The organism is Bradyrhizobium lablabi, assembly GCF_018129385.1.
In the GTDB taxonomy this organism is placed as follows: domain Bacteria; phylum Pseudomonadota; class Alphaproteobacteria; order Rhizobiales; family Xanthobacteraceae; genus Bradyrhizobium; species Bradyrhizobium lablabi_C.
This window is the reverse complement of record NZ_JAFCLN010000001.1, coordinates 57348-171256: the sequence shown is the minus strand read 5'-3', so window position 1 is coordinate 171256 and position 113909 is coordinate 57348. Positions and strand designations below refer to the sequence as shown.

General features: G+C 63.4%; 111 protein-coding genes (2 of these 111 cut by a window edge). 57 read left to right on the top strand and 54 right to left on the bottom strand.

All coding sequences use genetic code 11. The features are described from left to right. Window positions 1-125 carry the 5' end (the start) of an archaetidylserine decarboxylase gene (asd, locus tag JQ628_RS00810; protein WP_212217722.1) on the bottom strand. It extends 745 nt beyond the left edge of the window, so the window shows 125 of its 870 coding nt (coding positions 1-125); the start codon lies at window positions 123-125; its stop codon lies beyond the left edge, outside the window. Window positions 126-160: 35 nt separating this feature from the next. On the opposite strand from asd, the gene JQ628_RS00805 reads away from it, so the two are divergent. Next, the gene (locus JQ628_RS00805; RefSeq protein ID WP_212217719.1) at window positions 161-1822 is read left to right on the top strand and encodes an aminotransferase class III-fold pyridoxal phosphate-dependent enzyme; all 1662 of its coding nucleotides are present in this window, start codon (window positions 161-163) and stop codon (window positions 1820-1822) included. Between the two features lie 107 nt (window positions 1823-1929). On the opposite strand, the gene JQ628_RS00800 is transcribed toward JQ628_RS00805, so the two are convergent. From JQ628_RS00800 to JQ628_RS00790, 3 genes are all read right to left on the bottom strand, one after another. After that, window positions 1930-2547, bottom strand: coding sequence for a hypothetical protein (locus JQ628_RS00800; protein ID WP_212217716.1), 618 nt, complete (start codon window positions 2545-2547; stop codon window positions 1930-1932). Window positions 2548-2669: 122 nt separating this feature from the next. Next, entirely contained in the window at window positions 2670-3359 is a 690-nt protein-coding gene (locus tag JQ628_RS00795; protein WP_212217713.1) for a class I SAM-dependent methyltransferase, read from the bottom strand. A 33-nt stretch (window positions 3360-3392) separates the two neighbouring features. Then, window positions 3393-4448 carry a glycosyltransferase family 4 protein gene (locus JQ628_RS00790; RefSeq protein ID WP_212217710.1) on the bottom strand — a complete coding sequence of 352 codons (1056 nt, stop codon included), beginning with the start codon at window positions 4446-4448 and terminating at the stop codon, window positions 3393-3395. A 132-nt stretch (window positions 4449-4580) separates the two neighbouring features. Between JQ628_RS00790 and JQ628_RS00785 the strand changes: the two genes are divergently transcribed. Genes JQ628_RS00785 through JQ628_RS00775 form a run of 3 tightly spaced genes read left to right on the top strand, consistent with a single transcriptional unit; the run spans window position 4581 to window position 8741 of the window. Then, window positions 4581-5975: a TAXI family TRAP transporter solute-binding subunit gene (locus JQ628_RS00785; RefSeq protein WP_212217708.1), complete on the top strand. Its 1395-nt coding sequence runs from the start codon at window positions 4581-4583 to the stop codon at window positions 5973-5975. 22 nt (window positions 5976-5997) lie between these two features. Beyond that, a complete protein-coding gene (locus JQ628_RS00780) occupies window positions 5998-7530 on the top strand; it encodes a CYTH and CHAD domain-containing protein (RefSeq protein ID WP_212217706.1) in 1533 nt (510 codons plus the stop codon). A gap of 59 nt (window positions 7531-7589) precedes the next feature. Next, the gene (locus tag JQ628_RS00775) at window positions 7590-8741 is read left to right on the top strand and encodes a zinc-dependent alcohol dehydrogenase (protein ID WP_212217703.1); all 1152 of its coding nucleotides are present in this window, start codon (window positions 7590-7592) and stop codon (window positions 8739-8741) included. An 18-nt stretch (window positions 8742-8759) separates the two neighbouring features. Here JQ628_RS00775 and JQ628_RS00770 read toward each other — a convergent pair whose 3' ends face one another. The 8 genes from JQ628_RS00770 to JQ628_RS00735 all read right to left on the bottom strand — a co-directional run bounded on the left by JQ628_RS00770 (window position 8760) and on the right by JQ628_RS00735 (window position 17265). Beyond that, window positions 8760-9497: an ABC transporter ATP-binding protein gene (locus tag JQ628_RS00770; RefSeq protein ID WP_212217700.1), complete on the bottom strand. Its 738-nt coding sequence runs from the start codon at window positions 9495-9497 to the stop codon at window positions 8760-8762. Further along, a complete protein-coding gene (locus JQ628_RS00765; RefSeq protein ID WP_212217697.1) occupies window positions 9487-10227 on the bottom strand; it encodes an ABC transporter ATP-binding protein in 741 nt (246 codons plus the stop codon). Before JQ628_RS00765 ends, JQ628_RS00770 begins: the two co-directional genes overlap by 11 nt. Then, window positions 10224-11183, bottom strand: a complete 960-nt coding sequence (locus tag JQ628_RS00760) for a branched-chain amino acid ABC transporter permease (protein ID WP_212217695.1) — start codon at window positions 11181-11183, stop codon at window positions 10224-10226. The genes JQ628_RS00765 and JQ628_RS00760 overlap by 4 nt, the downstream gene beginning before the upstream one ends. Next, complete coding sequence (locus JQ628_RS00755; RefSeq protein ID WP_249127438.1) at window positions 11180-12052, bottom strand: branched-chain amino acid ABC transporter permease; 873 nt, start codon at window positions 12050-12052, stop codon at window positions 11180-11182. Before JQ628_RS00755 ends, JQ628_RS00760 begins: the two co-directional genes overlap by 4 nt. A gap of 116 nt (window positions 12053-12168) precedes the next feature. Further along, window positions 12169-13413: an amino acid ABC transporter substrate-binding protein gene (locus JQ628_RS00750; protein ID WP_283815749.1), complete on the bottom strand. Its 1245-nt coding sequence runs from the start codon at window positions 13411-13413 to the stop codon at window positions 12169-12171. A gap of 98 nt (window positions 13414-13511) precedes the next feature. Beyond that, window positions 13512-15905 carry a xanthine dehydrogenase family protein molybdopterin-binding subunit gene (locus JQ628_RS00745; RefSeq protein WP_212217691.1) on the bottom strand — a complete coding sequence of 798 codons (2394 nt, stop codon included), beginning with the start codon at window positions 15903-15905 and terminating at the stop codon, window positions 13512-13514. Beyond that, the gene (locus tag JQ628_RS00740; protein WP_349628001.1) at window positions 15902-16387 is read right to left on the bottom strand and encodes a (2Fe-2S)-binding protein; all 486 of its coding nucleotides are present in this window, start codon (window positions 16385-16387) and stop codon (window positions 15902-15904) included. The genes JQ628_RS00745 and JQ628_RS00740 overlap by 4 nt, the downstream gene beginning before the upstream one ends. Then, window positions 16384-17265, bottom strand: a complete 882-nt coding sequence (locus JQ628_RS00735) for an FAD binding domain-containing protein (RefSeq protein ID WP_212217689.1) — start codon at window positions 17263-17265, stop codon at window positions 16384-16386. The genes JQ628_RS00740 and JQ628_RS00735 overlap by 4 nt, the downstream gene beginning before the upstream one ends. A gap of 186 nt (window positions 17266-17451) precedes the next feature. Between JQ628_RS00735 and JQ628_RS00730 the strand changes: the two genes are divergently transcribed. Continuing rightward, entirely contained in the window at window positions 17452-18558 is a 1107-nt protein-coding gene (locus tag JQ628_RS00730) for an LLM class flavin-dependent oxidoreductase (protein WP_212217686.1), read from the top strand. A gap of 106 nt (window positions 18559-18664) precedes the next feature. Continuing rightward, a complete protein-coding gene (locus JQ628_RS00725; RefSeq protein ID WP_249127382.1) occupies window positions 18665-18820 on the top strand; it encodes a hypothetical protein in 156 nt (51 codons plus the stop codon). Between the two features lie 89 nt (window positions 18821-18909). Here JQ628_RS00725 and nadS read toward each other — a convergent pair whose 3' ends face one another. The 5 genes from nadS to JQ628_RS00700 form a co-directional block, all read right to left on the bottom strand. Then, on the bottom strand, window positions 18910-19224 hold the full coding sequence (nadS, locus tag JQ628_RS00720) for a NadS family protein (RefSeq protein ID WP_212217684.1): 315 nt from the start codon (window positions 19222-19224) through the stop codon (window positions 18910-18912). Beyond that, on the bottom strand, window positions 19221-19589 hold the full coding sequence (locus JQ628_RS00715; protein ID WP_212217681.1) for a type II toxin-antitoxin system RelE/ParE family toxin: 369 nt from the start codon (window positions 19587-19589) through the stop codon (window positions 19221-19223). Before JQ628_RS00715 ends, nadS begins: the two co-directional genes overlap by 4 nt. Before the next feature lie 146 nt (window positions 19590-19735). Next, on the bottom strand, window positions 19736-20281 hold the full coding sequence (locus tag JQ628_RS00710) for a flavin reductase family protein (RefSeq protein WP_212217679.1): 546 nt from the start codon (window positions 20279-20281) through the stop codon (window positions 19736-19738). 8 nt (window positions 20282-20289) lie between these two features. After that, window positions 20290-21519 (bottom strand): acyl-CoA dehydrogenase family protein, encoded by a 1230-nt coding sequence (locus JQ628_RS00705; protein ID WP_433996091.1) that lies wholly within the window; start codon window positions 21517-21519, stop codon window positions 20290-20292. A gap of 110 nt (window positions 21520-21629) precedes the next feature. Next, complete coding sequence (locus JQ628_RS00700) at window positions 21630-22940, bottom strand: glycoside hydrolase family 3 protein (RefSeq protein WP_212217677.1); 1311 nt, start codon at window positions 22938-22940, stop codon at window positions 21630-21632. Window positions 22941-23242: 302 nt separating this feature from the next. Here JQ628_RS00700 and JQ628_RS00695 point away from each other — a divergent pair, with 302 nt between their 5' ends. Genes JQ628_RS00695 through JQ628_RS00685 form a run of 3 tightly spaced genes read left to right on the top strand, consistent with a single transcriptional unit; the run spans window position 23243 to window position 27058 of the window. Beyond that, window positions 23243-24745, top strand: a complete 1503-nt coding sequence (locus tag JQ628_RS00695) for a DUF4153 domain-containing protein (RefSeq protein ID WP_212217675.1) — start codon at window positions 23243-23245, stop codon at window positions 24743-24745. A 25-nt stretch (window positions 24746-24770) separates the two neighbouring features. Next, window positions 24771-25472 carry a response regulator transcription factor gene (locus JQ628_RS00690; protein ID WP_212217673.1) on the top strand — a complete coding sequence of 234 codons (702 nt, stop codon included), beginning with the start codon at window positions 24771-24773 and terminating at the stop codon, window positions 25470-25472. Further along, window positions 25469-27058 (top strand): ATP-binding protein, encoded by a 1590-nt coding sequence (locus JQ628_RS00685; RefSeq protein WP_212217671.1) that lies wholly within the window; start codon window positions 25469-25471, stop codon window positions 27056-27058. Before JQ628_RS00690 ends, JQ628_RS00685 begins: the two co-directional genes overlap by 4 nt. A gap of 12 nt (window positions 27059-27070) precedes the next feature. Here JQ628_RS00685 and JQ628_RS00680 read toward each other — a convergent pair whose 3' ends face one another. Both JQ628_RS00680 and JQ628_RS00675 read right to left on the bottom strand, forming a co-directional pair. Then, window positions 27071-28303 carry an acetyl-CoA C-acetyltransferase gene (locus tag JQ628_RS00680; protein ID WP_212217669.1) on the bottom strand — a complete coding sequence of 411 codons (1233 nt, stop codon included), beginning with the start codon at window positions 28301-28303 and terminating at the stop codon, window positions 27071-27073. Between the two features lie 112 nt (window positions 28304-28415). Next, the gene (locus JQ628_RS00675; RefSeq protein ID WP_212217666.1) at window positions 28416-29555 is read right to left on the bottom strand and encodes an epoxide hydrolase family protein; all 1140 of its coding nucleotides are present in this window, start codon (window positions 29553-29555) and stop codon (window positions 28416-28418) included. A gap of 164 nt (window positions 29556-29719) precedes the next feature. Between JQ628_RS00675 and JQ628_RS00670 the strand changes: the two genes are divergently transcribed. From JQ628_RS00670 to JQ628_RS00650, 5 genes are all read left to right on the top strand, one after another. Beyond that, window positions 29720-30697, top strand: a complete 978-nt coding sequence (locus tag JQ628_RS00670) for an NUDIX hydrolase (RefSeq protein WP_433996090.1) — start codon at window positions 29720-29722, stop codon at window positions 30695-30697. A 53-nt stretch (window positions 30698-30750) separates the two neighbouring features. Then, the gene (nadA, locus tag JQ628_RS00665) at window positions 30751-31731 is read left to right on the top strand and encodes a quinolinate synthase NadA (RefSeq protein WP_212217661.1); all 981 of its coding nucleotides are present in this window, start codon (window positions 30751-30753) and stop codon (window positions 31729-31731) included. Next, window positions 31728-33257, top strand: a complete 1530-nt coding sequence (locus JQ628_RS00660) for an L-aspartate oxidase (protein WP_212217658.1) — start codon at window positions 31728-31730, stop codon at window positions 33255-33257. The genes nadA and JQ628_RS00660 overlap by 4 nt, the downstream gene beginning before the upstream one ends. A gap of 12 nt (window positions 33258-33269) precedes the next feature. Further along, window positions 33270-34118: a carboxylating nicotinate-nucleotide diphosphorylase gene (gene nadC / locus JQ628_RS00655; RefSeq protein ID WP_212217655.1), complete on the top strand. Its 849-nt coding sequence runs from the start codon at window positions 33270-33272 to the stop codon at window positions 34116-34118. Between the two features lie 119 nt (window positions 34119-34237). After that, a complete protein-coding gene (locus tag JQ628_RS00650) occupies window positions 34238-34510 on the top strand; it encodes a hypothetical protein (protein WP_212217653.1) in 273 nt (90 codons plus the stop codon). Window positions 34511-34524: 14 nt separating this feature from the next. Here JQ628_RS00650 and JQ628_RS00645 read toward each other — a convergent pair whose 3' ends face one another. After that, window positions 34525-35586 carry a ketopantoate reductase family protein gene (locus JQ628_RS00645; RefSeq protein ID WP_212217650.1) on the bottom strand — a complete coding sequence of 354 codons (1062 nt, stop codon included), beginning with the start codon at window positions 35584-35586 and terminating at the stop codon, window positions 34525-34527. Between the two features lie 934 nt (window positions 35587-36520). On the opposite strand from JQ628_RS00645, the gene JQ628_RS00640 reads away from it, so the two are divergent. The 5 genes from JQ628_RS00640 to JQ628_RS00620 are packed head-to-tail and all read left to right on the top strand — an operon-like array spanning window position 36521 to window position 39916. Beyond that, window positions 36521-37885, top strand: coding sequence for an aromatic ring-hydroxylating oxygenase subunit alpha (locus tag JQ628_RS00640; protein ID WP_212217647.1), 1365 nt, complete (start codon window positions 36521-36523; stop codon window positions 37883-37885). Further along, window positions 37882-38703 (top strand): SDR family NAD(P)-dependent oxidoreductase, encoded by an 822-nt coding sequence (locus tag JQ628_RS00635; protein ID WP_212217644.1) that lies wholly within the window; start codon window positions 37882-37884, stop codon window positions 38701-38703. Before JQ628_RS00640 ends, JQ628_RS00635 begins: the two co-directional genes overlap by 4 nt. Next, window positions 38700-39290, top strand: coding sequence for a 3-phenylpropionate/cinnamic acid dioxygenase subunit beta (locus tag JQ628_RS00630; protein ID WP_212217621.1), 591 nt, complete (start codon window positions 38700-38702; stop codon window positions 39288-39290). The genes JQ628_RS00635 and JQ628_RS00630 overlap by 4 nt, the downstream gene beginning before the upstream one ends. Before the next feature lie 9 nt (window positions 39291-39299). After that, window positions 39300-39500 (top strand): hypothetical protein, encoded by a 201-nt coding sequence (locus JQ628_RS00625; protein ID WP_249127381.1) that lies wholly within the window; start codon window positions 39300-39302, stop codon window positions 39498-39500. 11 nt (window positions 39501-39511) lie between these two features. Further along, complete coding sequence (locus JQ628_RS00620; protein ID WP_212217617.1) at window positions 39512-39916, top strand: hypothetical protein; 405 nt, start codon at window positions 39512-39514, stop codon at window positions 39914-39916. A gap of 14 nt (window positions 39917-39930) precedes the next feature. Here JQ628_RS00620 and JQ628_RS00615 read toward each other — a convergent pair whose 3' ends face one another. Further along, window positions 39931-40761 (bottom strand): IclR family transcriptional regulator, encoded by an 831-nt coding sequence (locus JQ628_RS00615; RefSeq protein WP_212217614.1) that lies wholly within the window; start codon window positions 40759-40761, stop codon window positions 39931-39933. A gap of 170 nt (window positions 40762-40931) precedes the next feature. Between JQ628_RS00615 and JQ628_RS00610 the strand changes: the two genes are divergently transcribed. The 4 genes from JQ628_RS00610 to JQ628_RS00595 are packed head-to-tail and all read left to right on the top strand — an operon-like array spanning window position 40932 to window position 45612. Then, window positions 40932-42611, top strand: coding sequence for a thiamine pyrophosphate-dependent enzyme (locus JQ628_RS00610; RefSeq protein WP_212217611.1), 1680 nt, complete (start codon window positions 40932-40934; stop codon window positions 42609-42611). 9 nt (window positions 42612-42620) lie between these two features. After that, window positions 42621-43610: a Bug family tripartite tricarboxylate transporter substrate binding protein gene (locus JQ628_RS00605; protein WP_212217609.1), complete on the top strand. Its 990-nt coding sequence runs from the start codon at window positions 42621-42623 to the stop codon at window positions 43608-43610. Window positions 43611-43630: 20 nt separating this feature from the next. After that, on the top strand, window positions 43631-44581 hold the full coding sequence (locus tag JQ628_RS00600) for a Bug family tripartite tricarboxylate transporter substrate binding protein (RefSeq protein WP_212217607.1): 951 nt from the start codon (window positions 43631-43633) through the stop codon (window positions 44579-44581). 50 nt (window positions 44582-44631) lie between these two features. Beyond that, the gene (locus JQ628_RS00595; protein ID WP_212217605.1) at window positions 44632-45612 is read left to right on the top strand and encodes a Bug family tripartite tricarboxylate transporter substrate binding protein; all 981 of its coding nucleotides are present in this window, start codon (window positions 44632-44634) and stop codon (window positions 45610-45612) included. A 19-nt stretch (window positions 45613-45631) separates the two neighbouring features. Here the strand turns inward: JQ628_RS00595 and JQ628_RS00590 are convergent, their stop codons facing one another. The 4 genes from JQ628_RS00590 to JQ628_RS00575 form a co-directional block, all read right to left on the bottom strand. Further along, window positions 45632-46951, bottom strand: a complete 1320-nt coding sequence (locus JQ628_RS00590; protein ID WP_212217603.1) for a UDP-glucose dehydrogenase family protein — start codon at window positions 46949-46951, stop codon at window positions 45632-45634. 43 nt (window positions 46952-46994) lie between these two features. Then, window positions 46995-47786, bottom strand: a complete 792-nt coding sequence (locus tag JQ628_RS00585) for an FkbM family methyltransferase (protein WP_212217601.1) — start codon at window positions 47784-47786, stop codon at window positions 46995-46997. Window positions 47787-47855: 69 nt separating this feature from the next. Next, on the bottom strand, window positions 47856-49307 hold the full coding sequence (locus JQ628_RS00580; protein ID WP_249127380.1) for a mannose-1-phosphate guanylyltransferase/mannose-6-phosphate isomerase: 1452 nt from the start codon (window positions 49305-49307) through the stop codon (window positions 47856-47858). A 16-nt stretch (window positions 49308-49323) separates the two neighbouring features. Continuing rightward, window positions 49324-50082: a sugar transferase gene (locus JQ628_RS00575; protein WP_212217599.1), complete on the bottom strand. Its 759-nt coding sequence runs from the start codon at window positions 50080-50082 to the stop codon at window positions 49324-49326. A 591-nt stretch (window positions 50083-50673) separates the two neighbouring features. On the opposite strand from JQ628_RS00575, the gene JQ628_RS00570 reads away from it, so the two are divergent. The 10 genes from JQ628_RS00570 to JQ628_RS00525 all read left to right on the top strand — a co-directional run bounded on the left by JQ628_RS00570 (window position 50674) and on the right by JQ628_RS00525 (window position 62455). Beyond that, window positions 50674-50811 (top strand): hypothetical protein, encoded by a 138-nt coding sequence (locus JQ628_RS00570; protein WP_212217596.1) that lies wholly within the window; start codon window positions 50674-50676, stop codon window positions 50809-50811. Window positions 50812-50878: 67 nt separating this feature from the next. Further along, entirely contained in the window at window positions 50879-51610 is a 732-nt protein-coding gene (locus tag JQ628_RS00565) for a metallophosphoesterase family protein (RefSeq protein WP_212217593.1), read from the top strand. A 45-nt stretch (window positions 51611-51655) separates the two neighbouring features. Next, complete coding sequence (locus JQ628_RS00560) at window positions 51656-52339, top strand: polysaccharide biosynthesis/export family protein (RefSeq protein WP_249127379.1); 684 nt, start codon at window positions 51656-51658, stop codon at window positions 52337-52339. Between the two features lie 285 nt (window positions 52340-52624). Then, window positions 52625-54052: an outer membrane beta-barrel protein gene (locus tag JQ628_RS00555; protein ID WP_249127378.1), complete on the top strand. Its 1428-nt coding sequence runs from the start codon at window positions 52625-52627 to the stop codon at window positions 54050-54052. Continuing rightward, the gene (locus JQ628_RS00550; protein WP_212217590.1) at window positions 54033-56345 is read left to right on the top strand and encodes a Wzz/FepE/Etk N-terminal domain-containing protein; all 2313 of its coding nucleotides are present in this window, start codon (window positions 54033-54035) and stop codon (window positions 56343-56345) included. Before JQ628_RS00555 ends, JQ628_RS00550 begins: the two co-directional genes overlap by 20 nt. Beyond that, window positions 56342-57730, top strand: coding sequence for a VpsF family polysaccharide biosynthesis protein (locus JQ628_RS00545; RefSeq protein ID WP_349628000.1), 1389 nt, complete (start codon window positions 56342-56344; stop codon window positions 57728-57730). Before JQ628_RS00550 ends, JQ628_RS00545 begins: the two co-directional genes overlap by 4 nt. Window positions 57731-57747: 17 nt before the next feature. Next, the gene (locus JQ628_RS00540; protein ID WP_212217587.1) at window positions 57748-58818 is read left to right on the top strand and encodes a glycosyltransferase; all 1071 of its coding nucleotides are present in this window, start codon (window positions 57748-57750) and stop codon (window positions 58816-58818) included. Between the two features lie 41 nt (window positions 58819-58859). Continuing rightward, window positions 58860-59975, top strand: coding sequence for an acyltransferase family protein (locus JQ628_RS00535; protein WP_212217584.1), 1116 nt, complete (start codon window positions 58860-58862; stop codon window positions 59973-59975). Continuing rightward, window positions 59972-61021: an acyltransferase family protein gene (locus JQ628_RS00530; RefSeq protein WP_249127377.1), complete on the top strand. Its 1050-nt coding sequence runs from the start codon at window positions 59972-59974 to the stop codon at window positions 61019-61021. The genes JQ628_RS00535 and JQ628_RS00530 overlap by 4 nt, the downstream gene beginning before the upstream one ends. A gap of 3 nt (window positions 61022-61024) precedes the next feature. Then, entirely contained in the window at window positions 61025-62455 is a 1431-nt protein-coding gene (locus JQ628_RS00525) for a lipopolysaccharide biosynthesis protein (protein WP_212217580.1), read from the top strand. A 15-nt stretch (window positions 62456-62470) separates the two neighbouring features. On the opposite strand, the gene JQ628_RS00520 is transcribed toward JQ628_RS00525, so the two are convergent. Next, a complete protein-coding gene (locus JQ628_RS00520) occupies window positions 62471-63565 on the bottom strand; it encodes an endo-1,4-beta-xylanase (protein WP_212217578.1) in 1095 nt (364 codons plus the stop codon). 201 nt (window positions 63566-63766) lie between these two features. Between JQ628_RS00520 and JQ628_RS00515 the strand changes: the two genes are divergently transcribed. Genes JQ628_RS00515 through JQ628_RS00500 form a run of 4 tightly spaced genes read left to right on the top strand, consistent with a single transcriptional unit; the run spans window position 63767 to window position 67431 of the window. Then, window positions 63767-64561 (top strand): WecB/TagA/CpsF family glycosyltransferase, encoded by a 795-nt coding sequence (locus tag JQ628_RS00515; RefSeq protein ID WP_212217576.1) that lies wholly within the window; start codon window positions 63767-63769, stop codon window positions 64559-64561. Continuing rightward, window positions 64558-65838, top strand: a complete 1281-nt coding sequence (locus JQ628_RS00510) for a glycosyltransferase (RefSeq protein ID WP_212217574.1) — start codon at window positions 64558-64560, stop codon at window positions 65836-65838. Before JQ628_RS00515 ends, JQ628_RS00510 begins: the two co-directional genes overlap by 4 nt. A gap of 10 nt (window positions 65839-65848) precedes the next feature. Then, the gene (locus tag JQ628_RS00505) at window positions 65849-67021 is read left to right on the top strand and encodes a glycosyltransferase family 4 protein (RefSeq protein ID WP_212217572.1); all 1173 of its coding nucleotides are present in this window, start codon (window positions 65849-65851) and stop codon (window positions 67019-67021) included. Continuing rightward, window positions 67018-67431, top strand: a complete 414-nt coding sequence (locus JQ628_RS00500) for a hypothetical protein (RefSeq protein WP_249127376.1) — start codon at window positions 67018-67020, stop codon at window positions 67429-67431. Before JQ628_RS00505 ends, JQ628_RS00500 begins: the two co-directional genes overlap by 4 nt. 22 nt (window positions 67432-67453) lie before the next feature. On the opposite strand, the gene JQ628_RS00495 is transcribed toward JQ628_RS00500, so the two are convergent. From JQ628_RS00495 to JQ628_RS00455, 9 genes are read right to left on the bottom strand one after another with little or no spacing between them, the layout of a single operon-like run. Continuing rightward, window positions 67454-69076, bottom strand: coding sequence for an amidohydrolase (locus JQ628_RS00495; protein ID WP_212217570.1), 1623 nt, complete (start codon window positions 69074-69076; stop codon window positions 67454-67456). Between the two features lie 36 nt (window positions 69077-69112). Further along, window positions 69113-69454 carry a 5-carboxymethyl-2-hydroxymuconate Delta-isomerase gene (locus JQ628_RS00490; protein ID WP_212217568.1) on the bottom strand — a complete coding sequence of 114 codons (342 nt, stop codon included), beginning with the start codon at window positions 69452-69454 and terminating at the stop codon, window positions 69113-69115. 9 nt (window positions 69455-69463) lie between these two features. Further along, complete coding sequence (locus JQ628_RS00485) at window positions 69464-70339, bottom strand: polysaccharide deacetylase family protein (RefSeq protein ID WP_212217565.1); 876 nt, start codon at window positions 70337-70339, stop codon at window positions 69464-69466. 50 nt (window positions 70340-70389) lie between these two features. Further along, complete coding sequence (locus JQ628_RS00480) at window positions 70390-71325, bottom strand: ABC transporter substrate-binding protein (RefSeq protein WP_212217563.1); 936 nt, start codon at window positions 71323-71325, stop codon at window positions 70390-70392. A gap of 26 nt (window positions 71326-71351) precedes the next feature. Next, a complete protein-coding gene (locus JQ628_RS00475; RefSeq protein WP_212217561.1) occupies window positions 71352-72170 on the bottom strand; it encodes an ABC transporter permease in 819 nt (272 codons plus the stop codon). 18 nt (window positions 72171-72188) lie between these two features. Next, window positions 72189-73145 carry an ABC transporter substrate-binding protein gene (locus tag JQ628_RS00470; RefSeq protein WP_212217559.1) on the bottom strand — a complete coding sequence of 319 codons (957 nt, stop codon included), beginning with the start codon at window positions 73143-73145 and terminating at the stop codon, window positions 72189-72191. Between the two features lie 9 nt (window positions 73146-73154). Beyond that, a complete protein-coding gene (locus JQ628_RS00465; protein WP_212217557.1) occupies window positions 73155-73925 on the bottom strand; it encodes an ABC transporter permease in 771 nt (256 codons plus the stop codon). Continuing rightward, window positions 73909-74709 (bottom strand): ABC transporter ATP-binding protein, encoded by an 801-nt coding sequence (locus JQ628_RS00460; RefSeq protein ID WP_349627999.1) that lies wholly within the window; start codon window positions 74707-74709, stop codon window positions 73909-73911. The genes JQ628_RS00465 and JQ628_RS00460 overlap by 17 nt, the downstream gene beginning before the upstream one ends. Before the next feature lie 40 nt (window positions 74710-74749). Continuing rightward, the gene (locus tag JQ628_RS00455) at window positions 74750-76441 is read right to left on the bottom strand and encodes an amidohydrolase (protein ID WP_212217555.1); all 1692 of its coding nucleotides are present in this window, start codon (window positions 76439-76441) and stop codon (window positions 74750-74752) included. Between the two features lie 337 nt (window positions 76442-76778). Between JQ628_RS00455 and JQ628_RS00450 the strand changes: the two genes are divergently transcribed. Further along, a complete protein-coding gene (locus tag JQ628_RS00450; protein ID WP_212217552.1) occupies window positions 76779-77189 on the top strand; it encodes a RidA family protein in 411 nt (136 codons plus the stop codon). Then, the gene (locus JQ628_RS00445) at window positions 77189-78127 is read left to right on the top strand and encodes an amidohydrolase family protein (protein ID WP_212217550.1); all 939 of its coding nucleotides are present in this window, start codon (window positions 77189-77191) and stop codon (window positions 78125-78127) included. Before JQ628_RS00450 ends, JQ628_RS00445 begins: the two co-directional genes overlap by 1 nt. A gap of 118 nt (window positions 78128-78245) precedes the next feature. Here the strand turns inward: JQ628_RS00445 and JQ628_RS00440 are convergent, their stop codons facing one another. Beyond that, complete coding sequence (locus JQ628_RS00440; RefSeq protein WP_249127374.1) at window positions 78246-78755, bottom strand: 3-hydroxyanthranilate 3,4-dioxygenase; 510 nt, start codon at window positions 78753-78755, stop codon at window positions 78246-78248. A 122-nt stretch (window positions 78756-78877) separates the two neighbouring features. Continuing rightward, window positions 78878-79507: a TetR/AcrR family transcriptional regulator gene (locus JQ628_RS00435; protein WP_212217548.1), complete on the bottom strand. Its 630-nt coding sequence runs from the start codon at window positions 79505-79507 to the stop codon at window positions 78878-78880. Between the two features lie 219 nt (window positions 79508-79726). Between JQ628_RS00435 and JQ628_RS00430 the strand changes: the two genes are divergently transcribed. Genes JQ628_RS00430 through JQ628_RS00395 form a run of 8 tightly spaced genes read left to right on the top strand, consistent with a single transcriptional unit; the run spans window position 79727 to window position 88486 of the window. Next, window positions 79727-81040, top strand: coding sequence for a phytoene desaturase family protein (locus tag JQ628_RS00430; RefSeq protein WP_349627998.1), 1314 nt, complete (start codon window positions 79727-79729; stop codon window positions 81038-81040). 6 nt (window positions 81041-81046) lie between these two features. Beyond that, window positions 81047-81901: an ABC transporter ATP-binding protein gene (locus tag JQ628_RS00425; RefSeq protein WP_249127373.1), complete on the top strand. Its 855-nt coding sequence runs from the start codon at window positions 81047-81049 to the stop codon at window positions 81899-81901. Further along, window positions 81898-82689, top strand: coding sequence for an ABC transporter ATP-binding protein (locus JQ628_RS00420; protein WP_212217544.1), 792 nt, complete (start codon window positions 81898-81900; stop codon window positions 82687-82689). The genes JQ628_RS00425 and JQ628_RS00420 overlap by 4 nt, the downstream gene beginning before the upstream one ends. After that, window positions 82689-84620, top strand: a complete 1932-nt coding sequence (locus tag JQ628_RS00415; RefSeq protein ID WP_212217542.1) for an AMP-dependent synthetase/ligase — start codon at window positions 82689-82691, stop codon at window positions 84618-84620. Before JQ628_RS00420 ends, JQ628_RS00415 begins: the two co-directional genes overlap by 1 nt. Next, entirely contained in the window at window positions 84620-85492 is an 873-nt protein-coding gene (locus tag JQ628_RS00410; RefSeq protein WP_212217540.1) for a branched-chain amino acid ABC transporter permease, read from the top strand. The genes JQ628_RS00415 and JQ628_RS00410 overlap by 1 nt, the downstream gene beginning before the upstream one ends. Before the next feature lie 5 nt (window positions 85493-85497). After that, window positions 85498-86544, top strand: coding sequence for a branched-chain amino acid ABC transporter permease (locus JQ628_RS00405; RefSeq protein WP_212217538.1), 1047 nt, complete (start codon window positions 85498-85500; stop codon window positions 86542-86544). Window positions 86545-86574: 30 nt separating this feature from the next. Next, window positions 86575-87732 carry an ABC transporter substrate-binding protein gene (locus JQ628_RS00400; RefSeq protein ID WP_212217535.1) on the top strand — a complete coding sequence of 386 codons (1158 nt, stop codon included), beginning with the start codon at window positions 86575-86577 and terminating at the stop codon, window positions 87730-87732. A 7-nt stretch (window positions 87733-87739) separates the two neighbouring features. Beyond that, window positions 87740-88486, top strand: a complete 747-nt coding sequence (locus JQ628_RS00395; RefSeq protein ID WP_212217532.1) for an NAD(P)H-dependent oxidoreductase — start codon at window positions 87740-87742, stop codon at window positions 88484-88486. A 6-nt stretch (window positions 88487-88492) separates the two neighbouring features. Here the strand turns inward: JQ628_RS00395 and JQ628_RS00390 are convergent, their stop codons facing one another. Genes JQ628_RS00390 through JQ628_RS00365 form a run of 6 tightly spaced genes read right to left on the bottom strand, consistent with a single transcriptional unit; the run spans window position 88493 to window position 93927 of the window. Next, window positions 88493-89674 (bottom strand): acyl-CoA dehydrogenase family protein, encoded by a 1182-nt coding sequence (locus tag JQ628_RS00390; protein ID WP_249127372.1) that lies wholly within the window; start codon window positions 89672-89674, stop codon window positions 88493-88495. Window positions 89675-89679: 5 nt separating this feature from the next. Continuing rightward, on the bottom strand, window positions 89680-90612 hold the full coding sequence (locus JQ628_RS00385; protein ID WP_212217526.1) for an alpha/beta hydrolase: 933 nt from the start codon (window positions 90610-90612) through the stop codon (window positions 89680-89682). After that, window positions 90609-91367 (bottom strand): SDR family NAD(P)-dependent oxidoreductase, encoded by a 759-nt coding sequence (locus JQ628_RS00380; protein WP_212217523.1) that lies wholly within the window; start codon window positions 91365-91367, stop codon window positions 90609-90611. Before JQ628_RS00380 ends, JQ628_RS00385 begins: the two co-directional genes overlap by 4 nt. A gap of 3 nt (window positions 91368-91370) precedes the next feature. Then, window positions 91371-92165, bottom strand: a complete 795-nt coding sequence (locus tag JQ628_RS00375) for an enoyl-CoA hydratase/isomerase family protein (protein WP_212217520.1) — start codon at window positions 92163-92165, stop codon at window positions 91371-91373. A gap of 8 nt (window positions 92166-92173) precedes the next feature. After that, window positions 92174-92668 (bottom strand): aromatic-ring-hydroxylating dioxygenase subunit beta, encoded by a 495-nt coding sequence (locus JQ628_RS00370; protein ID WP_212217516.1) that lies wholly within the window; start codon window positions 92666-92668, stop codon window positions 92174-92176. Then, a complete protein-coding gene (locus tag JQ628_RS00365) occupies window positions 92668-93927 on the bottom strand; it encodes an aromatic ring-hydroxylating oxygenase subunit alpha (protein WP_212217513.1) in 1260 nt (419 codons plus the stop codon). The genes JQ628_RS00370 and JQ628_RS00365 overlap by 1 nt, the downstream gene beginning before the upstream one ends. Window positions 93928-94195: 268 nt before the next feature. Between JQ628_RS00365 and JQ628_RS00360 the strand changes: the two genes are divergently transcribed. After that, on the top strand, window positions 94196-95221 hold the full coding sequence (locus JQ628_RS00360; RefSeq protein ID WP_212217510.1) for an LLM class flavin-dependent oxidoreductase: 1026 nt from the start codon (window positions 94196-94198) through the stop codon (window positions 95219-95221). Between the two features lie 53 nt (window positions 95222-95274). Here JQ628_RS00360 and JQ628_RS00355 read toward each other — a convergent pair whose 3' ends face one another. Together JQ628_RS00355 and JQ628_RS00350 are read right to left on the bottom strand one after the other, a co-directional pair. After that, complete coding sequence (locus tag JQ628_RS00355) at window positions 95275-95583, bottom strand: hypothetical protein (protein ID WP_212217506.1); 309 nt, start codon at window positions 95581-95583, stop codon at window positions 95275-95277. Beyond that, on the bottom strand, window positions 95580-96410 hold the full coding sequence (locus tag JQ628_RS00350) for a helix-turn-helix domain-containing protein (protein WP_212217503.1): 831 nt from the start codon (window positions 96408-96410) through the stop codon (window positions 95580-95582). Before JQ628_RS00350 ends, JQ628_RS00355 begins: the two co-directional genes overlap by 4 nt. Before the next feature lie 332 nt (window positions 96411-96742). Here JQ628_RS00350 and JQ628_RS00345 point away from each other — a divergent pair, with 332 nt between their 5' ends. The 7 genes from JQ628_RS00345 (at window position 96743) to JQ628_RS00315 (ending at window position 104790) form a co-directional block, all read left to right on the top strand. Further along, on the top strand, window positions 96743-98617 hold the full coding sequence (locus JQ628_RS00345; RefSeq protein WP_212217500.1) for a PAS domain-containing sensor histidine kinase: 1875 nt from the start codon (window positions 96743-96745) through the stop codon (window positions 98615-98617). After that, window positions 98617-99294: a response regulator transcription factor gene (locus JQ628_RS00340; protein ID WP_212217495.1), complete on the top strand. Its 678-nt coding sequence runs from the start codon at window positions 98617-98619 to the stop codon at window positions 99292-99294. Before JQ628_RS00345 ends, JQ628_RS00340 begins: the two co-directional genes overlap by 1 nt. Before the next feature lie 103 nt (window positions 99295-99397). Continuing rightward, on the top strand, window positions 99398-99775 hold the full coding sequence (locus JQ628_RS00335; protein ID WP_212217492.1) for a response regulator transcription factor: 378 nt from the start codon (window positions 99398-99400) through the stop codon (window positions 99773-99775). A 166-nt stretch (window positions 99776-99941) separates the two neighbouring features. Then, the gene (locus JQ628_RS00330) at window positions 99942-101852 is read left to right on the top strand and encodes an FUSC family protein (protein ID WP_212217488.1); all 1911 of its coding nucleotides are present in this window, start codon (window positions 99942-99944) and stop codon (window positions 101850-101852) included. Then, window positions 101849-102052 carry a DUF1656 domain-containing protein gene (locus tag JQ628_RS00325; RefSeq protein ID WP_212217485.1) on the top strand — a complete coding sequence of 68 codons (204 nt, stop codon included), beginning with the start codon at window positions 101849-101851 and terminating at the stop codon, window positions 102050-102052. Before JQ628_RS00330 ends, JQ628_RS00325 begins: the two co-directional genes overlap by 4 nt. Window positions 102053-102062: 10 nt before the next feature. Continuing rightward, on the top strand, window positions 102063-103349 hold the full coding sequence (locus JQ628_RS00320; RefSeq protein WP_212217482.1) for a biotin/lipoyl-binding protein: 1287 nt from the start codon (window positions 102063-102065) through the stop codon (window positions 103347-103349). 391 nt (window positions 103350-103740) lie between these two features. Continuing rightward, on the top strand, window positions 103741-104790 hold the full coding sequence (locus JQ628_RS00315; RefSeq protein ID WP_212217480.1) for a helix-turn-helix domain-containing protein: 1050 nt from the start codon (window positions 103741-103743) through the stop codon (window positions 104788-104790). A 162-nt stretch (window positions 104791-104952) separates the two neighbouring features. Here the strand turns inward: JQ628_RS00315 and JQ628_RS00310 are convergent, their stop codons facing one another. From JQ628_RS00310 to mdcA, 8 genes are read right to left on the bottom strand one after another with little or no spacing between them, the layout of a single operon-like run. Further along, the gene (locus tag JQ628_RS00310; RefSeq protein ID WP_212217478.1) at window positions 104953-105888 is read right to left on the bottom strand and encodes an acyltransferase domain-containing protein; all 936 of its coding nucleotides are present in this window, start codon (window positions 105886-105888) and stop codon (window positions 104953-104955) included. A 9-nt stretch (window positions 105889-105897) separates the two neighbouring features. Continuing rightward, entirely contained in the window at window positions 105898-106845 is a 948-nt protein-coding gene (locus JQ628_RS00305; protein ID WP_212217476.1) for an AEC family transporter, read from the bottom strand. Further along, a complete protein-coding gene (gene mdcB, locus JQ628_RS00300) occupies window positions 106842-107723 on the bottom strand; it encodes a triphosphoribosyl-dephospho-CoA synthase MdcB (RefSeq protein WP_212217474.1) in 882 nt (293 codons plus the stop codon). Before mdcB ends, JQ628_RS00305 begins: the two co-directional genes overlap by 4 nt. After that, window positions 107720-108400, bottom strand: coding sequence for a malonate decarboxylase holo-[acyl-carrier-protein] synthase (mdcG, locus tag JQ628_RS00295; protein ID WP_212217472.1), 681 nt, complete (start codon window positions 108398-108400; stop codon window positions 107720-107722). Before mdcG ends, mdcB begins: the two co-directional genes overlap by 4 nt. Further along, window positions 108375-109097 carry a biotin-independent malonate decarboxylase subunit gamma gene (mdcE, locus tag JQ628_RS00290; protein WP_212217470.1) on the bottom strand — a complete coding sequence of 241 codons (723 nt, stop codon included), beginning with the start codon at window positions 109095-109097 and terminating at the stop codon, window positions 108375-108377. Before mdcE ends, mdcG begins: the two co-directional genes overlap by 26 nt. Then, the gene (locus JQ628_RS00285; RefSeq protein ID WP_212217468.1) at window positions 109084-110028 is read right to left on the bottom strand and encodes a biotin-independent malonate decarboxylase subunit beta; all 945 of its coding nucleotides are present in this window, start codon (window positions 110026-110028) and stop codon (window positions 109084-109086) included. The genes mdcE and JQ628_RS00285 overlap by 14 nt, the downstream gene beginning before the upstream one ends. Continuing rightward, the gene (mdcC, locus tag JQ628_RS00280) at window positions 110025-110342 is read right to left on the bottom strand and encodes a malonate decarboxylase acyl carrier protein (protein ID WP_212217465.1); all 318 of its coding nucleotides are present in this window, start codon (window positions 110340-110342) and stop codon (window positions 110025-110027) included. The genes JQ628_RS00285 and mdcC overlap by 4 nt, the downstream gene beginning before the upstream one ends. An 11-nt stretch (window positions 110343-110353) precedes the next feature. After that, entirely contained in the window at window positions 110354-112036 is a 1683-nt protein-coding gene (mdcA, locus tag JQ628_RS00275) for a malonate decarboxylase subunit alpha (RefSeq protein ID WP_433996089.1), read from the bottom strand. Window positions 112037-112289: 253 nt separating this feature from the next. On the opposite strand from mdcA, the gene JQ628_RS00270 reads away from it, so the two are divergent. Next, the gene (locus JQ628_RS00270) at window positions 112290-112622 is read left to right on the top strand and encodes a hypothetical protein (RefSeq protein WP_349627997.1); all 333 of its coding nucleotides are present in this window, start codon (window positions 112290-112292) and stop codon (window positions 112620-112622) included. Between the two features lie 106 nt (window positions 112623-112728). Here JQ628_RS00270 and JQ628_RS00265 read toward each other — a convergent pair whose 3' ends face one another. Next, on the bottom strand, window positions 112729-113214 hold the full coding sequence (locus JQ628_RS00265; protein WP_212217459.1) for a hypothetical protein: 486 nt from the start codon (window positions 113212-113214) through the stop codon (window positions 112729-112731). 105 nt (window positions 113215-113319) lie between these two features. On the opposite strand from JQ628_RS00265, the gene JQ628_RS00260 reads away from it, so the two are divergent. Beyond that, on the top strand, window positions 113320-113909 hold the 5' portion of the coding sequence (locus JQ628_RS00260; protein ID WP_212217457.1) for an efflux RND transporter periplasmic adaptor subunit. It continues 586 nt past the right edge of the window; the window shows 590 of its 1176 coding nt (coding positions 1-590); it begins with the start codon at window positions 113320-113322; its stop codon lies beyond the right edge, outside the window.

The window sequence follows — 113909 nt, the reverse complement described above, 5'->3', positions numbered from 1 at the left end:
GGGTTCTCGATCTTGCTGAACCAGCCCATGAATCGGGTGACGGCGGCCCGCGGAATGCGGTTCGTCAGCAGGAAATTGAGGTCTTCCTGCTGGGTGAACGAGGATATGATGCCTTTGACTGTCATGAATCTGTCAGCAGTCCTGATTAGCGCTGGTTGCCATGGATTCACCCACTCTGATTCTCTCCCTCTCCACCGCCGCGGCGGCTTCCGCCGCGGTCTTCCCGAAATTGACTGCCCGGCTGGCGCTGTCACGTGCCAAGCACCGCTCCCTCGCCGGGCATTCCAAGATGTCGCGCGCCGTAGCGAAGCTGATCCCGCACTACGAGTTCGACATCGACGATTTCTTCCGCTCCGACGGCGCCCCGGCTGTTATCGCCACCCAGCGTCAGGACGGGTTCTTCCGGCTCGCTGGCCTCTACAAGGAACGCTACGCCAAGGGCCGGGCGATGACGTCGGAAGCCGCCACGCGGATATCCGACCTGCAATTCACCCGCGCCTACCGCGTGCCGTTCCAGTACAGCCGCCTGGTGCAGGAATATCTCGGCACCGGCGCCTTCATGGAATCCTCGTCCGGCGTCACCGTCACCGATATCGACGGCAATTTGTTCTACGATCTCACCGGCTCCTACGGCGTCAACATCTTCGGCAATGACTTCTACAAGGATTGCATCGCCAAGGGCGAGGCGCGCGCCCATGCGCTCGGTCCGGTGCTCGGCTCCTACCATCCCGCGGTCGCCGACAATGTGAAGCGGCTGTGCGAGATTTCGGGCCTCGATGAAGTCTCCTTCCACATGTCCGGCACCGAAGCGGTCATGCAGGCGGTGCGGCTTGCGCGCTATCACACCAAGCGCTCGCATCTGGTCCGCTTTGCCGGCGCCTACCACGGCTGGTGGGGCGACGTGCAGCCGGGTGTCGGCAATCCGATTTCGGCGCACGAGACCTACACGCTGGCCGAAATGTCGGAACGAACGCTGCACGTCCTGAAGACGCGGCGCGATATCGCCTGCGTGCTGGTCAATCCGCTGCAAGCGCTGCATCCCAACTCCAACGCACCCGGCGATTCCTCGCTGGTCGACAGCTCCCGCACCGCGAGCTACGACCGCGCCGCCTATACGGCCTGGCTGAAAGCGCTGCGCGAGGTCTGCACCGAACGCGGCATTGTGCTGATTTTCGACGAAGTGTTCGTCGGCTTCCGCCTCGCCGCCGGCGGCGCCCAGGAATATTTCGGCGTTCGCGCCGACATGGTGACCTACGGCAAGAGCCTGGCCGGCGGCCTGCCGATCGGCGTCGTGTGCGGCCGCAAGGACCTGATGCGGCGTTTCCGAGACGATGCCCCCGCCGACGTCTGCTTTGCGCGCGGCACCTTCAACTCGCATCCCTACGTCATGACGGCGATGGACGAGTTCCTCACCTGCCTCGCCGCCCCCCAATTCCGCTCGGTCTATGACGGGCTCGACGAAACCTGGAACGCGCGGGCGCAGTATCTGAACGAGCGGCTGGCGGCGGCAAACCTGCCGGTCCGCGTCAGCAACCTCTCTACGATCTGGACCGTCCATTATGCCGAGCCGTCCCGTTATAACTGGATGCTTCAATACTACTTGCGGGCCGAAGGGCTCGCGCTGAGCTGGGTCGGCACCGGCCGGCTCATCTTCAGCCTGAACTACTCGGAAGCCGATTTCGACGCGGTGGCTGAACGCTTTGTTACCGCCGCCGGCAAGATGAAGGCCGATGGCTGGTGGTGGCACGATGCCAAGCTGACCAACAAGAGCATCCGCCGTCAGATCCTGAAAGAGATGCTGACCAGAAAGCGGCAGCGCTAGAGCGCAACACTTTCCTCGAATCGTCGCCTCGCTCCCATTTCGGATCATGCCCCTAAAAGAAAACGGCTGCGGTGAACCGCAGCCGCTTGTCAGTCGCACAATCTATCTTACGCGTGCTTGACGTGCTTCTCGAGGCCGGGGTCGATCAGTTCGCCCTTCAGCAGCGCCAGCGGCGCCTTGTAGTACAGCTTGAAGTCGTTGAACGGGTCGGTGATGATTTTCGTCATCCAGACGAGGCCGGTCTCGACGTCGCGGATGAAGAACAGGTGCACGGTGCGGAACAGCAGGCCGCCGATGCCGACCGCGAGCCAGATCTTCGCAACCTGACGGGCGAAGTCGGCGAACGAGGCCCACGGCGTGAACAGGCCGAACAGGGTCGGATCGAGCACCAGAACCAGCGGCGACAGGGCCCAGATCGTCATCAGGACGACCTTGCGCTGTAGATTGTAGCCGACCTTGATCTCTTCCTTGTGCTCATGGGTCGCGTGGTTGACGTGATCGTAGCCCTTCGGCTCGAAGAAGAAGTGACCCGCCTGCCGCGAGGTCATCGAGACCAGCCAGCCGACCAGCGCCGACACCGCCGGATCGATGAACAGCCAGACATAGGCGAACATGAAGCTGATGGCGCTGACGAAATGCAGGCTCTGATTGATGCGGCTGTGGTGGTAGTAGCGATGGTCGTCCCAACGCTGGGTTCGCAATTCTTGCAGAAAGTTCTTGATCATTCTTTCCCCCAAGTTCCTTCGGGATACGGGTATACAGGGATTCGATGTCCGCTGTGTGACATCATCATAATGTCACATAATGAGTTGCAGCGGCGCTGTGACGCAACAGGCAACTGCACGCCTCAAGCGGCGGCGGCGATATCGACCTTGCGGAGCCGAACCAGCGAGAAGTGGCCGAGCGGCGGGATCAGGCGGCGCTCCACCAGCTCCATGCCTTTCGCACCGGCCAGCCATTTGGCATAGCGCGACCAGGCGAATTCGGCAGTGCGGAAGCCGAGCGGGCGCACCACCGGCTGGAGGCGCTGCTCGATGAAGCGGCGCATGCCGGCATCGGCGCTCACCCGGGTCAGGATGATCAGTTCGCCGCCCGGCTGTAGCACGCGGGCGAATTCGTCGAGCGCGGCTTCCGGATTCGGCACCGCCGTCACGACATATTGCGCCATCACGACGTTGAACGAATTGTCAGGGAATTCGAGTTTTTCGGCGTCCATGACAGCGAGGCCTTCGATGTTCTTCAGGCCGGCCTCGGCGACGCGCTTCTTCGCCTTGTCGAGCATGGCTTCCGAAATATCGGTGCCGAAGATGCGCACATGCGGCGCGTAAAGCGGCAAGGAGATTCCGGTGCCGACACCGACTTCGAGCACGCGCCCGCCGATCTTGTTGGTGGCAACAATGGCCGCGCGACGGCCCTTGCTGAACACGCCACCGAAGACGAGATCGTAGATCGGGGCCCAGCGGTCATAGGCGTGCTCGACCGTTGCACGGTCGAAGTCGAGTTGCCTTGAGCCGTCGAGCTTGATGATTTCTGCCATTTTGGTTTCTGCCTCGTTAGTCCTAAGGTTAAATTAGTTCTGCACGGCGCTCTGGCCGGCCACACGGGGCGTGGGCCGCAGCGCACGGCTCGGCTGCAACGCCGTCAGATTGCCGATGAACTGACGCGCGCTGTTTTCCCACGAACGCTCCAGCGCAAAGTTCCGGCAGGTTTCACGCGACATTTCGAGCGCGCGCAGACAGGCCACGCGCAAATCTTTATCCAGCGCGCCGATCGGACGATCGGCAATGACGTCGAGCGGCCCTGTCACCGGGAACGCGGCCACCGGCGTGCCGCAGGCCAACGCCTCGAGCTGCACGACACCGAAGGTGTCTGTAAGACTTGGGAACACGAACACATCGGCGGCCGCAAGGTGAGAAGAAAGGTCCTTGCCCTTCTTCTCGCCGAGGAAGACCACGTCGGGATATTTCTGCTCAAGCATCGTCTTCTGCGGACCGTCACCGACTACTACCTTGGAGCCCGGCAGATCCAACGAAAGAAACGCTTCAATGTTCTTCTCGATCGCAACGCGACCCATGGTCATGAAGATCGGGCGCGGCAGGTCGAGGATGGCCGGCTCGTCCGGCCGGAACAGATTGGTGTCGACACCGCGCGTCCAGAAGCCGAGCTTCTTGAAGCCGCGGCCGTTGAGCTCCTGCCGAAGCGAATCGGTCGCGACCATGATCATCGATGAGGCGGCATGGAAATGCCTCATGACGGCATAACCGACACTGTCCGGAATGCCGGTACGGACCGAAACATATTCCGGAAAGCGCGTTGTATAGGATGTGGTGAACGCAAGGTCGCGGCGGCGGCAATAGGCGCGCGCAGCCCAGCCGATCGGGCCTTCAGTGGCGATATGGAGCGCATCAGGCTGCGCCGCCTCGATGCGGCTGATAATTTCGCGCCGGTTCGGCAGCGCGATCCGCAAGCCGGGATAGGTCGGCACGCCCACGGAAGGGAATCCGTCTGGCGTCAAGAATTCGATGTCAGCGCCGAGGCCCTTGGCGCTGGCGGCAAGGGAGGTCAGCGTCCGCACAACACCGTTAACCTGCGGATGCCAGGCGTCGGTTGCTATCAATATCCGCATGGGGGGACCCGAATTGGTTGATTCCGTGATCCCGAAATTCGGTCATGGATATTTCAAGCGTGTGACGTCATGGAGTTGTAAGGTTGATTTTCGAGGCCCATCACAATGTTTTTCATGTAGTATGACAGTAAGATGTCAGACGAGACCGAAAATCCCGGTATAGCCCGCAGGCGGCGGAGGCGTAGAAACTACGCTTTTCTGATCCTGGCCGCCGGCATCTTCCTGTTCGGCGCCGCCGCCGGCACTCTCTATTTCTTGTTGAAGCCGACCACCCTGCGAATTGCCGTAGGCCCGCCGGGCAGCGACGACCAGAAGCTCGTCCAGACGCTTGCCCAGATTTTTGCCCGGGAAGGAAGTGCGATCCGGCTCGCGCCGATCACCACGGATGGAGCCGCGGAAAGCATCGCGCTGTTTTCCGAGTCGAAAGCCGATCTGGCCGTCGCGCGCGGCGACCTGAAGCTGCCGCCAGATGCAGAATCCGTCGCCATCCTGCGCAAGAATGTCGTGGTGCTCTGGGCGCCGAGCGGCCTTCAGCCGAAAGGCTCCAGAAAAAAGCCGGCCGCGAAGATCAGTTCGATCGACGAACTCGCAGGCCGCCGCGTCGGCGTCATCGGACGCACGCAGGCAAACGTCACGCTGCTGAAAGTGATCCTCGCGGCGTCCGGCGTCAATCCTGACAAGGTCGCGGTGACACAGTTTGCCATCAATCAGCTTTCGGAGCTGGCGAAAGACACGAGCCTCGATGCGTACATGGCGGTCGGTCCGCTCGACAGCAAGATCACCAAGGACGCCATCGCTGCGACGGTTGTGACCCGAGGTGAACCCAAATTCCTCCCCATCGACGTATCGGAAACCATCGCGCAGAAGCATCCGCTGTACGAAGCGGAGGAAATTCCCGGCAGCATTTTCGGCTCTTCGCCGGCACGGCCGGAAGAAAAGATCGACACGATCAGCGTCAACCATCTGATCATCGCGCCCAAGTCGCTGTCCGAAACCACGGTGGCCGCATTCGCCCGTCAGCTATTTACCAACCGCTATCAGCTTGCCCGGGAGCTGACCAACGCTCCGAAGATCGAGAAGCCGGACACCGACAAGGACGCCGCCCTGCCCGCCCACCAGGGCGCCGCCGCCTATATCGATGGCAACGAGCGCACCTTCCTGGAGAAGTATACCGATTACATCTGGGGCGCGATCCTCATACTCTCCGGCCTGGGATCGGCCGGCGCATGGCTGCGGCATTACTGGAATCGCGACGAGCGCGATCGATACGAGAACCACCGCGACAGCCTGCTCGATCTGATCAGCAAGGCGCGCGAGGCCGAGACCCAGGAAGCCCTGACGGCAATGCAGTCCGAGGCCGATGACGTCCTGCGCGAAGCATTGGAGTGTTACGAGGATGGCGCGATCGAGGAAAGCGACCTTTCGGCCATGGGACTTGCCCTTCAGCAGTTTCATCAGGCGGTCATGGACCGGCGCATGATGATCGGCGGCGTTGCGCCTGATCTTCCGCGCAAGCGCGCGATTTGAGCAAGCGACGGGTTGGGCGGCGATGGGCATCGAGACCGAGATCAAATTTGAGGTCGCTCCGGCCGACCTGGAGAAGCTCGCGGCCTCCCGCAGCCTGCGGCCCAGCAATGGCGAGCTCGCCACGCACCGCCATCTGGTGTCGACCTATTTCGACACGCCCAAGCATGTGCTCCGGCGCAACGGCATATCGCTGCGGGTTCGGCAGGCCGGCAAGAAGCATATTCAGACCATCAAGACCGCCACCAACGGCGTCGCAATCGGCCGCGGCGAGTGGGAGAAGCGGATCGACGGCAGCCAGCCGGACCTCAAGGCGGCGCGCGGCACCCCGCTCGACGAATTGCTTTCCAGGCGGCTGCGGCGCGAGCTCGACGCTGTTTTCTCGACTCACATTCACCGCACGGTGGTGCCGCTGCACCCGGGCAACAGCGTGGTGGAGCTGGCGCTCGACGAAGGCCATATCCGCGCCGGTCTTTATTCGACACCGCTGGCCGAGGTCGAACTGGAGCTCAAGAGCGGATCGGTGAGCGATCTGTTCAGGACGGCGCGGACGGTGGCCGAACTCGTTCCTGCACGGCTGGCCCTGAAGAGCAAATCCGAGCAAGGCTACGGCCTGATCGCGGACCAGCCGACCGCGGCCGTGTCCGCGTCCAAGATCACGTTGCCCAGCAAGGCGACGCTGGCCACCGCCTTTCAGATGACCGCCCGCTCCGTGCTGCATCATATCGCCGCCAATGAGCCGGCGGTGCTCGCCGGCTTGCCGGAGGGCATTCATCAGATGCGCGTCGGGGTGCGCCGCCTGCGCGCCGCGATCTCCGTGTTCAAGGAGCTGATCGCCTGCCCGCAAACCGAGGTGATCAAGCGGGACATGAAATGGCTGGCCGGCAAACTGGGGCCGGTGCGCGACCTCGACGTGTTCCTCAACACCAAGGTGAACCGGCTTTCCGAAGCCGAGCCGCCGATCGCCGGTCTCTCCGATCTCGTGAGCGAGCTGGACTACCGCCGCGCCGTCGCCGCCGAAGCCGCGAAGGCCGCCATCGCCAGCTCGCGCTATCGCCTGCTGATCCTGAGCACGCTGGAATGGATCGAGGACGGCGCCTGGCTGAAGCGCCGCTCCGTGCGCAACAGCCAGCGCGCCAAGGCATTTGCCGCCGATCTGTTCACGCGCCGCGTCGCCAAGGCAAAAAAGCGCGCGAAGGATATCCGTCATCTCAACGTCCACGCCCGCCACAAGCTGCGCATCGCGATGAAGAAGCTGCGCTACAGCATCTTTTTCTTCGAGAGCCTGTTCGACGGGAAAGCCTCGGCAAGGAAACTGTCCCGCTACAAGAGCGCGCTGGCGAGCCTGCAGGATAACCTTGGCGCGTTGAACGACATTGCCGTGCACCAGAAGATGGCGACGAAAATCCGGGCCGACGCCAACGAGAAGAAGATGCAGCCGGTGGCGTTCGCCGCCGGGACCGTGGTCGGGACCGAGCGCGGCGAGATCGAGCGATTGCTCGATGCCGCTGAAAAGGCCGCTCACAAGCTGCGCGGGGCAAAGGAGTTTTGGGACTGAGTTGGTGGTGCAGAGGTGGTCTTTTGGGGTAGGCTTCCAAAAAATGAGGAACCGCCCCGATGTACAAGCCAGCAGGCGTCAAGACGTCGTCCAATCTTCCGGTGCCGGAGCACATGAAGGCCTGGGTCCTGGGTGGGCCCGAAGAGCTGTTCCTGCGCGACAAACCGGTGCCGGTGCCGGGGCGCGCCGAGGTGCTGGTCCGGATCGACGCGGTGGCGATCTGCGCGACCGACCTTGAAATCATCCACTCCGGCTCGCCCGCCAGCATTTTGGGCGGCCTGCCCTTCAACAAGAACTTTACGCCGGGCCATGAATACATGGGCACGGTGGCAGCCCTCGGGCCTGACGTCGACGAGTTCGACATCGGCGAGCGCGTCAGCGTGGAAATCCACGCCGGCTGCGGCCAGTGCAAGCGCTGCCGGCAGGGCATGTACACTTCCTGCCTGAACTACGGAAAGCCCGAGAAGGGCCATCGCGCCAACGGCTTTACGACCGATGGCGGCTTTGCCGAATACGCCGTCAATCACATCAACACACTGGCCCGGGTGCCGGACAGCATGAGCGATGCGGAGGCGACGCTGGTCGTGACTGCCGGCACCTCGATGTACGGCCTCACCGAACTCGGCGGTCTCGTCGCCGGCGAAAGCGTGGTCGTGATCGGCCCCGGCCCGATCGGCCTCCTGGCGGTCGCGGTCGCCAAGGCGATCGGCGCCAGCCCCGTCATCCTGACGGGGACACGCAACCGGCGGCTTGCGATCGGCAAGGAGCTCGGCGCCGACCGCGTCGTCAATATCAACGAGGAAGACGCGGTCGCGGTGGTCAAGCAACTCACCGGCGGAATCGGCGCGGACTATGTCGTCGAGTGTGCGGGCACCGAGGCGACGCTCAATCAGGCGATCCACATGACCAACCGCGGCGGCAAGATCTGCCTCGCCGCCTTCCCGCACGAGGATGCGAAGCTGGATATCGCGCATCTCGTGAAGAACAACATCTATGCCTACGGCATCCGCGGCGAAGGCAAGAGCGCCACCCGCCGCGCGATGGCGCTGATGGCGGAAAAGCGCTTTGACGCGACAAAGATCCACACCCACACCTTCCCGCTCGCCGATCTCCCGACCGCGCTCAAATATGCGCGCGAACGGATCGAGGATGCGATCAAGGTGGTGGTGACCAATCGCGACGTGGATGCCGTTGCGAGCGCCGCCGAATAGCCTGGCATCGCGGGACGATCAGACGATGCCGCCGAGATAGAGCCGCTTAACGATGTCGTTGCCCTTCAGCTCATCGACCGAATTGGCGGCAACGACGATTTCGCCATGGACGATGATGTAGCCGCGGCTCGCGATACGGACCGCCTGATTGAAGTTTTGCTCGGCCATCAGCACGGTCAGGCCGAGGTTCTGGTTGAGCTCGCCGATTTTGGTGATGGTCTGCGAAACCAATAGCGGCGACAAGCCGACCGACGGTTCATCCACCAGCAGCAGGCGCGGCGACGACATCAGCGCGCGTGCAATCGCCAGCATCTGCTGCTGCCCGCCCGACATGGTTCCGGCGAGCTGGCTCTTTCGTTCCTTGAGAACCGGAAACGTCTCGAACGCGACGGCTAGATTGCGCTCGATCTCGCGCCGGGCCGCCGCGCGGAAGGCGCCCAGCATCAGGTTTTCCAGCACGGTCAGCTTGGGGAACAGCCGTCGCCCTTCGGGCACCATCGCCACGCCGAGATCGACGATCGCCTCGGTTGATAATTTCGTCAAATCGTGCGCCACGCCGTCGATGGTCAGCGACATGCTGCCGCGCTGCGGCCGAACGAGGCCGGCCACGCATTTCATCAGCGTGCTCTTGCCGTTGCCGTTGGTGCCGAGCAGCGCGACGGTCTCGCCGGCCTCGACATGCAGGCTGACGCCGCGCAGCGCCTTCACGGCGCCATAACCGGCATCGAGGCCGCTGATGGCGAGACTAAGTGCCAAGATAGGCCTCCTGCACGCGCTGGTTGGCCATCACCTCGGACGGCGTGCCGATCGCGATGATCTTGCCGGCATCGAGGCACATCACCCGGTCGGAAAACCGCATCACCGCCTGCATGATGTGCTCGATCATGATGATGGTGATGTCCTGGCTTGCGAGGCTCATCAGGAGATCGAGCACCTCATCCACTTCCGAGCTGGAAAGGCCGGCCATGGCCTCGTCGGAGATCAGCAGTTTTGGGTGCGTCGCCATGGCGCGCGCCAGCTCCATCTTGCGCAGTTCCACCTGGCTGAGCTTGGTGGCCGATGCGTTGGCCTTCGATGCGAGGCCCATCTGCGTCAGGATCGACATCATGGTGTCGCGCCGTTGCGCGACGGAAACGTGCTCGTGCGCGGCAAAGTCGAGCGCGACCATGAGATTTTCGGCGACCGTCATGCTCCGGAACGGCCGTGGAATCTGGAAGCTGCGCGCGATGCCGCGCCGCGTGCGCACATGCGGCTGTAGCGGCGTGATGTCCTCGTCACGGAACAGCACCGTTCCCGGCTCGGTGCGGAACGCGCCGGAAATGCAATTGATCAGCGTGGTCTTTCCCGAGCCGTTCGGCCCGATGAGACCGAAACGCTCGCCCGGCGGGATGTCGACGCTGACATTGTCGAGCGCGGTGAAGCCGCCGAAACGCTTGGTCAGCGAGACGATCCGCAGCAACGGCACCCGGGCTTCGGCGTTCGTCATTCCTTGCCCTCGTTGCGGCTATGGAAAATTTTCCGGACCAGGCCGATGATGCCCTCCGGCGCGCCCACCACGAACAGCACCAGCATCACGCCGAGCAGCAGCACGTTGACCTCGGACGAAATGGTCACGGTCAGCAATTGCTGGGTCGCGCTGAGCAGGATCGCGCCGATGATCGGCCCGGACCAATGCGCGGTGCCGCCGATCAGCGACATCGCAAGCGCCGAGACCGAGTAGTTGAGATCGAACGCGGACGCAGGGTTTGCAAATTGAAGGTACATGGCCGCAGGCGCCCCGGCCGCGCACATCAGCGCGCCCGAGATGACGCAAGCCATCAGTTTCAGCCGCAGGGTCGGCACGCCCGTGCATTCGGCGGCGAGTTCATCGTCCCTGAGTGCCTGGAGGCCGCGGCCGATCCATGAATTCTGGATGTAGCGGGAGATCGCGACCGCAAGCACCACGAGCAGCGCCTGCACGAAGAACAGCATCTGCACGTAATTGTCGAACGGCGGGGTTGTCGGCGGCCGCTCGATCTGAATGCCGGCCGCGCCACCGACAAAGCGCCAGTTCGTGATCACGGTCTCGATGATGATGGTCAGCGCGATGGTCGCGATGGAGAAGAAGATGCCCTGCATGCGCAGGGTCAGCAGGCCCAGTGCGAACCCCATGAGCGCGCCTATTGCGGCTGCGGTCGCGATTTGCACGAGCAGCGGCGCGCCAAAAGCCTTGGCCAGAAACACGGCCGTGTAGACGCCGACACCGAAGAATGCGCTGGTGCCGAAATTCACATAGCCGGCATAGCCGCCGAGGATGCTCCAGGCCACCGCCAGCACGATGAACTGTAGGATCACATAGCCGGCAAAGAAGGGATACTGGTTGCCGACGACCTGCGTCATCAGGAATGTCGCGGCGAGAAAGACGGCTGCTCCGATCCAGAAAAGGATGCCTTTGCGCTTCATGATCGCCTGCCGAACAGGCCCTGCGGACGCACGGCAAGAACGCCGAGCAGCATCGCAAAGGCAATGGCGGGCGCCCAGGAGGCGCCGAACATGGTGAGGACGATCGACTCGGCAACACCGAGAATGACCGCGGCAACCAGCGTGCCGCTCATGCTGCCCAGCCCCGCCATGACAACGACGCAAAACGTGCGGCCGATATAGGCGCGGTCAAGCGTCGGATCGATGGGAGCCACAATGATGAGCAAGGCGCCGGCGAGCCCGAGCACGGCGGTGGCGATGCCGAATGCCCATTGCTTGACCCGGATCGGATTGGCGCCCATCAGCCGCAGCGCCTCCTGGTCCTGGGCAACCGCGCGGATCGCGCGCCCCATATAGGTCTTCGACAGGTACAGCGTCAGCAGGAGGGTCAACGCCATAGCCACGCCGAATGCAACCAGCATCCGGTACGGGATACGCATATCGCCGATCCGCCAGGATTTGCCGATATAGGCCGCGGTGACCGAGCGCTGATCCACGCCGAATTGCAGGATGATCAGCACCTCTATGATGAAGGCGACGCCGAAAAAGAATGCGATGCCGCGCACGCCGGCATCGCTGCCGCGCCGCTCGAAAGTCTCGTAGTACAGGCGGTAGGCGGCCAGGCCGAACACGAAAAAGAGCGGCGTGATGATAAGTCCCGCCACTAGCGGATCGATCCCGTAATGCTCGTTGATGAAGAACACGAGATAGGCCGCGAGCACCAGGAAGGCCGGATGCGCAACGTGGGGTACATCGAGCAGGCCGAACGAGACGGATAATCCGATGCTGACCGCCGCATAGAAGCAGCCGAGCAGCACCCCGATCACCACCGCGTCGAGCAGCAGGTCCATTGAAAACAAGTGAGGTCCCCCTTGACCCGGCTTGCGCCGCTTCCCCGATCGGCACATGCCGGGCTATTCGCTCCCGCCCGGGATCAGCAGCCTGATCCCGGGCGGGTGCGCGCGTGTTATTTCCGGGCGGCCTCGAACGGAGTGACGAGGTCGCCGGACTTCAGATTCTCCGGGAACAGGATCACCTGTTTGCCCGAGCTGCGGAACTGCTCCATGTTCTTGTCCGCAACGCCGCGGAACTGGGCCTGCAACACCGCGGTCTCCTTGCGCTCGCCATCCGCCGAGAACGCGATCGGACCGACGATGGTCTTGTGCGTGTTCTCGCGCAGATATTTTGCGATTGCCTTCTGGTCGAGCGAGCCCACCGCCTTGATCGCCTGCTCGACGAGCTGGCCGCTGGCGTAGCCGAACGGCGCAAGATAATAGCCGAGCGGATCGACCTTCGCCTCGACGGCGCGCTTGGTGTACTTGTCGAAGAAGTCCTTGGTCCCGTCAAAGTACATGCTCTTTTCCGGCAGCCATGAATTGTAGTTCACGACGCCGTTGAGCAGCGAGCCCATGTTCTCCATGACCGAGCCGAACTGTAGGCCGACCATGCCGCCACCGAAAAGCTTGACGTTGTCGCCGATGCCGATCTCGTTCACGGCGCGCAGGATGCCCGCGGAATCCGGCGGATAGGACGCGACATAGACGATGTCGGGCTTGGCCGCCTTCAGCGAACGGATGATGCTGGAGAATTCCACCGTGTTGGGCGGATAGGACTGGTCGAATACGACCTGCATGCCGCGCTTGGTGGCAACTTCGCGCGCGGTCTTGGCGAGGTTTTGGGCGAATTCCTGGTCGGCCGCCAGAAGCGCCATGGTCTTGCCGCCGGCCTTCTGGCCGATGTCGAGGAACGACGCCGCCCAGCTGTCGGGCGGTCCCCACGGCGCATTGTTGAACCACATGTCGTGGCCAACCTTGCTGTTCACCTGGAACGAGAAGTTGCCGATCAGCAAGAGGCCGCGCTGCTTGACCATCGGCATGATCGGCGCCGTCGGCACGGTCGCATAGGGCGCGAACAACAGGTCGACCTTGTCGACGTCGATCAGTTTCGAATAGATCGCCGGCGTCTCCGCCGCGCTCGACTTGTCGTCATAGACGACAAGCTCGACCTTGCGGCCGAGGATGCCGCCCTTGGCGTTGACGTCGTCCCGCCAGATCTCGATCCCGAGCAGCGAGGGCTTTCCGCCACCGGCCAGACCGCCGGTTTGCGGCATGCTCATGCCGATCTTGATCGGCGGCTGTTGGGCCTCAACGCTTGAGACCAGTCCAAATGCGGCTACGGCGATGGTTCCGCCTAAAAGTGTCCTGCGTTTCATTGATCCTCCCGATATGTCTCTTTTTTGGTGGTATATTGGATGAACAAGGCTGACATCACAATGGAAAAGCGTCACGTCCGCCCGGTAGCGCCTCCTCTTCAGACTCGCCCCAAGGCTGTCAGGACAACTTGTGGCGTTAGTGGAATCTCGGTGATGGTCACGCCGAACGGTTGCAGTGCATCGTTAACTGCATTGCTCACTGCGGCGGCAGCCCCAGCGGTACCAGCCTCGCCCGCGCCCTTCGCTCCCAGTTCGGATTCCAACGTGGGCGACACCACATGGCCGACGTCGATATCGGGCATTTCCCCTGACATCGGGACCAGGTAGTCGGCCATGTTGGCGTTGGTCAGTTGCCCACGCTCGTCATAGATGCACCTTTCGAACAGCGCCGCACCCAGCCCCTGCACCACCCCGCCCCTGATCTGCTCATCGACCAGTTGCGGGTTGATGATGGTGCCGCAATCCTCCACCACCCAGTGCTTGAGCAGCCTGATGAAGCCGGTCTCGGTATCGACCTCGAGCCAGGACGCCTGAACGCCATTGGTGAAGGCAAAGGGATATTCGCGCGGCACAAAGTGCTTTGTCGCCATCAATTCCGGCTGGATGCCCGGCGGCAGCGTATCGGGCCGGAAATAGACGACGCGGGCAAGCTCGTTGAGCTCGATCCGCGGCGCGCCGTCGCTGGCATTGACGACTGCATTGTTGGCGATGTCGAGTTCGTCCGGCGTCGATTGCAGGATAACGGCCGCGACATCGAGGATGTTCTTCCGCAGGATCTTTGTCGCCTGTAGCGCCGCCTCGCCGCCGATGCCGGCGCCGCGCGAGGCCCAGGTGCCGCCGCCATACGGTGTCATGTCGGTGTCGCCGAGGATGACGCGCACGCGATCTGTGGAAACGCCGAGGACGCTGCCCACAATTTGCGCCGTGAGGGATTCCGAGCCCTGCCCTTGCTCCGTAATGCTGGTCGCGCAGATCACCGAACCCTGCGCATCCAGCCGCACCGCGACGCCATCCTGCGACGATATCTTGGCGCCGCCAACGCCATAGAAGGCCGCACTGGGATTGGTGACCTCGATGAAGCTGGCAATACCGATGCCGCGATGGATGCCCTTCTTGCGTAAAGCTGCCTGTTCGGCACGCAAGGCATCGTAGTCCATCATCTTGACCAGCTTCGCGAGCGAAGCGTGGTGCGACAATTTCTCGAACCGCAGTCCGGATGGCGATCCGCAAGGATAGGCGTCGTCGGCAATCAGGTTGCGGCGGCGGATTTCCAGGGGATCCATGCCAATCTTCATCGCGGCGAGATCGACCAGCCCTTCCGTCACCGAGCACGCAATGGGATGGCCGACCGCGCGGTACTGGCACATTACGTTCTTGTTCTGGAACACCACGCGCGCCCGCGCCCGATAATTCTTGCTGGTGTAGGGACCGCCGACGAGATTGACGACCTGGTTAGCCTCGATCGCGCTGGTGCGCGGATACATCGAATAGGGTCCGATGCCGGTGAGGTCGTCGATCTCGAACGCGGTGATCGTCCCGTCGCGCTTGACGCCGATCTTGCCCCTACAGCGGTGATCGCGGGCATGGATGTCGGTATTAAAGCTCTCGACCCGGTCGGCGACGAATTTGATCGGCCGCCGCAGCAATTTTGACAGCGCGTAAGTCGCCATCTCGTCGGCGTAGATGTGCACCTTGATGCCGAAGGAGCCGCCGACGTCCTTGCAGACCACGCGGACCTGCGCCTCCCGCAAACCCAGATGCAGCGCGACGATGTTCTGCACCATATGCGGCGCCTGCGTGCCCTGATAGATCGTCAGCCGCGCTTCGGCCGCATTCCAGTCGGCAACCACAGACCGCGGCTCCAGCGTCACGCCGGTATGGCGGCCGAAGATGAACTCGGTTTCGACCACCTCGTCGGAATCGGCAAAGGCCTGATCGACCTCCCCCGCCACGTGAACGCGTTCGAACGCCAGATTGTCGCCGAGCGAAGCGTGAATGACTGATGTCGCCGGATCGAGCGCGGTACGCATATCCGTCACCGCTTCCAGCTCTTCGTATTCGACCGCGACGTGCTCGGCTGCATCCTCCGCCGCCGCCCGGCTCGTTGCCACGATGGCCGCGACCGCCTCGCCCTGCCAGCAGACGCGATCGATCGCAATCGCGCTTTGCGGTGCCGATTTCAGGCCCTTCAGGTGCGAGAGCACGCCGACCCAAGGCGTGATAACTGCGGCAAGTTCCTGCCCCGTCACGATCGCGATCACGCCGGGCATCGCCCTGGCTTGAGCTGCATCGATACCGACAATCTTCGCATGCGCATGCGGCGAGCGCAGGAACACGACATGCGCCATCCGCGGCAGCTCAATGTCGCTGACATAGAGGCCGCGCCCCTGTAGCAACCGCTCGAGATTGGGCCGCGGCACCGTCTTGCCGATATAGGAGTTCGGCCGGTCCAGCACCGAGAGCGCATCGGGGTTGACGCGGACCGATGTCATGGCGTTCGCCCCATCCGAGCCCGCGCCGTACTCTCCACCGCGTCGATGATGGCCTGATAGCCGGTGCAGCGGCAGTAATTGCCGGAGAGGTGCTCGCGGATTTCGTCGCGGCCGGGTTCACGCTTCTGTTGCAGCAGATCCTGCGCCGCCATCAGCATTCCCGGCGTGCAGAAGCCGCATTGCAGCGCATTGCGGTCGCGGAACGCCGCTTGCAGATCGGCGATCTCACCTGAGTCGGATATCCCTTCGATCGTCTCGACCGACGTCCCGTTCGTCTGCACCGCCAGCATCAGGCAGGACCGCACGATCTCGCCATTCACCCGCACCGTACAGGCGCCGCAGACCCCATGCTCGCACCCGACATGCGTGCCGGTCAGCTTCAGGTGCTCCCGCAGAAAGTCGGCCAGATTGACGCGCGGCAACACATTCGCCTCGACGCGCTCGCCATTGACCTGAAGTGAGATGGGCATGGCAGCCGTCACGTGGTTGCCCCCGCGCCAAGTTCGGGACGGCCGAGCAGAGCGGCCACCCCGCGCTTCAGAAGCACCCTTGCGAGATGCCGGCGCATCTCGGGCGAGGCCTGCTGGTCCTCCTGCGGGTCGAGCTCTGCGTCCAGCGCAGCGCAAGCTTCAGTGAGCACCGCCGCCGAAACCTCGACGCCCGTCAATCGGGTCGCGGCATTCGCCAGCAGAGGTCTGTCGCCCACCGCAAAGAAGCCGAGGCGAAGGCCGGCAAATCTGCCGCCGTCGATGCTCGCCTGTGCCGCGAGGCCGGCGATGGCGTAGTCGCCGTGCCGGCGCGCAAACTCGTGGAAGAAGTGCACGGAGCCTTTTTTCGCCACCGGCAGCTCAATCGCGACCAAGAGCTCCTGCGGCGCGAGCGCGGTCTCATAGATGCCGGTGAAAAATTCTTCCGCAGCGATCCGCCGCTCGCCGCCGGGGCCGCGAACAATGATCGTTGCATCCAGCGCCAGCATGCAGGCCGGCAATTCCGAGGCCGGATCGGCGTGCGCAAGGCTGCCGCCGAGGGTCCCGCGGTTTCGGATCGCGGGATGCGCAACATGCGCCACCGCATCGACGAGCAACGGCGCGTGCGCTGCGATATCGGGCGATTTCAGAAGCTCGACATGCCGCGTCAACGCGCCGATCACGAGCACATCGCCGCGCACCGTGATGCCGCGCAACTCGGTGAGCTCGCCGATATCGACGATCAGTTCCGGAGAAATGAGGCGCAGATTCATCGCCGGCATCAGGCTCTGGCCGCCCGACAGCACCTTGGCCCGGTCGCCGTGCGCGGCGAGCAAATCCAGCGCATTGGCCACGCTGGTGGCGCGCGCATAGGCGAAAGCCGCAGCCTTCATTCGGGCGAGCCCTCCCCGGCCCGGTTCTTATACTTTGGCAGGATTAGACGGTGGCCCATTTTAAAGGTCAAGCGCATTGCTTTTGCAGGCCTTTCGACTTTTGGACTTGTCACGGGACGCCTGACGACGCACTTTGCCTGCCAACCAAAAAGACTGCGAGAGACTGCCCTTGGGGAGGTGCAGACCATGAAACTCGGTTTCTTCACGATGCCGATCCATCCTGTCGAGAAGGATTGGCGGCAATCCCTGCGGGAGGACCGGGAAGCGTTCCTGCTCGCGGATGAACTGGGGTTTTCGGAGGGTTATGTCGGCGAGCACGTCACCGACAAAGCCGAAAATATCACCTCCTGCGTCGCCTTCATCGCCTGGCTCGCCGCCGCCACCAAACAGATCAGGCTCGGGACCGGCACGGTCAACATGCCGAACAGCCACCCGGCAGCGGTGGCCGCCTCCATAGCGATGCTGGACCATATGCTCGACGGGCGGCTGATCTTCGGCATCAGCCCCGGCGGCCTGCTGTCGGATGCCGAAATATTCGGCAATCTCGATGCCGACCGCAATGCGATGTTCCTGGAAGCAATCAACCAGGTGCTGGCGATCTGGGACGGCAAGCCTCCCTATAATCTGGAAGGCGAATACTGGAACATCACGACGCAGAAGACCCTGATCGAGGACATCGGCCAGGGCATTATCGGGCAGCCCTTGCAGCGCCCGCATCCGCCGATCGTCGTGACGGCGGTCGCACCGTTCTCCAGGGGCATAACGGAAGCCGCCGCGCGCGGCTGGGATCCGATCTCGGCAAACTTTTTGATGCCGGCCTGGGTGAAAAGCCATTGGCCAAAATATGTCGAGGGCTGCGAGCGCGCCGGCCGCGCCGCCGATCCTGCGAACTGGCGCATCGCCAAGAGCGTGTTTGTGGCCAGGGACGCCGCGACCGCCAAGGCCTACGCCACCGATCCGGACGGGCCTTACGTCTATTATTACCGCTCGCTGTTGACCAAGCTGAAGCGGGGCGGCCGCCTGGAATTGTTCAAGACCCGCCGCGACCAGCCCGACGACGAAGTGACACTGGAGTCGATCTGCGACCGGCTGATCATCCATGGCACGCCGGATAGTGTCGCGGATCAGCTTTTGGCGTTTCAGCAAGAGGTCGGAACGTTCGGCACACTGCTCTATGCCGGCAAGGACTGGAAAGATCGCGAACTCGGCCGGCAGTCGATGATCATGATGGCGGAAAAGGTCATGCCGCTCATCAACGCCGGCACGTCCGAGCGCGCCAAGGCGGCCGAGTAGTCCGTGATGGCTCTTTCCGATCGCATCTCCTATCAGGCGCAGATCGACCGCCGAAGCTGACCAGTTCGACCGGCTCTAACTCGAAGGCGAAAGCAACGTGCGGGTGATGGCGATATCGATCCACCCTTACATCACCGGCGTGCCGCACCGGATCAAATATCTGGAAGCACTGCTCGACTACGTCATCGGCCACGATGGCGTCGCGCTGATGACCGCCAGCGAAATCGGCGACTGGTACCGCGACGAAATGTCGAAGAACTAGCCGCCCTACTTGGCGTTGCCGGGGATGAACTTGCCGAAACGCCGCACACAGACAGCGGCGGCTGCCGTGCAGTGTAAGAACGCGCGTTCCTATGCCGCCTTCTTCGACTTTGTGGGGCGCCGCAGGACATCCAGTACAGCTTTAGGATTGTGTTGGATGACCATGAGATAGGCGCGGCTGCTACCGTGCGGATTTGTGCGGCCCTGCTCCCAATCCCGAATTTGATTGATCGTAAAGCCGAACTCCGCAGCAAAGCCATCCTGAGACAGCTTTAGCTTTTGACGAATGGCGCGGACGTCGATATCCGCCGGAACATAAAGCTTGCTGGGCTTCGCATTGCCACGTACGACTTCCAGAGCCTCGGTGAGGCCGGCCGCGATCTTGTCGAATGCCTTCTTGCTCATACCGATCTTCCTTGTTGCAGCGGGGTAACTCTCTTGCGGTATTCTTGCACGATCTGCTTTGTCAGGGCTTTAAGCTGTCCGCACTCCTTCGTCGTGAGATTGGACTTCTCGCCCTTGCCAAAGACAGTAATCAGAAAGACTGGCATCCGTTGGCCCGAGTAGAACGTAATTGTTCGATAGCCGCCGCGCTTGCCTTTACCCCGGCCGGCCCACCGGAATTTCCGGCAGCCGCCCGTGCCCGCCATTTCGTCACCTGCATCGGGATTTTCGGCCAAGAAATCGACGATAGCGTCAATCTCGCCCTCCGAAAGTCCCGCATCGTTGGCGGCGCGGTCAAAGGAATGAAGTCGGGCGACGGTATGCACCGCAGATCACTGCGTAATTCACGGATATGCACATATACGTAAAACACGTAGTTTGTCAAGCCCGATCTACATCGGCCGTGACGGCAGCGCGCTGATGACCATGCGAGATCGGCGACGGTACCGCGCCGAGACGGCGAGGTAGCGCGCTACTTGCCCTCATCGGCCGTGAAACGCCCAAAGCCGCCGCGCGCGAACAGCAACGGCTCCCGCTTGTTGTAGGCATAGGCCTCGACCGCGCCGAGGAAGATCACATGGTCGCCGCCGTAATAGCGGTTGGCCGCGCGGCACTGGAAATTGGCGACACAGCCGGCGATGACGGGCGCATTGCCGAGCCCCGGCGTCCATTCCACGCCATTGAATTTTTCGCCAGACGATTTTGCGAATTGCAGCGCCAGCGCCTGCTGCGACGCATCGAGCACGTTCACGGCAAAATGGCTGGCGTTCTGGAAGATGGTCAAACCTTGCGAGAACATGCCGAGGCTCCACAGCACCAGCGGCGGGTTCAGCGACACCGAGGCAAAGGAGTTGCAGGTGACGCCATATGGCTTGCCGTCGCCCGACATCGCGGTGACGATGGTGACGCCGGTGCCGAACGTGCCGAGCGCATTGCGGAAATCGCGCGGGTCGATCACCGAATTGTCGCTGGCAAGTTCATTGGCCGGATCGGCGGGATGTTTGTGAACGTCGGACACCGGCGGCCTCAGAGTGTCAGGTTTTCGGAAGGCAGGCCGAGCGCCACGCGGCCGTAATTGGTCCCCGCCGCATCGAAATTGAACGCGAGGTGTGAGTTGACGGCGTGGGCGTCGCGGAATTGCCGCTGTAGCGTACCCGACGTGAACAGGCTGCGCGCGCCGCTGGCCGTGAACAGCAGCGAGACAGCCTCGGTGCACAGGTTAACGGAAAAGGCGCCGTCCCGCCGCAGCCTCGTCTTGGCCGCGATATCGGGAATATGGCCGCGCCGCGCATCCGTCATGGCATCGATGCAGTTGGTGCGCATCACAAGGCGCGCCGCGTCGATCTTGGCGGAGGCTTCCGCGATCTTGATCTGGGTGGTCTGCATGTCGCCGAGCTTTGCGCGGTTATAGGTGGAGGCACGATGCCGCGCGATCTCGACATAATCGTCGAGGCAGGCCTGCGCATTGCCAAGGCCGACGCCCGACAGCACATAGGGAAACAGCGAAAACACCGGCAGCGCGTAAAGCGCATTCGGATTGACGACGCTGCCCGGCGTCGGTCCACCCGTGAGATCGCTGATCGCGACCGACATGTATTCCGCGACGAACGCGTTCTCGACCTTGACGTCGTTCGATCCGGTCCCGCACAGGCCTGTCGCGTTCCAGGTGTCGCTGATTCTGTAATCGTTCCGGTGCAGCAGGAAGAGCCGGTACTCCACGCCGTCGGCTTCATCGTCGCTGGCGACGACGCCCGCCAGCATGTTCCACTCGCTCGAGCCGACGCCGGACGAGAACGGCCAGTGGCCGTGCAAGATATAGCCGCCATCGGTCTTCCTGGCGCGTCCGGCCGGGAAGATAAAGGACGATGCGATCAGCGCATCCGCGTCCTTCTTCCATACCGCGTCCTGCGCGCGCGGATCGAACATGCCGAGCATCCAGTGATGGCTGGCGAGATTGGCGAAATTCCACGCCACGGACGCATCCGCCTGCCCCAGCGCATCGGCGCAGTCGACCAGCGCGACATAGTCCAGTTCGGAACCGCCGACGCGCTTGGGCTGCACGATCCGGAACAAGCCGGCATCATGCAAATCGCGCTCGGTTTCAGGCGGCAGGCATCGCAGTTCTTCGGTCTTCGAGGCACGTTCGCGCAGTCTTGGAATCAGCGCCTTCGCCCGGGCTACCATCGCCGCATGGCCGTCCGCTCCCCGCCCGGAGGCAAAGCTGATCACGTCGCTCTTGCGGCCATTTCCTGGCATGCGCTTCCCCGCCCCGGCCAGCGAGAGGCCTGTTTCAAGGCCGGGTGCATTGCCAATGTATAGGTTACCCACTGGCGATCAAGGCATGAGGCCAACATGGCCGCCCGGCCCTATCGTCCCGCAATCGTTAATGGGCGCTGTGCCCGTTTCAGCCGCGCGTCGCTGGCACGCAACATGCCGGCATCCAGTTGTCCTTTCCGGAGCCCGGCGGAGGCGCAGGCAAAGACGCGGTAGAACTGGGCGCCGTCATAGGCCACCAGCAGCAGATCCACGCCGGCATTGAGCGCCTCGACAACAGCGGTGCAGACGTCGCGCTGATAGATCGCGCCCATCACCAGATCGTCGGTGATGACGAGGCCGTCGTACTTCCATTTCTGGCGGATGATCCCGTCGACCACGCGCTTGGAATGCGACGCCGGGCGGTCCGGATCGGCGGCCGTTAGCGTGACATGCCCGACCATGAGCTGAGCCTTCGAGCCGGCGAGCACTTCCCTGAACGGACGCCAGTCCGACGCCTCCAGCTCCTTCAGCGGCGTATCCAGATCGGCGCTGAAATGATGGGTGTCGTCATGCACACGGCCAAGCCCTGGAAAATGCTTGACGGTCGCGCCGACGCCCGAGGCTTCAAGGCCGCGCACATAGGGCAGCGCGACGGCGGCGACTTCCGCCGGATCGGCCGAGATCGCGCGCTGACCGATCAGGGTATGGAAGTCGAGGCGGTTGCGCTTGGTCTCCGGCCGCAGATCGAGCACCGGCGCAAAGTTGGTGGTGATGCCGAGCGATGCGAGCTCGCGGCCGTGGATGCGGCCGAACTCTTCGGCTTGTTGCGCCCGGGCATCCGGCTCCAGACCGGCCAGTGTCGCGAGCGCCGGCAGCCTGGAGAGCGCCGGTGACAGATGCGAGACGATGCCGCCCTCCTGATCGGCGGCAACGGTCAGCGGCGGAAGATTGGCGCGGCGCCGCCGTTCCTGAAGCGCCGATATCTCTGCCTTCAATCCTTCGGCCCTGCCGCGCGACAGGTTGCGCCGGCTAACATAAATGCCGGCGATCAGGCCTTTCTCGGCGAGAAGCGCAACCTCATCGAAGGAAGAGTATCCCACGACAAAGTGCCGCCCCAGCGCATGCGCCTGCGCAGTCTCGGTTTGCAGGACGTCCCGCTTGCGGGCTTCAAACGCGACATGTGCGCCAAGCATCGATAACGGTGCGAGGCACCACAGCAGGACAAGCAGCTTTGCGAAGATGCCCCTGCGCCAGTGTCCGCGCCGTATCAAAACGGCCACAACGGCAATGCCGGCTATGACGAGCGCGACGTTCCCGGTGCCGCGCAGCGCGACCAGATATGGATCGTTCTTGTTGATACCGACGAAAACAAACAGCAGTCCCAGGAGCCAGAGTGCGGCGATGCCGATGCGGTTGATCATCTGATTGATGCGACCATGAATGCGCGCTCGACAGCGAGCGGTTCAATCGCCGTATCAAACGCAAAACCGCCGCGCCAGACGCATCCGCGCGTCTGCACGAAATCTGCATAACATTCCTGAACTCCTGCAGACATCGCTGCCAACAATTGCACGAACGCTGTCCATAGTCCGTCTGCACACCACAAGACGACGACGAAATGCCTGTCCCCACACGACTAGCCAATGACGGATGGTGGCTCTGCGAGAGTCCTGCATTGGCGCCGATTGCCATTCCCAGCCATATTCACAGAGGTAAAGCCAAGATGCCGAGCATCGCTCCGCCGATACCCGACGTTCGCCCTGTTCAGACCAGTCTGCTTGCACCCAGGCTCGCCGTCACGCTTGGTCTTGCAGCGCTTGCCGACTGGCTGTTCTACAACGAGCGGATCGGCATATCGCTCGCGCTCTTTGCGGTCGTCCTGATGGGATGCTCGCTGCTGGCCAATCGTGCGGCTTCCAGTAGCCGCCGCTCCTTGCTCGCTGTCGTCATCGCGGTCGCCGGAATCATTCCCGCGATCGAGGAACTCAATCTGCTCTCGCTGGCCCTCCTCGTGCTCGCGCTCGGCGTGGCGGTCTCGATCGGAACCAATCCGGGCCTGTATGGTCTGGCCGACCGGACCCGCGCGCTGCGCGAGTTGCTCCTGTTCGGCCCATTCCGCCTGATCCGCGATGTGGCCGGCTCCGTCAGCATGCCGGCGGTCGCCACCGGTTTTGCGGTCTGGTTCGTCCCGGTCGTGCTCGGTGCCGTATTCGTGGCGCTGTTCGCCTCCGCCAATCCGCTGATCGAAAAATGGTTCGCGCTGCTCAATCCCGGCAATGCGGCCTCACAGGTGAACCTTACGCGAATGCTGTTCTGGATCGCCATGCTGTCGGTCGTCTGGCCGTTCATTCAGGTGAGATGGCGGCGCAAGGCGGTGACGCCTGCTGCCGCGATCGAACCCGTTGCCGAGGAGAGCAGTACGCGGAGCGATGGAAATCTTGTCGATTTTTTCGGCACAGCCACGATCCTGCGCTCGCTCATTCTGTTCAATCTGCTGTTTGCGGTTCAGACCATCCTCGACGTCATCTATCTCTGGGGCAACGCCGCGCTGCCCGCCGACATCACCTATGCCGCCTATGCCCACCGCGGGGCCTATCCCCTGATCGTTACCGCGCTGCTGGCCGCGGGCTTCGTGCTGATCGCCATGAGGCCGGGTGGTCCGGCCGAGCAGTCTCCGGTGATCCGGCCGCTGGTCTATCTCTGGGTGGCGCAGAACGTCATGCTGGTGATCTCGTCGATGCTGCGTCTCGACCTCTATGTGCAGACCTACCTGCTAACCTATTGGCGGATCGCCGCCTTCATCTGGATGCTGCTGGTCGCCGTCGGGCTGGTGCTGATCGTCGTCCGCATCGCCCTGCGCTATTCCGACGAATGGCTGATTCGCGCCAACCTCATCACCCTGTTCGGCACGCTGTATATTTGCTCTTTGGTGAACTTCGCTGCGATCATGGCCAACTATAACGTCAGTCACAGCCGCCAGGCCGGCGGCAAGGGCGTTTCGGTCGACATGCACTATCTGACCCTTCTCGGGCCGCAAGCGTTACCCGCCATCGACAAGGCGCTTCAGCTACGGTACGTCGCCGACCCAAGCCTTGTTTCGCACCGCAATTGCCTTGTAGAAAGGCTCCAGCAGGACATGAACTCATGGCGCGCATGGAGCTTTCGAAGCTGGCGGCTGCAACGCTACATTGCCACACGGGAGCAGCAACAAGTGCCCGCGAGCTAAGCGCAACCGTCTTCCGGAGAGGGATTTGACGCACCGTATCCTCATCGTCGACGATGACCTTCACATCCGCGAGGTCATCCGGGTCGCGCTCCGAAAAGCCGACATGACCGTGTTCGAGGCGCGCGACGGCAAGGAGGCGCTGACGCGTTTTGCCGCCGACCGGCCCGACCTGATCGTGCTCGATATCGGCATGCCGGAATTCGACGGCCTCGACGTCTGCCGGGAAATCCGCAAATCTTCCGACGTGCCGATCCTCTTCCTGTCGGCGCGCGACGAGGAGATCGACCGCGTGCTCGGGCTCGAGATCGGGGGCGACGATTACGTCACCAAGCCGTTCAGCCCGCGCGAGTTGGTCGCGCGCGTCAACGTGATCCTGCGCCGCGCGATTGCGCGCGGGCTGGAGAAGGCCGCGTCGGGGCCGCTGGCGCAAGGCAGGCTCTCGGTCGATCCGGAGCAGCATGTCGCGGCCTTTGCGGGCACGCCGCTGCGGCTCACCGCCATCGAATTCGGCATCCTGCGCGCGTTCCTGGCGCGACCGGCTGCCGTCTTCAGCCGCGAGCAGATCATGGCCGCCGCCTATCAGCTCAACATTCAGGTTTCCGACCGCACCATCGACAGCCATATCCGCAACATCCGCGCCAAGCTTGCCGCGGTGAATTGCGACAACGTGATCGAGACCATTCACGGCGTCGGCTTCAAGCTCGGCCGCTGCGAGCCGCAGGCATGAACGAGGCGCCGAGGCGCGAGAAGTGGCGGCCTACGGTCGGGCTGATCATTTTTACGTCGCTGGCAGTCGTCGCAGCGCTGCCGCTGATCGGGCTGTTCTTCTTCCGCGTCTATGACAACCAGCTCATCCACCAGACCCAGGCGGAACTGATCGCGCAGAGCAAGGTGCTGGCCGCCGTATTCGCGCGCGAGGTCGAGAGCCGGCGCGCCGGCGGCATTACGCTGGGCGCCGAGATTCCGCCGGAGGCTCGCACCGACGAGGACAAGGTCGCGCCGATCCGCCCGGCGCTCGATCTTGCCGGCAACGATCTTCTGATGCGCCGGCCCGACGCACGCACGGCGAACGCGCCGGCCGATCCCGCCTATGTCGAGATCGGCGCGCGGCTGGCGCCGATCATGTTCGAGACGCAGAAGGTCACGCTGGCGGGTTTTCGTATCCTCGATCCCAACGGCGTCGTGATCGCCGGGCGGCAGGAGGTCGGACAATCGCTTGCCCATATCGAGGAGGTCGCGGCGGCGCTGAAGGGGCAGTACCGCGCCGCGCTCCGCATCCGCAAGCCGGACAAGACGCCACCGCCGATCTATTCCATCAGCCGCGGTGTCGGCATGCACGTGTTTTCGGCGATGCCGGTCATCGTCGACAACCACGTGGCCGGCGTGATCTATACCTCGCGGACTCCGAGCAACATCTTCGACCATCTCTATCAGGAGCGCGGCAAATTCCTGCTGGCGGCGCTGACGGTGATCGCGGCCACCGTCATCATCGGGCTGGTCTTCATCCGAACCATCACCCGCCCGATGCACGAACTGGTGAGTCGCGCCGAACGCATCAGCCGCGGCGACCGCAATGCGTTCCACCCGCTGGCGCATTACGGCACGCGCGAATTCGCCCAGCTCGGGCGCAGCTTTCTCGATATGGCGCAGCAACTGTCGCGGCGCTCCGATTATATCGCGACCTTCTCGTCGCATCTGACGCACGAATTGAAGTCACCACTCACGTCGATCAAGGGCGCTGCCGAATTGTTGCTGGAGTCGCTTCAGAGCAAGACGGATACGCTGACGCGGATGGAGCAGAAGAATTTTGTCTCCAATATCCTCGGCGATGCCGAGCGGCTCGATGCGATGACGCAGCGGCTGCGCGAGCTGGCGCGCGCGGAATCTGCGCCGCAGAACGAGCAGACCGAGCTTGGCAGCGTTGTCAGCAGCCTGAAGAGCCGCTTCCCGACCCGCACCATCACCGCCAGCGGGTGCCTCGATCGCTCGATCGGCATGTCCGGCGAGAAGGCGCTGATCGTGCTGTCGCATCTTGCCGACAATGCCGTGCGTCACAACGCCAGGAATGTGCGGCTGGAGGCGGAGAGCCATGACGGCGGCATCCGCATGCTCGTCAGCAATGACGGCGATCCGATCTCCGAATCCAACCGCGACAAGATCTTTGACGCGTTCTTCACCACCCGCCGCGACACCGGCGGCACCGGCATGGGGCTGGCCATCGTGCAGGCCGTCATGACCAGCCATGGCGGCTCGATCCGGCTGTTGCCGACTGAGAAGGGCGCCGCGTTCGAGCTCGAGTTTCCGGCCGCGTGAGCGGCCGATAATTCAGATCCGCTCGATGATGATCGCCGGCGCCATGCCGCCGGCAGCGCACATCGTCACCAGCCCGCGCTTGAGGGCGCGCCGTTCCAGTTCATCGAGGATGGTGCCGATCAGGATCGAGCCGGTCGCGCCGATGGGATGACCGAGGGCGATCGAGCCGCCATTGACGTTGACCTTGTCGCGGTCGAGCTTGAGGTCGCGGATGTATTTTTCGGCGACCACGGCAAAGGCTTCATTGATCTCGAACAGGTCGATGTCGTCGGTCGTGAGCCCGGCCTTCGCCAGAACCTTGCGCGTTGCCGGCACCGGTGCGTTCAGCATCAGCGTCGGCGAGTCCCCCATGTTAGCCATCGCGACCACGCGGGCGCGCGGCTTCAAGCCGTGCTTCTTTGCGTAATCGGCCGATGCCAGCAGGATCGCCGCCGAGCCGTCGACCACACCGGAGGAATTGCCGGCGTGATGCACGAAGTTGATGTCGAGGTCGGGATATTTGTCGAGGATCAGTTTGCGATAGGTGGTGCCCTTGTCGTCGAGCGCGTAGTCGGCAATGGCCGGGAATGCGGGCTTGAGCTGCGAAAGCGCTTCCATCGTGGTCTGCGGCCGTGGATATTCCTCACGATCGAGCGCGAGGCTGCCGTCCTCGCGATAGACGGGCACCAGGCTCTTCTTGAAGTGGCCGCCCTTGATCGCGGCATCGGCGCGCTTCTGGCTCTCCAGGCCAAGCGCGTCGACGTCCTCCCGCGAAATGCCTTCCATGGTCGCGATCGCATCGGCACAGACGCCCTGATGCGATTGCGGATGCCTGGCGCGAAGGCGAAGGTTGCCTGAATCCATCATCATAGGGCTGCTGCCGCGGCGACCTTCCATCGACATCATCTCGGTGCCGCCCGCGATCACGAGATCTTCGGAGCCAGCCATGATGGAATTGGCGGCCATGTTCACGCTCGTGATGCCCGAACCGCAGAAGCGGTCGAGCGTCACGGCGCTCGCGCGCACGTCGTAGCCGGCATCAAGTGCCGACATGCGTCCGAGATCGCCCCCCTGGGTTGCGACCTGCGCGCTGCACCCCCAGACGATGTCGTCGACATCCGCGGTGTTGATGCCGGTGCGCTCGGCCAGCGCTCGCAGCACGGTGGCACCCAACTGCTGCGGATGAATGCCTGATAGCCCGCCCTTGCCGGCCTTGCCAATGCCCCGCGGCGTCCTGCATGCATCGATGATCAGCGCCTCGCCCATGGTGTTCCCTCTGAGAGTATCCGTTTGGCGGCATTTGCCGCCCGCCAGCCCGCGATGTCAATTCGTGCGGGCCGCAGGGCGTCATGCGATTCCTGACCGCACCGCTAGCCACTCAACGCAACATCCCAAAATATTCCCGCACCTCCGCGACGAACAGATCGGGCTGCTCGAACGCGGCAAAGTGGCCGCCCTTCGGCATCTCCTTCCAGTGCCGGATGTCGGTAAAATTCGGCTCCATCCATTTGCGCACCGGCGTGACGATCTCTTTCGGGAAGACGGCAACGCCCGTCGGCACGTTGACCTTGAGCACAGGGCGGCGCTTGGGTGAAAAACTCTCCCAATAGAGCCGCGCGGACGATGCCGCGGTCGCGGTCACCCAGTACAGCATGACATTGTCGAGCAATTCGTCACGGGAGAGCACGCTTTCCGGACGCCCGTCGCAGTCGGTCCAGGCCCAGAATTTTTCCAGGATCCATGCCGCCTGCCCGCTCGGCGAATCCGTCAGCCCATAGCCCAGCGTCTGCGGCCGTGTCGATTGCTGCTTCGAATAGCCGGAATCCCAATCGGCGTAATACTTGATGCCGTTGAGCGCGCGCTCTTCTTCCGGAGTCGGCTGTCCCTCGACATTCGGCCGCGACGACATGGCCAGCGTGATGTGAATGCCGGCGCAATGTTCAGCGTCCAGCGCGCCGATCGCCGTCGTGACCGCCGAGCCCCAGTCGCCGCCTTGCGCGCCGTAGCGCGAATAGCCGAGGCGATCCATCAAAACGGCCCACGCGGACGCGATGCGGCCGACGCCCCAGCCCGTCGCGGTCGGCTTGGCCGAAAAGCCGAAGCCGGGCAGCGACGGGCAGACCACATGAAACGCATCGGCCGCGCTGCCGCCGTACTTGACCGGATCGGCCAGCGGCTCGATCACCTTGTGGAATTCGACTATCGATCCCGGCCAGCCATGGGTGATGATCAGCGGCATCGCGTTCGGATGCGGCGAGCGCACATGCAGGAAGTGAATGCCGAGTCCGTCTATTTCTGTGGTGAACTGTGGGAAGCGGTTAAGCAGCGCCTCGCGTCGACGCCAGTCATACTCCTCCGCCCAGTAGCGGCAGACCTCCTTGATCCATGCTAGCGGCGCGCCCTGGCTCCAGTCGTCGACCAGTTCCGCTTCCGGCCAGCGGGTATTGCGCAACCGCGATTTCAAGTCAGTGAGCACGCCGTCGGAGACCGAGATGCGGAAGGGATTGACGGCAGTCATGAGGGCACTCGCGGAAATGAACGGATCGTTGCGGCCATCACATACGCGAGCCGGGAAATTATCAAGGCTGGCATGTTCCGCCGCACATGCGGCCGGACACTGGCTGCGCCGTCCTCATCCTTTTTCCGACGGGGCCATTTCAGCGAATCAAGCACTGGCGTTAAATGTCTGATATGACATCCGGAACCGAGATGAACACGACAACGCCTCAGTCCGAGCATGACGTCGCCGCCGATCTGATCGCGGTGCTGGTGGCCGTGACCGATGGCGATCCACGCGTGCTGACGATCCAGGACGAGCGTGCTCTGCCCTCCGGACCGTTCCAAATCGCCCATCGCTCGCTGCAATCGGGGCTGCGGGCCTGGGTCGAGCGGCAGACGCGACTTCCCCTCGGCTATGTCGAGCAGCTCTACACCTTTGCCGATAGCGATCGAGCCGGCGTCACGGCGCAACACGTGATCTCGATCAGCTATCTCGGCCTGACGCGCGAGCAGCCGGCCGCCGGCGAATATGTCGCGAGCTGGCGCGGCTGGTATGACTATTTTCCGTGGGAAGACCATCGCGTGGGCGTGCCGCCGCAGATCGATGAGCTCAAGCGTGGTCTTGCAGCGTGGGCGACGAACACGGAAGATCGCGCGGAGCGGCGCAACCGGCGCCAGCGCGCGGCGATGCTGTTCGGTTTTGACGATCACGAATGGAACGAGGAACTGATCCTGCAACGCTACGAGTTGTTGTACGAAGCGGGATTGATTGCGGAGGCGAAGCGCGGGGCGTCCTCCGCGCTGGCTAAAGCGTCCGCGCCGGTTGCAACCGGCAGATCCATGATCCTCGATCACCGCCGGATCCTCGCAACCGGCATCGCCCGCCTCCGCGCCAAGATCAAATATCACCCGGTCGTGTTCGAGTTGATGCCGGATACGTTCACATTGTTGCAACTACAGCGTTGCGTCGAGGCGCTGGCGGGCCGGCCGGTGCACAAGCCGAATTTCCGAAGGCTGATTGAACAACAGGAACTCGTTGAGGAAACGGGCGAATTGAGCCAGGAAACCGGCGGGCGCCCGGCCAAACTCTTCAGATTCCGCGGCGCGGTGTTTGCCGCACGCGCCATTGCGGGAACCAAACTGCCCGTTTCCGGGGCTTGACAAGCCTTATACTCAGTAACAGTATAAGATATGCTCACTTGGAGTATATCAACATGCTGTCGACTCTCGAGCGCCCATCCGAACGAAGCTACCCAAAGGTACGGCATGCGATCCCCGCGATCGAGTGGCCCGCCTTCGCGGACGATATCGATGCGATCATGGCGCTGAAGGAGCGCCGCAACGCGGTTATCCTTGCGCACAATTATCAGACGCCGGAGATCTTCCACTGCGTGGCCGACATTGTCGGCGACAGCCTGGCGCTCGCCCGCGAAGCGATGAATGCGAAGGCCGATGTCATCGTGCTGGCCGGCGTGCACTTCATGGCCGAGACCGCCAAACTGCTCAACCCCTCGAAGACGGTGCTGATACCCGACCTCGGCGCGGGCTGTTCGCTCGCGGAATCGATCACCCCGGAAGACGTGCGCCTGCTTCGGCAAAGTCATCCCGGCGTGCCGGTCGTGACTTACGTGAACACCTCGGCCGCGGTGAAGGCGGAGTCCGATATCTGCTGCACCTCGGGCAACGCGAAGGAAATCATCGAATCGCTCGGCGTTGAGCGCGTGATCATGCTGCCGGACGAATATCTGGCGCAAAACATCGCCGCGCAGACTCATGTGAAAGTGATCACCTGGACCGGTCATTGCGAAGTGCACGAGCGCTTCACGGCGCAGGAGGTGCGCGAGTTGCGCGAAAATCATCCCGGCATCGTCGTGCTGGCGCACCCGGAATGCCCGCCGGACGTTTTGGCGGAGGCCGACTTTGCGGGCTCGACAGCAGCGATGTCGTCCTACGTCGACAAGCGCCGCCCTCCCCGCGTCGTGCTGCTGACCGAATGCTCGATGAGCGATAATGTCGCGATTCAGCATCCCGACCTCGAATTCATCCGTCCCTGCAATCTCTGCCCGCACATGCGGAAGATCACGCTTGGCAACATCCGCCATGCGCTGGAGACGATGCAGCACGAAGTCACCATCGACGAACGCGTCGCGGCGCGGGCACGCCTTGCGGTCGAACGGATGCTGGCCGTCAAATGACCACACTGCATGATATCGACGGGGCGCCGGTCATCATCGGCGGCGGCCTTGCGGGCCTGATGACGGCGCTGGCACTGGCGCCACAGCCGGTCGTCCTGCTGACCAGGGCGCCGCTGGGCCTTGAGGCTTCGAGCGTGCTGGCACAGGGCGGCATTGCCGCCGCCATCGGGGCGGACGACAATGCTTCGCTGCACCTGGCCGACACGCTCGCTGCGGGTGCCGGCCTGTGCGACGAGACTGTCGCGGCCGCGATCACCGCCGCGGCGCCCGACGCGATCAACCAATTGGTACGGCTCGGCGTCGCCTTCGACCGGGATGCGAGCGGCGAGATCGTTCTCGGCCTCGAGGCCGCGCATTCGCGCCGCCGCATCGTGCATGCCGGCGGCGATGCCACCGGCCGCGACATCATCGGTGCCCTTGCCCGCTGCGTCTACGAGACGCCCTCGATTACGGTGATCGAGGGGGCCACCGCGCGCCGCTTGGTCGTCGAAGACAATGCGGTGAGAGGAGTGCTCGCCGACACCGAGCACGGACCGGTCCTGTTTGCGACCGGCCGCGTGGTGATCGCGACCGGCGGCATCGGCGGTCTGTTCCTGCACAGCACCAATCCTGCCGGATCGTTCGGTCAGGGCCTCGCGCTGGCGGCACGTGCCGGCGCCGTCATGGGCGACCTTGAATTCGTTCAGTTCCATCCGACCGCCCTCGACGACAACGCCTATCCATCGAAGCTCGTGAGCGAAGCGGTGCGTGGCGAAGGCGCGATCCTGATCGACGAGGAGGGCGAGCGCTTCATGGCCGACGTGCCCGGCGCCGAACTTGCGCCGCGCGATGTGGTAGCGCGTGCGATCTGGCAGCACGCGGCAGGCGGTCATCGCGTCTTCCTCGATGCACGCAATGTGAAGGGGCTCGACTTCGCAAGGCGCTTCCCCGCGATCACGGCGCTGTGCCGGCAATCCGGCATCGATCCCGTCACCCAGCCGATGCCGGTGCGGCCGGCCGCGCACTATCACATGGGCGGCATTCTGGTCGACCTGAGCGGGCGCAGCTCGGTCGATGGTCTGTGGGCCTGCGGCGAAGCCGCCTGCACCGGCCTGCATGGCGCCAACCGGCTCGCCAGCAACTCGCTGCTCGAGGCGGCGGTATGTGCCGGCTGGGTTGCGCGGGACATCGCCGCGACGACCGCCACCGCGCGTCGAATGCCGCCGGTGCCCAACGCCGGCGCCGGCAGCGATGCGGCTGCGGTTAGAGCTATCCTGTCGCGTGCGGCCGGCGTGTTGCGTAACGCAGATGGATTGCGCACGGCGGCCGGTTCTCTCCTGCCGCTCGCCCTCTCGCGGCAGGCCGCGAGCGACCCCGCCCTTGTCGGCCTGATGATCGTGATCGCGGCCCTGCGGCGCGAAGAGAGTCGCGGCGCGCATGCGCGCACCGATTTTCCTGGCCAGCACGATCTCGCACGGCGTTCCACGCTGCGCATCCATGAAGCGCTCGAGGCGGCGCAGGATTGCGTGCCTGAACTTGCTATCTGATCGAGGACCGCAATGACCACTTCCCTGCCCACCATCATGATCGAACCGCTGGTTCGCATGGCCCTGCTCGAGGATCTCGGCCGGGCCGGCGATCTCACCACCGATGCCATCGTTCCGCCCGACCGCCGCACTACCACAGTGCTGGCCGCGCGCCAGGCGGGCGTCGTTGCCGGGCTCGATCTCGCACGGCTGGCCTTCCACCTGATCGACCCCGCCATCGAGATGCGGGTCGAGCGCGGCGACGGCGCGGCGCTCGCGCCCGGCGATATGATCGCCGATATCTCGGGCCCCGCCCGCGGAATATTGACGGCAGAGCGCGTGGCGCTGAATTTTTTGTGCCGGTTGAGCGGCATCGCCAGCGCGACGGCCTCGATCACCGCTGCGATCGGCAACCACAAGGCAAAGGTGGTTTGCACGCGCAAGACGACGCCGGGCCTGCGCGCGATCGAGAAATATGCCGTCCGCGTCGGCGGCGGCAGCAATCATCGCTTCGGCCTCGACGACGCCGTGCTGATCAAGGACAACCATGTCGCGCTCGCCGGCGGCGTCAGCGAGGCGCTGAAGCGCGCCAAGGGCGGCGTCGGCCATCTCGTCAAGATCGAGCTGGAAGTCGATACGCTCGACCAGTTGAAGGAGGCGCTCGATTGCGGGGTCGACGCCGTCCTACTCGACAATATGACTCCCGATGTGCTCGCCAAGGCGGTCGACATGGTGGCGGGCCGCGCGGTCACCGAAGCGTCCGGCCGCATCACGCCGGCCACCGCGCCGCAGATCGCCGCTGCCGGCGTCGACCTGATTTCGGTCGGCTGGCTCACCCATAGCGTTGCCATTCTCGACATCGGGCTCGATTTCAAGCATTGAGACCGCCGCGGTTCCCGCCGTTTGTACGTCGCTAATATCCGATCGAAATTGTGAGCCACTTCACGGTGCGCTAGCGCATTTGCGGTTACAAACGATCCCGTACAATTTGGGAGCGAAGGATGCCGCAATTCATTCGCCATCATGTCAATCCTGTCGGTCACAGCGCCTGGGCCATACCGATCCTGGGCGGAATTCTGGCCGGATTGCTGCTCGCCCTTATCGCCAACTACCTGAAGGAGTCGCGCTGGGTAGCCAGCGCCATGAAGGCGGCACCGGTGGCGTCCATCGCAGCTGATCCAATGCCCGCCACCGATTTCAGGAAACCGGTCAGGTACGAAGCTGTCATTGCGAACTGGCGGCAATACCGGTCGGCCAACCCGCCGGCGGAATGATTTTCGAAGCGCCTTTAGTTCAATCGCAGCTCCGTGATGTGCCTTGGGTCCGGGCTTAGTTCCTTGCGTTCCACGCGCTTGACGATGTCGGTCAGCACGGCGTTGGCGCGGCATGTGAGGCCGACCTTCTCGCCCTCTTTCACCACAAGGCCGTTGAGGAATTCGATCTCGGTGCGCCGGCCCTTCTGCATGTCCTGCCCCATCGAGGGCCGCTGCCCGGCGGCGGTGCGCTTGCCGTCCTTGAATCGCTGCTCGTCACAGACATGCATCGCCGCCTCGTCGCCTTCGCCGGCGCGCGCAATCGTCTCGGGCGGCAGATGCAGGATCTCTTCCAGTTGGTAGCCGTGCGCCTGCCCGACGCGGATCGCTTCGCTGCCGAGACGGGTGGAGAAGCGGCGGATCGGCTCGTTCTGTAGCATCTCTCCGCCAGTCAGGCCCGTGCAGGCGGAAAGGCCGTTGCCCATCACGTTGGCGACCAGCTTTGACCAGCGCTCGCCCCAGAGATTCTCGGTTACCTTGGCGCTGTCGGCATAGCCGACCAGCCGGCAGATTTCCTCTGCGCGCTGTGTCGTGCGGCCGTGCACTTCGCCAGCGCGGAATACGGTGTGCGCGGCGCCGTGCTTGGCGGCGCCGCGGTGGATGTGACCGGGCTCCGGCAGGTTCACCGTGATGCTGCTGGCGATGCAGCCGAGCGTCTTGCCCCAGCCGACAATGCCGGCGATGGTCTCCTCGTTCATGCAGTTCTGCAACGACACGACATAGCCGTCCGGTGCGAGATACTGCTTGATCATGGTGGTGGCCCAGGCCGTGTCGTAGGACTTCATGCACACGAAGGCGATGTCGACCGGCGCTTCCTTTGCGAGCTGCTGCACGTCCGTGATGTGCAGCGCGCGTACGGGAACCGAGAATTCGGCGACGTCCTTTGCATGCGTGACGCGCAGGCCGTGCTCGCGCATGTGCTCGACGTGCTCGGGCCACGGATCGATGAAGGTCACATCTTCGCCCGCCTGCACCATATGCGCACCGGCGTACCCGCCGACGGCCCCTGCTCCGACGATGGCGATTTTTCGGCCCATGTTTCTCTCCCCTGCATTTGTTGAGGCGAGGATAGCGGCCGTTAGACGGGGTGAGCCCAGCTATTTCGTCCGACCGTCCCTGCAATAACGATCACTCTCCCGTCATTCCGGGACGCGCCCCCTTGGCGCGGGCCCGGAATCCATACGCTGTGACGGTCGTTGTTGTACGAGATGGTCAACGGCTTTCTTTAGAAGCAATGACGGCCCGTGGTTATGGATTCCGGGCTCGTGCTCCGCACGCCCCGGAATGACGAGCGGAAATATTCTCGCGATGCAATCAGCATCCGAGCTTTGCAAATTCGTTGCTCCTCTCCGAAGAGAGGGCGCAGGGGTGCCGGGTGCGCGCTGCACCCGCGGTCTCGTGCGCCTGATGCGCAAGCACAAAAAGGTGCACACGAGCATACAGGTGAAGCGGAGAACACTCCGACATCCCCTGCGCAATGGTGTTACGGCTTACTTCGTGATCTTCCCGGTGGGGCGAGCTCGTTGTCACCGTCACCCCTGAGAAGCGCGAGCTTCTCACGAGCTTAACGCCAGCATCGCGGCGTCAGAACCACACGACTTGACCGTACGCCAGAGACCCATTCGCCTTTGGATCGCCGCGTCCATCACAATCCCGCGCCCCACGTGTCGTGACGATGGCGATACGCCCCTCATGGTGGGCACGAGACGGCAAGAGTTATACTTCTGATTTTCAGAATTGTAAAGCGAAATATTTTGCTTGGCGATCTGGACGATCCAAATCAGCTTGAGATTACTCGGCAATCCGGTTTTTCGCGCAGCGCATCTGAGGGCCCCAACAGTGCTGCATGGCGCCCCGCGGCGGCGACCGGGCAGTTCCGCTTGACATGGAAAGGTGGCTGGAGAAAAATTCGAGACAGATGTCCGCACAGTGGACATTTGGGGAATCGCCGCACAGGGACGGAGAACGACGATGGCAACCAGGAGCCGCTTCGATGATGTCGCCAAACTTGTCGACACCGAGCAGGGGTTCATCAGCCGCGAAATCTTCGTCGATCCCGATCTCTACAAGGAAGAGCTCGACAAGGTCTTCACGCGGGCGTGGCTGTTTATCGGCCATGAAAGCCTGATTCCGAATCCCGGCGATTTCTACACGACGCGGATGGGTGAAGAGTCCGTCATCCTGTGCCGGGACAAGAAGGGCGTGGTGCACGCGTTCCTGAACTCGTGCCGGCATCGCGGCATGAAGGTGTGCCGCTACGAGCAGGGCAACACCTCGATCTTCACCTGCCCCTATCACAGTTGGACCTACACCACCGACGGCAAACTACAGGGCGTTCCGCAATACCGGTCGCTCTATGAGGCCAATCTGGATCGCGACGCGAATTCGCTGGTCCCGGTCGCGAAGCTGGCGATCTACAAGGGCACGGTCTGGGCGACCTGGGACAAGGACGCGCCCGACTTCCTCACCTATCTCGGCGATGCCAAGGTCCATCTCGACCAGGCGCTGGATTGCCGCGACGGCCGCGAAGGCGGCTCCGAAGTAATCGGCGTGCACAAATGGGTGTTTCCGTCGAACTGGAAGTTCGCGGCGGAAAATTTCCTCGGCGATACCTATCACAACCCCAGCCATCGTTCGGTCGATCTGATCGGCATCGGCCCGAGCGCCGCTTCCGGCAAGAAAGGACGCCGCGACGACGAACTGGAAAAGGCGCAGCACGTCTGGATCAGCTTTCCGGAAGGCCACGGCGTGCACAGCGCGATCCAGCCGGAGAACAACGAGTACATCGAGTCGTTCCTCGACAATCCCGTGCTCGAGCAATATTTCCGCCATTGCTTCGAGGAGCGGAAGCGCCGTCTCGGCGAGCAGGCGCGGCTGATGCCGTTCGTCGGCACGATCTTTCCCAACACCTCCTATCACGGACGGCAGCCGCGCGGCCTTTGCGCCTGGCATCCGCACAGCCCGACCACGACGGAAGGCTGGCGCTTCTTCCTGGTCGACGCGGATGCGCCGCAAGAGGTGAAGGACTATCTGCGCCGCTACTACATGCGCTATTCCGGTCCGGCTGGAATGACCGAGCAGGACGACATGGAGAACTGGCTCTATGCGACCTCCGCCAGCGTCGGCACCGTCGCGCGCCGCTATCCCTTCAACTATCAGCAGTCGCTCGGCGCCTGGACGCGCGACCACGCCACCCTCGGCGGCACCGTCAGCCTACAGGTGACGGAGGAAATCGCCCGCGGCTATTACCGGCGCTGGAAGACCTATATGGGCGGCGGCGACTGGGATGAACTGCTCGGCGGCAACGACCGTCTGGCGCAGAGGGCAGCCGAATGAGTTCGCCGCGCGTCGTCATCGTCACCGGCGGCACGTTCGGCATCGGCCGCTCGATCACGTTGCGCCTCGCGGCGCTCGGGCATTCGGTCGTGTCCTTCGGTCTCGAGGCACCGCAGATTTCGAGCATCGCCGCGGCTGCGATTCCGGGGCTTGCTTCCGAATTGAAGGAGCGCGGGCTACAGGCGGATTTGATGGAAGCAGACGTTTCCAATCCGAAGGATGTTGCCGGGGTCGTCGAAGCCACGCTGAAGCGGCATGGACGGATCGATGCGCTCGTCAACAACGCGGCGATCGGACCGCTCGGCACCGTGCTTGATACGGACGAAGCGACGTTCGACCGCATCATGGCGGTCAATTTGAAGGGTCCGTATCTGTGCAGCCGCGCGGTGCTTCCGCACATGATCAAGTCCGGCGGCGGCGCGATCGTCAATGTCGGCTCCGGCGCCGGATGGGGCAAGCCCAACATGGCGGCCTATAGCGCCAGCAAAGGCGGCGTGTTCGCGCTGAGCACTGCGATGGCCTACGATTTCCTGCATCATCGTATTCGCGTGAACACCGTCGTGCCCGGTGGCGGCGGCATCGTCAGCGGCATGAGCCTCGGCCGCGTTGGCGGCGATCCTTCGCGGCTCGGCCAGGGCGCGCCGGGCACCGCGGCGGGCCGACCCGCGACCGGTGACGATATTGCGAATGCGATCGCGTTCCTGATCTCGCCCGAAGCCGAAGCCATTTCAGGAACAGTGATCGATGTCGGCTGCTTTGCCCATCAGGGCGGACCGGTGCCGGCGAAGCCCAAAATCAGCCAGGGAGAAAAGGCATGAGCGCCAACCTGTTGACTGCCGACGCGGCGCAGGCCGCATCCCCTGCCCTGCCACGCAACGACGCCTACTACCGTCTCAAGGCCGACATGGAGGACTTCCTCTATGCGGAAGCCGACCTGCTCGACAACAGGCAGTTCCGCGACTGGCTGAACCTGCTGGCCGACGACATCACCTACTTCATGCCGATCCGGCGCAACGTGAAATTCGGCCAGCATGCGCAGCGGGAAAACACCCGGCAAGGTTCGGGCATAAGCTGGTTCGACGAGGACAAGTGGACGCTGACCAAGCGGGTCGACCAGATCCTGACCGGCGTGCATTATGCCGAAGAGCCGCTATCGCGCGTCTGCCACATGGTCAGCAATGTACAGGTGCTGCGCGTGACGCCCTCGCTCGACGAGCCGCGGGAGGTCGAGGTGCGCTGCCGCTTCCTTGTCTATCAAAACCGCATCGAGTACGAGACCTACACCTTTGTCGGCAAGCGCACCGACCTGATCCGCAAAACGCAAGATGGCTGGAAGATCGCGCGGCGCGAGATCCTGCTGGACCAGAACGTGCTGCTGGCGAAGAACCTGAGCACGTTCTTTTAAGGCCAAGCCATGATCGACCTGATGACCTTGAGGCCCGGCGACCGCCTGCAACTGACGCGGAAAATCGTTGCGGAGGTCACCGAAAACATGGGCGATGGGATGTGGGTCGAGGTGCGGCTGATCGAGGCTCCCGACAGCCCCGCGGAAGTCGGCACCGTGGAGCTGTGCCATGCGCAGGACATCGTGAAGGTTCTTGGCGCGACGTCCTGAAGAGGATGCCCATGCTTCGTTACGACTATCTGCCCAGCGACTTCAACCCGATGTTTCTCTTCCTCGGAGAACGGCAGGATTTGCAGACACTCGCCGATCTGTTGCGCTCGTTCGCCGGAAACCCGCGGCCGCTGGACGTCCGTGAACAGCTCACCGCCGCGAAATCCAGGACCACGCTGCATCTTGTGCCGATCGAGGGCGATGCCGGCGATTTCGGAATGAAGCAGGAGCGCGACGGATTTCGCTGGGGATTGAACGCCTGGCAGGCGGAGAAGATTGCCGAGCGCATCGAACTGTTGACGTCTCCGGAACGCAAATCCGGATCCGATATCATCGAGCTCGGCGTCGAAGGGGAAATCCCGGTGAAGGTATCGCTCGGCGAGTTCACCGACGATTTTCTCGTGCAGCGCTTCTAGCAACGCAAACCGTTTTACGCGACCCCGCGCGCCTTGCGATCCGGCCGTGGCTTCGGCTGCTTGCCGCCGACGCTCTTTTCGGAGCGATAACCGTATTGTTCGGAGATCGTGCTGGCGGCCTGCATCACCTGCGCACCGATGCGCGGAATGTCCGCGTCCTTGACGCGGGCCTTCGGGCCGAACACGCCGAGACATCCGGCGACCTCGCCATTGTGGTTGAAGGTCGGCGCCGCGAGCGCCACCGCGCCGACAAAGACTTCGCCATGACTGACCGCATAGCCCCGGCTGCGCACGACCTCCAGCGCCTTCATAAGTTCGGCACGCCGGGGCTTTATCACCTGATCGAGAATGGCATCGCGCCGCTTTTCATCGAGAAAGGCAAGGATCGCCTTGCCGCTGGCGCCGAGGGTGATGTCGCCGGTATCGCCGATGCCGCGGGCGATGGTGAGCGCATGGTGGCTCTCCAGCTCGAGCACGCAAATGCGCTTCTGCTCGCGCAGCACGAACAGGGCGGCGGTCTCGCCGGTGCTTTCGCGAAGCTGTTCGAGAATCGGCCGGGCGACATCGACCTTGTCGAGCCCCGCGAGCCAGACATGGGCAAGCTCCATCACGCCATGCGCGAGGCGAAAACGCTGCGGATCGCCTTCCGCCTTGATCAGGCCGGAAGCGCCCAGCGTCTGTAACAGGCGATAAAGCGTCGGCCGGCTGAGGCCAACGCGCTTCTGGATGTCGAGCACGCTGAGCGCCGGCTTGTCGGCGGTGAAGCATTGCAGGATGGCGATGGCGCGGTCGACCGCGCGGACCGTCGAGGCGCCGCCTTCGTCCTTTGTGTCATCGCTGGCCATTCGAGCGGCGTTCCCTTCAATTCTGCGAGACGATGTCGCGTTACGACCGATTGCAGTGTCCATCAGATGGACACTGATTTCAATACTCGTGGACATCGATCTCGAATTCCTCTAAATGCGACGGGCCCTCACCCGAGAATGCAGGGGTAAAATTTGCGGGAAAATTCCCGATGAGTCGTCAGACAGGAGGAGACGCGCTCGCTGGCCAGTTGGCGCGCGAGGGTGTCGAGATCGTGTTCGCCGTACCCGGCGTTCAGCTCGACTGGGCGATCGACGGGCTGCGCAAGGTTTCCAACCAGATCAGGCTCGTGGGCACGCGCCACGAGCAATCCACCTCCTACATGGCGGACGGCTATGCCCGCGCGAGCGGCAAGGTCGGCGTCTGCCTCGTCGTGCCGGGACCGGGCGTCCTCAACGCGATGGCGGGACTCTCGACAGCCTATGCCTGCAATTCGCGCGTGCTTTGTATCGCGGGCGACATTTTCTCCGCCAACGTCGGAAGAAATCTGGGATTGCTGCACGAGGTGCGCGACCAGACCGGCATCCTGTCGTCGGTCACGAAATGGCAGGGCCGCGCCAGCCGGCCGGAGGATGTGCCGAAGACCATCGCCGAAGCGTTTGCGCAATTGCGCAGCGCCGGACCCAAGCCGGCCGCCGTCGAAATTTCGCATGACGTGTTGAGCTCGGCTGCGGAATTCGACCTGGAGGATACTGATCACGCGCTGAACCCGCTCGCCCCATCGGCGGAGCAGATTGCGGCGGCGGCAAAGCTGCTTGCGTCGAGCCGGACGCCGGCGATCTATGTCGGCGGCGGTGCGCTGGCAGCGAACGCGTCGGATGCGCTGGCAGCATTCGCCGAGCGCATCCAGGCGCCCGTCATCATGGGCGAGAATGGACGCGGCGCGCTTTCCGACCGTCATCCGCTGGCGCTCAACGCGCTGGAAGGCCGCGCGGTCATGCCGCATGCCGATCTCGTGTTCGTCGCCGGCAGCCGCTTCGTCGATACTGCGCTCGGCAAGCCGGCCTGGCCGTCCGATGCGGCGCGCTATGTCTATATCAACACCGACGCTGCGGTCGCGTCCACGCCGCGCCGCGCCGATGTCTTTATCCAGGGCGATTGCAGGCTGGCGCTCGAGCAGCTCGAACGGGCGGCGCCGCAGCGACCGCCGTTGAAGATGGATCTCGGTGCTGTCAGGAAATGGGCGGCCGAACAAATGCGTGAGATCGAGCCGCAGGGCGCCTGGCTGAAGGCGCTGCGAAGCGCCATCCCCGATGATGGGATTCTCGTCAACGAACTGACTCAGGTCGGCTACTTCGCCCGCATCGCCTATCCCGTCTATCAGCCGAACACGTTCTTCACGCCGGGTTATCAGGGCACGCTCGGCTACGGTTTTCCGACCGCGCTTGGCGCGGCCCTCGGCAGCAACGGGCGAATGGTCGTCAGCATCAATGGCGACGGCGGGTTCGGCTGGAATTTGCAGGAACTGGCGACGGCGCGAAAGTACAACATTGCGGCCGCGATCGTCGTGTTCAATGACGGGCATTTCGGCAATGTCCGGAGGATGCAGCACGATCAGTTCGGACAGGAATACGGCGTCGAACTTCAGAATCCGCATTTCGACCGCCTCGCCTCGGCCTTCGAGATTCCGTGCGTGTCCGCCGATGCGCCCGCGCAACTCGAAAAAGCCTTGCGCGACCACGCCGGGCGCGGCGGCCCTACCCTGATCGAAGCCCGTGTCGGTGCGATGCCAAGCCCGTGGCACTTGCTGCGCCTGATGCCGCCGCCCTTCGCGCCGGGACGGCCTGCGCCGGCCAATCCGCTCGGCGAACCTCCGCCGCGCACGAACTGAAGAATGAACATGACACACGACATCCGTAGAAGCTTGATCGTGATGCGTTGGCTCACCTTGCTGGTGGCCGTGTTTCTTGCCGGCCCTGTCGCGGCGCAGGATTGGCCCAATCGAACGATCCGCGTCGTCGTTCCCTATCCGGCCGGCGGGCCGGCGGATTTCATGGGCCGGCTGGCCGCGCAGAAAATGCAGGAAAAGCTGGGCGCGACCGTCATCGTCGAGAACAGGTCAGGCGCCAGTGGCACGATCGGCGCGGAAATGGTGCGGCAGGCTCCTGCGGACGGCTATACTTTTCTCGCAGCACCAAGCGTTCATGTGCTCGGACGCCAGGTGGTCAAGGCCGTGCCGTACGACCCCGTCGGCGATTTCACCCCGATTGCGCGCTATGGCGAAGGTCCGCTGCTGGTATTGGCCAATCCGGCCGCGGTGCAGGGCAAGACCATCGCGGAGGCATTGCCGGCGATCCGCAAGAAGCCGGAGGATTTCCGCTTCGGACTGTCGGCGCTTGGCGCGGCCAATCATCTGGCGGTGCTCGAATTCAACAAGCTCACCGGGCTCGATCTACAGATCATCCCCTATCGCGGTTCGGCGCCGGCGCTGACCGACCTCCTCAGCGGGCAGGTTCAGCTGATGATCGACCCGATGATCACGGCGATGCCGCTGGTGCAGGGGGGTCAACTGAAGGCGCTGGCGGTTGCGAGCGCCAAGCGCAGTGCGGCGATGCCGGATCTGCCGACCGCGGCCGAAAGCGGCTTGCCGGGGCTGGAGTTCTCGTCCTGGTATGGCGTCTGGGGACCGAAGGATTTGCCGAAGGAGATCGTGGCCCGCGTCAACGCCGCGCTGACCGAGGCCATGCGCGAGCCCGCCGTCATCGAAAAGCTGAAGGGTCTCGGCTTCGAGCCCGTCGCCGGCACGCCGGAAGAATTTTCGCGCTTCATCGCCAATGACGTCAAGCGCAACGCCGCGCTGCTTGCTTCCATCAACTTCCAGCCGCAATGAGTTCGGGAATGGAGTTCATCATGCTTTCAAGGCGTGCTCTCTTGGGTGCCGGGCTGTTTGCCCCGACCCTCGCTTATGCCCAGGGTTTCCCGTCCCGCAATCTCACCATCATCGTTCCTTTTACGCCCGGCGCTTCGGCTGACGGCATCGCGCGCCTCGTCGGCGAAAAACTCGGCGAAGCCTTCGGTAAGCCCGTCGTGGTAGACAACCGGGCCGGCGGCGGCGGCACGATCGGCCTCATTGCCCTCGCGCGTTCGGCGCCCGACGGGCATACGCTGGGCATCGGTGCGCCGGGTGCGCTGGTCATCAATCCCCACGTTCCGGAGCTCGCCGTCAATTTCAAACCGCTCCAGGAGCTGACACCGATCGCGAAGCTGATCGACATACCGCTCGTTCTCGTGGCCAACCCGGAGGCAGGATTTCGCACCCTTGCGGAATTGATCGCACAGTCCAAGCAGAGATCGGGTGGGATTTCCTTCGGATCGACCGGAACCAATTCAGCGCAACATTTGTCAGTCGAGCTTCTGAAGAAAGCCACCGGCGCCAATCTCGTGCATGTGCCCTATCGTGGCAGCGCACCCGTCATGACCGACTTGCTTGGAGGCCAGATCCAGATGGCTTCCGTCGACCTGACCGGGGCGGCGCCGCACATCAAGGCAGGCAAGGTGATCCCGCTCGCCGTGACGTCGGCGAAACGCGTCGAACCGGCGCCGGAGATTCCGACCATTGCGGAGAGCGCGGTTCCAGATTTCGAGGTTACCGCCTGGCTCGGCCTGCTCGGCCCTGCGGGAATGGATGCTGCGATCGTCGAGCAGATCGCGGGCCATATCCAGAAGGCGCAATCCGACGCCGCCTATCAGGCGCGCGTGAAGAACCTTGCCTGCGTCGAAGGCTATCTGGGTCCGAAGGACTTTGCCGCGTTTCTCGAACGCGAATCGAACAAGATGAGAGCGCTGGTGCAGGCCGGCTAGAGAGCGATAGAGGCTTCCGCGCAAGCGTGGCTGGTGAAGGAGATGTTATCATGATGTATTCGCGGCGTTCGTGCCTCGCTGGATTGTCGGCACTTGGCGTGCTCGCGGCGCTGCCCGCAACAGCCTTCGCGCAGGCTGATTACCCGAACCGGCCGCTGCGCATCGTCGTCGGCTTTGCGCCGGGCGGCAGCAATGACATCGTGGCGCGCCTGCTCGCCGAAAAGCTACAGAAATCGCTGGGACAGCCCGCAGTGGTCGAGAACAAGCCGGGCGGCGGCGGCGCGGTGGCCGCGGCCTTCGTCAAGAGCCAGCCCGCCGACGGATATACGCTGATGGTGGGCGCAAGCGGCGCCATGGTCGTCGGCCCCGCCATCGGTGCACCGGCCCAATACGACACGCTGGCGGATTTCGAGCCCGTCAGCATCCTCGGCACGTTTCCGCTGGTGCTCATCGTCAACGCCGACTCGCCGCACAAGACGCTGAAGGATCTCGTCGCCTGGTCGAAGGCCAATCCCTCCAGTTCGAATTACGCCAGCGCCTCGCCGACCTTTACGCTGGCGGCGGAGCTCTTCAAATTGCGGACCGGGGCGATGATGCAGCGCGTCTCCTACCGCGGCAGCAATGACTCCGTCATGGCCGTGCTGGGCAACCAGGTGACGGCCTCGATGGTCGATACGTTGCCGGCGATGCCGCTGCTCAAGGACGGCAAGTTGCGCGCGCTCGCAGTGACCTCGACGACCCGCCTTGCCGAATTGCCCGATGTGCCGACCATGGCCGAGGCCGGCGTGACCGGGGCGGAAGCCGTGTTCTGGACCGGACTCTTCGTGCCCAAGGGCACGCCGAAGGAAATCGTCGGCAAGCTCGAGGCCGAGGCGAAGACTACGATGCAGGATCCCGAGGTCCGCCAACGGCTGCGGGCGCTGGCGACGGAAGCTGCCAGCAATTCGCCGGCCGAATTCACCAGCCGCATCACGAATGACCTGAAGGCATGGAGCGAGGTCGCCAAGACGGCGAAGGTCACGCTCGAATGAACTGCCGTCGCGGCGCTGGCTAATACGCCAGCGCTTTCGGCCGGCCGACGCCGGTGTAATGGAATCCGCTGCGCATTACCTCCTCCGGAGAATAGATGTTGCGGAGGTCGACGATGACGGGTGTGGTCATGATGGAGGCCATCTCCTTCAGGTCGAGCGCGCGGAACTGCTCCCATTCGGTGACGATGACGAGGGCATGGCAGCCCCGCGCGCAATCGTAGGGGTCGCGGCAGAAGGCGACGTTCTCGAACACCCGCCTCGCCTGCTCCATTCCGACGGGATCGTAGATGCGCACGTCCGCGCCCATGTCCTGCAACGCCGTGATCAGGGGAATCGACGGCGCATCGCGCATGTCGTCGGTGTTGGGCTTGAACGTCACGCCGAGCACGGCGATGGATTTTCCGCGCAGATTGCCGCCGAACGCGTTGGCGACCTTGCGCGCCATCGCGCGCTTGCGCTGGTCGTTGACGGCGACCACGGTCTCAACAATTCGCAAGGGCGATTCGTTGTCCTGGCCCGTTTTGATCAGCGCCATCGCGTCCTTTGGGAAGCAGGAGCCGCCAAAGCCGGGACCGGCGTGCAGGAATTTCGGGCCGATGCGGTTGTCCAGGCCAATGCCGCGCGCCACCTCCTGCACGTTGGCGCCGACCTTTTCCGCCAGATCCGCGATCTCGTTGATGAAGGTGATCTTGGTCGCGAGAAACGAGTTGGCCGCATATTTCGTCAATTCCGCGGTGCGGCGGTCGGTGAAGAGCACCGGCGGCGCATTGAGATAAAGCGGCCGGTACACCTCGGTCATCACGCTTTTCGCCCGCGCATCTTCGGTGCCGATCACGATCCGGTCGGGATGCTTGAAGTCCCTGATAGCAGCGCCTTCGCGCAGGAATTCGGGGTTGGAGACTACCGAGAAGACGGCGCCCGGATTCTCCTCGCGGATGATGCGCTCGACCTCGTCGCCGGTGCCGACCGGCACGGTCGATTTGGTGACCACGACCGCAGATGGCGGAAGCGCCGCCGCGATCTGGCGGGCTGCCGCATAGACGTAGGACAAGTCCGCATGGCCATCGCCGCGGCGTGAGGGCGTTCCAACCGCAATGAAGATGACGTCGGCCTTGCTGATGGCCGATTTGAGGTCGCCATCAAAGGCAAGGCGGCCCTGCCCGACATTCTTCGCGACCAGCTCGGACAGCCCGGGTTCGTGGATCGGCATTTCGCCGCGCTTGAGGGCGGCGATCCGGTCTTCGTCATTGTCGACGCAGACGACATGGTGCCCAAAGTCGGAAAAGCACGTTCCCGATACCAGCCCGACATAGCCGGCGCCAACCATTGCAATGTGCATCGATCACCTTGTCCTTGTAGTCCGCGCCGATGGCGGACGCTGATCAGCTATTGAGAATCGACTCGCCGTCGAGATGCGGCGGAAAGAAGAAGAAGTTGTTGACGTAGCATTGGCCTGCCTTGCGGCCGCCATCCGCCTCCAGCGCCTCGGCGTCCTGAAGGTCTTCCGTGCGGAATTCCTCCACCGCGACGACGGCGTCGTCCCGGAGGAAGAAACCGCGGTAGGACCGATGGCGGAAGAACTCGAACACCGATCGCGTCGCCTCCGCCCGGTGACGGTCCTCCGCTTCGACCAGAAATACCGGCTGGCAGCGTTCGACGAGGCCGACGGCGCCGTTGAGGACGCTGAGCTCGTGCCCTTCGACGTCGATCTTCACGAAGGCGACATCCTGACGGATGACCTCATCGAGCCGCGCGATCGGTACGTGGTCCGAGACCACATGCTCGCGCGGCGACATCATCCGGGGTTCGAGCGAGGCAAGACCGTGGACTAGTCCGCCCTCGCCTTGCGGGATGAACAGATCGGCCTCGCCTTCATGATCCGACAGCGCCATCTCGTGAACGCTGACATTGGCGGCGGAGGTCCGCCGCAGCAATCTCGCCATCTGCTGCGACGGCTCGAAGGCATGGACCTGCCTGGACAGCCGCGCCAGCTTGCGCGTGTACAAACCGCAGTTCGCGCCGACATCGACCGTGACGGCGTCCGGAGGCACGACCTTGCCGAGATAGGAAAGCTCCCGCTCCGCCGATTTCGGACGATGCATGAAGTGCCAATGCAGCCAGAGCGAGGGAAACGCGTCTTTCAACAGGTTCTTGGCATGTCGCGTTGCATTCATCGCGATCTTCCCGGTTTGGTGCGTTGTAGCAGATAGCGGGGGCGGCACTGCCGGCCCGGGCCGGAGCGCTCAGACCCGCTGATAGATATCGTGCACGCGCACGATATCGTCCTCGCCGAGATAGGTGCCGGACTGCACCTCGATCAGGTTGAGCGGCACCTTGCCCGGATTCTCCAGACGGTGCGTGCAGCCGAGCGGCACGAAGATCGATTCGTTTTCGCGCAGCAGGATCTCCTCGTCGTCACGCGTGACGATCGCGGTGCCGTTCACCACCACCCAGTGCTCGGCCCGGTGAAAGTGCTTCTGTAGCGAAAGCTTGGCCCCCGGATTGACCGTGATGCGCTTGACCTGAAAACGCTCGCCGGAATGGATCGACTGATAATAGCCCCAGGGCCGGTGCACGCTCTGGGTCTGGGTCGCCGAGCGGTGACCGTTGGCCTTCAGGCGTTCCACCAGCTTGCCGACATCCTGGTCGCGGTCGCGGGTCGTTACCAGCACGACGTCGCTCGAGGCGGCAATGACGAGATCGTCGACCCCGAGCGCGGCGACCAGCGGGCCATCGCCCCGCACATAGCAGTTCGACGCGTCCTCCATCACGGCATCGCCGACCACGACATTGCCCGATTCGTCCTTCTCGCTCATCGTCCACAACGTCGACCAGCTTCCGATGTCGCTCCAGTCGAAAGCTGCCGAAACCACCACTGCCCGCTCGGTCTTTTCCATCACCGCATAGTCGACCGATATCGAGGGACATGCCTCGAACGAACTCTCCTCCAGGCGAAGAAAATCGAGATCGCGGGTGGCGCCGGCCAGCGCCTTGCGGCATGCCGACATGATTTCCGGCTCGCGCTCGGCGATTTCGTCGATGAACTGCCGGACCGGGAGCAGAAAAATCCCGCTGTTCCAGAGGTGCTCGTTGCAGGCGAGCAGGCGTTCCACCATTGCAAGGTCAGGCTTTTCGACGAAGCCGGCGACGTCCCTGATGTCGGAGAGCGAAGCGGATTGCTCGCCCATGCGGATGTAGCCAAATCCGGTGGCCGGCGCGGTGGGGCGCAGTCCGAACAGCACGAACCGCCCGCGCCGCGCCGCCGGCAGGCCCGAGGCGACCGCGGACCTGAATGTTGCGTGATCGCTGACCCAATGATCGACCGGCATCGCCAGGATCATCGCGTCGGGATCGTCCTGGCTGGCAAGCAGCGCAGCGGTCGTGACCGCGGGCGCGGTGTTCCTTCCGAATGGTTCGAGCACGATGGTCGGATTCGATATGCCCACCGCGCGCAATTGCTCGCCGATGACGAAGCGATGCTCGGCATTGGCAATCACCACGGGATCGGTGAACAGCAGGGGATCGCTGACCCGCAGCGCCGTCTGCTGGAGCAACGTTCTTTCGCCGAGTAGTGACAGCAACTGTTTTGGACAGGTTTCGCGGGACATCGGCCAGAGCCGCGACCCGGTGCCGCCGGACAGCAAAACAGGAATGATGCGGCCGCGCGCGTTCGTCATCGACTTGTCCTTGTGCATGGGCTCGCTCCGCCGCCTAGAACGCATTGCCGGACAGAAATTCCCGGCGGACCGTGCGCATGATGATCATGATGTCCATGCCCAGCGACCATTTCTCGATGTAGCGGAGATCGTAATCGATGCGCGAGATCGCGCGGCCTGCCTCGACCGTGGAGCCCCGACAGCCGCTCACCTGCGCAAGGCCGGTGATTCCCGGCCGCGCGCAATGACGCTGGAAATAATACGGCACCAGATCTTCATAGAGCAGTTCCGCGGCGAGCATGCCCGGGACATGCGGACGCGGCCCGACCAGCGACATGTCGCCCTTGAGCACATTGAGCAGTTGCGGGATCTCGTCGAGACTGGTCTTGCGCAAGATCCGCCCGATCCGGGTGACGCGAGAGTCGCCCTGCACCGTCTGTTTCACGCCCCTGATATCGCCGGCGTCCGTCCGCATGGTGCGGAATTTGTAGATTCTGAACGAACGGTTGCGATAACCGTAGCGGCGCTGGACAAACATCACGGGTCCCGGCGAGGTGAGCTTGATTGCGATCGCGACCGCGATCAGCAGGGGCGCGAAGAACAGCAGCGCCCCACCCGCCACCACGATATCGAACACGCGCTTTGTAATCGACGCCGCCGGTTCAATGCGCAGGCGGCGTGGATGCCGGCTGCGGTACGCACTGTAGGCGCTGGCGCCCGCGTATTCGACCGGCCGCATCGAGATCAGATTTCGTTCCCGCCAGAGCGGCCTCACATTGTTCTGATCGAAACGCGCTGTGACGATAGAAGCCATTGCTCTCGCTCTTTCTCGCTCTCTGCTGGAACACTTGATTGCAGGCATGCAATCGGGAACGCCGTTCAGCGCTCACCCGCCGCTTTTTTCTCGCGCTTGCGATGCTCGCGCGGCAGCGACGATTGCATTGCGGTATCTATCGCTAAAGCTTTTCAGAATTTTTGAGCGAAATGGGGCGACAAAGCGAAATCGTCTCACAGTTTTTTGCAATGCACGATGCAACTATTTGCACGATGCGTGAATCGCGTTTGCTGGAAAGCGCTTAGTGAGCGGTGCACGCTTTTTGCGCTGCATGCGATTCCGATCTGCCATGCAGAAACGCGAGTGCTGGAACTTCGATGTGAAATGGATTCGCTTTCGATTTTCAACAGACTCGGTATCGCTTCGACTGCTTTGATGCGCGCGTTCCAGAAACTGTTTTTGAATGACTTCATTCATTGAATACTAAGTGACGTCTCGTAGCCTGCGTGCGCGCCGCCCTTCCTGCGGGACCACGTCATGAGCTCTCCGACGACAGCCGAGCTTCGGAAGACCGAATCGCCTGTAGCCAACGAGTCGTCCGCCCCGGAACAGTCTTCCAGGGAGGAAACGATGATCGCAGAACCCGCGAATTGTCCGCTGCTGGAACCGCATGACGCCCGCGATCGCAAATTGCGGAACCGCATCATCCTGGCGAATGCGATTGCCTGGGTCGTCATCATCGTCATGATCGGACTCGTGTTTTTCTAGAATGCGATTCTCAGCATTCTTCCGCCTTGATTGACCGCGCAACGGTTCCATGGTCGAACCTTGCACGATGCAATCGCCGCACCGTGCAACATCGCGTCCTATCGCGGCTTCGACGCCAGCCGAGACGCGAATCTATGCCGTCGGCGACATTCACGGCCGCGCCGATCTCCTGATGGAGACCTTCGCGCGCATCGACGATGATCTGCGGCGCAGACCCGTTGCGTATGCCGTCGAAGTCTATCTCGGCGACTATATCGACCGCGGTCCGCATTCCAGCACGGTCATCGACGCGCTGGCGGTCCGCATGATTCGGAACGGCGCGATCTGTCTGCGCGGCAATCACGAAGCATTGATGGAGCGCTTCCTTCGCAGCGAAATCGATTTCGAACCGTGGCAACAATTGGGAGCCGCACAAACTTTCGCCTCTTACGGCATCGAACTGCGCAAAGGCGATACGTCAACAGCTCTGCGGCGCCTGCTTCATATCGTGCTCCCGCCAACTCACGAATTGTTTCTGCAATGTCTGAAGGACAGCTACTGCTGCGGCGACTTTTTCTTCGCTCACGCCGGTGTGCGTCCCGGCGTCGCGATCGAGCGGCAGAATGCCAACGATCTCATCTGGATCCGCAGCGAGTTCCTCGACTCCGATCATGACCACGGCAAGTTCATCGTGCACGGCCATACGCCTGTCCCGCATCCCGACATCAGGCACAACCGCATCAACATCGATACCGGCGCATGGAAGACGGGAACACTGACATGTGCCGCAATAGAAGGCACGGCGATCCTGATCCTGTAGCCGCGCGCCAATTGTGGCGACGTGATCGCGTTTACCTAAACGCAGATGGAACTGCGCATCACATTTTTTCGCCGTGTTTTCTTTTCTATTCTCCGCGGCTTCAAGCGACGCTCTATCGGCGGAGATGCAGTCATGAAGCAGCGATCGGTCCACATCGCAGCCCTGTCGTTACTTTCTATCCTGTGTCTTGCGATCGTGTCCGGTATCGGCGGGCGATTCGCCGGATCTGCGTCGGCGCAGACTCAAGGTCTTGCACCGGCGCCGTCGGCTTCCAGCTACGTGCTGGGATCGAATGACAGGATCAGGTTGCGAGTCTATGGCGAGCCGGACATATCCGGCGAATACGAGGTCGATGCCAGCGGGCACATCTCGGTTCCGCTGGCGGGGCCGATGAAAGCCGCGGGCACGACGACGCGAGAGCTCGAACGTTCGATCAAGTCCGCACTGTCGAAAGGAATCGTGCGTGATCCCCGCGTGAACGTCGAGATCATCGCATACCGCCCCTACTACATCTTGGGCGAAGTCAAGAAGAGCGGTGAGTATCCTTATCGCCTCGGGCTGACCGTGCTCGACGCAGTCGCGAGCGCCGGCGGCTTCACCTACCGCGCCAACGAGAACAAGGTTTATCTGCGCCGCGCCGGCACCGGCGTCGAAGAAACCTACGCGCTCGATGCTCCCGTTCCGGTTTTTCCAGGCGACAACATCAGGGTTCCGGAGCGCTACTTCTAGCGCCTCGCGGACATTCAGTGCAGCGAACACGGCTCGGTCGCAAGTGTGGTGATGCTGCGGCGCGTAAAAGAAATTTTGCGACGCGAAAACTTTTCCGCGGCATGCGCGTTGCAGGCGCGGGAAGGGTCTTTCTGAATGATCGAGCGCGATGCTCCGTAACGTTGTGACCGTGCGGAACCGCCGTGAGGCGCGCCGTCCTTGTGTGCAGCCGCGACGATTTTTCGGGCAATCGGCGAACGCTCCGCTTCGTTCGCCGCCCGAAAAATCTTCCGCAAGAGATGAGTGATGAGTTCAACGTTCGCAACGACGGCGCCGGAGACGGCAAGAATGGGGAATGCGCGTGCACGTTCGGCGCTCCGGCTCGACCGGCGCGGACTCGCCGTCGCGCCCACGCCGGTGATCGCGATGCTCCTCGGATTATCAACACCGGCCAATGCGCAGGCGATTCCCTGGAGCCGCGATGAAATCTCCGCGCCCTGGAACGCGCAGCGCATCTTCGAGCCGACAACGCCGCCCGACCTCACCGATCCCGATAGCCGCGAGGAGATTCCGCCGGAGGACCTGCCCGTGCGGCAGCGGCAGCATCCCGGCTATGAGCCCGTCGGCATCCGCGCCGGCTCCTGGATGTTCAACCCGTCGATGATCACCGGCGGCTTTTTCGACAGCAACGTGTTCTCGTCGAGCAACGCCAAGCGTTCGGATCTGGCGGCGGTGTTCGAGCCGAGCCTTCGCGCGCACACGCTGTGGGAGCGGCATGGCATCGACCTCAAGCTCGACACGCAGTCGACCGTCTACAAGGAGAATTCGAGCCTCAACCAAACCAACGCCAGCCTGAAGGGCAACGCCTGGATCGATATCGCCCACGATCTTGCCCTCCTCACCAATTTCCAGGTGGCGCATCTCAACGAAGGCGTCGGGTCGTTGAACTCGCCTGCCAATGCGATTGCGCCGACGCCGTACAATCTGCTTTCCGGCGACGTCACCCTGCGCAAGCAGTTCAACCGGCTCACGACGTCGGTCGGGTTTCGCACCGATTCCTACGACTTCGGTTCGACGCGCGCGCAGGACGGCACGGTCATCAACCAGGACGCCCGCGACGGGCAGATCTATTCGCTGCACGGCCGGATCGATTACGCCATCTCGTCCGTGCTCGGCGTGTTCAGCGGCGTCGAAGGCAATCAGCGCGACATCCGCGGTCTGCCCGGCCACACCCTGGACTCGCAGGGCTACCGCACGCTGACCGGCGTCACTGTCGGCCTTGGCAATCTGGTGACCGGCGAGCTCGGCGTCGGCTACGTCCAGCAGCGTTTCGTCGACCCGACGATCGGGACCGTCGACGGTCCATCCTATCGCGCCCAATTGACATGGCGGCCGACCCGCCTGCTCGACGTCCATGTCAAGGCCGAGCAGCTCGTCACGCAAACCTCGGTGACATCGGCCACCGGCGTGCTCGCCAATGCCGTGCAGGTCGGCCTCGATTACGAACTGCGCCGCAACGTCATCGTGTCGCTCGGCGCCGGCTATGAGACCGACCGCTTCTTCGGACAATTGCGCAAGGACAATGTCACGACGTCGGACGCCCGCGTCAAATACCTGCTCAACCGCTTCAGTTCCATTTCCGCCTATTACCAGTTCACCGCACGCAGCAGCGACGTCCCCGTCTTCAGCTACGACAAACATCGGGTGGGATTGAATGTTACAGCGCAGTTTTGAACCGGCGCCCTATCTGGTGCAGGAAGAGCCCGGCCCGCCGCCCGTCACCGAAGGCTGGCAGCATCCGACATTCGATCTGCGCGAGCTGGCGCGGATCCTGCGCCGCCGCTTCCGCCTGGTGGCGCTGCCGCCCGTCGTGCTGGCCGCGCTCGCGCTGGCCTATGTGATGGCCGCCACCACGCTGTACACGGCGACCTCGACGGTGCTGGTCGATCCGCGCCGCGCCAATGTGGTCGAGACCAACCAGTCGGTGCTGTCAAATTTCGGCACCGACGATGCCACGATCGAAAGCCAGACGCTGCTGATCCAGTCGGTGGCGATCGTCGAGCGCGTGGTGCGCAAGCTCAAGCTGACGGAAGACATCGAGTTTGCACCGAAGCCCGGCCTTCTTGATCCGATCAGAAATCTGTTCCGCAGCAAGGGGCCGAGCGACGGGGCGAATCCCGAGGACGCCGCCCGTTCGCGGTCGGTCGAGATCCTGCAAAAGCGGATGAAGGTCACGCGCCAGGGCACCACCTTCCTCGTCGACATCAATGTCAACTCGGAATCGCCGCAGAAGGCGGCGACGATCGCCAACGCCATCGCCGACGCCTATTTCGAGGAGCAGGTCCGCGCCAAGAACGAAGCAACAAGGATCGCCGCCACCTGGCTGGGCGGGCAGATCAACGACCTCAAGTCGCGGGTGGTGACATCCGAGAAGGCGGTCGAGGATTTTCGCTCGGCCAACAATCTGACGGTGTCGCAGGGCGTTACGGTCAACGACCAGCAGATCACCGACCTCAACAACAAGCTGATCTCCGCACGGGTGCAGACCGCCGAGGCCCGCGCCAAGTACGATCAGGCGCAGCAGATCTCCAAATCCGGCGGCGATCCCGGCGGCATCAATGCGGCGATCTCATCGGAGATGATCACCAAGCTGCGCACGCAATATGCCGATATCGCCAAGAACGAAGCCGATCTGTCCAGCCGATACGGCGCGCGCCATCCGTCGGTCGCCAATGTGCGCGCGCAGTTGCGCGATACCCAGAAGCTCATCAACGACGAGATCAAGCGCATCCTCGACTCGACAAGGCACGAATACGACGTGGCGAAATCGCGTGAGGCGTCGTTGCAGCAGAGCCTCGACCAGTTGCAGGGCGTCTCGACCTCCTCCGGCCAGGCCCAGGTGCGGCTGCGCGAACTACAGCGCGAGGCGGAGGCCAACCGCACGCTCTACGAATCCTATCTGGCGCGCTCCAAGGAAACGACCGCGCAGGAGACGCTGGAAATGCCGGATTCGCGGGTCGTCACCAAGGCGAGCATCCCGATCCGTCCCTCCTCGCCAAAGACGATGCTGATCCTCGGGCTGGCCCTGATGCTCGGGCTGGGCGCCGGCGCCGTGCTGGCCTTCCTTGCCGACTATCTCGACGGCCGCATCAAGACGCTCGAACAGGCCGAGGCGATTTCGGGCGTGCCGGCGCTCGCGGCGGTGCCCTCGATTAACGCGCGCGAGCTCGCGGCGCGGGCCCGCCGCGGACACGATGAGCTGGCGCGCTACGACCGCAACACCATGAAGCTGCTGCCGCCGGCACTACAGCCTCCCCTGATGCGCTACGCGATCGACCGTCCCGGCACGTTCTTTGCCGAGGCGATCCGCGCCGTGCGCCTGGCGCTTCAGCGCACCATGCGCACGCAACCGGTCAAGGTGATCCTTGTCAGCTCGGCGCTCGACAGCGAAGGCAAGACCACGCTTGCCGGCAATCTCGCCCAGTCGCTGGCGATGCTGGGCATCCGCACGCTGCTGATCGACGGCGATTTGCGCAATCCGCAATTGACCCGCGCCCTGTGCCCGCGCGCCGATGTCGGCTTGCTCGAGATCGCGCTCGGCCAGGCCTTGCCCGAACAGGCGATCCTGACCGACCGCTCGACGGGCCTTTCGATTCTGCCCTCGACCGCGGTCAAGCAGGTCGAGATCATCACGGAGCTGATGTTTTCCGAGCGGGTGGTCGATGTGCTCGACTATTTTCGCCACCGCTATGAGCTGATCATCATCGACTCGCCGCCGCTGGTGCCGCTGGTCGACGGCCGCGCGCTGGCCGAGCTTGCCGACCGCATCATCCTCGCATTGGCGTGGGACCAGACGCCGGGCGAGGTGCTCTCGCACACGATCAACCTGCTCTCGCCCGTCAGCGACCGCATTCTCGGAACGGTGCTGACCCAGGTCGATCTCAGCCGCCTGCAATTCTATGACTATTACCGCAGTTCGGCCTATCTCAAGCCGTATGGTGCCGCGAGCCTCGGGGTGGCGAAGTGAGCGCGCGCCAACCATTCAACCAACCCCTGCGCCCTCCTTCGGCGGCGGCAGGCCTGCCCCGGCATCGGCGCGCGCCGGCGACGGCGGCCCGTCCGCCATCGGATCGGTTCATCGAATTGCTCGCGGCCGGATTGATGCTGCTGGCGGTGACCGTCACGTTCACGATTTCCACCGCCGTCCTGACCAACTGGAAAATCCATTACGTCACGGCCGGCGGAAACTTCTACGAGAAGATCCATCCCGCTACTTACTTCACCTTCCTCGCCTTCGCGCTGCTGTTGCTGCGCAGCCGCGGCCCAATCGGCGAAATCGAGCGCATGTTGTCCGGGGCAAAGCTGCTGCTCGTCTATCTCGCATGCTGGTTCTTTCTGCTGGTGCAGGTGATCGCGCTCGAGCGTCCCTTTACGGTGATCATCGACACCTTCCTGCTGCCGATCGTGCTGTGTCTCGTGATCTGGGAGCTGGGGCCGGCACACCGAAGATGGCTGGTCGGCGCACTTCATTTCACCGTGCTGGTGAACGTCGTGCTCGGCTATTACGAGTTCCTCTCCGGCCACCGGCTGATCCCGCTGACGCTGGGAGACGTCGTCGTGACGGGGGAGTGGCGCTCGGCGGCGCTGCTCGGCCATCCCCTCACGGCCTCCGGACTGATCGCGGCCTATGTCATGGCCCTCGTGCTGCGTCCCGCGCTCTGCCCTCCGCTTGTACTGAGGCTTCCGCTCATCGCCTTCTGTCTGATGTCGCTGATGGCGTTCGGCGGCCGCACCTCGCTGGTCACGGCGCTGGCAATCATCGCGCTTTGCGCGGTCGCCGAAGCGCTGCGGCTGTTACGCGGCAAGCGCGTGCCGCTCCCGGCCGCCATCATCGCGATCTGCGCGCTGTTCGCCGCCGGCGCCGCTATTTTTGCCGCCTTCGATCTCGGCATCTTCGACAAGATGCTGCTGCGTTTCTCCTCGGACAAGGGCAGCGCGCTGGCGCGCTACGCCACCTTCGACCTGCTGTCGCATTTCGATTGGCAGGAACTGCTGCTCGGACCCAATCCGGTTCGCGCGAGCGCGCTGCAAAGCCAGCTCGGTCTCAACTACGGTGTCGAAAATTTCTGGGTTTCATCGATCGTGCAGTTCGGCGTCCTTCACACGGCCGCGCTAACCATCGGGTTGGTCTGCTTCTTCATCGAGGTGATCAGGCGTTCCGACAACGCGGTGTGGGCGATCGTCCTGCTGATCGCCGTGATCGCCGCGAGCTCGGTCAGCTTCTCGTCGAAGAACATCCAGCTCGCGCAGTTCAGCATCCTCATCTCGCTGCTGCTGCCGCGCAACCAACCTCGCCTGGCGGCGCCGGCGCCGCTGGCCGCGCGCGGCAGCTACCGACCAATTCCGGTCTAACTTTTGGGGAACCTCGCATGACAATCTATGTCGACAACACCCATCTCGGACGTCACGTCACCGGACTCGAGCGCATCACGCTGGAGCTGTTTTCGGCCAGAGCCCTTGCCCCGCTCGATATCGTGCCGGTGACGGCGCGCGGCACCCGCCAGATGGTGACGACGCAAACGCTGGGGCTGCCGATGCGGCTGGCCACCTCGTCCTCGATCCTGCTGTGCCCCGGCTTTCCGCCGAGTCCGCTACTTCGCCCGTTCGCCGCGCGCGTGCTGCCCTATATCCATGATGATTTTCTCCTGACGCGGCGCGCCGACCTCAACGCGCGGGCGCGCCTCTATATGGCCGCGCCCTTCAGGCTCGCGCTGCGGCACTATCCGCGCTTCCTTGCCAATTCGAACGACACCATGCACCGGCTCGAGGCGCATTGCCGAGGGGATGCCGAGGTCACGCTGTACCGCCCGCCGGTCCGCAACGTGTTCGGCCTCGAATCGGAGTTGCGCGCCGCGCGGCATGCAAAACCGCAGCCGCTCCGCATCGTGGCGCTCGGGACCGTGGAGCCGCGGAAGAATTACGGCGCGGCAGCGACCATTGTCAGCGCGCTGCGCGCCAGAGGTTTTGCAGGCGCCTCGCTCGATATTGTCGGAAGGCCAGGCTGGGGCGACGACTGGGAGATGCTGAAGACCGTTCCGGGCGTGACGCTGCATGGATACCAGCCGACGGAGGAAGTCAGGCAGTTGCTTGACGACGCCGATCTCTTCATTTGCACCTCGCATGACGAGGGCCTCGGCCTGCCCTTGCTGGAAGCGCAATATGCGGGCCTGCCGATCGTCGCGCCCGATGCAGCGATCTTCCGCGAGGTGCTCGGCATCTCCGGCATCTATGTCGACCCGACCGAACCGGTACAGGCAGCCACGCGCATCGCGGCCGCGCTGTCCGGCGCGGAATGGCGCGCGCGCTATGCCGCGCTCGGGGAGCAAAATCTGAAGCGCTGGAACGCGCTCGCAGAGAGCGATCGCGACGCCGTCATTGGCCTGATCGCGGGCCTCGCCGGCGCGGCCGCACGTCACCCGCACGCCGGGACAGCCGCGTGAACGCCGCTGCGCGCGCCGAACCCGCAAGTCCGGACACGTCCTTGAAGCAAGCCACGAGCAGCACCAGCCATCTCGACGGACTGCGGATTGTCGCAGCCTGTGCCGTCGTCGTTCTGCATTATTCGGACTATTTGAAGGACCACGCCGTTGGCCGCTTCATGGTCGACCATAGCTGGCACTTCAACCTGTTCGTGGACCTGTTCTTTGTCGTCTCCGGCTTCGTCATCGCCCGGCTATATTTCGATTCAGTCGGCGATGCGGCTTCAACCGGGCGCTTTCTGTGGCGCCGGATCGCACGGATCTATCCGCTGCATCTGGCCACGCTCGCCTTCTACGTGGTGATCGCGCTGGCGTTGCACTCCGGCCTCGCCAGGACCGACAACCCGGCGCGTTATCCCCTCTCCGACCTGCCCGCGCAACTTCTGCTGCTGCATGCCTTCGACGGCGAGCGGCTTACTTTCAATTTCCCGAGCTGGTCGCTGTCGGCGGAAATGTTCTGCTACCTGCTGTTTCCGCTGGTTGCCGCCGTCACCGCGCGGCGGAAGGGACTGATCATCGCGCTGGTCGTGCTGCCCGCGCTCGCCAACAGTCTTTACGTGGCATTTGCGGGTACCGAACCCTGGGCTGACTGGATCAACAAGGGCGGCGCCTTCCGGGCGCTGCCGGGCTTCAATCTCGGCGTCGCCTGCTATCTGTTCCGCGACCGGATCGCCGGCTGGCCCGTCATGCCGGGGGCGCTCGTGGCTTCGCTGATCGCCTTTGTCATGCTCGGCTGGCTACTCTCGCCGATGGCGGCGCTGATCGCGGTCTACGCCATCGCCCTGCTCGCGATCCAGTCCGATTGCGCCGGTCGCGTGACGCTGTTCTCCAGGCTCGGCTTCGATCGCTGGTCGTCGCTGACCTATTCCTGCTACATGCTGCATATCCCCGTCGCGACGGTCGTGCTGACTTTTGCCGCGCGTCTGCTGTCGCCGATCCTTCCCGATGCAAAACTGCTGCTCGCTCCGGTCGCCCTCGTCGTCCTTGCCGCGGCAAGCATCGCTTCCTTCAACTATTTCGAAACGCCGATACGGCGATACCTCACCGCCGCGTTCGATCGCCGCTTCGCGCCGACCTCCGCCGTATCGGCGATCCGGCGGCAGGAAACCGCCACATGACCGAAACGTTGCGACCATCGGCGGATTGGACCGCGATAGCGGATTCGCACGCACCGGCGGCGAGCCGCAACGATGCGATCGACAGCATGCGCGGCATCGCCATCCTGATGGTGATCGGAATCCACTCACTCCAGCAGCCGCTCGATACACCCTGGGTCATCGCGGTCGACGCGGCGCTCCGGCCCTGTGTGCCGGTGTTCCTGTTCGTGTCGGGCTATCTGACCGCGCTGTCCGGCCGCGTGCCGCTCGCCAAAAGGATCAGCGCAGCCCTCATCCCCTACTCGTTTGCGTTCACGGCCGCCTACATCTACATGGCGCAGCACAATCCGGCGATGGACCATCGCCCGGTGACCGTGCTGGCGCGGTTCACCCTCGCTTACGTCTTCGTCTACTACTACGTCTTTGTCTATGTCGGCTGCACCGTCATGATGTGGCTGCTCCTCGTGACGGCCGGCCGCGCAACCGACCCCGGGCAACGGCTTGCCGCCGCGCTGGTGCTGGCGATCGCAGCCGGCCTGATCGTCGGCAGTTACCTCGATCCGGCCCTGTCCCGCCTTGGCCTGTCGGACTCCCTGATCGAGGAAGTCCGCCTGCGCGATATCGCGTTCTGGTTCTCGTTCATGGCGGCGGGCGCATTGGTGGCGATGGCAGGCAGTGCATTTTCAACCGCGCTGCGCGGCGTTCTTCCCGGCGCAACGCTGGTGGCTTATGCCATCTACGCGCTGGTGCGGATTTGCGGCATCGGCGACGCGGCCGCCTACGATTCGATCGCATTCTTCGCCTACGCGACGCTGCTCTGCTGCTGGCTAATCACGACGCAGCCGAGATCGCCGCTGCTCGCGGCGCTCGGCTCCGGCAGCTATTTCATCTATCTCTGGCACATCTTCATCGTCATGGCGCTGCGCGATCACGCGCCGCTGCGCCAGTTCGGACCGCTGGTAAACGCCGCGGTGACGTCGGGCGCGACGGTTCTGCTCAGCGTCGCCGCGCTGATGACGGTCAGACAAGTTGCCCCTGCGCGTCTGCTGCGCTGGTTGGGAGCATAAGAGATGCTGCTGCGCCACACCCTGCTCTACCTACCTGCGCAGTTCGTCGGACCGCTGTTCCAGTTGGTCGCGATGATCGTCTGGACCCATCTGGTCGACGAGCACACGCTGGGCATTCTGACGCTGGTGACGGCGACGCATGAGCTGTTGCAGATCGGCTTCCTCGCCTGGTGGTCGCAATACGCGCTGCGCTTTTTCGGCCGCTATCAGGACGGCGACGCGTCACGGTTTCACCGGACCGAAAATGCCGTTCTACTCGTATCCGTCACGCTACAGAGCATCGCCGTCATCGGCATCCTGCTGCTCGTGATTGCACCCGACGCCAAGACGGCCATTCTGTTCGCCAGTGCGGCCTACGTGATCACCCGATCGCTCAATCTCTATATCGGCGAGCGCGCCCGGGTCCGTCAGCAAATCGCCGTCTATTCGATCCAGCAGATCGCCGGCCCCGCGCTTGGCTTCATCCTCGGGCTGATCTTCATAAAGCTGTTCGGCCAGTCCGCCGAATGGCCGCTCGCGGGCTATGCCATCGCGCAACTGTTTGCGGCGCTCATTGTGCTGCCGAAGATCGGTTACAGCCGCCGCCTCTGGCCGATCGACCGTGAGATCGTGGGACATGCCCTGCGCTACGGCATTCCCTTGATCGTCGGCGGCGCCCTTGGCTGGGTCGGGCTCAACGCGTCGCGATTCATCGTCAACGAGATGGCGGGCGTGGCTGCCGCCGGCTTGTTCGCGGTCGGCTATGGCCTTGGGCAGCGCGCCGCGGCAGTCGCCGCGATGCTGGTGACGGCAGCCGCCTTTCCGCTCGCGGTCAAGACCATGGAGCAACGCGGCAGCCGGGCTGCGATGCGCCAGCTTGCCGACAACAGCGCGCTGCTGATCGCGATCCTGGCGCCGAGCCTTATCGGTATCTACATGCTGCGCGCGGAAATCGTGCACCTGCTGATCGCGCAGCCGTTCCAGCAGGTCACGCTTGCCATTCTTCCGCTGGCTGCGCTATCCGGCGCGATCCGCAACCTGCGGGCCCATTTCGGCGATCAGGTATTCTTGCTGCACAGCCGGACCCGCTGGATGATGATCGTCTCGGCGGTCGACGCCACGCTGACGGTCATCTTCAGCATCATCGGCTTCCGCTATTGGGGCCTTGCGGGCGCCGCCGCCGCGACCGTCGCCGCCGCACTCGCGGGCGCGACCGTCAGCTTCGCGGTCGGTTTTGCCAAATTCGGGCTGACCTTGCCGGTCGCGCATCTCACACGCATCGCGCTTGCGACCATCGCGATGGCCGGCCTGCTGAGGCTCTTTCCGGAGGCGCCGACGCTCATGCATCTTGCCGCGCATATCGGAGCCGGCGCCGCCGCCTATCTGGCGACGCTCGCCGTGCTCTATGCGCCGTCGCTGTTCCGCTTGCTCCGTTCCCGACCGCAGCAGGCCTGAACGAAGCGCGGCGTCTCACGCCTTTCTGGCATTCTCGAAGGCGCGCGCCATTGCGAACCACAGCGGCTTCTTCTGCATCGACGAATCGAACGGCAACGGACGCGGCAGCCGCTGCGCCAGCGGGTCCTTTTTCTTCGCCGCATCGGTATAGAACGAGTAGTTGTCGGCCAGCTCCCAGGCGATCACCATCTTGACCGCCGGAATGCGAAGCACGCCGGTGAGGAATTTCTCGGCCGTCTCCGCGATCATCGCGTCGCGCGTCGCAACGTCGTCCGGGAACGTGTCGTCGCGCACATCGAACTCGGTGATGTAGATGTCGACCTTGCGATCGGCCAGCGCGTGCACAAACTCGAGGAATCGCGCAGGATCGTGCGGATAGCGCGGCTGGAGATGCCCCTGTAGCCCGACAGCATGCAGCGGCACGCCGGCATCCTTCAGTTCATCCACCAGGCGCAGCAGGCCGCGGCGCACCGTCAGACCGACCTCGTCGTCGCGTTCGCTTTGCGCCTCGTTGAGCACCAGCCTGGTCTTCTTGTCGACCGCCGCCACACGCTCGAAGGCGCGGCGCACATAGCCGGTTCCGAACGCATCGTACCAGGGGCCGAGCCTGTAGCCGCCGGGCGCCTTGTGGCCCGGCCAGAACGGCTCATTGACCACGTCCCATGAATGCAGTTTCCCCGCGTAACGTCCGGCGACTTCCTCGATATAGCTGTCGAAGAATGCCTGCCGCTCGGGAACGCTCATGTTCTTGATCCACTGCGGAACCCAATCGTTCCAGATCAGGCAATGGCCGCGCATCGGAATGCGATGGCTTGCACAAAACTGTAGCAGGCGATCGGCGCTTTCGAATCGTTTCGGCCCCGCCTGCGGAACGATGGTTCCCATCTTCATCGCAACATCGGTCGTAACAATTTGTGTATGTGCAATGTAGAGCTCGCGATAGGCAACATCCTTCTCGATCACCGGTCCTGCGGCTGCGCCGAACACGAATCCATTTTTCGCCGCGATTGCTGCAAGCCCCTGCGACGGCGCAGCAAACGTCTTTCCGCTGCACGCAACGCTCGCGCCGGCAACAACCGCCATCGCTTCTCGTCGCGAAAACTTTTTCATGACGGCTCTCCGTTATGTGAACGAGTCATCGCTGCATCCGACATCGCGAAGCAGCATCGCCATCGTTGCGTCGCAATAGATCGATTTCGTGACGCTGCACGTCGAGGAAAGTTTTCGACATCAAGTTCCGATCGCAGCAGCGATAGGCATGTCGTCTTCTGTGAATGCGTACCTCGGCCACATTGTCATCAGGAGATCGACATGTTGGAACCGCCGCCACAGCAGCATCCCAATCTGACGGTTGACGGCATTGCCATCAACATCGTCTCGCTTCCGCAGGCCGTCGACTCCATCGTGTCTGCCGCCCAGACCGGCGACAATTTCAGCGTCTGCACGCTCAATCTCGATCATGTCGTCCAACTGCAACAACGCGCCGACTTCCGCGCTGCCTACCGCCGCGCGCGGTTTGTCACGGCCGACGGATTTCCGATCGTCGTGCTTAGCCGCCTGCTTGGGACAAAAATCGAGCGGACGACGGGCGCCGACCTCGTCGAGCCGGTTTGCCAGGAAGCGCGCAGGAAGGGACTTCCGATCTTTCTGCTTGGCGCGACGGAGCCAACGCTTGCGATCTCCGCGCGACGGCTGTCGGAACGATTCAGGGGATTGAACGTGGCGGGTTATTTTGCACCCGGCCGCAATTTTGAGCCCTACTCCGCCGAGGCGGACCACGCCATCGAGACCATCCGAGCTTCCGGCGCGCGGCTTTGCTTTCTCGCACTCGGCGCGCCGCGCCAGGAATTGTTCGCCGCGCGCTGCCTCGACGAGCTCAATGGGACCGGCATGCTGTGTATCGGCGCCGGGCTCGACTTCATTGCCGGCACGCAGGTCCGCGCCCCGTCCATCACGCAAAAGTATGGGCTGGAATGGGCGTGGCGTTTGCTGCACGAGCCAGGGCGCCTCGCGCCGCGCTACGCGCGCTGCATGGCCGTCGTTCCGCGGCTTGTCGCGCACACCATCCCGCAGATCGTCAACGCACGTATGAGGAAGGCGGCATGACTTCAACGCTCACTCTCGCACTCCGGGCCCGCAACGCCAGGCCCGTCAAGCCGCGCTATCAGATTTGTCTCATCCATCCGTTCGACCCGCGCGGCGAGAAAGTCGGAGGGCTGGAGACCTATATCCGCGACTTCATCACCTTCCATCCCGCCGACACCGATCTTCTCTTCATCGGCGTCGACTCGCGCGGCGATCTCGAGCTCGGCCAGATTCATAACCTGACCTTCCGCGGCCGGACCTTTGAGTTCCTGCCGGTCCTGCACTACACCGACCAGCAGGCGCGCGAGGCGGCACGCACGATTCAGTCGTCCCTCACCGGGCAATTCTTCATGGCCTTGCTGCGCCATTTTGTGCCGATCGCGCGGCTGATCCGCGCGCGGCGCTGCTCGGTCGATCTGCGGCGGGTGGAATTCTCCTGGCTGCCGGCGATCCTGCGGCTGCCCTTCGTGCAGATGCTGCATGGCGAGGGCGCGCCAAAGCTACAGATGGATTCGCTGCTTCGGAAATATTCCTTCGTGCATAACACCGGCGAGCGGTTTGCGGTTGCGATGAGCGAAAAGTTCCTGTGCGTCAATCCGTTCATCACGGAGCGGCTGCAAAAGACCTATCCAGCCCGCAAGGACAAGATCGACACGCTCTGGACTTGGGTGAACACCGACATCTTCAAGCCGCAGCCGATGCATGCGGGCACCTCGCCGTTCCGCGTCGTGTTCGCCGGCAGGCTCGACGAGTTCAAGGATCCGCCGCTGATGTTTCGCACCATCGACCGGCTGCGGCAGCGGCTGAACGGCGACGTCGTGTTCGACTATATCGGCACCAGCAATCCCGAACGTTTTGCCGAATTCGACGCGATCAGGGACATCACCGCCCGGCATGGCTTCAAGGACGCGGCAGGTATGGCCGCGACATTGGCATCCGCGCATGCCGGCATCCTCACCTCCGAATTCGAGGGCATGCCGCGCTTCGTGCTGGAGACGCTGGCGGTCGGCCGGCCCGTCGTGGCAATGCATCTGCCGCAGCTCGAGCCGGTCATTGTCGACGGCGAGAGCGGATATCTGGTGCCGCGCGCCGGCTCATCCAACGACATGGCGGACACGCTGGCGGATCGTCTTATCGACGTCCGCAACGCAATCGGCGCGGACGAGCTGAATGCGGTGCGGATCGCCGGTGCGATCAAATCCTTTACTCCGATGACGCAATTGGCGCGGGTGTTTCGCTATCACCAGGAAATCCAGGACGCGCGCGGAATGACAGGAACGCCTTCGCACGCCTATTGAGGAGGCCCGCGTGAACATCCTCATGCTGACCAGTGAGTTTGCTCCGGCAACCGGCGGCGTCGGCACCTATGCCGAAGAGATCGCGGCCGCCGCCACTCGTCTGGGTGCGCGCGTCACAGTGATGGCACCGGATTATGCACAAGCCAACGTCGAGGACGTTTTCCTGCCCTTCGATGTGATCCGCTTTCGCGGCAGCCTGCATTCGATGCGCGATCTGCCCGCCAAGATCATGCTGGCGCGCAGCAAGGTGCGCGGGGGGCACTATGACGTAATTCACGCCGCCGACTGGCCGTTCTTCATTCCGCTCGCGCTTTCGCGATGGCGAACGCAAGCCCGCGTGGTGATGACCGTGCACGGCACCGAGATCAACGAGACGCAGACGCCGCTAAAGCGGCTTGCAATCCGCAGCGCCGGGGTTTTCGGGCCGCGGACGCAGATCGTGGCCAACAGCCGCTACACCCGGGATTTATTCAGCGAACGCTTTGCCGTCGATGCGCGTCGCGTCAGCGCGGTGCAGCTCGGCGTGTCCGACTTCTGGTTCGGCATGCGACGGCCGCGCGATGTCGTCCGCCACGCTCTTCGGCTTACGCCTGATCGGCTCGTGATCGTCACGGTGGCGCGGTTGACGCATCGCAAAGGACACCTTCTCACGCTGGCGGCGCTGCGCACGCTTCCCGACGAATTGCGCAAGCGCATCGTCTGGCTGGTGATCGGCCCCGACGGCGAGGCCGGCCATGTCGCGGCACTGCGGCGTCTGGCCGAAGAAGCTGATGCCGACGTCCGACTGCTTGGCGCTTTGCCGAAGGAAGATATCCGCGACGTCTATGGCGCAGCCGACATGTTCTGCCTCACTGGCCTGCCGGAATCCTCCGGACGGGTCGAGGGATTTGGCCTCGTTTACCTGGAAGCGGCGGCCGGCGGCCTGCCGAGCGTCGCCACGGCGGTCGGCGGCGTGCCCGACGCCGTGCTGGCGGATGAAACCGGAATCCTCGTGCCGCCGGATCCCGGGAGTATCTCGCGCGCCATCGCCGATCTCGCTGATGACAAGGAGCGGCGGGCGCTGCTCGCCGCGGGTGCAAGCGTTCACGCGCGAAACCTGTCGTGGGAGCGATGTGCCGCGGCGACCTATGGATTGGCCTATCGCAGCGACCGCGTGCCGCAGCCGAGCACAGAGGCGGCATGACGCGGCTGGTCGCGGCGGCCATCGCGCTGATGCTCGCTGCAAACGCGGCGCGCGCGGAAAGCGAAAACTGCCGCCGCAGCCGCGAATATCTGCTGCAAAATCTCGCCGGCGACCTGACGCTGCCGCCGCAGGCCTACAACGATCTTTTCAAGATCTGCTCGGCCGCCGTAGCGATGTCGAATATCAAGGACGCCTATATCCTGAAGGACGGCGGTATTGCCGTCGTCCCCAAGCAGGACAGCGTCCCGGCCACGGCCGCGACGCTCTCGCAGTTCTGCGACAGCTATCCGCGCGCCACACTGCGCTTCCTCACCCGCAAGGAGATGCAGTCGACCAAGACCATCGGCGGCATCGTGCAGATGTCGTCGGGCTCGGCGACGCCGTGCAAGAAGATCAAGGGGCTTACGTGAGGCGGAAGCGGCGGCGTTGAGTCTAGTGCGCGACCCCCGCGCTCGCTGGTGCTCGTCCGTCGATCGCATCATGCTCGATTGCTCCGCGAACCATCGTCATCAAGACCTTGACGGCCCGGAAATCGACGGTGGAGTCGAACGGATCCCGGTCGACGGCAATCAGGTCCGCCGCCATTCCCGGCTCGAGAACACCTCGCCAGCTTTCCTGCCGCATGGCATAGGCGCCGCCATGGGTATAGCCGCGGATCGCTTCTCGCCGGGATATCGCTTCCGACGGACCAAGCGGCCTGCCCTTGTCAGCACCACGGTCCAGCGCGTTCGCCATTCCAACCCAGGGAGAGAAATCACCGGTCGGCGCATCCGAGCTGCAAATAAACGGAACGCCCGCATCGATGACGGAACGGGCCGGATATCTGCTGTCGGCCAACGGTCCGAACGCTTCGAGGGTCGTGCGGTGCATCACCGACAGGAAGCTTGGCTGGGCAACGACGATGGCTCCCGCCTTCTTCATCCTGGCAAGGCCGCCGGTAGGCGGACAGGTATAGTGCTCGATCCGGTGCCGGGCATCGGACCATGACTTCATCTTCTGGGCCCGTTCCAGCGCGCCGATAACGCGCAAGATCGCCCGGTCTCCGACGCAGTGAACGGCGACCTGCCAGCCATCGAGGTGCGCCTCGACGAGGACGCGCTCCAGCTCTTCCTCATCGCGCATGAAGAAGCCGGTTCCTCCCGTATCGTGATACGGCGTCGTGACCGCGGCGGTGCGTGCGCCGGCGATGCCATCCGCGAAGAACTTTAACGTATTCGTTTGCCAGTCCGGATCACGCTGCGGCGTCAGCTCTCGTGCGACGGCTTCCTTTGGATCGAGCCGATGCATGAAGCCGAGACGGATCAGCGATCGGTCGGAACGGATGAGATTCCAGGTCGCATGTTCCTCGTCAAAGCCGCTGGTGAAGCCGACGGCGGCCTCGACCGCTGCCGTCAATCCAAGCCGCATCGCATCCCCAATCGTTGCCCGCAGAGCGTCGGCGACCACGGCGCGCTCGACCCGCGGCATGTTGCGGAACACGGCGTCGGCGGCGCTCTCCTTGACGATGCCGTTCAAACGGCCTTGCGGATCGCGCTCGAACGATCCGCCCACCGGGTCCGATACCCCCTCATCTATTCCGAGCGCATGCAAGGCTGCGCTGTTGAGGATCGCCGTGTGTCCGCAAAAACGGCGGATGACGAGCGGCTGGTCCGGAGCTGCGGCGTCGAGTTCTTTACGGGTCGGATATCGATGTTCGGGCAAGCCATTCTCGTCGAAGCCGGATCCCCTGATCCATTCTCCGCTGGAGACGCGCCGCGCGGCGGACGACACGCGATCGAGCAGTGCGCCGACGGACTTGACCGCGACAGGGTCGAGCGCGATCTGCAACCGCTCGATGGCAAGGGCAAAGAGATGGATGTGGGCGTCCGTCAGCCCTGGCATCACGACGGTACCATGGAGGTCGATTGTCGTCTCGGCGGCGGGTGCGTCGTCCCGCGATCCCACGAATTGGATGGTACCGTCCCGGGTCACCAACGTGTCGGCCGGAATACGGTCGCCGGCATCCCGGTAGATGCGTCCATTGATCAAGCGGATAGAGTGCGGCCGGCCGGTCATGTTCTTCCTTCCCTTACTGCCCGATCGCACGCAGGATCATTTCAGGCGTTTCTTGTAGGCGACCGGATCCATATCCCTGATATCGACGCTCAAGCTGACAACGTCCGGGCACAGCTCCACCATGGTTGACCGAAGCTGCTCGCTTAACTTCACCTTGTGCTCCGACGTCCTTCCCGCCAGCAGATATACGGAGAGGTGCACAAAACTGTCTTTCCGGCCGGCGACCAGAAAATCGTCATAGCTGCGTGCCCTCACCTTGATGTCCTCCGGCTTCATCACGCCGGTTTGCGATGCAGCCTGAAACAGCCGTTCCATCAAACTGGCGACTCCGGCTTCACCTAATGCGTCACTGGAATATTCGATCACAAGGTGAGGCATGAACGTACTTCAGCCGGCGCGCTGGGCCGGCTGCTCCTGCCGTCCATCCATGACGGTCGCCCATTTGGCGATCTCGTTCCTGGTGGTGCACCAGACCTGATCGTGACTCCTGACGTAGTCGAGGCATTGCCTGATGGTGTCGTTCAGGATCGGACGGCCGCCGATGTGGCAATGCAGGATGATTTCCGTCCAGCCGGGATGTCCCTCGCCGCCCTCGCGATACAGCAGATCGAACGACTGCTTGAATCCTTCCCAGATGATCGATGGCGGATTCTTCGGGCCGAGGAAAATCTGCATGTCGTTGTGCTGGGCGTTGGTCTGCGGAAGGATCACCAGCGATTTGTTGCCGACCTTCTCCACGAACGGGATGTCGTCGCTGGCGTCGTCGCCGCACCAGCCGTAGCCTGTTTCGCATAGCAGTCCGAACGTATTGGAGGTCGGGCTTGCGCCCGGACTTGCCCAGCCCATCGGCGGCGCGCCTGTTGCTTTTTCAATCGCTTCGGTGGTGTCCTTGATGTCCTTGCGCTCGGCCTCCGGATTGTCCGAGGAGAACATCCGGTCGTTCACCCAGCCATGTCCGACGACCTCGTGCCCTTCCTTGACCGCGGTGGACAGAAACTCCGGATGACGCTGCGCCGCCAGACCATTGGTCGAGATATGCGACTTGATGCCGAACTCGTCGAACAGTTCGAGCAGCCGCCAACCGCCGACCTTTGCGCCGTATTCGGCGTAGGAAAGCGACAGCGGGTTTACCTTGCCGGGCGTGTCGCGCGTCCGGTATTGGGACTGGAAGTCAAAAGCCTCGAAGGCCATACCGATCGAGAATGCGATTTTCTGTTTTCCCGGCCATTGCCATGGCCTGCGATGCGACCTGAATCGTGTCATTGGGCTGCGCTCCCTGTTATTCTCTAATTATTGGCCGGCGCCGCGGTCGATTACTCGGCGTAGATCATTTTCTTCACATCCACGTCCGCTTTCAGTAGCCCTTCCCGCTTCATCAAATCCCTGGTCTTCTCCAGTTCGTCGGCGTCCACCTTCTTCGCGACGGGCTGGAACTTCATCTCCCTGACGACGGCCTCGGGAAGTTTTGTGAATTCGGCCACCAGGCTGAACAGCTCGTCCTTGCCGATATGCGCGTCGAACCATTCATTGCCGCGTTTCAGCGCTTTCAGGAAACGGGCGACCTTGTCCTTGTTGCCTTCGATGAACTTGCGCGTCGCAAGAAACTGCGACGGCTGCACCTTCGGCTGCACTTCCCGATACGGAAAAGAGACGATTTCGAGCGCCGGGTCCTTGCCGGCGGCGATGACGAACACATTGATCTGGAAGGCCGCGTCGATCTGCTTCTGCTTGAGCGCGTCGATCATCTGGGGAAAGGCGACCTCGCGGAACGTTACCTGGGCGGGATCGCCGCCGGTCTTGCGGATCCATTCGCGGACATACAGCCAGATCACGTTCCGGTTGGTGTTGACGGCAACGGTCTTGCCCGCGAGGTCGCGGCCGGTCTTGATGCCCTCGCCCTTGCGCGCGATGACGGCCGTTTCGTCGGCCGCGCCTTCGGGGAACGGGGCCAGCAATTGCACGTCGATGCCTTGCGCAACGGCGGAAAGCGCGGAGACATTGTTGCTGAAGGCGATATCATAGGAGCCTCCGACCAGGCCGGGAATTCCGATTGCGCCGCCGGCGGTCGGGGCAAGATCGATGTTCAGGCCTTCTTCCTTGAAATACCCGTACTTGATGCCGGCATAGAGCGGCGCGAGGACGGATGTCGGAATGACGCTAACGCGAAGCGTTGCCGGCTCGGCCGCCCGGCATGGCACCGAGCATACGATCAATAATGCGCAAACGATGCCACGTGCGACGACAAACATCTTGTCTCCTGCTTCGACCAAACGTGTCAGGTTTTTCCCATCCAGGGGATCAGGCGCGCTTCCAGCACGAGGAACAGCCGGTTGACGGCATAGCCGGTGATGGCGAGGTACATGACGGCCGCATACATCAAATCGGGCCGCAGCGCGTACTGCATCTCGACCAGGTAGTAGCCGATGCCGCTCGAGCCGGCGACCATCTCCGACACCACGGCGACCACCAGCGCAAGGCTTGTGGCCGTGCGCAGGCCGGCAGCGATGGCGGGCAGCGTAGCCGGAAGGACTACCCTCAGCAGCGTTCGCGCCCAACTGGTTCGAAACGTGCGTGCCGTCTGGATCAGCGTGTCATCGACAGTGGCGACGCCGGCAAAGGTGTTGGTGAAGACGGGAAAGAACGTCGCGAGGGAAATCGCAAATATCTTGAGCGCATCATCGACGCCGAGGAACAGGATCAGCGGAGGGATCACCGCCGGCGTCGGAATCGGGCGCACGATCTCGATCAGCGGCAACAGCGCTATGCGGAGCACCTTGCTCTTGCCGAGCAGGATGCCGAGCGCAATGCCGAGGACCGAACCTATCGCATATCCGGTCAGGGCCCTGCGCAAGGTCGCCGCGAGCGACACCAGAATGTCGCCTCCCCCGAGCTGCGAAATCGCAGCCCACAGGATCTTCGTCACCGGCGGCCAGTAGGCGCTGACGATCCAGCCGAGCCGCGATGAGACTTCCCAGAACAGCAAGATGGCGGCGATCAGAAGCACGCCGTATAGGCGCGGTCCCAGCCGCCGCCGGATCGATCCGGCGGCGCTCGGTTTTGACGAGGCGCCCTCCAATGTGCCTACCACCGACATCCCTTGGCGTTCCGTTCCTCAGAGCGCGATTGGATCGATGATTTTCGAGAGATCAAGCGGTCCGGGGAGAAGCTTGTTCTCGATCATCAGCTCCATCGTCTTCTTCACCTGTGGAAGATCGGTATGGAGCGGCATGGCCGGCAGCGCGATCGATTTCAGGATCGAGGCGTCCGTCTTGGTGTAGCCGCTGATCATGGTGAGAAGCGCGTCGCTGCTCGGGTTGGCGTTGAACCATTCAACCCCCTTGCGCAAACCCGCGACAAACTTCTTGATCGTCTCCGGTTTCGCCGACAACAGTTTACCGGTCGTGATGTACTGCCCAACATCGACGCCGAGCTGGATGTCCGAATAGGGATTGGCAATCGCCGTCAGGCCCGGCTTCTGGCGGGACACGATGGAAAACGGCGCCACCAGAAAGGAAGCATCGACCCGCCCCTGGCGCAGCGCGTCCTCGACCTGCGGGAACGGAATCTCCTTGAAGGTGACCTTGTCCGGATCGCCGCCGGTCGCCTTGATCCAGGCCCGTGCATAGAGCCAGATCACGTTGTTGCGCGTGTTGACGGAGATGCTCTTGCCTTCGAGATCCTTGCCGTTCTTGATACCGGAATCGCTTCTGACGAGAATCGGCGTGGTGTCGGTGTCCCGGGCCGACACCTTGGTGCCCGGCGCGATGACCTTGACGTCGAGGCCCTGCTGGGACGCCAGCAGCACCGAGACGACATTGCCGTAGACGATGTCGAAGCTGCCACCGATCAGGCCGGGTATGCCGGCCGCGCCGCCCGCCGACGGCGTGGTGTCGATCTCCAACCCGAGATCGCGGAAATAGCCGTTCTGAATGGCGACGAACAGCGGCGCCACGTCGTTGATGGGGATGATGCTGACGCGTAACTTTTCGAGGTCAGCCGCAGTTGCACGTTGCGGTGACAGGACGAAAAATCCCAGCACAGCCAAACCGATCATGAACGCCTTACGCATGTAGCCCTCCTAGGTTTTGCCCCGCCACGGCACCAGGGTCCTCTCGATGAGATCGAAAAGCATCATCAACCCGCCGCCCAGCGCGACCAGGACAAAGATCCAGGCGAACATCTCGCGGATCTGGAACGCGCGCTGAAGGTCGAGGATACGAAAACCAATGCCGTCCTCGCCAGCGAGCATTTCGGCGAGAATGACAAGAACAAGACCGAGGCCTAGCGCCACCCGCATGCCTGCAAGGATCATCGGCAGCGAAGCCGGAAGGATGATCGAGAAGATGGTGCGCATCCGGGAAACCTGGAAGGTTCGCGCGGTTTCCAGCAGTACGGGATCGAGCCCGCGCACGCCCTGGAACGTGCTGATCAGCACGGGAAACACGGCGGCCAGCACGACCACCGTGATCATGGTGGTCTTGCCGATGCCGAGGAACAGGAAAAGGACCGGCACCAGCGCGGATTTCGGGATCGGGCGCAGGATCTCCACCAGCGGTTCGAGAAGCCCGTAAAGGGTTTCCGAAGTCGCCATCGCCACTCCGATGGCGATGCCGAGAATGCTGGCGATCGCATAACCGACAACGAACAACGCGATGGTGTACAGCAGCGGCGGAAACACCGCGCCGTCGGCGACAAGTTCGACCAGCGACCAGACGATCTGCGAAGGCCGCGGCAGCAGGATCGGATTGATCCAGCCCAGCGCGCCCGCGGATTCCCAGACCGACAGCACGATCGCCGGCGACAGCAATCCGAGAAGGCTGGTGCGATAGACCTCAGACCGCTGCGACATGAGCGGGGTTCCTGGCCAGCAGCAAACTGGTGAGATGATGGCGAAGCTTCAGGAAGCGCGGATCCTCGCGCGTGGTGAGCTGATCCCGCGGCCGCGGCAGGCCGACGTCGATGATCTCCTTCAGCGCGGTCGGCTTGGCGCCGAGTACGGCAACACGATCGGCCAGGAAGATCGCCTCCTCCACATCGTGCGTTACCAGGATCGCGGTGAATTTCCGGCGCTCCCAGAGCTGTAGCACCAGCGACTGCAATTCCATCCTGGTGAGCGCGTCCACCGCACTGAAGGGTTCGTCGAGCAGGAGAACCTGGGGATCGGCAGCCAGCGCGCGCGCGATGGCAACGCGCTGCTGCATGCCGCCGGATAGTTGCCAGGGATAGCTGTCCTCGAAGCCCGAGAGCCCCACTTGCTTGAGATAATCCCTGCACTTCTCGCGCAACTCATTGCGCTGGCTGCGCGGCGCGGCTTCGAGCGGAAACATCACATTGTCGATCACCGTGCGCCACGCAAACAGCGACTTGGCGTATTGCTGGAACAGGTAGACCACTCCGGGCGGCGGATCGAACACCGGCTTGCCATCGAGCAGAACCCTACCCCTGGTGGGAGGCATCAGGCCGGCGGCCATCTTCAGGAGGGTCGACTTGCCGCAGCCGGACGGACCGACGATCGCAAGGAATTCGGAAGGCGAGGCTTCGAGGGTGATGTCGTCGAAGGCAACGAAGCCGGTATCGCTGCCGGGCGCCTCGAAGATTTTCGTAACGTGATCGAATCCAAGCCTCTCGCTCACTGTCCCTTCCTTCCGGATGCCCGTCTCCGAATTCGAGCTGCTACTTGCCTGCCCTGCGCTCGAAGACGGTATTGCCTTCGACAATGGTTCTGACGGCGACGATATCCTTGATCGCTTCCTCCGGCACCGTCAGGATGTCGTCGGAGATAACCGTCATATCGGCATACTTGCCGGGCTCGATCGTGCCGGTCTTTTCCTCGGCGAAGGAATAGCGCGATGCCGAGCTCGTATAGAGCCGGATGGCTTCCTCGCGCGTAATCCGCTCACCGGCGCCGAAGACATCGCCGTTCTTGTCCTTGCGCGTCACCATGACGTACATGTTGACGAAGGGATTGACGAGATTGATCGGATAATCTGTGCCTTGCGCGACCGCGTCCAGTCCCATCACGTCGATCATCGTCCGCATCGGGAAGGCGCGGTCGGCGGTCTCTTTGCCAAGGAAGCGCGCGACGGTGGCGGCCTTGTCCCACAGGAACGACGTCTGCGCATCAACCCGCACGTCCAGCTTTCGCGCGCGCTCCATCTGATCGCGGCGCATCAGGCTGCCGTGGATGACGATGAAGCGGCGGCCCTTGATGGATCGCTCGGCATCCGCCAGTTCATAGGCGTCGAGCACGGTATCGATCGCGGCATCGCCGACCGCGTGAACGCCAACCCGCCAGCCATACCTGTTGGCGGTGGCGACCAGCGCATTGAAGCGGGCCGGCTCGATCACGATCGTGCCCTTGTAGTTGCGATCGTCAGGGTAACCGTCGCGCATGGCGGCCGTGCGCAGCGTCATGCCGCCGTCGATCTGAAGCTTGACTCCCGAATAGCTCAACCAATCATCGCCGAAATCCGACGCCACCCCGATCCGCGAGAAGAACAGCTCCCATTCGTCGAGTGTCATGCTCGGGTTGAGGCCGCCGGTCGGCGCATACATCGCGCTGATGCGCAAGGTTGCCTGCCCGCGCTGGCGCACACGCTGATGCGCCCGCAAGGTGGCCGGATCGACCGCGGCGCTGATCGCCGATGTCAGGCCGAACTCGTTGAAATATTGCATCGCGTATTTCAACTGATCGTCCTGCTCGTCCTCCGACCAGGCCGGCAGCAGATTGTGAACGAGGTCTTCCGCCGCTTCCTCGAGCGTGCCGTTGCATTCGCCGGTCGTCTTGTCGCGATGGATGATGCCGCCGTCCGGATCGGGCGTGTCCTTGGTGATGCCCGCCAGCGCCAGCGCTTCCGAGTTCACAAGCGTGAAATGGCCGATCGGCAGGCACACCGGATTGTTGGGCGCCGCGCGATCCAGTTCCTCGCGGGTGAGAAAGCGCTTTTCGGCAAGCTGCGAGATGGGGTGCCATTGGCCGCCGCGAATCCAGCGCCCCTTCGGCATTTGCGCCGCGTGTTCGGATATACGGGCCAGCGCCTGCGCTACCGTGCTGACATCATTGAGCTGAACCGTATGTTTCAGCAGCCCTGCCCGCTCGACATGCGCGTGCGTGTCGATCAGGCCGGGAAGCACTGTTGCGCCGTTGAGATCGACGATGGTGGTCGAGGGTCCCGCCATCGACCTGATGTCTTCGGCCGAGCCGACCGCGAGGAAACGTCCGCCGCGCACGGCGACCGCATTCGCAACGCTGAACGAGACGTCGGCCGTGATGAATTTGCCGTTGATGAAGATGGCGTCGGGATGCCCGGATGAAATGCTCTCGCTTGCCCGCAAGCTGGCAGATCTCGAGTCCCGTGAACTCATACTGCACTCCCATCGCAGGCGGACAACAATGTTCGCCTATTGAACAATCGTTCGTGATTATTCAATTTGTAAGCGTTCAAAATTTGAATGTCAAAGGCAAGCGTTGCCGCGGTTCTCGAGATCGAAATGAGAGATTGCCATGCGTTTTGTTTGCTCGCATGGCGCGACGAAACACTTCGAAGTTTGCAAGAAGACCGCACTTCGAACATTCAGGCAATCGCAAGAACACGCGTTTCAGGCGAACTCGTTGTTTGCCTGCTTCTTGCATTTGCGCAATTTGCAGCGATTGTAGGCAATGCGCCTATAACGCGTGCGAAGTTCAAACTTGAGAGGCACGATGCCAAAGAAAATCATAACATCCAGCGCAGCGCCGGTGACCGGCTTTACCGACCGATCCACGCCGTCGCCGATCGTCCAGGCCATCCGCTTCGGCAACATGCTTTTCGTATCCGGACAGGGCCCGCTCGATCCGGAGACGAAACAGGTCGTCGAGGGCGGCATCGAGGTCCAGGCGCGGCGCACGCTGGCCAATCTGCGCAACGTTCTTGCCGCCGCGGGCGCCGATTTCTCGAACGTCGTCAATATGCGCGTCATTCTCCGCGACGTCGGGGATTTCAAGCAGTTCAACGAGGTCTTCCGTCAGGAGATCGGCGAAGAGAAAACGACGCGGACCTGCGTCGGCGGGACGCCGCACCGCGACGGCGTCAACGTGGAAATCGATTGCGTCGCAATGTTCGATCATTCCTGATGCGCGTCATCGATACCCATCACCATTTCCTGCCGCCACGCTATGTCGACCGCGTCGGCGAGGATGCGATTGCGGGCCTGCTGGTGTCCGGCAAAATTCCGCAATGGAGCGCCGAACAGTCGATCGAGGCGATGGACCGCGCTTCCGTCGAACTTGCGGTCCTCTCGCTCTCCTCCCCCGGCCTCTGCACATTAGCGCCGGACGAACGTGCCGCGTTGGCGCGTCATTGCAACGAATATGCGGCGAGGCTGATGCAAGACCATCCGCGCCGCTTCGGCTCGTTCGCAACGCTGCCGCTGCCGGACGTCGATGCGAGCCTTGGCGAGATCGACCACTGCCTCGGCGACCTGTCTTGCGATGGCTTCTGCCTGCTGACCAATTACGCCGGGCGCTATCTTGGCGAAGCCGACTTCACACCCGTGCTGGAGGAATTGAACCGGCGCTCCGCCATCGTCTTCGTTCATCCGGCGATGCCGGAACCGCAGGCGGCAAGCCTCGGATTGCCGGCCGCCTCGCTGGAGTTTCCGTTCGACACGACGCGGACCATCGCGGGCATGCTTTTCAACGGCACATTCGCCCGCTACCGCAACATCCGGTTCCTGTTCTCGCATGCCGGAGGCACGATTCCCTTCCTCGCGGCGAGACTGGCGCGGCTGGAATCGCAGGAGCGCTTCAAGAGGAACGTGCCGGACGGCGTCATCGCCGAACTCAAGCGGCTCTACTTCGATGTCGCGCTCTCGGTGGACTCCTACACCCTGCCCGGCCTGCTGCGTTTTGCTGCGGCCGATCATGTCGTTTTCGGCAGCGACTATCCGCATGCCGGCCCTGTCATCATCGACAACGCCCTGAAGTCGCTCGGCGCGCACGAAGTCGGGCCCGACACGCTGGCTGCGATCACGCGCGCCAATGCGATCGGTCTGCTCGGTGCACGCGGCTGACCGCCGGTCTGGATCATGATGCGATTACAAGGAATCGCATCATAACCTCATCTCCTTGTTTGAGCATGATCTTTTCGGAAAACCGGTTTCCACTTTTCCGGATCATGCTCTACCGGTCTTACGGCTTCGGCATCACGTTGCCGCAGGACGAGCAGGTGCGGGCCTTCTCGTTCTCGAAGAAATTCCGGTACGCCTGCGAGACCGGATCGGCGCGATAGTCGGATACGACGAACTCTTCCTCGTGCAGGAAGTGATCGCATTTCGGGCAGAACCACTGAAACTTGTCTATCTCGTTCTGGCGGCGCCCGCGCTCCACGATCAGCGCAAAGGCGTCGGGGGGAAAACGCGGCGAATGCGGCGTGCCCGCCGGCATGAAATTGACCGAGCCTTCCGGGATCACGACGATCTCTTCCTTGCCCTCCGGCGTGCGGTAATGAAGGTTCATCGTACCCTTGATCATGTACGTGAACTCATCACTGTCGTTGATGTGGAACTCGCTGCGGTATTCGCGGCCCCTCGCCACGAATGCGAGCGACTCCGGCTCCTGCCACAAGACCTCGACGCGCTTTTGCGTGTCGCGCAGCCGGTTGGTGACTTCTTCAAGCTTGACCAGAGGTGGCGGAAACATGATTGCGACTTTCGCTCGTTGCCCGAAGCGCGCAATCTATGCCGAATTATCCGGCCCGGTCGACCGGAAAATGCCGATCGAGCGAAGCAGCCGATCGGATCGGCGCCTGCGATGCGGGAAATTCACGCGTGCTGCTTGCGGGCGGGCGCCGCTTTTGCGGCCGGTGCCGTAAAACCATACAGGAACTGGTCGACCACCATGTCCGCAAACTCCTGAGGCGCGATGTCGCCCTTGGGATCGTACCAAGTGTGGCTGAAGTTGAGCATGCCGAACAGCATCATGGTGTAGACCTTCTTCGAGCGCTTGACGATCCTGCCCTCGGTATCGAGCCGGATCAGCAGGTCCGACACGGTATCGACGAGTTGGCGTTGCAGCGCCTTGACGGCTGTCTGCTCAGCTTCGCTCAGGAACGTCAGATCGTTCAGGATCAGGCGCTGTTCGTTGGACGAACGCGCGTTGAGTTCGACGATGGCACGGATCGCGGCGCGGAAGCGGTCGAGATTATTCGTTTGCCGCGCCATCGCCGTTTCGACGTCGGCGATCATCCGGCGCACATGCGCGTCGAGAATCGCGCACAGGATCGCTTCCTTGGAATCGAAATAGTGGTACAGCGCGCCGCGCGAGATCTGGCAGGCATCGGCAAGATCGGCGATGGACGCGCGCATATATCCTTGCTGCGCGAACAGCGCGCAGGCCGCATTCAATATCCCCTGCTGGATATCGTCGTAGTTTTCAGAGCGCGTGCGCGCCATACGGACCTCTCATGACCGGCCGTCTGCAAGGACGCCCGAATCTCTTCGCCGCTTCACTATCATACCGCCCGGCCCGCGCCCGTCCTTGATCCAGCTCAGTTGCCAAGAACCGTTCAAAAAATTATTTGAACGGCCGGTCGGATTATAATATCATCCTTCCGAACCAACAAGCCAGTGGCACGCCCGGGACCAACCGGCGGCTCACGGGGAGGAGTATCTGTGACCGAGCAACGGGTGGATGCTGTCGTGATCGGTGCCGGCGCCGGCGGGCTTTGCGCCGCGGCGCGGCTGGCGCATGCCGGGTTGCATACGCTTGTCGTCGACGACAAAAGGCGGATCGGCGGCCGCGCCTCGACCGAGGAAATCGACGGCTTCAAGGTCAATATCGGCGCAATCGCCATCGAATTCGGCGGCGTCTTTGAGGAGACGTTCCACACCGTCGGCGCTCCCCTCAACATCCGCGCGCCGGAGCCGGCAAGTTCCTTCTTCATCGACGGCAAGCTGGTGGATGTCGGCCGCGGCGGCTGGTCCCTGCTGCTCGGGCAACTGACAAAACAGGCCGCGCGCATCCTGGAAAAATTCGCGGACGCTCGCTCCGGCAATCTGCCGGATGGACGACAGTCGACCGAGGACTGGCTGAAGGCCTACACCAGCAATGCCACGGTGCACGCCCTCTTCCGCAATCTCTGCGCGGCGATCTTCGCCTGCAATGCCAATGAATTGCCGGCGCGGGCGTTTCTCACCTATTTCACCGGCAAGGGCGCGTTCAAACGCTTTGGCTTTTGTCCCGAAGGGACGATCGGGGTCTGGAATTCGCTGGCGTCCGTCATCCGGCGCAATGGCGACATCTGGCTCGAAACGCCGGCGGTGAAAATTCACAGCGCTGACGGCCGTGTCGAAGGCGTCACCGTGCACCGCGACGGCAACGAAATCAGGATCGATACCGACCTGGTCATCAGCAATGCCGGCCCCAAGGCCACCGTTGCGCTTGGCGGCGAAGCTGCGTTTCCGCCCGCCTATGTCAAGCAGGTCCGCCGCGACCTCCGCCCGGCCGCCAACATCGTCATCAATATCGCCAGCCGCGAGCCGCTGATCGCTCACCCCGGCATCGTCACCTTCGGCAAGACGCGGCGGCTCTGCAACATGGCCAATCTGTCGGCCACCTGCCCCGAGCTCGCGCCACCGGGCTGGAATCTCTATGTCGCCTACGCCGTGCCGGTGCCCGCGCTCGGCGACTTCGATTCGGATGCGGAAGTGGCGCTGGCGCTGGAAGATCTGCGCGAGCAGTTTCCGAATTTTGGCCAGGCCAAAATCCTTTCCACCCGCGTGATGCGCGACGACTGGCCGGCGCAGCGAAGCTGTGCGGGTTACGACCTGCCGCGCGAGACCGGGATCGAGGGCCTGTGGTGCGTCGGCGATGCCGTCAAGCAGTACGGCAATGGCGGCACGCAAGCTTGCGCCGAGACCGCCAAACTCGTCACCGATGCGATCCTCGCCAGCCGGCCGCGCTTGCCGCAGCCGAATCGGGCTTGAAGCGCGATGCCGACGACGATCCCCGCGCAGGCGCCGGTGCCGCCCACTCATGCAAGACCCGACGGATCGATCCTGCTCGAATTCCGCAACATCCGTATTGTCTACGATAGTGCGATCGAGGCGATCCGCGACGTCAGCATCGCCGTTCCCGAAGGCGGCATCGTCGCGCTGCTCGGCTCCAACGGCGCCGGCAAATCGACGCTGCTCAAGGCAATGTCCGGCATCCTCCATACCGAAGAAGGCGAAGTCGAGAACGGCTCGATCCGCTTCCGCGACGAGGAAGTGCATCATCTTCCGCCCGATGAACTGGTGCGCCGCGGCATCGTGCAGGTGCCGGAGGGCCGGCGCGTGTTTCCCGCGCTCACCATCGAAGAGAATTTGCAGATGGGCGGCTATACCAAAACCAGGGCCGAGGCGCGCGAACGCCGCGACAAGGTGTTTGCGCTGTTCCCGCGCCTGTTCGAGCGGCGCGACCAGATCGCGGGTTACATGTCCGGCGGCGAGCAGCAGATGCTGGCGATCGGCCGCGCGCTGATGACCGATCCCGTGCTGCTTGCGCTCGACGAACCCTCGCTCGGCCTCGCGCCGCTGATCATCGACCGCATCTATGAGGTGATCGTGCGCCTGCGCAGCGAGATGAAGATGACCGTGCTGCTGGTCGAGCAGAACGCGCAGCGCGCGCTCGATATCGCGGACTACGGCTACATCCTGGAAACCGGCCGCGTGGTACTCGACGGCACCGCGAAAAAGCTCACCGCCAATGAGGACGTGCAGGAATTCTATCTCGGCGTTTCCTCCTCGGGCCGCAAGAGCCTGCGTGACGTCAAACACTACAAGCGGCGCAAGAGGTGGCTGTCGTGACTGTTCTTCTCACCGTCGAAAACCTCGGCAAGCGCTTTGGCGGACTCCAGGCAGTCGCCGATGTCAGCCTGAGCGTGGCGCGAGGTGAGATCTGTAGCGTGATCGGCCCGAACGGCGCCGGCAAGACCACGCTGTTCAACATGATATCGGGCGTGCTGAGGCCTAGCGGCGGCCGCATCGTGTTCGACGGCACCGATCTCTCGATGGTCTCGCCCTGGCGTTTTGCCGCGCTCGGCATCGGCCGCACTTTTCAGAATCTCGCGCTGTTCAAGCACGGCACCGTGGTCGAGAACATTCTGACCGGCCGCCACACCCATCTGCGCTCGGGCGTGCTGGATGCCGTGCTGTTCATCGGCCGCACCAGGCGCGAGGAGATCGCGGCGCGCCAGCGCGTCGAGCACATCATCGAATTCCTCGAGATCGAGCACATCAGAGACGCCATCGTCGGCACGCTCTCCTATGGACAGCAGAAGCGCGTCGAGCTGGCACGCGCGCTCGCCTGCGAGCCGAAGCTGCTGCTGCTCGACGAGATGGTTTCCGGCATGAACCAGGAGGAAACCGAAGACATCGCACGCTTCGTGCTCGATATCCGCGACGAACTCGGCATCACCGTGCTGATGATCGAGCACGAGATGCGGATCGTGATGGATATTTCCGACCGCGTGCATGTGCTCAATTTCGGCCGCAAGATCGCGGAAGGCACGCCGCAAGAAGTACGCCAAAATCCGGCGGTGGCGGAAGCCTATCTCGGCGGCCACCGCAGCGATGCCGCAAAGGCGAGCGCCTGATGTCCGCCATCGACACCATGCGCACGGCGCAGCCATCGGTCGCGAGCCCGGCGAGAGCGGCGCAGGATGCAGGCGCGGCTTCGCTTCGCACAGCCTTGCAGAATTCGTCCATCACCATTCCGCAATTGCTGCGCCAGCGCGCCGCCATGCACGGCGACAGGCTGGCGCTGCGCGAAAAGGAATACGGCATCTGGAATCCCCATTCCTGGCGACATTATTATGAGACGGCGCGCGCCGTCGCGCTGGGGCTGATGTCGCTTGGCATCAAGCCGGGCGACCGCGTCGCGATCGCTGGCGAAAATACCCCGGAATGGTTTTATGCCGACCTTGGCACCCAGATGATCGGTGCCGTCGCGGTCGGCATCTATCCGACCAATCCATGGCCCGAGCTGCAATATATCGTCCGGCATTCCGGCTCGCGCGTGGTCATCACCGGTGACCAGGAGCAGACCGACAAGGTGTTCGATGCTATCAGCCACAATGAGGGCCTGCCGGCACTGGAAGCCATCGTTTGCATCGACATGAAGGGCTTGCGCAACTATCGCCAGTCGCAATTGATGTCGTTCGAAAAGCTCTGCGAACGCGGCCGCGCCTTTGCGCGGGACAATCCCGATGTGGAAGCCACGCTCGACCGGCTGATTTCGCAAGGTGCACCCGACGACGTCTGCATCCTCGTCTACACCTCCGGCACGACCGGGCCGCCGAAGGGCGCGATGCTCACCCACCGCAATCTCGTTTATGCGGCATGGACCTATGCCGAGATGGTCGGGATATCCGACAAACCGTTCGAGGCGGTAAGCTATCTGCCGCTCTGCCATGTCGCGGAGCGCTGCTACGGCGCCGTAACGCAGCTCGTGCTGGGCGGCACCGTCAGCTTTGCCGAATCGATCGACACCGTTGCGCTCAACATCCGCGAGATCGCGCCGACCTTCTTTGTCGGCGTGCCGCGCATCTACGAAAAACTGCAGCAGGGTTTTCTGTTCCGGCTCGGCGAAAGCGGCAGGCTGCGCCAGTGGTTCACCAGAAAATGCCTCGCCTGGGGCCGCACCCTGTCGGACCGCCGGCAGGATGGCAGCGGACAATGGTTCGACGCCCTCGCCTATGCCCTGCTCTACCTCGCCATGTTCCGCAACATGCAGCGGCATCTCGGCTTTGCCTACAGCCGGCACCGGCTCTGCGCCGGCGCATCGATCTCACCGGAGACGCTGCGCTTCTTCGACATCATCGGCCGGCCGGTGTCGCAAGGTTACGGCCTCACCGAAAGCGGCGGCGTCGCGTTCATCCAGATCGAAGGTCACCACCGCATCGGCGGTTGCGGCCTACCGATGCCGCTGACCGAATGGAAGCTCGACACCGACGGCGAGATACTCCTGAAGAATCCCGGCGTATTCAAAGGCTATTTCCTCGACGAGAAGGCCTCCACCGCCTCGCTCGAAATCGGCGGATGGCTGCGCACCGGCGACATCGTCGAGGTGCTGGACAACGGCGAGATCGCGGTGATCGACCGCAAGAAGGCGATCATCATCACCGCCGGCGGCAAGAACATCGCGCCTTCGGAGATCGAGAACGCACTGAAGGATTCCGAGTTCATCAAGGAAGCGATCGTGGTCGGCGAGGCCAAAAAGTATCTCGGCGCGATCGTTCAGGTCGATTACGACAATGTCGGCCGCTGGGCCCGCGACAAGGCGCTCGCCTACACCAACTACAAGTCGCTGTCGCAATTGCCCGAGGTGCACGAACTGGTCGAGCGCATCGTGAACGAGACCAACAAGCGCTTTGCCCGGGTCGAGAACATCAGGCGCTTTGCGATCCTTGAAAAAGAACTCGACCACGATGACGGCGAGCTGACGGCCACCCAAAAGGTCCGGCGCGCCCTGATCGAGAAGAAGTTCGCGCGCGAGCTTGCGATCATCTATCCGGCGGAGGGCTGATGCAATATCTCACCCAGCTCCTGATCTCGGGCCTTGCGATCGGCGCCATCTACGGCCTGATCGCGATGGGATTTGCCGTGATCTACAAATCCACCGGCCTCGTCAATTTCGCGCAGGGCGAAATGACCATGATCGTGGCCTATATCGCCTGGACCATCTCGACCACGGTCAGCGGCAACCTCTTCGTCGTCGCCATCGGCGCGATCGTCGCCGCTGTCATCCTGGGCCTCCTGATCGAGCGGGTCGTGATGCGGCCGATGCTGGGTGAGCCGGTATTCGCCACCGTGATGGTGACGATCGGGCTCGCGGTGATCCTGCGCTCCTCCATCAACTTCATCTGGGACGCCTATCCGCACGGTCTCGACGTCGGCTTCGGCCGCAACATCGTCCGCGTCGGCAACATCGGCGTGCGTACCGGACAGATCGCCGTCATTGCTACCCTGCTGGTGCTGCTGGCCGCGATCTGGGCGTTCTTCCGCTACAGCAAGTTCGGTGTTGCGATGCGCGCCGTCGCATCCGACGACCGCACTGCCCTGCTGATGGGCATCAGCGCGCCGCGGGTTCACGCCGCGGCCTGGGCGGCCTCCTCCGTCATTGCGGGCATCGCCGGTGTGTTCTTCGCGATCTCCTATGACCTGTCGCCGGCGATGTTCCAGCTTGGCCTGAAATCCTTCCCGGCCACCATCCTCGGCGGGCTCGACGCCGTGCTCGGATCGGGCGTCGGCGGGCTGCTGATCGGGATCACCGAGAACCTCGCCGGCGGCTATCTCGGCTCCGGCATGAAGGAGGTCGCGGGCTTTCTGATGATCATCGTGGTGCTGATGATCCGGCCCTTCGGCATTTTCGGCGAACGCGACATCGAAAGGGTCTAGGGCAGATGCGCACCGGCGATTACAAGCAAACCTATGGCGAACTCGTTGCGCTGGTGGATTCCCCGCCGGTCTGGCTGTGGTCGGCGGTAGCCGTCGCCGCCCTGATCGTCGCGCCCTATGCACTGAACGCCTACGCGCTCTCCTTCGTGACGATCATCCTGATCACCGTGGTCGGAACGCTGGGCCTCAACATCCTCACCGGCTACACCGGGCTGATCTCGCTCGGCCATGTCGGATTTCTCGTCACCGGCGCCTATGGCTACGCGGTGCTGGTTTCGAAGTATCAGATGCATCCGCTGGTCGGCTTCCTCGGGGCCGGCGTGGTGCCGGCGATCGCCAGCCTGATCGTCGGCGCGCCGTCGCTGCGACTGAAGGGCCTTTACCTCGCCATCACGACGCTGGCGTTCTCCTTCATCATCAACACCGTGATCCTGGAAGCGCGCACACTCACCAACGGCGCCCGCGGCATCCCCGTGCAGCGTCCCGAAATCTTCGGCATCAGTTTTGACAGCGATACGGCCTTCACCTGGCTCTGCCTTGGCGTTGCCATCCTTACGCTGTTCGCCACGCTCAACATTCGCCGCAGCAGGGTCGGCCGCGCTTTTGTCGCGATTCGCGACAACGACACCGCCGCCCGCGTCATGGGCATCAACCTGCATGCCTACAAGCTGCTGGCCTTCGTCACCTCCGCCTTCATCACCGGCATTTCGGGTGCGCTCTACGGCATTTATCTCTCCTTCGTCAGCGTCGAGGGCTTTCCGTTCCTGCTCTCGATCGAGGCGCTGGCGATCCTGATCGTCGGCGGGCTCGGCTCGGCGCTCGGCACGGTGCTCGGCACCGTGCTGATCGTACTGCTTCCGGAAGCCACACGCCTCGTCTTCAGCCTGTTCAGCGCGCAGATGGACGCGCTGTTCTCCACCGGGGCGCAGGAGCTGAAGAGCATGCTCTACGGCCTCGTCATCATCCTGTTCCTGCGCTTCCAGCCGCGCGGGCTGGTCGGCCTCTGGCACGATATCCGGCGGACATGGGTGCACTGGCCGCTGCGCTACTGATCAACGACACAACACAAGGGAGGAAGGGGAATGAAAAAATATCTGACCACCGCTTCGCTATTGTTCGCCAGCGCCCTGCTCGTCGGCGGCCCGGCGCTCGCACAGCAGGGCATCACCGACACCGAGATCGTGATCGGCGACGTCGAGCCGCTCACGGGACCGCCGGCCCTGCTCGGCGTTGCCGCCTCGATCGGCCACAAGATCGCAATCGCGGAAGCCAACAGCGCCGGCGGCATCAACGGCCGCAAGATCAAATATGTGCTGGAAGACGACGGCTATGTCACCGCGCGCACCATCCAGGGCGCCAAGAAGGTGATCGAGGTCGACAAGGCTTTTGCGATGCTCGGCATGTCCGGTTCCGGCCAGTCGATCGCTGTCATGCCGGTGCTGGAGAAATCCGGCATTCCCACCGTGATCGACGTCGCGCCGGTGAAATTTCTCTGGGAGCCGGCGCGCAAGAACGTATTCGTGGTCGGCCAGTCCTATGAGGAGGGCATCATCCACCTCGTCAACTACCTCGCCGAGAAGAACCCCGGCAAGAAGTGGGGCCTGATCACCCAGGACGACGATTACGGCATCACCGTGCGCGACGGTTTTGACAGCGTCGTCAAGGCGAAGAAGCTGAACGTCGTCTACAGCGGCAATTACAAGAAGGGCCAGCAGGACTTTTCATCCGACATGCTACAGCTCAAGGATTCCGGCGCGGAAGTGTTCCTGGCCGGCGGCATCATCGCGGAGAACATCGCGATGATGAAGGAGCTGGAAAAACTGAACGTCAAGCCGGTCACCGGCATCTTCTGGCCCGGCCGCATCGAGCCGGTGCTGAAGCTGATGGGACCTGCCGGCGACGGCATCTACGCGGTCGACTATGTCGAGCCGTTCGCGGGTGAAGCGGGCAAGGCGTTCCTGGAAAAGGCCAAGCCGCTGGTGTCGGAAGCCGAGCTCAAGGGCATCAACCGCTACACCATGACCGGCTATGCCGCCGCAAAGGTGCTGATCGCGGCGATCGAGCGCTGCGGCAAGCGGCCGACCTGGGCCTGCACCATCTCCGAGCTGGAGAATACCAAGAATGTCGAGACCGGCGTGATGGCGCCGATCAGCTTCGGCCCGGGCGTGCGCTTCTCGAACCAGAAGCTCCAGATCATGCAGGCCGATGCGGCAACGCTGAGCTTCAAGCCGGTGAAGTAAGCGGCCCATGAAGGTCCTGATCGTCTACGCCCACCAGGAATCGCAGTCGTTCAACGCTGCGCTTCTTGCGCGGTCGGTCGAGGTGCTGACCGCGCACGGACACGAGGTCAGGATCTCCGATCTCTACGCCATGAACTTCGACCCGGTCGCAACCGCCGGCGATTTTGGCGAGCGGCGCTTTCCCGACCGGCTGCAATATGACCGGGAGCAGAAACACAACTACCAACGCGGCACGCTGAGCGAGGATATCGCCGGCGAGATCGAAAAGCTGTTCTGGTGCGACATGCTGATCCTGCAATTTCCGCTGTGGTGGTTTTCGGTCCCCGCCATCATGAAGGGCTGGCTCGATCGCGTGTTCGTCAACGGCGCGGTCTATGGCAGCGGGCGCCGCTACGACACCGGCGGCCTCAACGGCCGCCGCGCCATGGTCGTGACCAGCACCGCGGCCTATCCGGGCATGTGCGCAGCGGACGGGCTGGTCGGTGCGCTCGATGTCATCCTGTGGCCGATCCAGAACGGCGCACTGGCCTATGCGGGCTGCAACGTGCTGCCGCCCTTTGTGTCGTGGTCGGTCAATTTCGTCGATGAAGCAACCCGTCGCCGCTATCTCGACGAATACGGCGCAAGGCTGGCGCAGATCGAGACGACCGAGCCGCTGTTCTTCCATCCGCTGGGAGATTTTGGTCCGGACTGGCGGCTCAGGCCCGAGGTTGCCGCACGCGCCGTCGGTCAGGGAAAGCCGACCACCGCATAGCGGCGCCTACATCCGCTTGGCGACTTCCTCGAGCATCACTTCCGTGGCCCCGCCGCCGATGGTCAAGACGCGCGCGTCGCGGACCATGCGCTCGATCGGCGTTCCCCGCATGAAGCCGGTGCCGCCATGCAGTTGCAGGCATCCGTGCACGACCTCATGCAGCACTTCGGGCGACAACGCCTTCACCATTGACACCTCGCGTTCGCAGGGCCTTCCGGCCTCGGCCAGTTCGGCGGCGTGATAGGACAGCGCCCGCGCGGCCGCTGCCTTGGCGGCAAGCGATGCCAGCTTCAGGCGTACGCTCTGCTGATTCCACAGCGGGCCACCGAAGGCCTGGCGTGTCTTCACATAGTTGGTCGTCAGCTCGATCGCCTTGGCGGATTCGCCGGCGCAGATGCCGCCGATGCAGATCCGCTCGTTCTGAAACGTTTCCATGATGCCGTAGAAGCCACGGTTCTCCTCGCCGAGCAGGTTCTCGGCCGGGATCCGCACGTCCTGGAAGGCGATCTCGGCGGTGTCCGAGCAAAGCCAGCCATGCTTGTCGAGTTTCGTTGCGGAGATGCCGGGCGTGTTACGCTCGACAATGAACAGCGAAATGCCGCGGCTGCCCTTGGCCGCGGGATCGGTGCGCGCGGCAACGATCAGGATATCGCCATAGACGGCGTTGGTGATGAACATTTTTGCGCCGTTGATCACCCAGAAGTCGCCGTCGCGGCGGGCTCGCGTCTTCAGGCCGGCAACGTCGGAGCCGGCGTCGGGCTCGGTTACCGCGATCGAGCAGATCGTCTCGCCGCGAATGATCGCGGGCAGATATTTCCGCTTCTGCTCCGGCGTGCCGCGCAGGGTGATGTGCACCGCCGACATGTCGGAGTGCACCAGGGTGGATGAGGTGAACCCACCGAAGGTGGAGCGCCCGAGTTCTTCGGCAAAAACCATCGAGGCGAGCGGCCCCATGTCGGTGCCGCCATGTTCGGCCTCATGGCGCATGCCGAGAAAGCCGAGCGCACCCATGCGGCGAAAGATTTCGCGCGGGATCTTGCCCTCGCGTTCCCAGGCTTCGCCATGCGGCACCACTTCCTTTTCCACGAAGCGGCGGACCTGCTCGCGCAGCATCCGCAGCTCCTCGGATAGGTTGGGCGGTTCGGCGAAATGAAACTCGGCTTCGTTCGAGTGGCGGAGATCGCTCATGACATTCATCCTGCCCTCTCAACCTCAAGGCAAAGGTGCCGGCGCAGGAAGGCCGCGATAACGGTGATCGATTCCCACGCCTGCGGGATTTCGGGAAACATCTGAAAGACGTGGATCATGCCGTCCCAGACTTTCAGTTCGACATCGACGCCGGCAGCCCTTGCTTTCTCCGCCAGCATTGTGGCGTCATCGCGCGCGGTCTCGCGGTCGCCGGCATGGATCAGAAGCGGCGGCAGGCCCTTGAGGTCGCCATACAGTGGCGAGGCGAGCGGGTTAAGGGGATCGCCACCCTCGCCGATATAGCCCTTTGCGAGCGCCAGGATCATCGACCGCTGATGGATCGGATCGGCGCCGGCTCGGCTTTGAAAACTCCCGCCGGTTGCGGCGAGATCGGTCCAGGGCGACATCAGCACGCCCGCCGCGGGAAGCGGTTCGCCGCGGTCGCGCAGGCTGAGCATCGTCGTGAGCACAAGATTGCCTCCGGCGGAATCGCCGGCAAGCGCGATGTCTTTGGGCGCAAGGCCCTGCTCCAGCATCCACGCATAGGCCGTGAGCGCATCTTCCAGCGCGGCCGGAAAGCGATGCTCCGGCGCCAGGCGATAGTTGATGGCCAGCGCGCGGCAACCGCCGGCCTCCGCGATGCGCGCGATCAGATCGCGATGCGAAGCGATGGAGCCGAGACGAAAGCCGCCGCCGTGGAAGTAAAGGATCGCCTTGTCGCGCGGCGCATCGGCCGGGACGATCCATTCGCCGTCGACGCCGCCGGCGGACACCAGCCGGCAGGACACCGGCACCGTGCAGCCGGAGAACGCCGCATCCCAATCGCTGCGCATCTGGGCCACCGTCGTCTGGCGGCTCCAGTTCCCATACACGGTCTGGATCTTCCTGATCGCGCGTTCGACGGAATCGAGCGCGATATCGCCATCCGCCTGTGTCATCCGCCGATTCCCATGCCGCCGGAAACGCCGAGTGTTTCGCCGGTGATGTAGGCCGCCTGATCGGAGGCGAGGAACAGCGCCGCTGCCGCAACCTCCTCGGGTTCGCCAAGCCGCCGCAGCAGCGTTGCCTCCGTCATGGCGCGCCGCAATTTTTCGCCGCCCTCGGCTACCGCCTGCTCCAGCATCGGCGTGCGGATCGGTCCCGGTGCGATCGCGTTGGCCGTGATGCCGTAACGCGCATTCTCTCGGGCGATGCTCTTGGTGAAGGCGATCACCCCGCCCTTGGCGGCGGAGTAGACCGCGCCGCCCTTCGAACCCAGCCGCGCGGCTTCCGACGTGATGTTGATGATGCGGCCAAAACCTGCCGCCTGCATCGCTGGTAGCGCGGCATGGATGCAAGCCAGCACGGCGACCAGATTGACGCCGATCAATTTGAACCAGTCTTCCGCCGAGGTGTCGGTGAAGAAGGCGTGCTGGTCGATGCCGGCGTTGTTGACGACGATGTCGAACGGGCCATGCGCGGCCATGACCTCTCGGACCCCGGCGGCATCGCTGACGTCGAGGCGCACCGCGGTCGCGCCTGCGTCCGTGGCGACGGCGCCGCTACGTGCCGCATCGAGATCGGCGATCACGACCTTGGCACCCGCCGCGGCGAAGCTTCGCACGATCGCTGCACCAATGCCTTGCGCGCCGCCCGACACGAAAGCGCGGCGGCCGTCCAGCCGTCCAAAGGGAAGCGGACTGGCGGCCGGCACGCGTCAGCGCCCCAAAAATTTCGGCTTGCGCCGCTCGATCACGGCGGCGAGGCCTTCGCGCGCATCTGACGTCCCCGACAATTCGGAGACCGTTCGCGCTTCCTCCGACAGGCACTGCTCGATGCTGGTACCGGTGCCGGCCCAGACCAGCCGCTTGGTCGCCGCCAGTGCCTTCGGCGCACCGGCCGCGAGCTCCTGCGCGAAGGCCAGCGAGGCGCTTGCCAGCTCTGCATCGGGTACGACTTTGGTGACGATGCCCATCTCAAGGGCTTCAGCCGCGGAGATCACCGGATTGGTCAGCAGGATCGACATCGCGCGCCGCAGGCCGACCAGGCGCGAGAGCGTGACGGAAACGCCGGCATCGGGCGCCATCGCAACGCGGGTCGCACCTGCCAGGAATTTTGCGGACTCCGCCGCGATCACGATGTCGGAGGCGCAGACGAGACCAAAGCCGCCGCCGCCGGCTGCAAAGCCTTGAACGGATGCGATCACCGGAGCCTCCAGGCGCAAGAGACCGGTCACTGCATTCTGCAAATAGGCGGTTGCTTGTCGGATATAGTCCGGCAGCTTCTCGCCCTTGGACGCAAAGGCGCGGACGTCGCCGCCAGCGCAGAAATTCGCACCCTCGCCGCTCAGCAGCACCACGCGCAGATCCGGGTGGCCATGACAAGCCATGATGGCGTCGCACAGCGCGCTCAACAATTCGACGCTCATGCCGTTGGCGGCATCCGGCCGGTTGAGCCGCAGCCGCGCGATGCCGTCGGAAATGTCGAGCAGGACCGGTCCCTTGTCGATCATGGTTTTCGTCACACCAGGAATGAAAGCGTGTAGAGCGCCTTCTCGTTGTTGACCAAAATTACCTTCTTGTAGGCCATCCGCAATTCGCCATCGACATGGCGCAGGCGATATTCGTTGCGGGCTGCCCAGATCGTGTCGTCGCGCAGGCTCGACTCGAAGATCATACTGTTGCTGCCGACCGCGATATCGCCGCCGGGCTGCGGGTCGAGCAGTTCGATATTGGACACCAGCCGCCGCAGCCGTGACTGCGGCGTTTGCGTAAAATGCTTGCCGGTCAGCAACTGGCGCACACGCAGCGCGATGCGCGAGCGGTTGTCATAGATGATCGACATCTCCTTGTCGGGGTCGATATCGGCACCGTTGGCCGGCACCCAGTAGACCCCGTCATCGGTCCACAGCGCTTCCCAGGCCTCATATTGATGCTCGTCCTGGAAACGCGCTTCCCGGTAGATGAAGGCGGTGACCGCATCCAGCAACGTGGCGCTGCTCTCGCGCGACAGCATCAGCGCGCCTCCATCAGCTTGCGATAGTGGCGCCAGATGCCGCGCGAGGGCACTTCGTCCGTAACGTGGCCGACGGTAAATCCCGCCTCATCGGTGCGCTCGCGTTTCTCGCCGCGCCCGAGGAAAATCCATTCCGGGTTGCGCGCGAGCACGCCGCGATGGCAGCGTTCGTACATTTCGGAATCGTCGGCCAGGAGGAAGCCGGCCGGCCCGACAGAGCCCATGGTCTGTTGGCGAAGCCGGCGGTTGAGATCCGGCGCACCCTTGAACTGTAGCGCGGTGACGTGCTGCACGCTGTCGTCGACCGCCAGCGGCTGGATCACGAACATCTGGATTTCCGCGATGAACAGGTTCGGGAAGATCATGACATGCGGCACGCCGTCGATCATGATCTCGCGCGCTTCCTTCTCGCCATAGGCAGCTTTCATCCGCGCGGTGTAGTCCGGCAGCCGCTCGGCCGACGTGCCGAACCAGCTCATCGGCGCGTCGCGCTTGCGGAATTCCGGCCGCAGGTCGATTTCCGTGTGGCCCTCGCCATAGTCGCGCGTCAGCGCGGTGGAAGCGCCGCCGTAAAGCTTGCCGATCATGCTGTCGGCAACGCCAAAGATCGATGTGTGAACGAATGCCGGATGATAGCCGTCGCACTCGTTCTCGAGGATGAACTTCCAGTTGGCCTTCACGCGGTGCTTGAGGAAGCCGGCGGTGATTTCCACCTCGCCCTCCGGCGAGGTGCGCACCAGGCGGTCGATGGTCTCGATCGCGCCGCCGAGATGCTCGCGAAGCGTCGGCCCTTCCGCCGCGAAGGAGCCGAATACGAAGCCGCGATAGGATTCGACGCGTGTGACGCGGCCGAGCGCCAATTGCGACTTGTCCTGCCCTTCATAGCCGTCGGGAAAGGCATAGCCGACGAGGCGGCCGTCATTGGCAAAGGTCCAGGAATGGAAAGGACAAGTAAAGGAACGCGCGTTGCCCTTTTCGTAGGAGCACACTTGGTTGCCGCGATGCGAGCAGCGGTTGAGCAGGAGGTTGACCTTGCCCTGCTCGTCGCGGGTCATGATCACCGATTGCGGGCCGATCGACTTGACGACGTAGTCGTTGGCGTTCGGCACCTCACTCTCGTGGCCGACATAGACCCAGGTGCGATACCAGATGTTCTGGAGCTCGGCTTCGAAAATGGCCGGATCGCTGTAAAGCGAGCCATGCACCCGGTCCGGTCGGATCAATTCCGACCACTGCGACGCGCGCGGCATCACGTTCATCGCTCTCCCTCCCAATTCGACAGCCGGCCTCGCCCTTGCAAGGCGACTTAATAATAATCCGACCGACCGTTCAAATAATAACACAAAAGCTTCCCCGATCAAGTCTCTTTACGCAGGCCTGGCACGATGCTCCCGGCGGCGCCCACGAAAACGTGAGTTAGCCGGGGCTAACCTGACGGCCGGAAAAGCGGGTAGTGGCTGCGTGACAATCACCGCCTCGGCCCGCTCGACGCCAACCTGAACCCGCTTTCGAAGATTGACTGCCTTTATGAAGAAGAAGATCGGCTTCCTTTCGTTCGGTCACTGGACGCCTTCCCCGCAATCGCAAGCACGATCGGCCGCAGATACCCTGTTGCAGTCCATCGACCTGGCCGTTGCTGCCGATCAACTGGGTGCGGACGGAGCTTATTTCCGGGTGCATCACTTCGCTCGCCAGCTCGCCTCGCCGTTTCCGCTGTTGGCGGCCGTCGGCGCAAAGACCAGCCGCATCGAAATCGGCACGGCTGTGATCGACATGCGCTACGAGAACCCGCTCTACATGGTGGAAGACGCCGGCGCGGCCGATCTCATCGCCGGTCAACGCTTGCAGCTCGGCATTAGCCGAGGATCGCCCGAGCAGGTGATCGACGGGTGGCGCCATTTCGGCTTTCAGCCCGCCGAGGGCGAGAGTGACGCCGACATGGGGCGCCGTCACGCGGAAGTCTTTCTGGATCTCTTGCGCGGCCAGGGTTTTGCCCAGCCAAATCCCCGCCCCATGTTTCCGAATCCACCCGGGCTGCTGCGCCTGGAGCCGCATTCCGAAGGCCTTCGTGAGCGGATCTGGTGGGGCGCCGGTTCGAATGCCACGGCCGTCTGGGCCGCAAAGATGGGCATGAATTTGCAGAGCTCGACGCTCAAGAATGACGAGACCGGCGAGGCTTTCCATGTGCAGCAGGCCGCACAAATCCGCGCCTACCGGGCTGCGTGGAAGGAGGCGGGCCACGCGCGCGAGCCGCGGGTGTCGGTCAGCCGCAGCATCTTCGCGCTGATCGACGATCGCGATCGGGCCTATTTCGGACGCGGCGGCGCGGACGAAGACCAGATCGGATTCATCGACGAAAGGACACGGGCCATTTTCGGCCGCAGCTACGCCGCCGAACCGGACACCCTCATCGAGCAGCTAAGGGCAGATGAAGCCATTGCCGAAGCCGACACGCTGCTTCTTACAGTCCCCAACCAGCTCGGCGTCGAATACAACGCGCATGTGATCGAATCGATTCTGACTCACGTCGCACCAGCCCTCGGCTGGCGCTGATGCAACACTTCGCTCCGGCTTCTGAAAATTTTGTCCTGGCCGCCGCGCGCGCTTCAGCCGATCTCCCAATGGAGCGCGTATTTTGCAGAACTTAAAGCCAGCAAATGCTGTCCCCGTGAACGCAGGGCATGACCGAAGCCGTTCGATGCGAGATGGTTTACCGCGCCCGCAACAAGAGTGCGGCAAAAACCCAGCGTAAATCGCCCGTACACGCCGCTCGAAACGATGCCTGAAGAGGCCAATCGATAGGCGTTGCCGAAGATGTGGATCATTCCAAGCATCGCGGCCACTTCGTGGTACGTCGCCGCCGAACGTATGCCGATCAGCGACAGAAGCCATATGTGAATGCCGAGCCCGGTCACGACAGGCTCATTCGTGCTGGCGGCAGCGGCGCGGACTGCGTCAGATACGCGCTCCTCCACTGATACGGCGTGTCGCCGGCGAAACGCTTGAACACCGTGGTGAAGTGCGCCTGGGTCTGGAAACCGACTGTCAGAGCAATCTCGACGAGCGAGACTTCGGCCCGCTTGAGCAATTCCTCGGCGCGTTCGATCCGGCGCTTCAGGAGATATTCGTGGGGCCGCATGCCCATGGCGGCCCGGAACTGTGCGGCAAAGTGCATCCGGCTAAGACCGGCGACCTCGGCGAGATCCTGCAACGTGATCTTTCCGCCGAGACGTTCGTCGATATACTGCATGACGCGCTTGAGGCGCCATTTTTGCAGCGACCGCACGTTGCGGCCGGTGGAAGCCTCGCCTGCGCCGGCATCGGCCTGGCTGAACTGCCGTGTGAGGATGGCAAGGCGCAGGGCATCGGCGCAGATGGCGGAGTGCGGATCGCGCGCGGCTTCCGCGGCGGCGAGTGCGTCCGAAAGGCGCTGAATGACGGGGTCGTCGGACTTTTCCGGGACAGGCGCCGCCTTGGCGATGGCGGAATTTTGATCGAGGCGCTTGGCCGATACCTTGAAGCAGGGAATGCCGTCGTCCCTCGCATCTTCCTTCTCGGCCCTCACGGCCAGAGCGACGTCGAGGTGCTCCAGCGAGAGCGTGATGCCGTCCTTGGCAAAACGAGCGGGGAGTTTCGAGCGCTGCAGCCGGCGGCGATCTACTCCCGAGAGGTCGATCGACCGGAGGTCGACGACCTCGACCTCGTTGCCAGTGATTTGTGCGGGTGACGTCAGCAGCGACATGGCCGTATCTCCTTGCCCAGTTGCAGATCCGAGAGCCGATCGGCTTGTTCCGGAAGCTGTGATCGCAAGGTAGCCCGCTGGTCTATACGCTCCATTCTACGCGCGGTTAGGCCGCTAGATTGTCGGTTTGGCCACATCATACCTAGGTATGATCGCATCAAAATGCCGTGTAATGTGTACTGCGACGGTGGATTCAATCATCGCAGGAAATATTCCACGAGTGCACGAAAAGCATTCGTCGCCATGTTGCCGGAACGCTGAAATCGCGGCATCAAACGGCCGAAATGACAACATGTCCAACTGCGGTAACGACAATGCTCGCGGGTGTGCCCATGAGCCGTAACGGTTTGCGGCTCTGCTCCGCCGTTCTCGCTTTTGCCGTTTTCCTGATCGACGCCCTCACGCCTTGGGAGGGCGCGGTGGCGGTAAGCTACGTCATTGCGATCCTGCTGGCGGCGAAGACGACGCGGCGCGACGACATCATCATTGCGGCAATAGGCTGCGCCGTACTCACCGTCGCGGCGTACGGCCTGTCGCACGGCTTTGAGGTGATCGATTCGGCTGCCCTGCGCGCGTCCGTCAGTCTCGCAGCCATCGCGATCACGACGCTGCTGGCGCTACAGAATCAGACGGCGACCAAGCGCCTTGCTGCGCAGGCGCGCCTGCTCAACCTCTCCCATGACATGATCTTCGTCCGGGATCGGGGCGGCGTCATCTCGTTCTGGAACCGGTGCGCGGAAGAAACCTACGGCTGGTCCGCGGACGAAGCCATCGGGCGGGTGGCGGACGAGCTATTGCAGACGGTCTACTCCCAACCGCGCGAGGCAGTCGAAAATACCCTGATCGACAAAGGCCGCTGGGAAGGCCGGCTTGAGCAGCGCACCAAATCCGGCGCGGTTCTGGCGATCGAAGCCCGCTGGGCCGTGCAATACGATCACCTCGGCGAGCCGCGCGACGTGCTGGAGACGCTCACCGACGTCACCGACCGCGAGGCGGCCCATGCCGCGCTGGTACAAAGCGAGCGGCGCTATCGACGGATGTTCAATGCCAGCCGCGTCGGCGTACTCGAGGAAGACTGGAGCGCCATCCGCTCCGCGTTACAGGCGCTGAACCTCGACAAGGCGAACATCGCCGACTATCTCGCGCACAATCCGGACTTTGTCCGCAGCGCGCGACCGCTCGCCAGAATCATCGATGTCAACCCGGCGCTGCAAAAGATGGTGGGTGCCGACGGCGCTTCGGCCTTCCGCGAAAGCGTCGACAAGCTCCTGGGCGAAAGCGACCGCACCTTCTTCAGAGCCTTGGTGGCCTTCGCTCAAGGCGATCCCTTCTACGAGGGCGAAACCGAACTGGTCAGCCTCGACGGGCGCAGGGTTCCGGTACTGTTTACGATCACCTTTCCTGCCCAATCCGATGGCGATCGCAACGTACTCGCCTTCGTTGTCGACATCACCGAGCGCAGGCAGGCCCAGGACGCGCTGCTTGCCGCGCAGGCGGAGCTTGCGCATGCTTCGCGCGTGGCCACGCTCGGTGAGTTGACCGCCTCGATCGCCCATGAGGTCAACCAGCCGCTGGCGGCGATCGTGACCAGCGGCGAGGCCGGCATGCGTTGGCTGCGGCGCGACGTGCCCAATCTGGAGGAAGTCGCAGCCGCTATCAACCGGGTCGTCGGCGAAGGCCGGCGCGCCAGCGAGATCGTCACCCGCATCAGGGCCTTTCTGAAGAAGCAGCCGGTGCAGCAGGAATCCCATGAAATAGCCGAGATCATCTCGGAAGCGGCGAAGCTGGTCGAGCGCGAACTTTGGAAGGACCATGTCACGCTGAACATCGAGGCTGGACCGGACCTGCTGCGGGTTCGCGGCGACCGCATCCAGCTTCAACAGGTGCTCGTCAATCTCATGGTCAACGCCGGCCAGGCCATGTCGAAGCAGAACGGGCCTCGCATCGTCTCGCTACGCACGAGCGTTGATGAGAGCGGAAGCTTTGCCGTGACGGTGGAGGACACGGGCCCGGGCATTGCTCCCAACGACCTGCCGCGGCTTTTTGAGCCATTTTTCACGACCAAACAGGGCGGTATGGGCATGGGGCTTGCGATCTGCCGGACGACGGTCGAAGCTCATGGAGGCCAGTTGTCGGCGGAGAGCACGCCCGGTTCCGGCGCGACGTTCCGCCTGACGCTGCCCGTGGCCCAAGAGCATGTTGCATAATGACACGACCGAGCGAAAAAGGAACTTCTGGAGCCGCGCCGGCGCAAAACTCCGTCGTCATGATCGTGGACGATGACGCGGCCATTCGCGCCTCGCTCGACAGCCTGTTCCGGTCCATCGGCCTTGAAACCCGTTTATTCGGCTCACCCGCCGAATTGCTCGGCGGATCGCTTCCCAACGGTCCCGGCTGCATCGTGCTGGACGTCCGGCTTCCCGGCGTGAGCGGGCTGGATTTGCAAGGCCAGCTCTCACGGCAGGGTATCGAATTTCCCATCATCTTCATGACCGGCCATGGCGACATTCCGATGTCGGTCCGCGCGATGAAGGCCGGCGCGGTCGACTTTCTCTCAAAGCCATTTCGCGACCAGGACATGCTGGACGCGGTGTCGGCGGCGCTCGAGCGCGACGCGCAGCGCCGCAGCCAATCCGCCGCCAAGGACGATCTTCGTGCGCAGTACGAGACGCTCACGGCACGCGAGCGCGAGGTGATGGGTTATGTCACCGCCGGTTTGATGAACAAGCAGGTGGCCGGCCTGATCGGCCTCAGCGAGATCACGGTGAAAATTCATCGCGGCAGCGTCATGCGCAAGATGGGAGTCCGTTCGCTCGCCGATCTCGTCCGCAAGGCCGAGGCGCTCGGCGTATCCCAAACCCGGAGTAATACGGACCAAACCTGAGTATAATTTTCGGCAAGGCGTCCCGGGGTGCATAACAGGCTACCGACCGCGCCCCGGGAGACGTTTTTGTTCCCGTTCGGTTTGACGGTCAAGGCGGGCGCCGATGGCCAAGACCCCAGTGATTGCAATCGTGGACGACGACGAGGGCGTGCGCACATCGCTCGCAAGCCTGATCCGTTCGCTCGGCTATGAGGCCCGCACCTATGGGTCGGGCACCGACTTTCTGGAGCGGCCGGGCGAAGATCCCGCGTGCATGATCGCTGATATTCAGATGCCGGTGATGACCGGCGACGAACTGCAAGCGAAGCTGGTTGCTTCGGGCCGCCGGTTCCCCATCATCTTCATGACGGCGTTCCCCACCGAAACCGTCCGCCAGCGAGTGATGTCGGCAGGCGCCCATTGCTATCTCAACAAGCCAGCCGGCGGCGACGAGATCATCCGCCGCCTCGAAGAAGCATTGGCAGGGCACACGCCGGGATAGTCCAGCCTTCAGCACAACGGCTGCAATCACGGCTTCCTGAGCCCGACGTGCATTCCCGCAAGGTGGTGGCGGACCGGAAATACGAGCCTGAAGCACAACCTCATACTGCACCAGACTTAACGACGTGGGGTCGCTGCACGCTCCCGGTGCGGCGGATGATGCACCAATGCAGGTGAATGCCAATAGTGCCGCTGCCGTCGCACCGCGCCCGCCGACTTTCGCCGGGTTTCCTGCAAGCTCGTGGGCGTTCGCGATTCGAATCTGGCTGGCTTGCCTGCTCGCGCTTTATGCCGCCTTCTGGCTTCAGCTCGAATCTCCGATGAGCTCTGCGATCACCGTGGCGATTCTCGCCTTGCCGACCCGCGGCCAGGGATTGGAGAAGGCCGGCTTCCGGCTGTTCGCGACGGTTATTGGCGTCGCCGCCTCGATTGCGATCGCAGGGATCTTTTCGCAAACCAATGGTCTTCTTCTGGCCGTGTTGGGCGCCTGGGTCGGGCTTTGCGTGTATTTCGCCGGAATGCTCGACGGCAACCGGGCCTATGCCGCGACGCTGTGCTGCATCACCGTTGCGCTGATTGCCATCCAGCAGATCGACAGCCCGCAGATGGTTTTCCCGGCGGGTGTTGCGCGCGGCGCGGCGCTTACGGTTGGTGTTTTGGCGGTCGCGCTGATCAACGACGTTCTGGCTGCGCCCGACTATCATCCCGTTCTGGCCATGCGTCTCGAAGCACTGCATCGGCGAGTCATGGCTTTTGCAGAAGATGCCCTTCGCGGCGAAGCGATGCCGACGGCCGTGTCGGCGAGCTTGCTGGGCGAAATCGCAGCCGTCCATCCGGACATCGCGAGCCTGGCGCCGGAATCGAACGATGGAACGGCAAGAACCACTGCGGCACAGTCCGCGATGGTGGACCTTGCTTCCCTGCTGTTCCTTGCTCGCGCACTGGCGATGCTGCCCGTCGGAGCCACACAAGGCTCGCATCTGGCGCGACGGGATGGCGGCCGATCCGGTTTGCTGGAAATTTGCCGGACCTGGCTCAGGGAAGAGCTGTTCCGGAAGGAAGCCGACATACGCGGTAGCCTCGATGCGCTGCGGGCGGGTACGCGCCCCGCCCTGCGCTGGCGCGCGCCCCTCTTCCGCTCGCGCCGGATCGCGGTCGAGAGCGGCATCAGGGCCGCCATCGCCTTCATGCTGGTTGCCGCGCTCCTTGCGGCGATGGGCTGGCCGACGGCCGAAGTCGCCCTGTCGCTTGTGGCGATCATCATTGGCCTCGGCGCAACGGCGCCCGATCCGCGCAAGTTCACGCTGATGGCGGTCATCGCCACGCCGATCGCGTGCCTGATCGCCGGCATCCTGAAATATTTCGTCTTCAACGGCGTGTCCGAGTTCCAGCTCCTGGCCATCGGTCTGGCGCCTGTCGTGATCGGCCTTTCGCTGCTGATCTCGCTGCCCAACCTGCTGCTCTCATCGCTGGGCCGGCTCAGCCTGATCTTCACCCTGGCCATCTTCGCACCGTCCAACCCTCAGAGCTACGATCCGAATGTTTTTATCATTACCTGCTTCCTGTCCTGTCTCGGCGCGATCCTGACATTCGCGGCTCAAGTCCTCATCCCTCCCTTGTCGAACGATCGCCGGCTGCGGCTGCTGATCGATGCGGCCCGCAACGAGATCAAGCGAGTCGATCTTCGGCGGCGCCTGCGTCTTGCGCCGGAAGAAGCCGCGTTTCGCGACGCCACCTGGATCCAGCAGATCGTTGCCGCAAGCGGCACCTCCGCGTCGAATCAGCCGGCCGTCGAAGCGGCCATGCGCTATATCGACAGCGCTGCGGCACTGCGGCGCTGCCGTGCCGAACTGGATCGGCTGGCAACCGGGCCGCTCGCCGATGCAGCGAATACCGCGCGCGCCGCGCTCACCGGGCGGAATGCAGATGAAATCCGGGGGGCCGCCGAGACATTGCGCGAAACCGCAACACAACGCGGCCTGAACGCCGATCCGGCCTGCGCTGCGCTCGTCCTGACAAGCGTCGCGTTCATCCCGTCAGAGCCTGCGATCGGATCCATTCAGGAGCAACGATCATGACGCACACCTATCGAGAGCTCATTCTTGGCGGCGTCCTGGTTGCGCCCATCGTCTCCTATGCCGTGGTCGCGCTGATGCTCTTCCTGCTGCTGCGCCCGCTGCTTCACTTCGTGGGCTTTTCAAATTTCTTCAGCAATCCGTCTCTGGCCGAACTCAGCGTCTACGTCACGCTGTTCGGCTTGCTCACGCTGCTTTTCTAGGGGAATCGTCATGGACGCCGCAATGTCCCTGTATCAAGCCGCACCGAACGGCAAACCGCAGGCTGAAACCGCTCTCACCGGCGATGCCGATGCCCCCGTCCTGGAGCCCGCGGCACGCGATACCACCAACCGCATGCCGGATGGCGGTCAGCCTCCCGTGGGAGCAGCCCCGCCGAAGACAGCGAGGCTTGATGCCGTCAAGCGCCTTGCCCGCGCGGCCGGCAAACACCTTGCGACGCTCGCCATCGCGCTGGTCGCCATCCTGATCTCGCTTCTCACCTGGCAGCACTATGTAAGCGCGCCCTGGACCCGGAACGGCAGTGTCCGCGTTCAGGTCGCCAATATCGCGCCGCAGGTCTCGGGCAAGATCGTCGAATTGCATGTCGCCGACAACCAGTTCGTCCACAAGGGCGATGTCCTGTACGTGATCGATCCCTTCGACTTCCAGGTCGCGGTCAACGTCGACAAGGCGCAGGTCAACCAGCGCGCCGCAGATCTCGAAGTCAAGCAGGCCGAATCCACCCGGCGTCAGCATCTGTCCGATCTCGCGACCACGCCCGAAGAGCAACAGATCTACGCCGGTACCGCCGTGCAGGCGAAGGCGGCCTATGAGGCGGCCGTGCATCAACTCGCGCAGGCGGAATTGAACCTGAAGCGGACAAGGATCGTCAGTCCCGTCGACGGCTATGTCACCAACCTTCTGCTGAGGGTCGGAGACTATGCCGTCACCGGCGCCAGCAATATTTCCGTGATCGACTCCAACAGCTTCTGGATCGACGGCTATTTCGAAGAAACCAAGATGGCCAATGTGTGCGTCGGCGATCGCGCCGAGGCCCAGCTCATGGGTTACGCGCAGCCGATCCTTGGACATGTGAAGACCGTTACCCGCGGCGTCAGCGTGTCCAACGCGACGGCGGGCACGCAAGGATTGCCCAACGTCGATCCGATTTACACCTGGGTGCGCCTCGCCCAGCGGGTGCCGGTCCGCCTTGCCATCGACACGGTGCCGTCAGGCGTGCCGCTGGTTTCCGGCATGACGGCGACGGTGACGATCCGCCAGCCTGCTGCGGACGTTCCCCCCGGCTGGCTCGGCCGCATCCGCGCGAATCTTGTCGACCCGATCTACGACCTGTTCAGCGGCGGGCCTCCGCCGCGCCCGAACTGCCTGCAAGATACGTCCGGACAGCGCCCCGAAGCCGAGACGATTCCCTATTCAAATCAGCCCGACATACCGTCGCCGGAAAAAATCGTGCCTGGCCTCGCGCCCGGCATCAACGTCTCCCCGCGTATGCGGTAATCGGCGATCTCCGTAAGAATACGGGCTATTGCGCAAGCTTCGTGCGTTTTTGCAAAAGCCCGCGCGGTTCGAAATACCGGCCCGCAAATTCGTCCTTTGGTGCATCACGACCACGGGATCGCCGACAAGGCGAACAATCGTGGCGACGCTGTTGCCGTGCAGCATCTTAACACTTTTGTCCGCGACCTTAATATGATATAAGGCATTGAATTTATTTGATGATTTACATTATCCTGGCTGCCCGGCCGGTATATGTGCATTTGCAAAATCTAACAGTCCTTAAGCATCGATAACGCGCTTAATGGCGGGGGCGGACGTATCCTCCTGGCATCGAATGTTGAATTCATGGGCTCGCCGGCGATCGCCAGCGCAGCCCGGAAGGGACAGAACGATGCTGAACGACATGCAAGCGGGCCGCGCCTGGGCCGATCTTCCAGACGATTCGCTGGAGCCGAAAACGCCGGAGAGGGCGAAGGCCCTCCCCCTTGAACGAGCCTGGCGCCGGCTGGAGCCGGGCGTCGGTGCCGATGACATCTCCATCTCGCGCTGGACCGACGCCAGGGACACGCTGCGAAGCGCCGAAGCGACAACGCCGGCGGATCGATATTTCATCGGCGTGGCCCTGAAGACAACGCGGCTGAAATTGTCCAGGGAACGCCAGACCATTTTTGACGGCATCATGCCGGCGGGCACGCTCTATGTCGGCGCGCCGTCGAAGCAGCTCAGCGCCCAGTTTCACGCGCCGTGCGACTTCCTGCACTTTCACGTTTCCGTCGGCTACTTTCCCGCGGAGCCGCCGGCAAGGGCCCCGCTTGAGGCGGAGGGTCTGAACGACCTCGTCCTGCTGCGCGATTCCTTTGCCCAGCAGCTCGCGAGGGCGCTGACCGAGCAAGGCAGTCCGGCCGACGAACGATTTGCGCGATGCATCGGCCAGACGCTGGCGATGCATCTGGGCCGGCTCGAATTCCCGCGCACCAAGGTCAATGCATTGCCGAAATGGCGGCTGCGGCGCGTCGAGGAATACATCAAGGATCATTTCGACCGCTGCATCAGCCTCGCCGACCTCGCCAGGGTCGCAGGGCTGTCCCGCATGCACTTTGCTGCGCAGTTCCGCGCCGCGACAGGATATCGCCCGCGCGAATATCTCCTGCATCAGCGCATCGAGCACGCCAAGTCGCTGCTGTCGAGCGCCGAAATGCCCCTGGCCGAAATCGCATTGGCGGTCGGCTTCTGCACGCAGGCGCATTTCTCGACCGTCTTCAAACGCATCACCGGCGAAACGCCGGCGCGCTGGCGCTGCGCCAGCAAGAACGACTTGGCGGTCAATCCTCCAAGGAAATCCTCCGCACGAGGATCCGACTTTGACCGATCATGCGAAATGGGAAACGTCTTGGGTTCGCGAAATACGCAAGACGCCCAATCTGCGATGATGCAGATGTAGCGATTCAGACCTCTTTTCGGCTCGAGCCTCCCCCTCCCGGGCATACGAGCCTCTAGGGGCCGTCCTTGGTCCCCCCGCCGAAGGACGGCCCCACTTTTTTGTCGGCTTGACATCAAGACGATTCAACGTCGCCGGATCTAACCAAAGACTCTTGAGCGCCGACTAGCGGCCGACATGCTGCGCGAGCCAGTTGCGCGTTCCCTGCAAACTCCTGAAATCGTCCAGCGATCGCGCCGGAACATCGCGCCAGGCGCCCGCCGCCATCTCGCTCAATGCATGACCCGGGCCGAGCTCGAGGAAAGCCGTCGCGCCTGCTTCCACGCAGCTTTGCAGGCAGCTCGCCCACTGCACCGTTTGCGAAATCTGCGCTGCCAGCTTGTCGAGGCCAGTCTCCGCGGAGAGGACTGTCGCGCCGTCCACGCCACTCAGGAGGCGCGTTCCTGCGGCTGGGGGAAATGCCGCAGATATCGCGCACAAGCTCTCACGGAACACGGCGGAGGCCGGGGCAAGCCGTTTGGTGTGCGAGGCGACCTCCACCGGCACATCGACTACCCGGCTGGCGTACATCGCGTTCGCTTCCGATGCGATCGCCCGCAATGCCGTGCGGCTTCCGCCGAGGACGAAGGCATCGCCGGGATTGACGATAGCGACTGCGGCACCATGACGCTCGCACAGGCGATCGATATCGCTGCGGGAAAGGCCGCGCACGAACATCAGGCCGTCACCGGGCGGTGTGGCGGCATCCATCGCTTCGGCACGGCGAGCGACCAGGTCGAGCGTGTCCATCGCATTGAACACACCTGAAACGCCCCATGCCGCGACCTCGCCGACACTATAGCCGGCGACAATGATTCGGCCGGGCAAGGCGTCACGTAACGCGGCCGCGGCGGCCAGCGCCTGTACCGTGCACAGGATCTGGCCGGCACGATTGCGATGCACGGTTTCGCTGGATTCGCCGCGGACGAAATCGCGGGGATCCTTGCCAAGCAGTTTGGCCGCGTGCGCAAACAGGCCTGCCGCTTCCGGCGCACCGCCCGTCAATGCGAACATATCCGGATGCTGCCTGCCCTGCCCTGAACACAAGATCGCCAGCGTCATCATCCGCGCCTAGTGAAAGAGCAGGCCAATAGCGATGGCCATCGTGACGATGCTGAACGCCGTGCTCGCGACCACCATCGATCCCACCGTCGCATAATCCATCCGATAGTTGACGGCAAAGAGGATGCCGAAGAATCCGGACGGTGCCGCAGCAAGCAGGATTGCGGTCTTGCCTGCCGCAGACGAAATCGGAAAGAAAAAGACCACGGCAACGGCAAGCAGCGGCCGGATGATATCCGAGGCAGCGGTCGCCGCGACGATCTTCCAGTCGAGCCGGAACGCTTGCGCCGAGAGGATCAGGCCGGTCAGGAACAAGGCAACGCCGGCGGCGGCGTTGCCGATCAGCGACAGACAGGCGTCGGCGAGTCTGCCGAGTTCCAGACCGGACACTGAAAACAGAATGCCGAGCGTCGGTGCCACGACGACGGGCTTTGTCACCGCCCTGCGGAGCGCTGTCAGGATCTGCCCTGCCGACATTTCCACGCCCTGCGCCTTGCTTGCGGCGATCTCGACGATGAGCAGTGCAAGCGGACTGACGAAGACCGAACCGGACGCCAACGCGACGGCCACCGGAACCGCTCCCGTCGGCCCGTTCATTGAAACGAGGATCGGCAGTCCGACGCCGGCGAGGTTCGGAAGACCGATCGTCAGCGCCTGAAGCGATGCATCTGATCTCGAGACATCGGAGAACGTCCGAACGGCCAGATACCATCCGGCATAAAGGATGAGGATCGTCAGTCCGAATACCAGGAACAGCGGCGCCTGCTCGATCATCTGATGACGCGATGCCGATGCCGTCGCGGCGAACAACGCCGCCGGCAACGCAAAATCCATCACAAGCGAATTGAAGCCGTCGACCTCTCGGTTATCGACTATACGGAATTTTCCGGCGGCATAACCGAGTAGCAGGACGAAGAAGACCGGCGCAAGCGCCATGACGATCGCATCTGATATCACTGGCTCGGTCTTTCATGGGCATCGACGAACAACGTCATGGCCAGCAGATCGGCCGACCCGCCCGGGCTGAGGCGCCTGGCAATGAAATCGCTGTGAACCGCACAGGCGCGCTCGCGCCAGCCGGACCGGCGAACGCCGCCCTGATCGAGAAAAATCCGGGTGGTCTTGCGCGCAAAGCGAAGGCCATCGAGACCGCCGCGATGCAGCAGATTGGTATCTTCGACGGAGGCGATCAGCGCAAAGCATGCTTCGACCCGCGCGGCTTCGGGATCTCTCGGCAGGACGCGCGCCGCACGCCGCAGGGACGGCAGGCCAATCCGGTAGACGCTCGGAAATCCGCTCGCGGCCTCGGCGCGCGCACCCCCGGCATGGAATTGGCGTCGGGCCGCGGTGCCGTGGCTGTGCAACAGCACCGGGCCATCGAGGATGCTGCGGCCCCACCGGCGCGCGACGACCTCGCCCAGCGAAAGCCCGGGCTCGACCAGTCCGCCCGCTCTTGCGCCGGCCGCGGCGCATAACAGGCCGAGACCGAAGATGGCGCCGCGATGGGTGTTGATGCCGGAGGTGGCCGCGAACATGGCGCCTTCCGCCTCCATGCCGATCGCCCTCAGCTCTCCAACGTCGCAGCCCTGCGCGGCCACGTCGGCGAGCTGTTGCAAGTAAGGCTTGATCGCCGCCGCGCTCGCGCGAAACGTGCCGACATCCATGTCGTCATGGCTGCCATTGTCGATATGGCTGACGAGACCGGGTTTTGGAAACGTCTCCAGTTCAAGGAGAAGGCAGTCGGCAGCAATGTCGCCAATCGGGCGGACGTCTCCGTCTGTCTGCACTTGCGGCGTAACAGCAAGCTGCGCGTCATATGCCAGAACGGCCGTCATCGGAGCGCTCCTCCAGACATGAAGTCGCGCCGATCGAGCAAGGAGACGCCGTCGATGTGCTTCACCAGCACGTCACTTGCGCCGGCGTGAAACTCGCGCCAATTCACCGCGGCGCCATCGTGGCGCTTCAATTCGCCGTCGATGCGCATGGGCGCATCGGCTTCGACGGCGGCAACGTCAGCGGCCAGGCAATCGAGATCGGTATCGCGGCGGACATCCAGCAGCACGTCGAGGTCGGAGCGGCCGGTGAGGTAGTCCAGCCCGGTGAGCGCGCACCAGGCGAGGCTGCCGAACACCCGGGCCTCTATCGAATGCCGGAAAGCGAGTTCGCCGAGGCGGTCTAGCGTGAGCTGCCAGGCAGGCGGCGCCGACCGGCGCACGTCATCGAGCGAAGGCGGCCGGACAACCGAAAGGACGTCGCCGGCTTGCAAGAGAAAGCAGAGCCGCTTCTTTCCGGCTGAGGGCGGCAGCGGAAGGCCGAGCGCAACGCCAGACGGCTCACCCGGCATGGCACGCCGCCGGATCGTCGGCCACCCTTGCTCGGGCCAGCGCGCTATCAGAGCATCCTCAGCAAGATCGTCGCGCGCGGCCAGCATCGTGCGCCAGCCCTTTGGGCTGACGAACACGAGATCGTGCCGTCCGGCCGGACGCTCACTGGGAGTGCAAGGCAAGGTCACGGACCCGCTCCGCAATTTCGGCCGCCTTCATGCGGCCGCCACGCTCCTTGCCGATGACGTCCCGCCGGTCGTGCACATCGGGCATGTTGAGCAACAAGGTGTCGAGCTGATCAGCGAGCGGAACGGCATCGTTCCAGGTCACATGAACCGCGCCCATTCGGGACAGATTCGACAGCCCCGGCGCAAACACCGGTGTGGATTTGGCCTTCTCCTGTAGGGCTTCCATCGACAGCTTGGTGACCTTGGACATCGAAGGCAGATCCATCACCGCCGGCGTGGCGCCGGGCACGCCCACCAGCACGCGGGTGGCAAGTCCGGTGGCGAGAAGCGCCCCGGCAGCCGAATGGCCGTAAAGGATGCCGATGGCCGGCCGGCGATTCATGTCCGCATAGATCAGCGTCTTGGCGAGATGGGCGAGAAACTCGTTGAGGCCGAGCAGCTCATCGCGTTTGCTCATGCGCTGGCTGTCGCTGTCGACCAGCACGAGGATCGGGCCACTTCCTTCGCTGAGGGAATCCAGCACATGGCGTGACAGCCGGATGGCTTCGTCGACCCCAAGCGGAGCGCGATCTGCCACTCCGATCACGAGCGCCTTGTTACCGGATCGCAGCGTCGCCGACCCGGACACGACGCCGCCGTCGTTCTTCACATCATGGCCTTCGGGAAACAGCGAGGCGAGAACTTCATCGAGCGTCACGGCTGGTCCTCCCGATATTGTCGGCAAGCGCAATGAACTGGTCGGCAGGCAGTTCAGGCACGTCTTCAGCATGGACGATGCCCTCGGCCGTCCAGATATCGACGGCATCCTCGCAGGCGCCAAAACTCCTCAGGCGGTCTGCGAGGCGGATCTGCTCGGCCTTCAGCTTGTCGAGACCGTACGGCCCGACCACATCGAGCAGTCGCAACGCGGCGTCGCGAAAGCCTTGCACGGTGTCATCGGTAAAAACGTCTGCGGCGCCGAGTAGCCGGCGGTGCTTGCCGCCCATGGTGCGCCAGACCAGCGCGCGGTCGCGCGAGTCGAATTCCTCCACGCCGCGATTGGTCTCGATCACTTCCGGCCCTGATACCGCGATGCGGCCCGGCTCGGACACCGCCAGTGCCGAACAGCAGCCCGCGATCAATCCGCCGCCGCCATAGCAGCCCGAACGTCCGCCGATCAGGCCGATGACCTTGACGCCTGCGGTGCGCGCTTCCATCACCGCCCGCATGATCTCCGCAATCGCAAGCTCGCCTGCATTCGCCTCCTGAAGCCGGACACCTCCGGTGTCGAACAGAATAAGCACCGGGATCGATTCGATTTCCCGCGCCGCCCGCAACAGTCCGACCAGCTTCGCACCATGCACCTCGCCGAAGGCGCCGCCCATGAAACGGCCTTCCTGCGCCGCGACCAACACCGGCGCGCCGTCGAGCCGGCCGCGCCCAACGACGATGCCGTCGTCGAACTGCTCGGGAAGGTCGAATATCTTCAGGTGCGGGCTGACTTCGCGCTGTTCGGGCCCGATGAATTCGAGGAAGCTGCCGGCATCGAGCAACAGCTCGAGCCGCATTCGTGCGGATGCTTCATTGAAGCTGGTCGTGCGTGCCCGCTCTGCCGGGAATTGCACGCCATGCTTGATCGGCGCGGTCATTGGCCGTCCTCCTCGATCAAACGAACGGCCTGCGCCAGGCGCAGCGAAACGGTATCGGGGCGCGCGCCGCCGTCATTGATGGAGAATTTCAGTCCGCCCGGGGAATATCGCTCGACGAAATCGGCGACGACGGCCTGCCAGACGTCGCCGAAGCCGACGGCCGCGGTCTTGATCTCGAGCCGGCATTCGCCGTCCGGCAATACACGCTCGGCCAGCACTTCCAGATTGCCGGAAGCCACCACGCCGATGATCGCGCTCTTCCTGCTGCCGCCAGCCCGCGCGCGGGCCTTGTGCTGAAAATTGAGGTCTTCCATTGCGGTGTTCCTCACCAGTTCCTGAATTTCGACGGCGGCGCGTAGAGGCCGCCCGACCAGCGCACCAGATCCTTGATGGAGCGCGCGGCCAGCATGCTGCGGTCCGCATCCAGCGGGTTGATGCCGAGGTCTTCCGGGCGGCGGATCACGCCGCGCTGACGCAGCAGCTCGACTGCATTACGATCGCGCCGGCGGCCGACGTCGGTGTAGCCGGCAACGCCCCGGATCGCCTGCTCGCGCTCATGGGCGTTCCGGCACAACAGCAGGTTCGCGATCCCTTCCTCGGTGACGATGTGCGTAACGTCGTCGCCGTAGATCATGATGGGGGCCAGCTCGAGCTTCAGCTTTTCGGCGAGCTCGAGCGCATCGAGCTTTTCGACGAACAGCGGCACGTTCTTGTCGCCAAACGTCTCGCCGATCTGCACCACCAGCTTGCGGCCGCGGCGCAGCGCCGCCGGGCTGTCGGGATCGGCTTCGCTGCCTGCCTTCAGCCAGGGCTCGCTCGGATGGCGGCGCCCGCGCGCATCCGCGCCCATGTTCGGCGCGCCGCCGAAGCCGGCAATGCGCGAGGTGGTGACGGTCGAGGAATTGCCCTGCAAGTCGATCTGCAAGGTGGAGCCGATGAACATGTCGCAGGCGTAAAGGCCGGCCGTCTGGCAGAACGCCCGATTCGAACGCAGCGAGCCGTCCGGCCCGGTGAAGTAGATGTCGGACCGGGCGCGGATGTAATCATCCATGCCCACCTCCGAACCGAAGGAATGGATTTGCTGCACCCAGCCAGCCTCAATCGCGGGGATCAACGCGGGATGCGGATTGAGCGCGAAGTGTGTGGCGATCTTGCCCTTCAGGCCGAGCTTCTCGCCGAAAGTCGGCAACAGCAGCTCGATGGCGGCGGTGCTGAAGCCGATCCCGTGATTCAGCCGCTGCACGCCGTAGGGCGCATAGATGCCCTTGATCGCGAGCATCGCGGTCAGGATCTGGCCTTCGGTGATCGCCGCCGGATCGCGCGTAAACAGCGGCTCGACAAAGAACGGCTTTTCGGATTTGACAATGAAATGCACGCGGTCGGCGGGAATGTCGACGCGCGGAACCCGGTCCACGATCTCGTTGACCTGGGCGATCACGACACCATCCTTGAAGGCGGTCGCCTCCACGACGGTCGGCGTATCCTCGGTGTTCGGGCCGGTGTAGAGGTTGCCCTCCCGGTCGGCGCTGACGGCCGCGATCAATGCGACATGCGGCGTCAGGTCGATGAAGTAGCGGGCGAACAGTTCCAGATAGGTGTGAACGGCGCCGAGCTCGATCTTGCCGCCAAACAGCATGCGCGCGATGCGCGCCGATTGCGGGCCTGAATAGGCGTAGTCGAGCTTTTTCGCCACGCCGTGGTCGAACAGGTCGAGATGTTCGGGCAGCACGACGCCGGACTGCACCATGTGCAGGTCGTGCACCTTGGCAAGATCGACCGCGAGCAGCGCGCCGCTGAGCAAATCCGCCTGCTTCTGGTTGTCACCTTCCAGGCAGACGCGATCACCGGGCCGAATGACGGCTTCCATCAAACGCGTGGCGTCGCGTGCTTCGACGATCTTGCCGCGCGCCAATCGCGAACCGGCCTCGATGCGGGCGTCGCGTGCTTCGCGGTGACGCTGCCATGTCGCCGCCGTCGTCCTGGTTTCCGCGTCAATGGACATCAACATGTGGAAAGCACCCTGTCCGATCACTCCGGGTTTGGATGATGCCAACCTAGGGACGAAACCCGTCCGGGTATTTCGGCAAGCAAGCCTGCTTTCCACTTTGCACGTCCTTTCGGCCGATCCGTAGATGGTGCAGCGGTTCAACTGCGCGTGAACCGTTCTTTCGCGAAAGACTCGTGCCCCTGGCTTATGTCACCACCGCGCGACCGATATTTGAGACGTTCAGCCACCGATGAGGATTATCGTGAGAAGGATCGTGAAGTGCTACGCGGCCTGCGTCGCATTGCTGTTGGCGGCCTCTCCGGTTCATGCCGGCCCCTGCACCGAGACGATCGCTGGCGTTCAGGCCGAGGTGGATGCGGCGATCGAAAGGCAGGCTGGCGCGGACGGCTGGAAGACTGAAAGCCTCAACGCGACCCGCAACTACCAGCCGACGCCCCGTTCGCTGGCGGCGACGGAGGGACGGGCCGGAGCCCGCTTCGAGTTTGCGCTGGATGCCCTCGACCGGGCCCGCGCCGCGGATCGCATGGCCGACTCCGCGACGTGCCATGAGCAGCTCGCCAATGCGCGGGCTGCGCTGCGTCGATAACGCGATTTCGTCTCTCCTCCGCTCGATAAGTTCGCTGTTCGTGCGTCCAGACAGCGGCACGTGCAATCTGGAAATACCGGCATTCCCGCAGCTCTCTATTGTCCGATCAGGACAACCTGGCCGGAGCACGGCAGATGCGGGAACAATTTCTTTCGAACACCAGCGCGCGACAAGCGATGTTGCGCATCACGGCAATTGCCTTCCTGCTTGCATCGTTGATGATCGGCACCGCATGGCCGATGCCGGTCTCCGGGCAAGTCATCTCACAAGGCACGCCGCCGACCGGCATGGGCGCAACATCGCCGCTTGCGGCGCGATCCAACCAGCCGGCAGGCATTCCACTCGGCGCGACGGAAATCACGAAACCCGGCATCAGCCCGGTTTTTCCCTCGCAGGGCCAGGGGATGACGGCCTGCACCGGCTCAGGCAGCACCTCCTCATCGACGTCGCTGTTCGATGGCGGCGGGCTTTCGCGTAACGCACTGCTCTCCTGCGCCGACAGCCAGATTCCTTCCTCTCCGTTGCCTTCATCATCATCGGCGGGGCGCGTCGGGATTCCGCTGGGCGCAACCGAACTCGGCGGCGCCGGCATCAGCGCGGTTGCGCCTGTCACTGGCCCAAATCCGCCGGACAGCTCGAGTTCGAGCAACAATCCCGGCAATCCCTGAAGCCGCGCTTTCCCAGAGGAAACACTAGCGTGAAACGGAGCATCATCATCGCGTTGGCCGCCCTTGTCGTCGCCACGGCGGTGGGCGGCGGCTTTTTTTACTGGAGAAAATTGCCGGTGGCCGAGGCGGCAGCACCCGCGCCGGTCGCGGCCGTGCCGGTGGTCGCGAGCACCGTCACTGGCAAGGACGTGCCGATCTACCTGCGCGGCATCGGCACCGTGATCGCCTACAACACCGACGTGGTGCGCAGCCAGATTCAGGGGCAACTGGTCAAGATCACCTTCAAGGAAGGACAGACCGTCAAGGCCGGCGATTTGCTGGCGGAGATCGATCCCCGTCCCTATCAGGCCCAGATCGAGCAGCTCACCGCCAACCGCGACCGCGATCAGGCCCAGCTCACCAACGCCGAAGCCAATCTTTCCAGATACACGCAGCTCGGCGCCAAGGGATACGCGACGCCGCAACTGGTTGACACCCAGAAGGCGCAGGTCGCGCAATTGCAGGCCGCGGTGCAGGCAGACCAGGCCCAGATCGACCAAGCCAATGTGCAGCTCAGCTACACGCGCCTGACCTCCGCCATCCCCGGCGTCACCGGCGTTCGGCAGATCGATATCGGCAA

Bases quoted from the DNA above. Each gene is read 5' to 3' on its own strand.
- JQ628_RS00605 (WP_212217609.1), top strand. From the start codon at position 42,621: ATGACACACGACATCCGTAGAAGCTTGATCGTGATGCGTTGGCTCACC.
- JQ628_RS00625 (WP_249127381.1), top strand. From the start codon at position 39,300: ATGATCGACCTGATGACCTTGAGGCCCGGCGACCGCCTGCAACTGACG.
- JQ628_RS00325 (WP_212217485.1), top strand. From the start codon at position 101,849: ATGACGCACACCTATCGAGAGCTCATTCTTGGCGGCGTCCTGGTTGCG.
- JQ628_RS00645 (WP_212217650.1), bottom strand. From the start codon at position 35,586: ATGGGCCGAAAAATCGCCATCGTCGGAGCAGGGGCCGTCGGCGGGTAC.
- JQ628_RS00360 (WP_212217510.1), top strand. From the start codon at position 94,196: ATGAAGAAGAAGATCGGCTTCCTTTCGTTCGGTCACTGGACGCCTTCC.
- JQ628_RS00755 (WP_249127438.1), bottom strand. From the start codon at position 12,052: ATGGACCTGCTGCTCGACGCGGTGGTGATCGGGGTGCTGCTCGGCTGC.
- JQ628_RS00465 (WP_212217557.1), bottom strand. From the start codon at position 73,925: ATGTCGCAGCGGTCTGAGGTCTATCGCACCAGCCTTCTCGGATTGCTG.
- JQ628_RS00650 (WP_212217653.1), top strand. From the start codon at position 34,238: ATGCCGCAATTCATTCGCCATCATGTCAATCCTGTCGGTCACAGCGCC.
- JQ628_RS00600 (WP_212217607.1), top strand. From the start codon at position 43,631: ATGCTTTCAAGGCGTGCTCTCTTGGGTGCCGGGCTGTTTGCCCCGACC.
- mdcA (WP_433996089.1), bottom strand. From the start codon at position 112,036: ATGTTGATGTCCATTGACGCGGAAACCAGGACGACGGCGGCGACATGG.
- nadS (WP_212217684.1), bottom strand. From the start codon at position 19,224: ATGAGCAAGAAGGCATTCGACAAGATCGCGGCCGGCCTCACCGAGGCT.
- JQ628_RS00750 (WP_283815749.1), bottom strand. From the start codon at position 13,413: ATGAAACGCAGGACACTTTTAGGCGGAACCATCGCCGTAGCCGCATTT.
- JQ628_RS00320 (WP_212217482.1), top strand. From the start codon at position 102,063: ATGGACGCCGCAATGTCCCTGTATCAAGCCGCACCGAACGGCAAACCG.
- JQ628_RS00785 (WP_212217708.1), top strand. From the start codon at position 4,581: ATGTCAGACGAGACCGAAAATCCCGGTATAGCCCGCAGGCGGCGGAGG.
- JQ628_RS00490 (WP_212217568.1), bottom strand. From the start codon at position 69,454: ATGCCTCACCTTGTGATCGAATATTCCAGTGACGCATTAGGTGAAGCC.
- JQ628_RS00745 (WP_212217691.1), bottom strand. From the start codon at position 15,905: ATGACATCGGTCCGCGTCAACCCCGATGCGCTCTCGGTGCTGGACCGG.
- JQ628_RS00780 (WP_212217706.1), top strand. From the start codon at position 5,998: ATGGGCATCGAGACCGAGATCAAATTTGAGGTCGCTCCGGCCGACCTG.
- JQ628_RS00585 (WP_212217601.1), bottom strand. From the start codon at position 47,786: ATGAATGCAACGCGACATGCCAAGAACCTGTTGAAAGACGCGTTTCCC.
- JQ628_RS00340 (WP_212217495.1), top strand. From the start codon at position 98,617: ATGACACGACCGAGCGAAAAAGGAACTTCTGGAGCCGCGCCGGCGCAA.
- JQ628_RS00370 (WP_212217516.1), bottom strand. From the start codon at position 92,668: ATGCTGTCGCGCGAGAGCAGCGCCACGTTGCTGGATGCGGTCACCGCC.
- JQ628_RS00615 (WP_212217614.1), bottom strand. From the start codon at position 40,761: ATGGCCAGCGATGACACAAAGGACGAAGGCGGCGCCTCGACGGTCCGC.
- JQ628_RS00660 (WP_212217658.1), top strand. From the start codon at position 31,728: ATGACCACACTGCATGATATCGACGGGGCGCCGGTCATCATCGGCGGC.
- JQ628_RS00530 (WP_249127377.1), top strand. From the start codon at position 59,972: ATGACCGAAACGTTGCGACCATCGGCGGATTGGACCGCGATAGCGGAT.
- JQ628_RS00550 (WP_212217590.1), top strand. From the start codon at position 54,033: ATGTTACAGCGCAGTTTTGAACCGGCGCCCTATCTGGTGCAGGAAGAG.
- JQ628_RS00330 (WP_212217488.1), top strand. From the start codon at position 99,942: ATGCAGGTGAATGCCAATAGTGCCGCTGCCGTCGCACCGCGCCCGCCG.
- JQ628_RS00365 (WP_212217513.1), bottom strand. From the start codon at position 93,927: ATGAACGTGATGCCGCGCGCGTCGCAGTGGTCGGAATTGATCCGACCG.
- JQ628_RS00695 (WP_212217675.1), top strand. From the start codon at position 23,243: ATGCCGAGCATCGCTCCGCCGATACCCGACGTTCGCCCTGTTCAGACC.
- JQ628_RS00555 (WP_249127378.1), top strand. From the start codon at position 52,625: ATGAGTTCAACGTTCGCAACGACGGCGCCGGAGACGGCAAGAATGGGG.
- JQ628_RS00265 (WP_212217459.1), bottom strand. From the start codon at position 113,214: ATGCCGGCGCCGCCGAGTTCGGTTGCGCCCAGCGGAATCCCGACGCGC.
- JQ628_RS00425 (WP_249127373.1), top strand. From the start codon at position 81,047: ATGCCGACGACGATCCCCGCGCAGGCGCCGGTGCCGCCCACTCATGCA.
- JQ628_RS00700 (WP_212217677.1), bottom strand. From the start codon at position 22,940: ATGATCAACCGCATCGGCATCGCCGCACTCTGGCTCCTGGGACTGCTG.
- JQ628_RS00345 (WP_212217500.1), top strand. From the start codon at position 96,743: ATGAGCCGTAACGGTTTGCGGCTCTGCTCCGCCGTTCTCGCTTTTGCC.
- JQ628_RS00760 (WP_212217695.1), bottom strand. From the start codon at position 11,183: ATGAAGCGCAAAGGCATCCTTTTCTGGATCGGAGCAGCCGTCTTTCTC.
- JQ628_RS00560 (WP_249127379.1), top strand. From the start codon at position 51,656: ATGGAACTGCGCATCACATTTTTTCGCCGTGTTTTCTTTTCTATTCTC.
- JQ628_RS00400 (WP_212217535.1), top strand. From the start codon at position 86,575: ATGAAAAAATATCTGACCACCGCTTCGCTATTGTTCGCCAGCGCCCTG.
- JQ628_RS00435 (WP_212217548.1), bottom strand. From the start codon at position 79,507: ATGGCGCGCACGCGCTCTGAAAACTACGACGATATCCAGCAGGGGATA.
- JQ628_RS00375 (WP_212217520.1), bottom strand. From the start codon at position 92,165: ATGATCGACAAGGGACCGGTCCTGCTCGACATTTCCGACGGCATCGCG.
- JQ628_RS00315 (WP_212217480.1), top strand. From the start codon at position 103,741: ATGCTGAACGACATGCAAGCGGGCCGCGCCTGGGCCGATCTTCCAGAC.
- JQ628_RS00500 (WP_249127376.1), top strand. From the start codon at position 67,018: ATGACGCGGCTGGTCGCGGCGGCCATCGCGCTGATGCTCGCTGCAAAC.
- mdcC (WP_212217465.1), bottom strand. From the start codon at position 110,342: ATGGAAGACCTCAATTTTCAGCACAAGGCCCGCGCGCGGGCTGGCGGC.
- JQ628_RS00590 (WP_212217603.1), bottom strand. From the start codon at position 46,951: ATGCACATTGCAATGGTTGGCGCCGGCTATGTCGGGCTGGTATCGGGA.
- JQ628_RS00735 (WP_212217689.1), bottom strand. From the start codon at position 17,265: ATGAAGGCTGCGGCTTTCGCCTATGCGCGCGCCACCAGCGTGGCCAAT.
- JQ628_RS00620 (WP_212217617.1), top strand. From the start codon at position 39,512: ATGCTTCGTTACGACTATCTGCCCAGCGACTTCAACCCGATGTTTCTC.
- JQ628_RS00765 (WP_212217697.1), bottom strand. From the start codon at position 10,227: ATGACGAACGCCGAAGCCCGGGTGCCGTTGCTGCGGATCGTCTCGCTG.
- nadA (WP_212217661.1), top strand. From the start codon at position 30,751: ATGCTGTCGACTCTCGAGCGCCCATCCGAACGAAGCTACCCAAAGGTA.
- JQ628_RS00575 (WP_212217599.1), bottom strand. From the start codon at position 50,082: ATGGCTTCTATCGTCACAGCGCGTTTCGATCAGAACAATGTGAGGCCG.
- JQ628_RS00410 (WP_212217540.1), top strand. From the start codon at position 84,620: ATGCAATATCTCACCCAGCTCCTGATCTCGGGCCTTGCGATCGGCGCC.
- JQ628_RS00390 (WP_249127372.1), bottom strand. From the start codon at position 89,674: ATGAGCGATCTCCGCCACTCGAACGAAGCCGAGTTTCATTTCGCCGAA.
- JQ628_RS00470 (WP_212217559.1), bottom strand. From the start codon at position 73,145: ATGCGTAAGGCGTTCATGATCGGTTTGGCTGTGCTGGGATTTTTCGTC.
- JQ628_RS00640 (WP_212217647.1), top strand. From the start codon at position 36,521: ATGGCAACCAGGAGCCGCTTCGATGATGTCGCCAAACTTGTCGACACC.
- JQ628_RS00610 (WP_212217611.1), top strand. From the start codon at position 40,932: ATGAGTCGTCAGACAGGAGGAGACGCGCTCGCTGGCCAGTTGGCGCGC.
- JQ628_RS00450 (WP_212217552.1), top strand. From the start codon at position 76,779: ATGCCAAAGAAAATCATAACATCCAGCGCAGCGCCGGTGACCGGCTTT.
- JQ628_RS00350 (WP_212217503.1), bottom strand. From the start codon at position 96,410: ATGTCGCTGCTGACGTCACCCGCACAAATCACTGGCAACGAGGTCGAG.
- JQ628_RS00415 (WP_212217542.1), top strand. From the start codon at position 82,689: ATGTCCGCCATCGACACCATGCGCACGGCGCAGCCATCGGTCGCGAGC.
- JQ628_RS00675 (WP_212217666.1), bottom strand. From the start codon at position 29,555: ATGACTGCCGTCAATCCCTTCCGCATCTCGGTCTCCGACGGCGTGCTC.
- JQ628_RS00515 (WP_212217576.1), top strand. From the start codon at position 63,767: ATGTTGGAACCGCCGCCACAGCAGCATCCCAATCTGACGGTTGACGGC.
- JQ628_RS00480 (WP_212217563.1), bottom strand. From the start codon at position 71,325: ATGTTTGTCGTCGCACGTGGCATCGTTTGCGCATTATTGATCGTATGC.
- JQ628_RS00395 (WP_212217532.1), top strand. From the start codon at position 87,740: ATGAAGGTCCTGATCGTCTACGCCCACCAGGAATCGCAGTCGTTCAAC.
- JQ628_RS00595 (WP_212217605.1), top strand. From the start codon at position 44,632: ATGATGTATTCGCGGCGTTCGTGCCTCGCTGGATTGTCGGCACTTGGC.
- JQ628_RS00570 (WP_212217596.1), top strand. From the start codon at position 50,674: ATGATCGCAGAACCCGCGAATTGTCCGCTGCTGGAACCGCATGACGCC.
- JQ628_RS00670 (WP_433996090.1), top strand. From the start codon at position 29,720: ATGTCTGATATGACATCCGGAACCGAGATGAACACGACAACGCCTCAG.
- JQ628_RS00310 (WP_212217478.1), bottom strand. From the start codon at position 105,888: ATGACGCTGGCGATCTTGTGTTCAGGGCAGGGCAGGCAGCATCCGGAT.
- JQ628_RS00285 (WP_212217468.1), bottom strand. From the start codon at position 110,028: ATGACCGCGCCGATCAAGCATGGCGTGCAATTCCCGGCAGAGCGGGCA.
- JQ628_RS00630 (WP_212217621.1), top strand. From the start codon at position 38,700: ATGAGCGCCAACCTGTTGACTGCCGACGCGGCGCAGGCCGCATCCCCT.
- JQ628_RS00475 (WP_212217561.1), bottom strand. From the start codon at position 72,170: ATGTCGGTGGTAGGCACATTGGAGGGCGCCTCGTCAAAACCGAGCGCC.
- JQ628_RS00540 (WP_212217587.1), top strand. From the start codon at position 57,748: ATGACAATCTATGTCGACAACACCCATCTCGGACGTCACGTCACCGGA.
- JQ628_RS00520 (WP_212217578.1), bottom strand. From the start codon at position 63,565: ATGAAAAAGTTTTCGCGACGAGAAGCGATGGCGGTTGTTGCCGGCGCG.
- JQ628_RS00445 (WP_212217550.1), top strand. From the start codon at position 77,189: ATGCGCGTCATCGATACCCATCACCATTTCCTGCCGCCACGCTATGTC.
- mdcB (WP_212217474.1), bottom strand. From the start codon at position 107,723: ATGACGGCCGTTCTGGCATATGACGCGCAGCTTGCTGTTACGCCGCAA.
- JQ628_RS00485 (WP_212217565.1), bottom strand. From the start codon at position 70,339: ATGACACGATTCAGGTCGCATCGCAGGCCATGGCAATGGCCGGGAAAA.
- JQ628_RS00635 (WP_212217644.1), top strand. From the start codon at position 37,882: ATGAGTTCGCCGCGCGTCGTCATCGTCACCGGCGGCACGTTCGGCATC.
- JQ628_RS00730 (WP_212217686.1), top strand. From the start codon at position 17,452: ATGAAACTCGGTTTCTTCACGATGCCGATCCATCCTGTCGAGAAGGAT.
- JQ628_RS00795 (WP_212217713.1), bottom strand. From the start codon at position 3,359: ATGGCAGAAATCATCAAGCTCGACGGCTCAAGGCAACTCGACTTCGAC.
- JQ628_RS00775 (WP_212217703.1), top strand. From the start codon at position 7,590: ATGTACAAGCCAGCAGGCGTCAAGACGTCGTCCAATCTTCCGGTGCCG.
- JQ628_RS00705 (WP_433996091.1), bottom strand. From the start codon at position 21,519: ATGCCAGGAAATGGCCGCAAGAGCGACGTGATCAGCTTTGCCTCCGGG.
- JQ628_RS00800 (WP_212217716.1), bottom strand. From the start codon at position 2,547: ATGATCAAGAACTTTCTGCAAGAATTGCGAACCCAGCGTTGGGACGAC.
- JQ628_RS00805 (WP_212217719.1), top strand. From the start codon at position 161: ATGGATTCACCCACTCTGATTCTCTCCCTCTCCACCGCCGCGGCGGCT.
- JQ628_RS00335 (WP_212217492.1), top strand. From the start codon at position 99,398: ATGGCCAAGACCCCAGTGATTGCAATCGTGGACGACGACGAGGGCGTG.
- JQ628_RS00495 (WP_212217570.1), bottom strand. From the start codon at position 69,076: ATGACCGGCCGGCCGCACTCTATCCGCTTGATCAATGGACGCATCTAC.
- JQ628_RS00385 (WP_212217526.1), bottom strand. From the start codon at position 90,612: ATGACACAGGCGGATGGCGATATCGCGCTCGATTCCGTCGAACGCGCG.
- JQ628_RS00680 (WP_212217669.1), bottom strand. From the start codon at position 28,303: ATGGGCGAGGCGCTGATCATCGATGCATGCAGGACGCCGCGGGGCATT.
- JQ628_RS00525 (WP_212217580.1), top strand. From the start codon at position 61,025: ATGCTGCTGCGCCACACCCTGCTCTACCTACCTGCGCAGTTCGTCGGA.
- JQ628_RS00580 (WP_249127380.1), bottom strand. From the start codon at position 49,307: ATGCACAAGGACAAGTCGATGACGAACGCGCGCGGCCGCATCATTCCT.
- JQ628_RS00455 (WP_212217555.1), bottom strand. From the start codon at position 76,441: ATGAGTTCACGGGACTCGAGATCTGCCAGCTTGCGGGCAAGCGAGAGC.
- JQ628_RS00725 (WP_249127382.1), top strand. From the start codon at position 18,665: ATGGCGATATCGATCCACCCTTACATCACCGGCGTGCCGCACCGGATC.
- nadC (WP_212217655.1), top strand. From the start codon at position 33,270: ATGACCACTTCCCTGCCCACCATCATGATCGAACCGCTGGTTCGCATG.
- JQ628_RS00510 (WP_212217574.1), top strand. From the start codon at position 64,558: ATGACTTCAACGCTCACTCTCGCACTCCGGGCCCGCAACGCCAGGCCC.
- JQ628_RS00565 (WP_212217593.1), top strand. From the start codon at position 50,879: ATGCAATCGCCGCACCGTGCAACATCGCGTCCTATCGCGGCTTCGACG.
- JQ628_RS00685 (WP_212217671.1), top strand. From the start codon at position 25,469: ATGAACGAGGCGCCGAGGCGCGAGAAGTGGCGGCCTACGGTCGGGCTG.
- JQ628_RS00790 (WP_212217710.1), bottom strand. From the start codon at position 4,448: ATGCGGATATTGATAGCAACCGACGCCTGGCATCCGCAGGTTAACGGT.
- JQ628_RS00440 (WP_249127374.1), bottom strand. From the start codon at position 78,755: ATGTTTCCGCCACCTCTGGTCAAGCTTGAAGAAGTCACCAACCGGCTG.
- JQ628_RS00405 (WP_212217538.1), top strand. From the start codon at position 85,498: ATGCGCACCGGCGATTACAAGCAAACCTATGGCGAACTCGTTGCGCTG.